The sequence below is a fragment of the Pedobacter sp. L105 genome (assembly GCF_009765875.1).
Classification (GTDB): Bacteria; Bacteroidota; Bacteroidia; order Sphingobacteriales; family Sphingobacteriaceae; genus Pedobacter.
On record NZ_LMUP01000002.1, the window covers coordinates 519,043 to 634,385 of the forward strand.

Sequence of the window (115,343 nt, forward strand, 5' to 3'; positions counted from 1 at the left end):
GAAAAAGGAAGTGCTGATTCAGAAAGGGACCCCCGCGGATTTGCTTTAAGAATGTATACTGAAGATGGCAACTGGGATATCGTAGGTAACAATACACCGGTATTCTTTATTAAAGACCCTAAGAAATTCAGTGATTTCATCCATACCCAAAAACGCGATCCAAGAACTAACCTGAAAAGCCCAACTATGATGTGGGACTTCTGGTCGTTAAATCCGGAAAGCCTTCACCAGGTGATGATCTTAATGAGTGACCGTGGTACGCCTTATTCTTACCGTCATATGGATGGTTTTGGAAGCCATACTTTCTCCATGATCAATGCCGAAAACGAACGTGTATGGGTAAAATTCCATTTCAAAACACAACAGGGAATTAAAAACTTTACCGGCCCTGAAGCTGACGCGATGCGTACACAGGATATGGACCATTCCCAACGCGATTTGGTAGATGCAATTGATAATGGCGAATTCCCTAAATGGACAGTGAAGATCCAGGTAATGACCGAAGAAGAAGCCAGAACATTTAAGTGGAACCCATTTGATTTAACTAAAGTTTGGCCCCATGCAGAATTCCCGCTGATCGAAGTAGGTGAAATTGAATTGAACCAGGTACCCAAAAATTATTTTGCCCATGTAGAGCAGGCAGCCTTTGCCCCTACCAATCAGATCGATGGAATTGGCTTTTCTCCCGACAGGATGTTACAGGGACGTATTTTATCTTATCCTGATGCTGCACGTCATCGTTTAGGCGTAAATTATCAGCAGATACCGGTGAATGCCTGTCCTTTTATGACAGAGAATTACCACCGCGATGGAGCAATGAGAGTGAACGACAATGGTGAGGACGGACCAAACTATTTCCCAAACAGCTTTGGAGATGTAGTGCCTGATGAAAGCTACAAAGAGCCTGCGCAGGAATTAGAATCCAGCACTGCGGATTGGTTTGATAGAAATGAAGGTGAAGGGGATAACGACCATTATTCACAACCAGGTGATCTGTACCGTAAAGCAATGACTGATGAAGGACGTCAGTTCTTAATCAGCAATATCGTAGGCGCAATGAGTGGCATCAGCGGTCCTAAAAGAGAAAAAATCATCAACCTGCAGCTGTGTCACTGGTTCAGGGCTGATATTGGATTAGGAATGGCTATTGCAAGCGGACTAGGCATAGACATGGCAAAAGCAATGCCTGCAAGACATGAAGCTTAACCCTGCGCAATTATTAAAAAACTATTATTAACTATTATACTGATGAAGACCTGCCCCAAAAAGGCAGGTTTTTTTTGCGATATTACTTGATATTTTTATCTTTGATCTATCAGGAACGGCATGATTACCTTTCTCGCCCGTTATTCATCCCTTTATTAATTTAGCAATCAGACATTGGCCGGTTTTCGTTCTGGAACGGTTCGGAAACGAATGCACAGAGAATTTCCATGAAACTTTGAAGTACCCTTGTTGAAGCTCTGCCAACTATACCCTAAATGTACCCAAAAAGTACCCCAACTATACCCCATGTATACCCCTGGGGGTATACATGGGGTATAGTTGGGGTAGGGATACGGTACGGATGGGGTACAGTTGGTAGAGCTTCAACAGGACTACATATAGGCTTTAGTAAAAGTTTTTCCAGACCCGTTTCCGAATCGCTTCCGAATCGTTTCCGACCAGTATCTTAGCCAACCCTTCTGATGAAATAATATTTATGAATTTCTCCTGTTTTTCTCCCTGGTGATCAGATCCAGTTCTCTGCTGGTCTGTCCTGCGATAGAAGTATTTTCCTGTGCACGTCTGAATAGATATGGCATTACAGCTTTAACAGGACCATAAGGTACGTATTTTGCTACATTATATCCAGCATCTGACAAATTAAAACTTAAATTATCACTCATTCCCAGCAACTGAGAAAAGTAAACATGCGGATGGTTATGATCAATATCGTGTTTATCCAGCAATTCGGCCAATATACCACAGCTGGTCTCATTATGCGTACCGCAAACCAAACCTAGTTGTTCTACATTTTCCACGCAATAGGTGATCGCTGCATTATAATCCGTATCAGTTGATTTTTTATCCAGCTGGATCGGTGATGGATATCCTTTTTCCAAAGCTCTTCGGCGTTCCTTTTCCATATAAGCGCCACGAACAATCTTGGCGCCTAAAATAAAACCTGCTTCCCTGGCTACCAGATGATCGGCTTTCAGATCAGCCAGTTTATCATGACGGTATAATTGATAAGTATTGTAAACGATCAGCTTTTCTTTGTTAAACAGCATCATCATATCCAAAGCCAGGTTATCTATTGTTTCCTGTATCCAGGTTTCTTCCGCATCGATCATTACCGGCACATTCTTTTCAAATGCTGTCCTGCAGATACGTTCACAACGATTTTTAACCCTGGCAAACTCTGCTTTTTCATCGGCAGAAAGCTCCAGTTTGGCATCCAGTTTTTCCAGCAGGCCAAAACGGGCAATACCGGTAACTTTAAATACAGTAATAGGAATCCGCGGATCTCCCGCAGCGCGGTCTACCGTACGGATAATCTCTGCGCAGGTAAAATCAAATACATGCTCCTCCTCTTCCCCTTCTACAGAATAATCTAAAATGGTTCCTACTTTGCTTTCGCCAAGCTCCCTGATGGTATGTTCACATTCTGCAATGGTTTCCCCTCCGCAAAACTGCTTAAAGATGGTGGACTTAATGAGCCCCTGAATTGGTAATCCGATGTTTAAAAATAAATTGGTTACAGGCGGCCCAACCTGAGTTAAAAAGTTGCTGCTCATTACTTTGAACAGCCAGTAGGCACTATTTAGTTCTGATTTTGATTTGTTACGAAAAGCAACTTCTGTGTTATCAAAATTTAATTTTTTCCCTGAGGATACTTGCATTTGGTCGTGTTGTTAGTCAAACGGATGCAAAAATATGAATTCTGCGACTATCAGAGGTAAAACCCTTTGTAAATAATTGTAAATTTGCAGTACAATGATAGAATTTAAATTAGAAGGCGAGTTTATCCCCATGATACAGCTGTTAAAAGCAACAGGACTGGTACAAAGTGGTGGTGAAGCACAAACTGTAGTTGAAGACGGTTTGGTAAAATATAATGGCAATGTAGATTACCGCAAACGTTTAAAAGTACGTACAGGCGACCTGATCGATTTTATGGGAAATCAAATTAAAGTAGTTTAATGAATACACTGGAGAGCGCGGGACACCATATCTATTTTGATACACAATTAGCCCCGCTGGCGGAAATCATAGAAAAAGGAAAATACAGCAACGTTTTTGTTTTTGCTGACCGAAATACTTCTGAATGCTGTTTACCCGTTTTTAGGGCAATGCTGGACGATTACAGCGGTTTTGACTTGATAGAAACAGATCCGGGCGAAGAAAATAAGAACATCGATTTTTGTATCGGCATCTGGAAAACTTTACTGGATTTTGGGGCCGACCGTAAATGCCTGGTGATCAATTTAGGTGGCGGCGTGATCACGGATATGGGCGGCTTTGTAGCTTCTACCTATAAACGCGGTGTCGATTTTATCAATATTCCTACTACCCTGCTCTCACAGGTAGATGCTTCTGTTGGCGGAAAAACAGGTATCGATATCGATAACGTAAAAAATATGGTCGGCACGTTCAGCCTTCCACAAGCCGTATTCATTGAAGCAGAATTTTTAAAAACTTTACCCAAAAGGGAATTGTTATCGGGTTTTGCAGAAATGATCAAACACGGACTGATTGCCGATAAGGCCTATTACTATGAGTTAAAGGCAGCAAATTATCAAAACATCACCACCGCTGCCATCCATCGCTCTGTAGAGATAAAAAATGAAGTGGTAACGGAAGACCCGCTGGAAAAAGGAAGACGTAAGATTTTGAATTTTGGTCATACCATTGGCCATGCCGTAGAAAGTTACTCCCTCAGCAAAGATAAAAAACCACTCACCCATGGCGAAGCCATTGCCATAGGAATGATCTGCGAGGCCTGGCTTTCACATAAAAACAGCACACTTGCCGAAGATGAACTGGAAGAAATCCGCGCTTATATTTCAAGCGTATATCCGGCTTATAGAATCAAAGAGAAATCTTTTGAGAAACTTTCCGAATTGATGCAGAGCGATAAAAAAAATGAACACGGGAATATTCTTTTCACCTTGCTGGAAAGCATCGGTCAATGCACGTACAATTGCAGGGTTTCGGAAAGTGACATCCGTGAAAGTATGGAATATTATAATTTAACCTATGCTAAGCGAGCCTAAAAATATAACTGCAACCCTGCTGGTCGTATTTCTTGTCGTTTCCTGTTTGCTGGAAATGTATTTCAGCTATGCGCACGACAGGGATCTGTACGAGAAAAGGGATACCTGGAATAATGTATACCTGATGGGCCTGGCTTTTGTCATTAACCTCAGCACCAAAGCGGCAACGTTTTTCCTGCTGCAGTTCTGTTACCAGTTCAGGTTGTTCGAGATTAAAAATGTTTGGGTTTACTGGATCGTACTGGTGCTTGCCCAGGATTTATTGTACTGGTGCCTCCATACTTCAGGACATTATGTAAGGTTTTTCTGGGCAATGCATGTCACCCATCATTCCTCACCACTGTTTAACCTTACCACAGGCTTCCGCTCTACGGTTTTCGAACCTTTGTACCGGGTGTTTTTCTATTTGCCCCTGGCTTTTATGGGCTTTAACGCGGTAGATATTATCCTGGCTTACCTGGTTACACAGCTGTACGGCAATATGGTACACACGCAGACGGTCAGGAAATTACATCCTATTTTAGAATATATTCTGGTTACCCCCTCCCACCACAGGGTTCACCATGCCAGTAATATCCGTTATCTGGATAAAAATATGGGCATGGTACTGATCATCTGGGACAGGATTTTCGGGACTTTCCAGGAAGAACTTCCTGAAGAAGAGATCATCTATGGTTTAACCCACCAGCCTGAAGATATGGGCGCTGTAAATATTGTTTTACACGAATTCAGGGCCATGAGGGCCGATATGAAACGTGCACCAGGACTAAAGAATAAACTCGGTTATATGCTTCACCCTCCCGGATGGAGCCATGATGGCAGTACCCAGGTTGCTAAAGTGATGCAGCGTGAGTTACAGGAAGCAGAGCAGCAGAAACGAATCGCTGTATAAATTGTAACCTAATTTGATTGTTATCGTCTTATAGAGAAGATTTTAAATAAAAACATTATCTTCTCTATTATTAAACCACGAAACAATGAGATCTGCAATGCGCAAATTAATGGGCAGCGTAATATTGATTACCCTGCTCTCTTTCTCCCCTGGTTATAGCCAGGTAAAAAGTGTCTCCCCATCACCATTTGGTGAAAAAGAAATCGTAACATGGGACTACAGTTCAAAGGTCATTGGCGAAGATTATACGATATACGTCCATTTCCCTCCCGGTTATGATACTACAAAAACCAGTTACCCGGTATTGTATATGACTGATGGCGACTGGAACATGACCGTGGCGATGAACTGTTTCAGAATGTTAAGGCAGGATTACCTGACCAATGAACCACTGATTGTAGGCATAGGTTATGGCAACAGGACTAATAAACGCAGCAGGGACCTGGAACCTTCTACAGGTGCACCAAATTTTATAAAGTTCATAGCGCAGGAGGTGATGCCGTTTATCCAGTCAAAATATCGTGTTACAGATCAAAAAGCATTATATGGATATTCTTACGGTGGCGTTTTTACCAGTTATGTATTATTTGAACACCCTGGTCTATTCAATGATATTTTCATCGGTGCCCCGGGTAACGGCGACCTGACACTGAGGGCAGACAAGTATTTTGCCACCCATAAAGAGCTGAAGGGGAAGATATTCTTAGGTGCCGGCTCCTACGAACCTGGTACGGTTAGTAAAATTGAGCAGTTTAAGCAGTACATGGACCAGAAAAAATTACCGGATCTTCAAGTCTTAACCGCTGTTGTACCATCCGCCGGACATGGGGCAGCACTGGCCCCGGTAATGCAGAGCGGGATGAAGTTTGTTTATTGTAAAACGCACAAGCCGTTCAGCTTAACGGAATCTGCCTTAAAAAAATTCACGGGTACATTCATTGCCGGAGGACAAAATGATTCTTTAACGGTTTATCTCGACAAGGGTTCACTCTATTTGGCAAGCAGAAATGGACAGCCAACACAGCTGGTTCCTTACCGCGTAGATGGCCTTTTCTTCTATGAAAATGAAAAAATAGAGATCAATCTTAAAGAAGAAGCTGGGAAAAAATACTATGTAATAAACGTAGATGGAGAGAAACCCATGCAGTATAACCAGATCGCAGGAAAATAGATCAGTTTACCTGAAACTAAATCGATTATTTACTTTATCGTTAATGTAAATAATTACCGGGAGATCTTTCAGATTAAAGAAATAAATCACGAACTTTAAATATGACATTTATATAATCACCAGATCAGTAATGGTCCGGGTGTTAAAATTTATAAAATGAAAGAAGCAACCAAATTAGACCAGCAAAATCCGTTAAGTTCACTTGATCAATGGGAAGACGACCTTTTAGCGCGTTACCCTGACCCTAAAGCAATTTCTGAGGAAAAGGATACTGCCGCATTCAGGGATTATGAAAGCACAGAAAAAGCCTCGGTAAAGGAATTCTACAGATTACAGCATATCAACCAGACCTACGATTTCGTACAGCAGAAAAGAGCCGAATACCTGAAGTTTGACAAAATGGAGATGTCGGTATGGGAAGCCTTTGATTTTTTAAATCAGCTTGTTGATGACTCAGATCCGGATACTGACCTTGATCAGCTGCAGCATTTACTGCAAACCAGTGAGGCGATCAGAAAAGAAGGGCACCCCGACTGGATGGTACTTACAGGTCTTTTTCATGATATGGGAAAAGTACTTTGTTTGTTCGGTGAGCCACAATGGGCTGTTGTTGGCGACAGTTATCCTGTAGGTTGTGCTTATTCTGATAAAATAGTTTTCTCCGAATTTTTTGCAGGGAACCCGGATGCGACAAACCCATTATACAATACCAAATACGGCATCTATGAACCGGAATGCGGATTGGATAACGTAACAATGACCTGGGGGCATGATGACTATGTTTATCATTTATTGAAAGATTACCTGCCGGAACAAGCTTTGTATATGCTTCGTTACCATTCATTTTATCCTCAGCACCGCGAAAATGCCTATGCGCATCTGATGACCAGTCATGATAAAAAAATGTTCGAATATGTGGATCTGTTTAATCCTTTTGATCTCTACTCCAAGAGTGCAGTCCCACCAGACTGGAAAGCGCTAAAACCTTATTATGAAGACCTGGTTGCTAAATACCTGCCTGCCAAACTGCGGTTTTAAGCAAACTTATATTTGCCATTTCTTTTAGATTCATTACATTAACACTTTTAGTTGTAAATATAATGAATCCAATACCACCAAATATTAAACTATGAACTCGAAACTCTCCTTGGGGGGCATTGGCGTCTTTATAATTTATTTTATCATCGTCGCTTTATATGGATACTACGTTTACAAAAAGAAAAGTAAGGTCAATGATTCTAAGAATTTCTTTTTAGCAGAAGGGTCACTAACCTGGTGGGCTATCGGAGCTTCAATTATCGCTTCTAATATTTCTGCTGAACAGTTTATCGGAATGAGCGGGGAAGGATTCTTCGCCGGTATAGCAGTTGCTGTTTATGAATGGCTCGGGGCAGTTGTACTGATCATTGTGGCTGTATTTTTTATGCCCGTATATATCAAGAATAAGATATATACCATGCCGCAGTTTCTTAAAAACCGTTACAACGGCAGTGTAGCACTGATCATGAGCGTATTCTGGATCTTCCTGTATATTTTTATCAATTTAACCTCTATTTTATATCTGGGTGCATTAGCGATCAATGGACTAATAGGCGGTGAGTATTTTCATATCGTTATGGTTTGCCTGGCAGTATTTGCGGTTATCATTACACTGGGCGGCATGCGTGTGATCGGGTATACCGATGTGATCCAGGTAGGTGTATTGGTTATCGGAGGCCTGGCTACAACTTATATGACCTTAACTATTGTTGGAGAAAAATTTGGTGTCGGAAGTGAGGCTATTGCTGGTTTTAAAGTACTGCTTAAAGAAGCACCTGAACATTTTCACCTGATGCTGGCAAAACCTAAACCGGGTGCTTCACAGGTAGATATTAATAAATACCTGATCCTTCCGGCCGTGGGGATGTATGCAGCAGGTCAATGGATCAGTAATTTGAATTACTGGGGCTGTAACCAATATATCACACAGCGTGCACTGGGAGCCGATCTGCAAACTGCCCGTACAGGTATTCTTTTTGCAAGCCTGCTCAAAATATTAATGCCGGTGATCGTCATGTTGCCTGGAATTATCGCTTATGTATTGTATAAGGGCGGCCATTTACAGCTGGCAGGAGGTAAAGACACTGCCTACGCCGCCATTCTCGGTCTTTTACCGCCTGAATTAAAAGGTTTGGCTGCTGCTGCTTTAACGGCAGCTATTGTGGCTTCACTAGCCGGAAAATGTAATAGTATTTCTACTATTTTCACACTTGATATTTATAAAAAGCATATCAATATACTATCAAGTGAACAACGCATGGTATGGACAGGGCGTATTGCTATTGTAATTTCCATGATCATCGCTGTAATGTTTACCTGGCACGATCTGCTCGGTATCGGAAGGGCAGGCGGTTATACTTTCGTTCAAAAATACACCAGTTATATCAGCCCCGGAGTTTTTGCGACCTTCATTTTAGGAATGTTCTGGAAACGTACCAATAGCATAGCTGCCTTTACAGGTATTATTTTTGGTTTCCTGATCTCTGTTTTCTTTAACGAACTGGCAGTAAAGGTATTTGGCCCGGAAACACTTTTATACACAGCTTTCCCAAATATGGATGGCGTATATGAAATTCCATTCTTTATTTGCCTGAGCTGGTCTTTTATTATCACAATGCTGGTGATGGTCGGTACGAGTATTTTAGGCCCGCGTATCAACCCTAAAGCCTTTGAACTGGATGCAGAAATGTTTAAACTAAAACCGTCTTCAATCGTATTGATCGCGTCTATTATGCTGCTGATCATTGCTATTTATGCAAGATTCTGGTAGAGGTAAGAAAACGTTAGGTTCAATATGTTTTTGACTATAGCCTGTAAAAACATACTTTTAGTTTTGCCGCTATTGTCACAGATTCTTTAATCCCGCAAAAGCCACACAAGGGAAATAATCTGTCACCTGTAATTCATTTTGCAAGACAAAACTGACAAAAAATAATTTTTTTTATTTAGCTATTGACAAATTAAATTTTGTTACTATATTTGGAAAAACAAAACAACAATACAATCCGGAACCTGTTTATGTTCCAACCTATAAAAAAATGAGAAACATCACTACATATTGGTTTAGCTACTTTTACTTTTTTAGTAAGAGCCGGGACTAATATGCAATCAAACGAAACAAGATAAATTGTATATAAAAAGTCCCGGCCTTAAGCCGGGACTTTTTTTGTTTAACGCGAAAAATAAAGCAGACCAATTAAAATGAAACCATCAGTCAGAGTAGCAATCCAGGGTATTAAAGCGTCATTTCACGAAGAAGCTGCCTTTAAATTTTTCGGCAAAGACATTCAAACTATTGAATGTAACTCCTTTAAACAAACTTGTGAAAGCCTGGAGAACGATGAAGCAGATTACGTAGTAATGGCCATTGAAAACTCTATTGCCGGCAGCCTTTTACCTAATTACACCCTGATCAGGGAGTATAATTTTGCGGTAACCGGAGAAGTATACCTGCCTATTCAGCTTCATTTAATGGGCCTGCCAGGTGTAAAACTGGAAGATGTAAGGTTTGTGACTTCACACCCTATCGCTATTCGCCAGTGCATTGATTTCTTTGATGATTATCCGAATCTGAAACTGGTAGAAAGCAATGATACAGCCGCCTGCGCAAAGAAGATAAAAGATGAACAATTAACTGATACATTGGCCATTGCAAATGCTTTAGCCGCTGAACTGTATGGCCTGGAAATCATAGAAAAAAGAATTGAGTCCAATAAAAAAAATTATACCCGTTTCCTGATCCTCAGAAAAGAAAAAACTGAAGAATTGCCTAAAGTAAATAAAGCTTCGCTGGTTTTTCAAACCAATAACCAGGTAGGCTCCCTGTCTAAGGTGCTGAGCATTTTTGCAGAGCAGGAACTGAACCTGAGTAAGATCCAGTCGATGCCGGTATTAGGCAAAAGAAATGATTATTATTTCTATGTAGACCTGGAATGGAAAGATATGGCCAAGTATGACATCGCCATCCGCAAAGCCTTGAATTACAGCGTGAATTTTAATATCATGGGCGAATATCTTAAAAACGATAAAGTATAATCCCCCTTAAATTAACATAAATTAAAAATCCCCCCTTAAACACACATAATCATGAAGTTAAATTTAACTATCCAGCCATTAGAAAGCTGGTTGAACATCAAAAACCAACCGCTCATTATCTCAGGACCATGCAGCGCTGAAACTGAAGAACAATTAGTCTCTACAGCACATTTACTGGCTGAAACTGGTAAAGTATCTGTATTAAGAGCAGGAATATGGAAACCACGTACACGTCCGGGAGAATTTGAAGGTATCGGCAGTATCGGGCTGGAATGGTTAAAAAGAGCTAAAGCTGAAACAGGATTGCCTACAGCCGTAGAAGTTGCAACGGCAAAACATGTTGAAGAAGCTTTAGCTGCTGGTGTAGATATCTTATGGATTGGTGCACGCTCAACAGCTAACCCTTTCACTGTACAGGAAATTGCTGATGCTTTAAAAGGACATGATATCCCTGTATTGATCAAAAACCCGGTAAACCCTGATATCTCTTTGTGGATTGGTGCTTTAGAGCGTATCAACAATGCAGGAATTACTAAAATTGGTGCTATCCACCGTGGTTTCTCTTCTTATGAGAAAAGCTCTTTCCGCAACGAACCAATGTGGGAAATGGCTATCCAATTGAAAACTCTTTGCCCAACTTTACCGATCATCAATGACCCTTCACATATCTGCGGAAACCGCGAACTGATCCCTTACATCGCTCAAAAAGCACTGGATCTGGATATGCAGGGATTAATGATCGAGTCACATATCGATCCTTCAGTAGCGTGGACTGACGCGAAACAACAAGTTACCCCATCTGCTTTAGAAGAGTTGGTATCGAGATTAAATTTACGTGATCCTGATTCAGCTAATGAAGATTTTACTGATAACCTGGCTACACTGCGTAAACAGATTGACAAAATCGACGAAGTGATGATCCAGAAATTAGGTGAACGTATGGCTATCGTTAAGAAAATCGGTGAGTTCAAAAGAGACAATAAAGTAACTATCCTTCAGGTTAACCGCTGGGATGAGATCCTTAAAAAAGGAAGTGCATTTGCAAGGGCCTTGAAGTTAGACCTTGGTTTTACAGAGAAATTCTTAGAATCTGTTCACGGAGAATCTATCAGGATTCAAACTGAGATCATGAATGAAGGTAAGACTGACGCTGAAATGGCTGAAGCAACCGAAGCGAAATAGATCATAAACAAAAACCTGCGGGAGCTTTATTTTTCCCAGATAAGCTCCTGCATGCTTTTTAAGCTATAAATAAATTGTTAATGAAGACAAACGCCGTTGTTTCGTTCAAAGGTCTAAAAGAAATAAAAGCCGTAATTAACCTTACCGGGTCTAAAAGCGAAAGTAACAGGGCCCTGATTATTGCTGCATTGAGCAAAGGTACTGTGAAAGCAGAGAACCTGTCTGATGCCGCTGATACCGTGGTTTTAAACCAGATCCTTACCGACCTGGCACACCCTTCGGCAACAGAAAGAAGAACAGTGAATGTTGGCCATGCAGGTACTGCCATGCGCTTCCTTACTGCCTTTTTATCTACCCTGCCGCAGCAATTTACCCTTACGGGATCTAAAAGGATGCAGGAACGCCCTATCGGGATTTTGGTTGATGCCCTGAAAAGCCTCGGTGCGGATATCTCATATGAGAAAAATGAAGGTTACCCTCCCCTGCTGATCAATGGCGGATTAAATGCTACCCTGTCTGAAGTTTCCATCAAAGGAAATGTAAGCAGCCAGTATCTTTCTGCCCTGCTGATCATTGCACCCACTTTACCCAATGGTTTATTGTTGCATATTCTTGGCGGATTAACTTCCAGACCTTACCTGGAAATGACCCTGAATATGCTGGCCACAGCAGGTGTTACCCACAAATGGGAAGAAGATACGATCCGTATTGAACACCAGGAGTACCAACCATCAGTTTTAACAGTAGAGCCCGACTGGAGTGCTGCTTCTTACTGGTACAGCATTGCGGCATTGGTCATTCAGGCAGATATCACACTGACCAACCTTAAAGAGGAAAGTTTACAGGGTGACAGTCAGATTCAGCAGATCATGAGCCACCTGGGCGTTAATACTTTACGCGCAGATCATGGTATACAGTTGATCTCTGCAGCCGATGCGCCTTTGGCTGAGGTAATGAATTTAAAGGATTGTCCTGATCTGGCCCAAACCATCATCGTTTGTGCAGCCGTAAAAAAATTAAACCTTTCCTTCACCGGACTGGAGACTTTAAAGATCAAAGAAACCAACAGGGTACTGGCTTTACAAACAGAGCTGGCGAAGATCGGCGTTACTCTAACTGAAGATAATGAAGTCTACACACTGAACTGCGACCAGCTGGTTTTCCCGGAAAAGGTCACCATCAGCACCTATGACGATCACCGCATGGCCATGGCCTTTGCACCCCTCAGTTTAGTGATCAAAGAAGTAGAAATAGAAGATTACCAGGTAGTGGAAAAATCCTATCCTGATTTCTGGAAAGACCTGCAAAAAGCTGGTTTTACAGTAGAAGAAATTTAATATACAAAGAACATGGCAGGTAATACATTCGGGCATTTATTCAGAATTTCCACCTTCGGAGAGTCACATGGCGAAGCCATCGGTGTGATCATCGACGGGTGCCCCGCTCAGCTCCCTATCGACATGGAGTTTATCCAGTCAGAATTGGATAAGCGCCGTCCGGGACAGTCAAAGATTACTACCCAGCGTAAGGAAAGTGATACCGTACAGGTTCTTTCCGGGATTTTTGAAGGAAAAAGCACAGGCACCCCTATCGCCCTGTTGATCCCTAATGAAGATCACCGCTCAAAGGATTATGAACACAATAAAACTGTTTACCGTCCCTCACATGCAGATTATACTTATGATGCCAAGTATGGTATCCGCGATCACCGTGGTGGTGGCCGTTCTTCCGCAAGGGAAACCGCAGCACGTGTAGCAGCAGGCGCCATTGCCAAGTTGCTGTTAAAGCATTATGGCATCACCGTTTTTGCCCATGTATCTGCTGTAGGTACCATCAATGCCCCTAATCTGGAAGCGTTACCTGTAGAAGAATTGCTGGCACAGCGCGAAGAGAATATCGTGCGCTGCGCAGATCCGGCTACAGCCAAAGAAATGATTGAGTTTATAGATCAGATCCGCAAGGATGGCGATACTGTAGGCGGAAAGATCAGCTGTGTGATCACCAATTGCCCTCCCGGTTTGGGTGAGCCTGTTTTTGACAAGCTTCATGCAGATCTGGGCAAAGCGATGCTCAGTATCAACGCTGTACACGGTTTTGAATATGGCTCCGGATTTTCAGGAAGCGAAATGAAAGGATCTGAACACAACGATATTTTCCTGGTTAATGGAAAACAACCTAAAACCCTCACCAATTTTTCTGGCGGGATACAGGGCGGTATTTCTAATGGCATGGAAATCAGCTTTACCGTAGCTTTTAAACCTGTAGCCACCATTATGCATAACCAGCAAACGGTAAATGCAGCAGGTGAAGCCGCAGAGATCAAAGGCAAAGGCAGACATGATCCTTGTGTAGTGCCCAGAGCTGTAGTGATTGTGGAAGCCATGGCTGCACTGGTATTGGCAGATCAGTTGCTGCGTAATAAATCCAGTCAGCTATAAGATTTTCAATGCTGGGCGAATAGATTATTTGTCGTCTAAACTATTGCTAGCCTAAGTATATCTGGCTTCGCTGAAAAAGCAGGTATACTCTTTTATTGCTGAAACCTTTGCTACGCAAAATTTCTAGGCAACAAAAGAGTACACCTGCTTTTTTTTGGTTCATCCAATGCATAATGCACATAGCAGGGCAGCAATACATAGCGCGTTAAGGAACATTAAAACGCTCTTTTGAAAGAACTGATTCTGAAAACTGATACTGGATTAATTACGCTTATTAAGAAATATACCATAAAAAGCGCATATAGCATGGCTGCAATACATAACGCCTTAAAGAACACTAGAATGCTCTTTCGAAAGAACTAATTTGGAAACTGATACTGGATTGATTCCCCTCTTTAAATCATCCGGCATATGGAGATATAACTTTGGTTATAAATGGAATTTTTTGTGCAGTTATTATTATATGGATGCTATAGGGCTGTGGTTTAGATCATCCATTAGATGGAGCTTAAAAAAAAGCAGTATGTGCTATGACGGCCTAGAAATTTTGCAAGCGCAGCGCCGCAAAGGTTTCAGCCGGAATAGCATATACTGCTTTTTCACAGAAAGAAGATCCTATAATCCTAATCGTCTTCCAACTAATAAATAGCAGGATATTTTGTTTTATTATGTTCGTGCATCATGCGGTACACTGTCTCTACTACATCATCAACCGAAGGTTTAGTAAAGTAATCCCCATCAGTGCCATATGGTGTACGGTGTGCTTTAGCGGATAAAGTTTGCGGCTGTGCATCCAGGTGGTAATATCCTTCCTGAACTTCAACAATTTGCTGCAGGATATAGGCAGATCCACCGCCAGGTACATCTTCATCCACTACCAGCAGTTTGTTTGTTTTCTGCAATGAAGCAGCACATAGTTTATCAATATCAAAAGGCAGCAGGGTTTGCGGATCGATGATCTCTACAAAAATCCCCATTTCAGCCAGCTCTTCTGCGGCTTCCTCTACTACTCTTAATGTAGAACCGTAGGAAACGATGGTTAGGTCTGTTCCTTCGCGGATAATCTCTGCTTTTCCTAAGGGAACGATGAAATCACCTACGTTATCGGGCATCATCTCTTTTAGGCGGTAGCCGTTCAGGCACTCTATTACTAAGGCAGGTTCATCTGCGCGGAGCAATAAATTATACATCCCTGCGGCCTGTGTCATATTACGGGGCACACACAGGTGAAGGCCTCTTAACGAGCCCAGGATCATGGCTATCGGTGAACCGGAGTGCCATACACCTTCCAGTCTGTGGCCACGGGTCCTGATGATCACCGGTGCTTTTTGTCCCGCTTTGGTGCGGTAAGACAAGCTGGCCAGGTCATCACTTAATATATTGAGTGCATACAGAAGGTAATCCAGGTATTGAATTTCAGCGATAGGTTTTAATCCGCGTAAGGCTAAACCTATTCCCTGACCTACAATGGTCATTTCCCGGATTCCGGTATCTGAAATTCTTAAATCGCCATATTTAGCTTGCAGACCTGCAAAACCCTGGTTTACATCGCCTATGGCCCCAAGGTCTTCACCAAAAGCAACCAAACGGTGGTCGCGGGAGAAATTGGCATCAAAACAGGCATTTAGCAGCTCCCTGCCATCTACCATCTTACTGTTATCCTGATAAGCGGCAGACTGTTCTGCAATCAGTAAGGGGCTGTCCTTTCCATCGGTAAACAACTTGGAATTGTAACGTTCTTCATTTACATTTTTTTCCTGTGCATACCAATCCATCAACTGTTTACGCTCCTCAGATGGCTGATGAAGCGTTAAGCGGATGGCTCTTCTTGCAGAGGAAATGATCTCCTTACGCTGGGCATCAGGAGTAGCGGCCAGTTTATCAGTTAATTTAGATAGGGCTGGATGGCTAACTGCCAGCTTATTGATCAGGTCGATTACCTGGTCTTTCTCTACCTTTATATCAGCGAGGAACTCACTCCAGGCTTCTTTTTGTGCCAGGATCACTACTTTTTTAGCTTCCCTTTCCAGGCTTAGCAGTTCATCTTCATTAATGATGGCCGATTCCAGCATCCATAAACGCATCTGGCGGATACAGTCGAACTCTTTCTCCCATTCCAATCGCGCTTTATCTTTATACCGTTCGTGTGACCCGGAAGTAGAATGTCCCTGGGGCTGTGTAACTTCGGTCACGTGAATCATCACAGGCACATGCTCATTCCTGCAAACCTGTATGGCCTGCTGGTAAATTTCGCATAGGGCTGGATAATCCCATCCTTTAACTTTATAAATTTCATATCCTGCCGACTGATCGTCGCGCTGGAACCCTTTTAATACTTCAGAAATATCTTCTTTTGTGGTCTGGTACTTTGCAGGCACGGAAATACCGTAGGCATCATCCCAGATAGAAATAGCCATGGGGATCTGTAATACCCCGGCAGCATTGATGGCTTCAAAAAATACCCCCTCGGAGGTAGAAGCATTTCCTATGGTACCGAAGGCTACTTCATTTCCATTGACAGAAAAATTCTTCAGGTAATCCAGTTCAGGATTTTTCCTGTATAACTTGGAAGCATAAGCCAAACCTACCAAACGTGCCATTTGACCGCCTGTAGGGGCGATATCAGAAGAAGAATTCTTCATCTGGGTAAGGTCTTTCCAGGAACCGTCCTCATTGAGGGAGCGGGTAGAAAAATGGCAGTTCATTTGTCTTCCGGCCGAAGCAGGATCTGCTTCTACGCTGGGGTTGGCATATAACTGTGCAAAAAATTCTTTTATAGTGCAAATGCCTGTAGCAAAGGCAAATGTCTGATCACGATAATATCCGGAACGCCAGTCGCCATTTTTAAAGGCTTTCGCCATGGCGATCTGCGGAAGTTCCTTTCCATCGCCAAAAATACCAAACTTAGCTTTACCCGTTAACACTTCCTTACGCCCCAATAAACTAGCTTGTCTGCTTTCAAAAGCAATCTTATAGTCCTCAATGACAATCTTTTTGAAGTCTTCAAAACTTAATTCTGAGGCATCAATGGGATTAGTTGTAAGTTTGTTATTTAGCATCATATGCACAAAAGTTTATTGGGCAAAGATACATATTTTATAAAATATGCCCCAGCCAAGTGTCGCAATATATATATTAGTTTAGTTACTTTGAATTGTAAATGAAATAAGTAAATTTGTTTAAAAGAATCAAATATGAAAAAGTTACTAGTACTATTAACCTTTGTTTTAGGCGTGAGCGTTGCTTCATATGCACAGGCTAAACCAGCGGAATTTAAATTTGATGCTGAATCGCACGACTTTGGAAAAATTCCATTGGGCAAACCGGTTTCAGTAGATTTTAAATTTGTAAACATTGGGGATGAGCCATTGATACTGACTAAAGTTGAAACTACCTGCGGATGCACAGTACCTACTTATACAAAAACACCGGTATTAAAAGGACAAACAGGCATAATCAAAGTAACTTACAGCCCTGCGGGTTCACCATTGCCATTCAGCAAAAGCATTACAGTAACATCAAATTCAAAAACACCTACTAAGGTGTTGTACATTAAAGGTGAAACCGTAACTGCAACCAAATAAAATTAATCAGGATATTATATTTCCATTAAAACCTCGTTTATCAACGAGGTTTTTTTATTTTTGCGACATGCCGAATATCTCAGAAAAGGGGCTGGACATGCCCGCGTCACCAATTAGAAAGCTAACCCCTTACGCCGTTCAGGCAAAAAAGGAAGGCAAAAAGGTTTATCATTTAAATATTGGTCAGCCAGACATCGCTACGCCGGAAGGAATGCTGAACGCGATAAAAAACATAGATTTTAATGTTTGGGCTTATACCGACTCTGAAGGAACGATCACCTATAGGACAAAACTGACAGAATACTACAATAAACTGGGCTATAATATCAGTCCTGAACAAATACTGGTTACCGTTGGCGGATCGGAAGCGATCACGATTGCTATGCAGGCTTGTGTAAATGACGGTGATGAGATCATCATCCCTGAACCTTTTTATGCCAACTACAATGGATTTGCCTGCATGAGTAATGTAGTGGTGAAACCGATTATGTCATATATTGAAAATGGTTTCGCCCTTCCAGCGATTGCAGAATTTGAAAAACTAATCACCCCTAAAACCAGGGCTATTATCATTTGCAATCCGAATAACCCAACAGGATATTTATATTCCAGGGAAGAACTGATCGCCTTGAAGGAACTGTGCCTGAAGTACGACCTGTTCCTCTTCTCTGATGAAGCTTACCGTGAATTCTGTTATGACGGCAGGGAGTTTATCTCTCCTATGCACTTAGAGGGTATAGATGAAAACGTAATTATCCTGGATACTGTTTCTAAACGATACAGTGCCTGCGGTGCGCGTTTAGGCTGCCTGATTACCAAAAACAAGGAAGTAATCAAAGCAGGTCTAAAATTTGCACAGGCAAGGTTAAGTCCGGGAATGGTAGAACAAATTGCAGGTACCGCAGCTGTAGATACACCAGATAGCTATTTTGAAGGGGTAAATAAAGAATATACGTTGCGCAGGGATTTATTGGTATCAAGGTTAAATGCTATTGATGGTGTTTTCTGCCCTAATCCGGGAGGTGCCTTTTATGTAGTGGCTAAATTCCCTATTGATGACGCCGATAAATTCTGTCAGTGGATGCTGGAAAGCTTTGATCATAATGGAGAAACTGTCATGATGGCTCCGGCAACAGGTTTTTACTCTACGCCCGGCGCAGGAAAAAACCAGGTAAGAATGGCTTATGTATTAAATACAGACGACCTGAATAAAGCGATGGACTGTTTACAGATTGCCTTGCAGGAATATCCTGGCAGGGTTAATTCATAATGCTGATATAAGAAGTAACTTAAATATTAAAACATTTTTCTAATGCAGAGCTCTGATAGGTTCTGCATTTTTTATTTAAAACATCGCTGTTTATAAAACTTACGGTTCAATAAGTATCACGCCCTATTTAAATTAAATAGACTCTAGTTAAAAACTACATAGATTCTATTTTGAATTACATCAATGAAGGCATCAATATTTAAAGGTATCTAGATATGCAGATACCTTTAAATATTGATGCCTTCATAAATTCTTACAAATGCAAAAGGCCGCCCGTTAAGGCAGCCTTTGCATACTATGAGAGCATATATTGGTTAATAATTTGGGTTAACTACAGCTGCACTACCTGCAGCAGGTGGATTTAAATCCGCCTCATCAGCTGGTACATCAAAGTAATCCATAAAGTTATAATTGATCGTTGCATGTGTATTTAATACACCGTCCGATCCATAAACAACAGCATTTGTTCTGCCACCGCCTTTTGAAATGTCATAGATCACACCCCATCTTCTGGCATCATACCATGAAGTACCTCTAAATACTAAAGCTACACGTCTTTCTCGGCGTAATTCTTCTTTAGCTGCTGCTAAATCTAAACCAGTTCCAGCTACAGCCGATAAGCCTGCACCTTGAAAAGCTCTTACTGCATCAACACTTGCCAAACCTAATTCGATCTGACCTGTATTGATCAGCGCTTCAGCTTTCATCAGTTCATTCTCTTCATAAGTACCAGCAAGGTATAATTCGTAATTACCCGGAGTTTTATCAGCTAAAATCACAGCACCATTCTTCGGGTTTTTGCCTTGTTTGGCATCAAACAATTCCCAGCGGGTACTGAAAGTGAAACCACCCACCTGGTTAATGTAAGGATTACTACCAAAATTGTTAGCCAACCTTTTATCACCTGTTTTAAATTCCTGTATAAAACGCTCAGTGATTTTAAATGTACTCTGACTTGGAGGACCAGCTGTATTGGAAGCTACGACACCAGCATTAGCATCAAACCAACCATTTGTATTAGAAGAGTTCGTTCTGCCAGTGAAGACATCATCACCAGCAGTAATCCCACTATTTACTAAAGTTAAAATAGAAGCCCAGTCAGCAGCAGTCATATCACTGGTTTTTTTATTCGCCAGGATATTTCTTGCTTTCATGGTGTTAATACTATGTACAAACATCGCTGGTGTTGGTACAGCACCCAAACCTACCTGTCCATCAGAAGGGATTAGTTTGGTCATTATCGTTGTATAATCTCCAACATTTGTAATTCCACCCAAAAGTCCCGCTGCCAAATTAAAGTTTTTGTTTGATTCTGCAATCAAAGCGGCACTACTCACATAATTTGCATTAACCACATTTGGCAAATCGTTAATTAAACCTGCATAATAAGAAGAACCTAACTTTGCATAAGCATAACCTTTCCACCAATAACACCAGGCCTTAACCGTGTTTTTTCTGGTTGTCGCATCTCCACTAAAAGGGATGTTATCTACCAAAGCCAATACCTGGTTTAAAGCATTGTTCATGGCATACATGTTAGTCCACTCATAGTAAAATAAGTTTGAACTTTGTTTAGCCCTGGTATTGTTCGATCTTAAATTTATTGCCTGATCGGTTGGTCTCGAAATTTTGGTTCCGTTATCCAGAACAACATACCCAGGAATACTTACCTGGTTAACGTTTTGGTTGGCCGCTTCCGCAGAAACATCATCTGCCAACAACTCCTGGAAACCCGATACCAAAGAGAAATAACCACTTCCCAACCAGCCATCACCATTTAAAAAACCGTTAATATACACACCACCTGTAGATAAGGAGAGTATTCCCGATTCTGTTTTCGCCTGCTCTAAGGTAGGCGAGTTAGGATTTTTTACATCCAGTTCTTTTTTACATGATGAGACACTAAATAAAAACGTGGTCATCAATCCAATATATATGTATCTGTTTTTTTTCATTTTTTTCCGTTTTAAGATCAATTAAAATCCAAGACTTAATTTAAACTGGTACGATTTTAAATTCGGTATAGACCCAAGATCTACCCCTCTGTCAAAGGCAGAGTTAGTGTTACCAGAGTTGGCTTCAGGATCTAAACCAGTGTACTTAGTGAAGGTTAAGATATTGGTACCTGTCACTGTTAGCATTACCCTTTTAAATACTTTATTTGGAAGCATGCTGCTGAAGTCATAGCCAACTGAAATATTTCTCAATCTCAGGAAAGAAGAACTTTCATAGAAATAATCTTTAGTAAAGTTACGCCCACCATTTCTGGCTCCAATGATATCCTGATAAGTACTGGCATAATAAGCTGTATAAGCAGCAGTCTGACCACCAATAGTAACTGCTTTATCAAAATCTCCACTGATACCATCACGATACATCCATTCTTTAGTCTGGTTATACAAGTGACTGCCATAAACCCAGTCAAATTGAAAACCGAAAGAGAAATGTTTGTAATTAAAGGAGTTGATAAATGCCATGTTAAACTTAGGGTTAGGGTCACCAAAAGAAGAAACTTCATTAGAATACTGAATACCTTTAGTAGCGGTATTCACCACCCGACCATCAACGATCTCATATTGTGAAGCGTTGGCAGCAGAAATGAAACGTACGCCTTTACTGTTCAGCTCATCAACACTTGTTAAAGCTTTGTAACCATAGATCTGACCGATTTTCTGACCTGGAAGCAAAGCCAGCTGAGTACTTCCGGCACTTGAAGCTAAAATAATTGGCGGACCATTGATTCCTGTAATGGTAGTAGTTTGTTTACTAAAGTTAGTAGTGAAATTCCAGTTGAAATTTTTAGTCTTTAACACGTTCATATTCAAGGAAGCCTGAATACCGTGTGAAGAAAGGTCGATTGCATTCGTTAAGATACTTGATGCACCAGTACTTGGTGGAACATTAATCTGATAAATAATGTTGGTACCTTTTCTAGTCCAATAAGTACCACTTAGCGTATAGCTGGAAAACCAGTTACCAGTAGCACCTTTAATGGCTAAATCTAAACCTGCTTCAATTTCTCTTGAAACTTCAACACCTAAATTTGGATTTGCTGCAGAGGTAGGCACGGTGAATATCAATGAAGAACCAAGAGTTTGCGTGCTTAAGGTTGGATATCTGTCAAAAGGGTTTGGCTGTATGCCCGCTTTACCGAAACCACCACGGAGTTTAAATTCAGGGAAACGATTTTCTAATCCCAGGTCTTTCCAGAAATCAAATGATGACGGACGGATGTAGGCGTTGGCATTAGGGAAAGTAAATGGTTTAGAACCTCCACCGAAGGCAGAAGAATAATCACTTCTGAAACCTCCGGAAATACCGCCGTAATTTCCATAGTCAATTTTTTGATTCACTACATAACCAAACGTAATAAATGGTCTGGTGTAATCATAAGTTACCTGGGTAGAATTTGTTTGCAGATAGTTATAAATTGCATAAGGCTGTAATCCTACACCCTGAATATCATTTTCTTTATAAACATCTTTTCTGTAGTCATATTGCAGCAATGTACTGGTTGTGATTGGAAGTTTACTGTTAAAGTCTTTCTGCCAATCCGTTCTGATGGTTGCTGAACCGTTAAAATTCTGGAATACCTGAGTGTAAGCTTGTTTATACAATGACCCGGTGATATCACCACCCAGGTAATAACTGTTATCAACAGAAGCTATGTTCTGAGACTGATCTTTATATAACTGATTGGCCTCCTGATGGCTGTAGTTCAAACCATATTTAGCATTAAACTCTACAAATTTACTTGGTTTATAATCAGCTATGAAACTTTGCAACAGGTCCATCCTGTTAGTTTTCTGACTACCATACTCTGTACGATAGAATGGATTAGATCCGTTCACACTCACCGCACCAGAGTTTAATGAGTTTGGATAATCTCCTGATGCTAACTTGTTATTCAAATCATAAAAAGGAGAGGTATTTTCTACATTAAACAATGCACCAGCATTACCAGTACCAAAGCCTGGAGCCAGGGTATTTTGGTTATATACTAACTGTGTACTTGAACGTAGTGTAAAGTTTTTAAACAATTCAGTACCTAAGTTAGTAGTCAGGTTGGTACGCTCATTATAACCAGCAGTCCTGACAATACTCTGTTGTTTGTTGTCTGATAAGGTGATACTATAATCTGATTTATCGCTTGCCCCAGATATTCCAACATTGTTGTTTCTGGTATAAGCCGTTTTAAACACTTGCTTAAAGTGGTCATACCATTTTAAGTTGGTACCATATTGTTGGGTAGCAATATTTGCTGGATTTGTCATCGCAGTAGGATATGCACCCGCAGCATTTGCCCAGGTTACTCCAGGATAGATACCATCAGAGTTGATCTCAATAATACCACCACTGCTATTGATAAAGTTACCATTGGCATCAGTTTTAAAACTACTCAATCTAGCCTGGTGAACATCACCATTGTTAATCAGACTTGATGCAGTTACAGCACTGGATACATCAATTCTGGTTCCGCCAACTTTACCTCTCTTGGTAAAAATCTGGATTACACCATTTGCACCCTGCGCACCATAAATAGTTGAAGAAGCAGCACCTTGTACAATTTCCATGTGATCTACTGTAGACGGATCAATTAAACTGATGTCAGTTACCCTTGATTCTACCCCATCCACCAAAATCATTGGAGATGTACCACCCTGAATAGTGTTAATACCCCTTAAAACGATGTTAACACGCGCACCAGGAGCTCCATCTGTAGATGAAATCTGCGCTCCGGGAATTTTACCGATTAAACCCTGTTCTAAAGTAGACTGCGGGGTTTCGGTTAGCGATTTAGCAGAAACGGTTTCTACTGAGATCCCTAAACGTGCTTTACTGGTTGCAACACCAGATCCTGTTACTACAACCTCATTTAGGATGTTGTTGTTAGTATTTAATTTTGCGTTTACTGTTCTGCCATTAATTGGTACTTCCAAAGTAGTGTAGCCAATAAAACGAAAAATAAGTGAGGTTGTTCCTTGCGGAACATTTAGTGAAAATTTACCATCAGCGGATGATAAGGTACCAACCTTAGTACCTTTGGCAGTAATGGTTACTCCCGGTAAGGGAAAACCATCATCTTGGCCTGTTACGGTACCGGTCACGGTACGGGTTTGCGACCAGGCGGCATTGCCGACCAGTAACATCAAAACCCAAAGTAAGTTTTTGAGTAAACGTTTTTTCATGCGAGAATCTTTAGTTAAATAGTTAGTATTAGCAATTGCAAGATATAATGTAACATCTTTGTTATTATCAGACGCAAAATATTTAGTATAATTTCAAAAAAATGGCAGTTCTATAATGAACTTCTAAATTGTTTTAGCAAAACAATGATTTAATTGTCATATTTTGATTGAAACAACGATGTTACAGTTCCGATTTTAAGATGAAAATTTGCTAAAATAACAAGCTAAACCGTTTTAAAATTCTTATTTCTATTTTTTCCTCTCAAATTACACAGCACTTATCTTAATTTAAGGACATTTTTTATCAATCACTAACAATTATGTAGTAAATAGGATACATGTTTTATATTTTGTGACATTTATCACATTTTTAATATCAATTTCATTATCACAACTCATAATTTCTATCATGAAACACCGTATATATTTATATTATTTATTTTAAAATATACTTACTTAGGTTTTACATCAAAAAACAAGCTGTTAATTAGCCTTAAATAAGCGTTTTAACAAAAATTAACATTCATATTAGATAAAATACAACAAAAACATCATTAAAAACTGTTTAAAATCAAAATAAGCCTACTTAAATATACAAAAACACCTTATAATTATCCATATTTAAAATCAAACAGACAAAAAAAATAAAATATCGATTATAAGGAGACGAATACCTCTGAAAATAGATAAATCAGTGGAATAGTTCAGTTTGAAATACGATGGTTAAAAACGTCACGAAATCAGATAAAAAGAATGTAGCTTCAATCTTTTCCCACAATATATCTTTTAAACTTACGTTAGGCTACAACTGATAAAAAAATGATGTACACTAATGAATAATAACCTGCAGCAACTTTATGGCAATATAGATATCTACTTGTTCGATCAATTACTGAAAGGCAGGTTTGACGATTGTCAGCGCATCATTGATATTGGTATTGGCGGCGGACGTAACCTCCCCTATTTTTTGCAAAATGGATTTGAGGTATATGGTATCGATCCTAATGCTGATGCGGTAGAGAACGGCAAACAGTTATCAGCGCAGCTGGCACCCGGAAACCCAACAGATAACTTTGTCATTGCCGCAGCAGAAGATCTTCCTTTTCCGTCGGCATATTTTGATTTAGCGATTTGCAGTGCCGTGCTGCATTTTGCCAGCAACCATGAACACTTTGATGTGATGGTGCGTTCCATCTGGCGCACACTTAAACCCGGTGGGTATTTTTTTGTGAGACTGGCTTCTGACATCGGAATAGAAAAACTGGTTTTTCCCTTAGGCAATGGTAGATATGCTTTACCAGACGGAAGTAACCGTTACCTTGTTAATGAAGAAACATTAAGCCATTACACTTCCATTCTGGGTGGAGAGCTTTTTGAGCCTATTAAAACGACCAATGTACAGAACCTTCGCTGCATGACTACCTGGTGCCTGCAAAAGATCTAATGGATCAACTTCTACCAGTACGATGGGTCAAATCATGAAATTGAAGGACTATTTTTTGAAGCTTAAACTAAACTTTGTTTTTCTAATCATAAAAATGCCCCCAATAAGTGTCTAACTTTTTGGGGGCAATCATTCAGTAATTAAACTGAACGGGCTTTTTGGTTACGATATATTTATGTTTATCCTACTTCAACCAAAGCGTCGAGCTTGTTCATCTCTTCAACCAGCTTACGTTTACCTACCTGTTGACGCCACATTGCATAATACAGACCTTTTTGATCCAGTAATTCTTCATGGTTACCACTTTCAATGATATATCCATTTTCCAACACATAAATTCGGTTAGCATGCATGATGGTAGATAATCTGTGTGCAATGATCAAAGTGATATGATCTTTTAACTCAGATAACTTGTTTACCGTTTTGGTAATCTCTTCTTCAGTCAGTGAATCAAGAGATGAAGTAGCCTCGTCAAACAAAAGGATATTTGGATTACGCAGCAATGCTCTTGCAATAGACAACCTTTGTTTTTCACCACCGGAAACTTTTACACCGCTTTCTCCAATCATTGTATCCAGACCGTCAGTAGCACGGGCAAGCAATGATTGACAAGCTGCTTTATTCAGTGCATCCATACATTCTGCATCAGTAGCATTTGGCTTAACAAATAAAAGATTGTCCCTGATGTTACCTGTAAACATTTGTGCATCCTGGGTTACAAAACCTATTTTACGTCTTAACTCATCCAAGTGAACATCATTTGCCGAGGTTCCGTTGTACCTGATATCACCTCTTAACGGTTTATACAAGCCCACTAACAATTTGATCAGTGTGCTTTTACCAGATCCGGAAGGACCAACAAATGCAACCGTTTCACCTTGCTCTGCATGAAATGAAATACCATTCAATGCATAACGGTTAGCATTTTTATATTTGAACTGCACATTATTAAATTCGATATGCTGAATCTGACTGATCTCTGTAGGATCTTCCGGAACCTGCTCAATTGGCGTTTTCATGATTCTTTCAAAATTACCTAAAGAAATCTGTGCTTCGCGCCAGGTTAAAGCCATATGGCCAAATTCCTGAAGCGGGCCAAACAGAAAATAAGAATACAATAAGAAACTAAAATACTGCCCTGGCGAAAGCTCTTTATCAAAGATCAGCATCAATAAAATCACCACCATGGCACTGCGTACTACATTCACTGTGCTACCCTGAATAAAACTCAGCATCCTAAGGATTTTGGTTTTTATAATTTCAAGGTTCAGGATCTTATAACTTGCATCGTTTAAACGTTCAATCTCCTGATCGCCTAAGCCATGACTTTTAACCAGCTCTATATTTCTCAATGATTCTGATGTACGGCCAGCTAAAACAGAAGTTTTCAGAATGATTGCACGGTGAATAACTTTTATCTTTTTTGATAGCACCCAACTTAAGTAAGTGATGATCGGTACTGATAAAAGAAACACTACCGTAACCTTGTAACTGATAAAGAATGAATATACAGAAACAAAGATGATCCCAAACAGCGCCATAAAGGTTACGTTGATTGAGGATTTAATAAAATTCTCTGAATCACTTCTTACACGTTGCAATACACCTAGTTTTTCTCCGCTTCTTTGCTCTTCAAATACAGCATAAGGCATTGCCAGCGAATGTTTCATACCGTCGGCATACATTTCAGCACCAGTCCTTTGTGCAACAGTGATCGTAAAGTAATCCTGAAAGTTATTGGCAATACGTGATATAAAGGCGGCAGCGATGGCCAGTCCTATCAGTGTCAGCACACCTGTAAAATATTCATGTCTGGTGAAAAGATCGCGTTTAACGATATACGTATCGACAATCTTTCCGGTAATCATCGGGTCTATTAGTGAGAAGCTTTGGTTTATAGCTGTCATTAATAATGCAAGCAGCACGGTCCACTTATATTTTTTAAGGTAGCTTAATAAGATCTTCATAAATTCGGCAGATTAAATTAAAATTTTTAGAGGTAAATAATAAACTGATCACTAATTAAATTCTTCATTGTTAAACCCTTTATAATGAGATATCGTTAATTAAAATCGTTTTACCAAGTCACCAATTTCAAGCAAAGCCTTGATATTTTAATATTTTACTAAAATTATGCCAGAATCTATTTTAATGGAGAGTAGAAATTATGCGGCGAGCCAATTAGCTAACAATACAGGCAGAATAGTTAGTCGAAGACCAGATTATTGCATCCTAATAGATTCGGTATCACGAAAATCTAACATTCGATAGTCAGGAAATAATTATTTAATTAATAAAAAAGATTGAGAATTATTGTATCATTTAAATGTGCTTTAAAATTGTAGCGACTTTACCCAATTCGCCGATTATATCTACATGAATTTCATCCTTAACAGTAAAGAGAATCCAAGATAAAAGACATCTGGAGGCAGCTGAAGATTTAAAAACTCCCCACATCTTTGCCTGTACCATCCGCTATACGTTCCTTACTTTACAAACTCCAATCAGCATTTCACCACTTTTTTCTTTTTACCGATTCCTCCTTTATCTTTTATTTTCCTAATCGCCTCAACAGCATCAGAAACTTTGCAGGCTGTACCGTTCTTATCAACGGTTACAATGCCAATTTTTTGGGCAGTTGTCAGGGCGTCATCGGTTAATGCGGCTACATAAACACCTGCAGCAATCACAAAACTATTCATGGTTTGCCTTATCCGATGGCCGGCGATAGGTATTATTGATACAGCTTGCTGATACGATCTCACCATCATTACAGCAAGAAGTCAGCAAATGGCTTGCATCTTTCCCGGCAGAGACTGTCACAATTTCACTGCATTTCAAACTATTAACAATTTGTTAATAGTGCGCCGGTATATTTCCTGTCAAAAGCACCTTTAGGCTATTTGGGAATCAATAAACATCATTCAACTTCAATTTTTTTTATGAGATTTAAACACACAAAAAACATGCTGACGGGCATGCTCTGCACAGGATTTTTCATTATGATCGGTGGTGCTGCAATGGCCCAGTCCACCCACACTAACCCCTGGGCTCCCAGAGATATTGACACGCTCCCTCCCATTGCGAGCCTGAGCAAGGGCGTATGGTTAAAGGGCGATCTCCATCTGCACTCTAACCACAGCAAGGATGCCTCGAACAATCCTGTCTCGAAAATCGTTGCCTTCTCTGAGTCTGTTGGTATGGACTATATCTGTATTACCGATCATGATAACCATGTTAATGGCGACCCAGCCAATAATACCTGGGCAGATCCTGAGTTCAAATCAAAATCCCTGCTCCTGCTATATGGTGAAGAGTGGACCACCACCCGCGGCCACGGTAACGTGTTCTCGGCCAGACCTTATGACCATCAGCGGTTATACGACGTTCGCGATCAGCGCGATGTTGTAGTTGGAGCCGTAAAAAAGGAGCTTGGCATTCATTTATCGGCTAACCATCCAAGTGGAAAAGATCATTTCGGTTATTCTTATGATATGGTAGAATCAATTGAAGTCTGGAATTCTGCAGTATGGCCTAAAAATGCCAATGCGATCATGATCTGGGACGATATGCTTTCTTCAGGCCGCAAACTGACTGGCAGAGGCGGAAGTGATTCTCATCACGGTACTCCGGATACACCCGATAAAGCCACAAAAAATAGCGGACAGGCCAAAGCCAACTATATTGGTACCCCAACCACCTGGGTTTTCGCTACAGCAAGAACCAAACAGGCAGTAGTAGACGCACTTACCAATGGCCGCGTTTGCGTTAGCGCAAATCCATATGCACCCCGTGTTGAATTTTATGCAGATCTGAATGAGGATGGTAAAATGGATATGATGATGGGAGATAATGCTAAGTCGACAGGTAAACCTGTTAAATTCAGGGTGCAACTTACAGGAAATACTGTGGCCGACTCATCTTATACCGTTAGCATAGTGAAAAACGGTAATCCATACAGCACCATCAAGATGACGGGTAAAAAGCCAATGGTGGAGTTTACTGATACACCGGCCTTACATGGCCGAAGTTTTTACCGTGTAACGGTTGAAGGGCCGCAGACAGCTTATCCGGAAGTTCCATTGTCCATGGCCTTAAGTGGAAATATGGTTGGATTGTCTAACCCAATATACTTTAATTTCGATCCTAATTTTTAAGGCCGCCTTATTTTTCCGAAAGGGCTTTTAACTGACTGGAAGTGTTTTGATCAGCTCAAGTATCTTTCCCAGGTTATCGCATTTGAGTTTTCAGGGTAAAGCGGTACATTCAATTTAAAAATCGATAATGCTTCGGTTAATTTTTTTCTGGCTCAACAGCTGGCACTACCAGCTGTTGAGTTCATTTCCTGCCAAACCACAGCTACCTGTAATGAGGGAACTGTTCCGACTGCATTTTATTTTTCAGGAAGATATCTATGCTATCTGATGTATTGAGTTGCTGAGCGCTATAGACTACCGGTAATCATCTAAAAAGCAGAATGGCGAAGACGTTATTTTTAAGATTTATGCGATAAGAATAATTAATTAGAAGTGAGATAAAATCAAAAGGAATTTATTATATTTATTTATGATGAAAGCAAAACACTTATTATATATAATTTTTCTATTTATTGGTTCTGCGGCTTCGGCACAAACTGGTACTGCACTGCCTGCTTCAGAAAGCATAATGAACGACGCCTATGCAAAGGCCGCTAAAGAACACAAAAAGGTTTTGCTCATTTTCCATGCTTCCTGGTGTGGCTGGTGTAAAAAAATGGAAGCTTCCCTTAATGATCCAAGCTGCAAAAAAATGATCGACGATAATTATGTTATCGCTCGTTTGGATGTACTTGAACAACCGGCAAAAGCAAATCTTGAAAACCCTGGCAGCATGGAAGTAATGACAAAGTTTGGCGGAGAAAAATCAGGATTACCTTTTTGGCTGGTATTAGACACAAAAGGAAATGTTCTTGCTAATTCACTAATGCCTAAAGATGGCGCTGCAACAGCAACTCCTGCTGATAATGTAGGCTGCCCTGCCACAGAAAAAGAAGTAAGTTTTTTTGATGCAATTTTGAAAAAAACGTCGAAATTAAGTGATAGTGAGATTAAAGTGATTCATTCACGTTTTCTTTTAAATCAACCCTCTCCACAACCTGCAAAAGCGCTTACGTTAGGTACAGCTTCCTCCTAGTCTGGCACTGTCCCCTACTTGTGGTTTTATAATGCTCGTAGTGAAACGCTATCAGATAATTGAAATTTTCTAACCTATGTTTCCCGGTAATCATTTTGAATGACGATCATTGTCGTTATATTAATTACGGACAAAAAAAAAGACCCGTTAATCCGGCAGATAAAATAATCGCTGCATGATATAGAGATCGCTATTTCAATTAACTTAGCAAATCATATTGTCAACATATGCTTTTCCATTTCAAAGACAAATTCCCTCAGCTCACTCCCTATTTGGATAAATACAAGGAGTTTCAGCAACGTAGGGAAGTCCCTGCAAAAACAGTATTATTAGAAGAGGGAAAAGTATCAGGAAATTTTATTTTTATAGAAAAAGGTTGTATACGTTTATGTTTTAACAACAAAGGAACCGACAAAACTGTACAGTTTTTCTTTGAACAAGAGGGATTAACTTCTTTTGAAAGCTTCCTGAAGAACACACCAAGCCTGTTTACCATCGAAACGATTGAGCCGTCAATAATTTATTTATTACCTAAAATACACGTACATCGTTTCATGACTGAGTTGGGTGAAGAGCCGGGTTTTCTGAACTTAATTTTTGAGCTCTCCGCTGAAAGGCAATTACATTACATGCATGAGTTTGTTTCTTTCCTCAGGGATACGCCAGAAGAACGTTATCTAAATCTGTTAAACGAACGGCCGCATATCATTCAGCGGGTTCCGCAGCATTACATCGCCTCTTATTTAGGCATCAGCAAGGTTCATCTGAGCAGGATAAAAAGTGCCCTTGCACGAAAAAAATAAGAGAAGGACATTTGATAACAAATGTTATCGTCAGGCATTCCGGCTAACAGTAATTTTGTCTCAACAGAAAGAAACTATCATCAGCTTACCGTCCACAGACTGTTATCAATAAGCTAATGATAGCTTCATTACCGTTTAAAATAAATTCAATTCAAATGAAAGCAGCAGTAATGTACCAAAAGGGTGAATTACCCCAATATATAGATTTTCGGGAACCGGAAGTTCAAAACAACGATGAAGTATTAGTCACTGTAAAGGCAGTTGCACTAAAACATTTTGATAAAGGTACGGCCAGCGGAAAACATTATTCGAGCGATAAACCAAAAGAAAATGGCCGCGTGGTTGGCGGCGATGGCGTTTGCCTGCTCGAAGATGGCACAAGGGTTTATGGGATGGGCGTAAACGGAATGTTATCAGAAAGAGCTGTCATTAAAAAAGACAGGATTGTAAAATTACCCGCCGGAATCAGTGATGCCACTGCGGCAGCACTGGCCAATGCAGTGATGGGCGCGGCAATGGGCCTGCGTTTTAAAGCAGACATCCAGCATGGAGAAGTAGTATTAATCAATGGTGCTACCGGTTTTACCGGGCGGGTTGCTGTTCAGCTGGCAAAACATTATGGTGCCAAAAAAGTAATTGTGACCGGCCGGAATCAGCAGTCTTTAACAGATCTAATGGAACTGGGTGCCGATGAAATTATTTCTTTAAAACAGGAGGATGAGCAGTTTATCTCGCAAATAAAAAAGGTACACAACGAGTCGCCAATTGATATCATTATTGATTATGTATGGGGGCACACCGCCGAAATGATATTGGGCTGTTTAAAGGGTAACGGTTCATTTACAAATAAAACAAGATTTGTTTCTGTAGGCGCTATGTCAGGAGATTTGATCCAGCTATCTGCTGCAAACCTAAGGAGTGTTGATCTGCAGTTAACAGGCTCAGGACTGGGCAGCTGGCCTAAAGACCATGTGCGCAAACTCTTTTCTGAAATATTACCGGAAATGTTTCAGCTGGCGGCCGACGGTAAATTAAAAGTGGAAACCATAGAAGTCAGATTAGAAGACATCACTGAGCTTTGGAACCTGGATGTTCCCGACGGAAAGCGATTAGTGGTGACGATATAATATCTTCCTGACCGGTTATTTTAGCCTGATATATTTTTCGTAGATGGTTTTTTCAGCACCTCCGCTTTTTAGTTTTTCAATACCCTGCTGAATCAGGGTGTCATTTTTAATACTTACCGTAAAAGTAAATGTGTTGCCTTCAATATTTTTGTTAGCATAATAGTCCAGGTGTTCGGTATACTGATTGCCATTAAGCGTAAAAGTACCTCCCCCTGCATCAAAATGATTTGTTGAATCTTTATTGGTAACTAAGTTATGTTTTAAAAACGCGAAATGAGTATCATTGATAATTTTGATCATTTGCTGTTTTTTGGTATAATCCGTAACGGTTTTTATTCCTCCGCTTATTTCGGTACCTGAAATTAACTGCCAGGTACCATTTAAGTGAAGATCGCCGGCAGGTTTAGAAACTTTGGTTGTACAGGCGTATAATAGGCCAAGTGCCAAAAAAATCATGCAATATTTAGCTTTCATGTGCTTTGAGTTCGTTAACTTATGATGACCTAATTTAGTTAAAAATATTTCTGATTGTATCAATTAACATTGTATTTTTATATAAAAACCGGGGCGCAGATTTTGGTAAAGAACAAATCCTATTTATATTGTTCTAGAATGAGGTAGCGCATTAATCATCAACTGATCAGATCTTTAACTATGAGCCAGATAAACAAAGAAGATATCAAACAGGAAGTGTTTGACCTATATGATGACTATGCGCACAACCGGCTTAACCGTCGCGCATTTGTTCAAAAGCTATCAGTTTACGCGGTTGGCGGGCTAACTGTACCTGCGCTGATGAGTTTCCTGATGCCCGATTATACAGGAAATGTACAGGTAAAACCGGATGATCCGCGTCTGCAATCAGCTTACATCAATTATTCTTCACCAAAAGGCGGCGGAACGATCAGGGGCTTGCTTTCAAAACCTATAGCTGCCAACCGGAAACTTGGAGGTATCATCGTTGTTCATGAGAACAGGGGTTTAAATCCCTATATCGAAGATGTGGCCAGAAGAGCTGCCCTGGCAGGATTTATTTCACTTGCACCCGATGCACTAACCCCACTGGGCGGTTATCCTGGTAATGACGATGAGGGACGTACCCTTCAAAGTAAAAGGGATAAAGGCGAAATGGAAGAAGATTTTATAGCCGCATACGATTATCTAAAAAACCATGAAAGCTGCAATGGTAAGGTTGGTGTTGTAGGTTTTTGTTTTGGCGGCGGCATTGCCAATATGATGGCGGTACGTATACCAGGACTTGCAGCGGCAGTGCCTTTCTATGGAAGTCAGCCTGCAGCGGCCGATGTACCGAAAATTCATGCACCTTTAATGCTCCATTATGCATCTTTAGATACCAGGATTACGGAAGGCTGGCCTGCGTATAAAGCTGCTTTAGATGCCAATGGCAAAAAATACCAGGAGTTTGTTTATGAAAACGTGAATCATGGCTTCCATAATGATACTACCCCCCGTTATGATAAAGCCGCAGCAGAACTCGCCTGGAAACGTACTATTGATTTTTTCAGTGAACAGTTGAAATCGTAACGGATAAGATTTAATTTTTGATGTCGCTATAAATAAATTTCAGTCCGTTTGATATTGCCTGATGGGAAATGGTTGCATGGTCCTCCAGAGGGAGATAGTCCAAATAAACCGTTACGGCTTTGCTTTTGGTATGCCTGATTTTTTCTTCCAGTAAATTTGCATCTACTTCCATCACACGAGGTAAAACGGTAGGTGCGAGTCCTTCTTTCCCTACGCCAATATAAACTTTGGTCTGTTGTAAAAATGTACTTTTTATTAAGGGTGAATCCTGATCAAGCAAGGAACCATTGTCCCACCAAATGCTTGGGCTCACGATAATGTATTTGTTAAAAAGTGCTGGTTTTTTGAGTAAGATCTCGGTTGCCAATAGTCCTCCCAGCGACTGACCGATAATTGTTCTGGAATGATTAGCCTTATATTTTTTTTCAATGAATGGCTGGAGTTCTTTTTCAATAAAAGCAATGAACTGATCGGAATGCCCGGACGTAGGGTATTTCTTTTTGTCCTTTTCAATAGTAGTTGGGTAGGTAAAGTCCCTCCTCCTGTCTACTGTGGCAATACCCACTACAATAGATTTAGGAACACGGTTTACCCATTCAAAACTGTTAAACTGATAAAGACCTGCCACATGTATAAAATCTTCGTCGGCCGATCCATCCAGCAGATAAGTTACAGGGTAAACAATAGAATCATTTTTATTATAACCTTCAGGAAGGTAGATATTTAAAATTCTTTTTTCTCCCAATTCCTTTGAGTAAAGCTCATCAATTACGCCAAGCACAAATGGCTTGGTATCGTCAATAGAAGTTACGGTTTTAGATTGGGAGAATGTCTGAAAGGTAATCAATGTAATGAATAAGGTAAGCGCAAATTTCATTTGATCAAGGTAATCATACTTTTAGTTTATCATATCAATATTTTCAAACCTTCGACTATACACTTAAACTATTGAAATCATTAGATCATATAGATTTTAACTATTTAGCATAGAATTAAATGATTGTGTTTATCACATCTAAAACCATAATTTTATAGTACTTTACAATAACCAGGGCACGTTGAGTGTTCAATATATAAACTTATAAATATGGAAAGCGAATCAAATGACATCAGTAAATGCCCGTTTCATAATGGCACTATGAAACACAATACTGGCGGCGGCGGCACTCGTAATAACGATTGGTGGCCTAACCAGTTAAAGCTAAGTATTCTTCGTCAGCACTCCTCTTTGTCAAACCCTATGGGTGAAGACTTTAATTATGCAGAAGCTTTTAAAAGCCTCGACCTTGCAGCAGTGAAAGCAGACCTTCATGCACTGATGACCGACTCGCAGGACTGGTGGCCGGCAGACTTTGGCCACTATGGCGGTTTGTTCATCCGTATGGCATGGCACAGTGCCGGAACCTACCGTGTAGGTGACGGACGCGGTGGTGCCGGAGCAGGACTACAACGTTTTGCACCGCTGAACAGCTGGCCTGATAACGTAAGTCTCGATAAAGCACGCAGATTACTGTGGCCTATCAAACAAAAATATGGAAACAACATTTCATGGGCCGACCTCATGATCCTTACCGGTAATATCGCATTGGAATCTATGGGTTTTAAAACCTTTGGGTTTGCAGGTGGCCGCGAGGATGTTTGGGAAGCAGATGAATCTGTATACTGGGGTAATGAAACTACCTGGCTGGGTGGCGACCTGCGTTATGCGCATGGTTCTCCAGGCGTAGTTGAAGGTCATGGTGTATTGGTATCAGACGATGATGCTGATGGTGACATACACTCCCGCAATCTTGAAAAACCGCTTGCAGCCGTACAAATGGGATTGATCTACGTGAATCCAGAAGGTCCTGATGGTAATCCTGATCCTCTTTTAGCTGCTAAAGATATTCGTGATACTTTCGGCCGTATGGCCATGAACGATGAGGAAACCGTTGCCTTAATAGCCGGTGGACACAGTTTTGGTAAAACACATGGGGCTGCTTCTGCAGACCATGTAGGCAAAGAGCCTGAAGCTTCTGATGTTGAATTGCAGGGATTAGGCTGGAGCAACAGTTATGGCTCTGGTAAGGGTGCCCACGCAATTACCAGCGGGCTGGAAGTGATATGGACAAAAACACCAACCCAATGGAGCAATAACTTTTTTGAAAATTTATTTGGATACGAATGGGAATTATCTAAAAGCCCTGCTGGTGCGCACCAATGGGTAGCTAAAGATGCAGATGCTATTATTCCTGATGCTTATGATAGCTCAAAAAAACATTTACCTACCATGCTGACTACCGACCTTGCTTTAAGGTTTGATCCTGCTTACGAGAAAGTATCAAGACGCTTTTTTGAAAATCCGGATGAGTTTGCTGATGCTTTTGCACGTGCATGGTTTAAATTAACACACCGTGACATGGGTCCCCGTGAACGTTATTTAGGTCCTGATGTACCGCAGGAAGAATTGCTTTGGCAGGATCCTATTCCAGCAGTTAACCATACATTGATAGCTGAAGGTGATGTTACAGCATTAAAAGCAAAAATAGCTGAATCAGGTTTAAGCGTTTCTGAACTGGTGTCTACAGCATGGGCTTCGGCTTCTACTTTCCGTGGCTCGGACAAACGTGGTGGTGCCAATGGTGCCCGTATTCGTCTTGCTCCGCAAAAATACTGGCAGGTGAATAACCCTGTTCAATTGCAGAAAGTGTTGAATAAACTGGAAGGCATTCAACAGGAATTTAATGGTGCACAGGGCGATGGTAAAAAAGTCTCGCTGGCAGATCTGATCGTATTGGCTGGTAGCGTAGGCGTTGAAAAAGCAGCTAAAGATGCAGGCAAGGATATCAACGTTCCTTTCACAGCAGGACGTATGGATGCTTCACAGGAACAAACCGACGAAGAATCATTTGCTTTCCTGGAGCCTGCTGCTGATGGTTTCCGTAATTACCGTAAAACGAAGGTTAGTGTTTCTACCGAAGAGCTGCTGATCGATAAAGCGCATTTGCTTACCCTTACAGCACCTGAGTTAACGGTACTGGTAGGCGGTATGCGTGTGTTGAATACCAATTTTGATGAGTCTAAACATGGTGTTTTCACTTCGCAACCTGGTGTGCTGACCAACGATTTCTTTATCAACCTGCTTGATATGGCAACCCAATGGAAAGCAGTGGGAGACGATAAGGAACTTTATCAGGGTCGCGATCGTACTTCCGGCGATGTAAAATGGACTGCTACGCGTGCAGATCTTGTTTTCGGTTCTAATTCAGAACTGAGAGCTGTTGCTGAGATTTATGGAAGCGCAGGTGGTCAGGACAAATTTGTAAATGACTTTGTTGCTGCCTGGACTAAAGTGATGAACCTGGATAGGTTTGATTTAAAATAATTCAAAGAACTTATGTTTATCTTTTAATCTGAAAAAACAGATTCGAAGATCATATGATAGAATAATTTAAGGCACCGGAGCACCGGTGCCTTTTTTTTGTGAATGAGAATGCGATGTAATTAATCAACCTGAGTTCCAAAACTCCAATGGTTTTATAACTCCAATTCTTCTTTCAGCTGTGCTAATTGCTGATCGATAATATCAAAAGCCCTGTTCTAAAATTAAGCGTAGCGGAGGATCATTGCTTTTAGTAATTGCAGTTGCTTATTTTATTGTATCTGCATCCTCCTTGCCATGAAACCTTCAAAAAGGGCTTTTCACGTTAACTAATAAAGTATTACTCGCCGTAATAGGCGTTTCTTTGTATCTTAATATCTATATGTATTTACATCTAGATATCACCTATTAATCCGAATTACTTTTATGATTGCCCAAAATTTAGTTTTTCAGGACACAAAATTTATTAGTCTGAATTACTCAGATGGAAGATTTGAGAAACGTCATCATGATCGAAAGTTTATTAGTCATGTTAAATATCTCACTCTTAAAAAGTGTAACCAAAAAAGCAATCAAACATTTCCAGAAATTTTAAGTTGTATGGACGTTCCACAACTTAATTTCAACTGATTTGACCGCAGAACAACAAAACAATGTCGTTAAGGGATTTAACGTCTCTAAATTATTATTAATCCTTGGCCTGGGTTTACTTTTAGTGGGTGAAGGTTATTTTGGCTACCGCCTGCATACGCTTTCCAATCAGCAGGAGGAAATTAAAAAGGATTATTCCGATATCAATAACATTACTTTCGGGCTTTTTTCAGTCGACCAGTGGCATGATAAAGTAGCTGGTATTATTAACCACCAGGTTCGTCATTTCACCATGACGCGAAAACAAAAAAAGCAACTGCAGGTAGAAGTTGAACAAATCATTCTGGCATTGATCAATAAGGCCGAAGCACTGGTTAATAAACCACAACAGTCTTTAGGCGGAAAGCTGAAAAAATTAGCTGTCAAAACCTTTGTAAATACCGATAAGATCAAGGCCCAGGTTCCCGGGTTCGCAAAAACTATTATCGCAAAGATTGACAACCCGACAAATAAAAAGCAGTTAAGTACACTGGCAATGAACAAGTTTATAGCTGTTGAACACAGTGGTTATATAGACAGTACCACAACTGCGAATAATGCGGAAATCAGTAAAATGTACAGCAAATATCATGTTTCCTCTCCAGATGAATTTAATAATAAACTGACTGCATCGCTGGATACTATTCGTACAACCACTTATAATTATTCTTTTGGTATGCTTGGCTGTATTCTGATTGTTTTATCCCTATGGTGGATGTTCCGGAAACGGGTAGAATTACACGCTACACTTTTTGTCCTGTCGTTATTGTTTGCCTTTGTGCTGCTTGCAGTAGGTTTAACTGCATCAATGATTGAAGTCGATGCGCGTATTAAATCACTGGATTTTGTATTGTTAGGAGAACATGTGGTTTTTAAGAACCAGGTATTATTCTTTCAAACCAAGAGCATTCTCGATGTGGTAGAGGTTTTGGTAAAACAACCGGCTGTTGATTCTATATTGGTTGGTATTTTAATTCTTGTTTTTAGTATCCTTTTTCCGGTGATGAAATTAAGTTCTACCGGTATCCATCTATTGAGTAAAAGAAAAGTGGCTGAAAATAAGTTCATCAAATACTTTGCGTTTCAGTCAGGTAAGTGGAGCATGGCGGACGTAATTGTTATTGCCATACTAATGACGTATATCGGCTTAAACGGTTTATTAGAAAGTCAGTTGTCAAGCCTGAACATCCGTAGTGATTTTTTAACAATCATTACCACAAACAATACAGCTTTGCAGCCGGGTTATATCATCTTCATCAGTTTTGTATTATATGGATTGATTTTGTCTACTATTTTGAAGTCCATTACACCATATGATTCGCATTAAATGCTATTCAATCCATCGTTTAAATTATAATTTAATTAATTAAAACATTGACAACTCAGCAAAAAAACACAACGGCCAAAAGATTTGGCCTGCCCAATTTGATACTCATTCTAGGATTAAGTGTTCTGCTTTGCGGCGAAGCCTACTATGGTTACCGTCTCCATACACTTTCCAGTGATCAGGAGCAGATCAAAGAGGATTATAGTATGTCGAATAACATTACATTCGGACTGTTTTCTGTTGATCAGTGGCGCGATAAAATAGCGGCAGTTGTTAATCATCAGGTGCATGATTTCACGATCACTCCGGCACAAAAGAAAGCCTTACAGGCGCAGGTAGAACAGCAGTTGCATGACCTGGTCAAAAAGGCGGTTGCAGAAATTAATAAACCACAAAAAACTTTCGGCGGCAAACTGAAGAAATTTGCATTTAACAAATTTGTAGATGCCAAAGATATTTACGCACAGGTGCCTTCCTTTGCAAAAACGATCATTGACAAAGTGAACAGTCCTGAGAGCCACAACAGGCTAAAGAACATCGCTACCAGTAAAATTAACCAGCTTGAAGACGAAACACATGATAGTACCAGTGTAGCTTATGGTCAGGTTACTAAATATTTATATAGTAAATATCGCGTTTATAACCCGGATGATTTTAATAAACAGATCACTTCGCGCTTAGCAGCTATCCGTACGGTTACTTATAATTACGCTTATGCCATGCTGGGTTGCGTTGCGGTTGCTCTCGGCTTAACTTGGTTCATGAGAAAACAGGTACATCTGCGTACCACACTTTTCGTGATGTCGTTGTTGTTTGCTTTAATCTTATTAGCAGTAGGCATAACAGCCTCTATTATTGAGGTTGATGCCCGTATCCAAACACTGAATTTTATGCTTCTGGGAGAGAAAGTTGCTTTCGAGAACCAGGTACTATTTTTCCAGAGCAAAAGTATATTGGGTATAATTGAGGTACTGATCAAACAACCTAAGCCCGACGCTATCGTGGTGGGTTCTCTAATGCTCCTATTCATTATTATCTTACCTGTTTTAAGAATAATCGCAAAAGGTCTCCACATCCTAAGCACTAAAGAACTGGCGGATAATAAAGTATTAAAATATTTAACTTTCGAGGCCGGAAAATGGGATATGGCCGATGTGATGGTAGTTGGTACAGTGATGACCTATATAGGTTTGAATGGCATTTTAAAAAGTCAGCTTTCTAATCTAAATATCCATAACAGTTTCTTAACCACAGCTACTGTTAACGACACTTCTTTACAACCCGGATTTTTTATATTTGTAGGTTATGTAGTTTTTGAATTTGTGTTGTCATTTTTATTTAAAAAAATCACGAGTAATGAAACAGCGGCATTGAAGGATGAGCGATCTGAGTAATTTTCTATTCTTAATTGAGTTGAATATTATAAATATCAGGCATCCATCATTACACCTGTAATGACGATTTAGCTAATTTCCGCCAAAAAAATCTAATAGCCATTTTTACTATATGAGAAACAATAGAGAGCCAATCTGAACCTCATTAAATTAGCTGAGAATGAGTTGACCGGTTCATACTTCAACCGTCCGGCAGTGTACAATGACCGTCCGATAATGAACGATCTCCATTAATGATTAAAAATTAAAATACTGTAATACAGAACGTTAAAACATAAACTACTCTTGGCACAAACTTAGTAAATTGCCTATCAATCGTATTTGCTTTATTGATAAACCAATGCTGCCATGTTTAAACTCAATTTAAAAATCGCTTTGCGTAACCTTTGGAGAAACAAGACTTCTTCTATGATTAATATCATTGGTCTGGCAGCTGGTTTATCTGCCTGCCTGTTATTGCTGTTATATGTCAGTTATGAAATAAATTTCGACCGCCATTTTAAGGATGCTGATAAAATTTATCAGGTAATGACCAATTTTCAGGATGCTACCGGGAAGATTACAAGTACCGGAGGATCGCCTGGAGATGGGATACCAATGGCCATCAGAGCTAAAATACCGGAGGTGGACGCAATCGCCAGAATAGGTGGTTTTGATCAGTCAATCATCGCCAATGGGCAAAACAGGTTTAAAAGAGTGGATCTCTTCGCCGACCCGGAGATTCTCAAAGTTTTCAATTATGAATTTATAGTTGGCAATCCGACTACGGCATTAAGTACGCCAAATGCTATCATTTTGACTGCGGAGACTGCGAAACTTTTATTCGGTACTACAGATGTACTGAACAGAACGGTGAGGTATAAAAACACAAATGATTTAAAAGTTACCGGCGTTATCAAAGATCTGCCCACCAATACCTCACTCAGATTTGATTATTTGATGCCCTGGTCTTTTTTTGCAAGCATCAATGATTATGTTAAAAACCCCGGCTGGGGAAATTTCAACTTTCTGGCGATGGCTAAAGTTAACAATCCGGCCAATATCGACCTGATTAATGCTAAAGTGAAAAAGCTGTTCAATGAAAATTATAAGGACCAAAAAAACGAGAATTTCTTGTTTCCTTTATCAGATAAACATTTGTATGGCGAGTTTCTGAATGGCAAAAGTGTAGGTGGCGACATAGAACGTATTTATCTGTTTATAGCACTGGCCTTCGGCATCTTACTGGTCGCCTGTATTAATTTCATGAATATGGCCACTGCTAAATCGGAACGCAGGGCAAAGGAAGTGGGCATTAAAAAAACTATCGGCGCAACAAGGGGTTCGTTAATTACCCAATTCCTGACCGAAGCGATGGTACTAACTACCGTGGCCGTATTAATTGCGGTCGCCATTGTTGAGGCCACTCTGCCCCTATTTAATAACCTGCTGAGCATAAATATTACCATTGGATATAACAATACAGGCTATTGGCTGGGTATTCTGCTAATCGCATTGCTTACTGGTCTTTTGTCTGGCGCTTATCCGGCATTGTTCCTTTCTTCTTTTAACCCGATCCAAACTTTAAAAAAGAAAACAGCAAGGGCAAAATTGATTCCTATTAACTTAAGGCAAGTACTGGTGGTTGTACAATTTTCTTTTGCCATTATGCTGATCATTGCTACGCTTGTGATCTATAAACAAATGCAGTTTATAAAGAACAGACCGGTGGGTTACCATATCAATTTGCTTGCAGAGATGCCCCAGGATGGTGAACTGTCTGGTCAGTTTGACCTTTTTAAGGAGCAGGCACTTAAAACCGGGGCGGTCAATTTTGTCAATGAGTCATCACGGGGAATGACAGACGTAGGCAGTTGGTTTTACGGCTTTAAATGGCCAGGAATGGAAGAAAAGGGGAAAGAAATTGTTTTCAATCGCCTGGAAACACAGTATGATTTTGTGAAGACCAACGGTGTGGAGCTGGTGTCCGGGCGCGATTTCTCCAGGGAATTTGCATCAGACACTGCAGGAATTTTGCTGAGCAGTACGGCGGTAAAGGCGATGAAGGTGAAAGATCCGATGGGAATGAACGTTGTTCTTTTTGGAAAACAGCTCAAAGTAATAGGTGTATTTAAAGATTTTACCTGGGACTCTCCTTATCGTTCAGGCCGCCAGATGGTGATTATTTTTAATAAAAATCCGGCAGGAATTATCAATATGCGGTTAAATCCCGCTAACAGTTTGAGTAAGAATATCGAGTTAATTTCAGCTATTGCTAAAAATATCAATCCGGACTATCCTGTAGAAATTAACTTTGCCAATGACCTGTATGCCAGAAAAATGCAGTCAGAAAAAATTCTGGGTATTCTGGCTAATCTGTTTGGGGGCATAGCGATACTGATCTCTTGTCTGGGCCTTTACGGACTGGTTGCTTACAGCGCAGAACAGCGTACCAAAGAATTTGGTGTACGCCGTGTACTGGGTGCATCAGTTGGCAATATTATGAGCCTGCTTTCGGTTTCTTTTCTAAAAATGGTAGTTGTGTCTGCCTGTGTTGGTGTACCTGTGGCATATTATCTGATGAACAGATGGCTCACAAATTTTGAGTTTAGAACAACGATATCTTTGTCAATTATATTGATATCAATAGTAGGAACTGTAGTTATTGCGTTTCTGACGGTCAGTTTTCAGGCATATAAAGCGGCGAAAGCCAACCCGGTAGAAGCGCTGAAGTACGAGTAATTGTACTTGGTTCCCAGCCATGCTACATGCGGAATAAGATTGATATTATTGTCAGTATTTGATTTTGGAGCTGCGTCTAAAATAGGATAAGCCAAATATAGATAAAAATTGATATACTAAAAGCCACATCAAAAATGGATACGAGAAAATAAATCCAATTGCCACAATTAAAAATTGCAGGTAGATCAATTTTAATTTGATTAAAAAATTAGCCATTATAAAATAATTGAGGAGTCAGTTTAAATATATAGAATCTGATTCTGGTGATCGCGACGATCTAAAATTGCCAGCTGATCATCGCTAGCCGTTAAACATTTTATTCCTTTTAATCGGTTTCCCTTGTCTGATCAGAATCGCGTGATAAAAGCTCGGGACATCATTTTCCCATTTACGTATGATAAGCAGGATTGCGATGATTTCCATGCGGGTAATCATTCCGATATAAAAACAAGTCATAAATAACCAGCTGGAATCACAAGTGCTAATAACTTGTACCAATGTACCGAGAATAGTTAAAGTCCACACTTTTGAAAGTATAGCATGTGTTGCTACCTCTTTCCTAAATTTAAGATAACTAATCAGGTATGTTAATGCTTCTGCACCCAATAATGCGACAAGCAAAAATGCATTTTCTTTAAAGAACGTACCGCAGATCACATAAGCCCCGGCTAATGCACTTAACCAGAAAATCTGATCTATAAATGAATCCATTCGCCGGAGTTTAACCGTTGAAACATTTAATTTGCGGGCTATAATTCCATCAAAGACATCTGATATCAGGCCAATAATAAGTAAAGTATTAATGATAGGCCTGAAATGTTCCGGTTGTATAAAACTCAGAAGTAATATAATGATGCTGAATAATAAACGGCTATAAATTAACAGAATAGGAATGTGGATATAGTATTTTCTCATTTTAACTCAGAACCTGAAAAATCTTTGTTAGTATTCAGACCTATATGGTCATCCTTTTTTGGTGATATGTTTTTTGTGCTCAATTCCCCACTTAATCATTTCCAGCAAAATTGCACTGAACGTTTTGCAATAATCTGTAGTTTTATATTCAATAAGCACCGGGGAAGTGCCGTGTACTGTACGGCTAATGATGCCGTTAAGTTCCAATTCCTTAAGCTCTTTAGACAGCATTCTGGTTGTAATTCCAGGAATGCTCCTCTCTATTTCCCTGTACCTGGTGTTACCATTGCATAAGGAATTCATAATTGGGAGTTTCCATTTTCCTCCGATAACATAAAGGGTATCCTGAAGGGCTTGTATCTCCTGTGCTTCGTTTCTAACAATTGTTGAAGTATCCATGTGGTGTAAATAGTGTGGTATACATGAGTATACTGGTTACGAATGTATATCAAATTAGCCATACTTTTGATAAAAATATTACCATGGCAAATACAATTTTTATTACGGGTACCAGCAGCGGTCTTGGACGGTTAATGGCAATTCATTTTGCAAAAAACGGGTGGAATGTTGCAGCGACTATGCGCACACCGGAAAAGGAAACAGAATTCAATGCCTTTCCCCAAATTAAGATATTTAAATTGGATGTAACGCAGGTGGATACCGTAACAGTAGCTGTTGACAATGCCATCGCAGCCTTTGGAACGATAGATGTCATTGTGAACAATGCAGGTATCGGTATGTATGGTGCGCTGGAATTAACAAATGACGCTGACATTGAAAAACAATTTGCAGTGAATGTAAAAGGCGTGATCAATGTGATACGCGCGTTTTTACCTCATTTAAGGGCTAATAGGGCTGGGAAAATTATCAATATCAGTTCTTTGATGGGCATTAGCACTGCACTACCTTTGGGCTCCTTATATAATATGTCAAAATTCGCGTTAGAGGGACTTACAGAAGGTTTGACATTCGAATTAAAGCCGTTGAATATAGATCTCCATTTGGTTGAACCAGGCGGATTTGGATCTGCCTTTGGCGAAAATATAACCTTTAGCAAAAGCGAGGAAATTAAAGATTATGACCTGATTACAGGGAAAGTTTCAACAGTACTCCATGCTGCTTCCGGTGCGGGAATGAAGATTACTGCACAGCCGATTGTTGATGAGATTTATGCATTGGCCAGCGGGAAAAGTAAGGCATTTAGAACAGTAGTTGGAAAAGATGCTAAAATGGTCGTTTTCCTGCGAAAGATTCTCCCGATCAATGCATTTCTAAAGATACTGGGTAAAAAATTCTTAAGTTAATGCTCGTAAAAACAGCCGGCACAGCAAGGTACCGGCTGTGAAATTAATTAGGAAAATTTTTGAGAATCAGCTTTCAGTTCGTCATCAAAATCTGTCGACAAGGTTAAGCCTTTCCAGGCTTCAAACTCCTCCTGCTCAGCCGTTCTTTTTTGCATAACAATTTGATAGGCATCAGGTCCCATTAATAAATGTACTGGTGGATTTTGTTCTTTCGACAAACTTATTAGTGCAGCCACCAGTTTTTCCGGATCTCCAGGCTGTTTGCCATTAATGGCTCTAAGCCTGTCAACTAATGCTTCCACATGGTATTCATCAATGGCATTTTCAGAAATAAGTTCATCGCCTTTATCCAGAAAGCTGGTTCTGAAAAAACCCGGAGCCACTACAGTAACTTTAACACCAAATGGCTTAATTTCTTCGGCGAGTGACTCCGATAAACCAATCACTGCGAATTTTCCTGCTGCATAACTTGGCGAATTGGCAAAACCTTTGTAACCTGCAACAGAAGAAATATTAAAGATATAGCCTGAGCGTTGTTGCCTGAAGTGCGGCATGGCTGCACGGATTACATTGATTGTTCCGAATAGATTAACATCTATGGTCTTTCGAAATTCTTCATTTGAGAGCACCTCTACACTGCCGTAGATGGAGTACCCCGCATTGTTTACGATAACATCCAGCTTACCAAAGTGTGCTATCGTTTTCGTAATAGCACTGTTAACACTCCCTTCATCGGTAATGTCTACTGTTAAAGCCAATAAATTTTCTTTATCAGCTGTAATTACGCGTCCTATTTCTTCAGCATTCCTGGAAGTGGCAGCTACTTTATAACCCGTTTGAAGTAATAATTTAATTAGTGAAAGGCCCAGGCCTTTTGATGCGCCGGTAACAAACCAGACTTTTTCATTTTCCATAACGATTATTATTTTATACAGCAAAGCTATAAAACACATCATCGCCTGATTTATGAAATTCAAACAGCTATTTATGAATATGCGACGGATTTGCGTCGAAAATCAGTTGGATTTTCACCGGTATTTTTCTTAAAATAAATATTGAAGTTAGAGCTGTAGTTAAAACCAAGGCAATAACCGATTGCGGTGATATCCCAGTCGCTGTAAATCAACAATGCTTTCGCTTCTTTAATAATTCTGGCCGCAATTAGTTCTGAAGTAGTTTTACCGGTTGTTTCCCTGACTGCCCTGTTCAGGTGATTAGGATGAACCGCCAGTTGACTGGCCATTTGGCCAGGACTTTTTAGCTTGATTGGATGGTGAGGTGAAACAATTGGGAACTGCTGCTCCAATAATGCTGAAAAAAGATGGCTGATTCTCTCAGAAGAATGACCTGTTTGAAAATTTTTATCAACAGGCTTGATCTTAAGACCCTCATGAATAAGGATTTGAACATAACTACGGAGCAGTTGATATTTGTTTTGATAAGGTGAGAGAAGCTCGCTAATCATTTTTTCAAAAACATTTTTTACAAAAGAGACCATTTGATCGTCGGGAAATAAGACATGCTCACCATCGATTTTAAATAATGGCGACTGCGATAAACTTTCTGCCCGCAACATATGATCCATAAAGTCTTCTTTAAATAAACAGAAGTAACCTTCCTCGTCTTTTGTCAACGGTTCCCACGAATAGGGAATAAGCGGATTTGAATAAGTAAGAATTGGTTGGTTGATTTTATAACTTTTATCAGCATATGAAATTAGCCCTTCGCCTTTTGTAAGTAAGGATATTTTATAAAAATCGCGCCGGTAATGCGGTAAAGGTGTTGTCTTTTGAAAATCTTCGATTTTATAAACGTTAAACTTGCCTGGCAAAGCGTTGTCATTATTAAACCGGTGATAGAAATCTTCCAAACGCTCGACAGCTTTCATGATATTATTTATGAAAATCAAATATCTGAATAATTTGGGAGAAGTCGAATTAAATTCTGTTTCCAAATGAGCAGCAGAATTTCAAAAAGTTGAGAAAATCAGATGCCGTGACTATTACGACAAAGGAGCTACTATAACAGTAGAAATTTTTGATGACAGGGCAGAGATCGGTAATCCTGGTGGGTTGGTCAGCGCAATCGATCAAGCGGATTTTGGTACATGCAGCCATTCCAGAAACCCACTTATATTTGGTCTATTTAATAGAATGAACATGGTTGAGCAAATTGGTTCGGGCATCAGCAGAATGAATAAACTGATGAATGAGGCAGCATTGCCGCAACCGGAATACAGGATTAAAGGAATGTTTACAGTAATTTTCAAGCGGCCGGTAAAAACTGTGGTAAAACCAGATGATACTGTGGTAAAAACTGTGGAAGAAATCATATTTCAACTTATAAGAATGAATTCTAAAGCGTCTAGCATGGAAATGGCAGAAGCTACAAACCTAACCATAAGAGGAGTGGAATATCAGCTCAATAAGCTAAAAAACTCTGGTAAGATCGAAAGAGTTGGCCCTGCAAATGGAGGGTATTGGCGAATAACTGATTAATAAGATTTAGTCGTAAGAATGTGAGCCAACCTAATAAAAAAAGGCCTCTGAGATAATCTCAGAGGCTTGTGTGGAGCTGAGGATGATTTAAACGAACCCTTTGCACGGCTTTTGATGCTAGTAAGGGCGGTTAATGAAGAAAATATCATGGTAAAAGTAGAGGAAGAAGAAATTGAATATTGATTGGTTTTAAGAGGCAAGGGGGCTAGTTCCGAACTTTTTTTGTAATCTGCACATAGCCATTCATTTCTTTATAGATAGACTTTGTAATGAACATATATTTTAGGTATTTTTGATGTATACCTTATCAAATTGCATTTATGCACACCGTAGATCTTATTTCCAGAAGGATAAATACGCTCTTTAGACTTGGTGAAAGGAAAGATGGCGTTTTTTTAACTGATCTCAAGAAGGAGTATCGTCCAGATCTTCAAAATTTTATCATAGGCGAAACTTTAGGCGTGCGAGATGGAAAAGTAGTTATAGGCAAAAACACTTATAAAAGATGGTTACAAAAGATCAAAACTAATGGTTTTGATTACGATGTAAAGTTTATTTAAATGGCAATTGAAGATCAATTTAAAAAAATAAACTCCCTTCAAAAACAAATCCTTAAGCTGGAACCAAATCCTATAAAATGGGAACCCGATTACTTGGAAAAAGTAAAAGTTGATTTTACTTTTGCACAAAAAAATCAATTTATGAGATAGCCACATTTATATAAAGGTATTCTAAATACTAAAAAAAGACCTCTGAGATATCTCAAAGGTCTTTTCTGTGGAGCTGAGGATGGTTTAAACGAACCCTTTGTACGGCTTTTGATGCTGGTTAGGGCGGTTAATGAGGAAAATGTTATGAGAAAAGAGGTGCAGGAAGAAATTGAATATTGAGCAATTTTGAGAGGCAAAAGGGCTTCAATCGAACCCTCCCCTGTTTTAAATAATAGAGTCTCATTTAGAATATAGCTGATTTCTTTCTATTTCAAAATATCTGGCAAAGGATGTATCTGGATTTCCATTATTATTATAATACAAAATCAACTAATTTTTATAAAACGTTAGGGTATCAGGATAAATTTATTGCCTTTTTCCGACCTGTTCTGAAGGATGATTTTATCCTTCAGAATCATGTAATTAACCCGCATATTAATTACTTCCAAATGGACTTGTATCACTGATTTCAAATTTTTGATCTTTTCTGAAAATAAGCTCCACAGCTTATAGATCATCTATCAAACTAGCCTTAAATAACAACTGACTAGTGAAAAAAGTTGATATTATTGGGATTAGAACTATTAATCCTATAAATATTGGTGGATAAAATTTTAGAATAAAGGATTGCAAAATAATTATGCTCATCAAGACTAAACGTTTTAGTAGAGGAACGACAGAAATGAACCCATCCTTATAAAGCAATTCATCATGTGTCCAGTAACAGAATAAGGATAACAATGGGAGTACTATTGAGCTTCAAAAAAAATGAGTTTTATTAAAATTCAACTTAATAATCATTTGTAACTGGATATTCCGTTGCATAATAAAAGGAATTCAATCGAACTTACTATTAAATTATAATAACAAATATGGCAACATCTATAATATACTTATTGATTTAAAGTTGATATTCTAAATTATACTCAACTTGCATCAAAATCGATAGCATCATTTGCTCTACATAAATCAGCTTGCTCCTTCCCTCCGGGACAGCAATGTCCGAAAATAGGGCATGCTCTTTCTTCCATTTCTATATTTCGCTCCATAGGTAAACTTTCATCAGCTCCTACGTTTATAATTTGTTGCAGTTCTTGTTTTCTTTCGCTAGGAATATTATCATAAAAACCCGCTTCGAATTGAGATTTGACATAATTAATATACTCTAATTGGCTCGATTGTGTTATAGGTGGTAATGGCATATGTTCAATGCAATGTTCCCAGAGGCATATCATTGCAACCTGTTCCTGAAAAGCATAATTAGGCTTAAAGATATTTATATAGCCAACGTGATGAGACAGTCCCCTTGACAAACACAGGTGGGTTACCAAACAGCTTTGCCAAAAGTCTACCATATGAAGATCATACAACATTTTCTGTCCTTGATATTCTCGTTGTGGATCGTCTGATAATTTAATTAATTTTCTTGCAAGAAGTTTGTAAATAATTTTTTGACTAAAAGAAAGATCATCGGTTTCATAATCAAAAGGATAACCAAATCTAGCAATTGCCCAAAGAGCATCAAGAAGTTCATTATCGAGTTCAAGAACAACCTTATAGTCCTCTAAAAGATTCTCAAAATTAGATAGTGCTTCAATATTTACTCCCCACTTATTGATGCTATCATAAGAAACACCATCACCAGATTCCTTTTGCAACTTCATCTGAACAAAATGGTAATTCATTAACTGCTCATGAATGGAAAATTTGGCCTTGGTTGTAAGCATATTAACAGCGACCTCTCTGATAGATTCATGAATAGTGATTCCATTATTGTGAAGTGTAATTAAATTGAATTCATTAAGGTCACGAAGTAAATACTTAGACTTAATACTTGCTTGTAACAATAGGTCTGCTTCTTCAAATGAAATCATTCCATCTATAACTGACAGCCTAAGCAAATGATCTTTTGATGACGATAAAAGCTGATCAATTGATTTGGAGATCACCCAATCTCTAGCCTCTTCGACCGTTTTGTGACTGATATCTTCAATATTATTAATGTTAAACTGGTTTTCTTCAAGCAAATTGTTTAAAAAATAGACCGACATTGGATGACCACCTACTGCACGATATATATAATCTATATGGTCAGTACTTAGCCTTCTATTTTCGGAAAATATCAATTTCATATCTTCAAAAGTAAAGACACTCAAATGAAATTCACTCAAGTACCCTTTCTGAATATCATCTTCGCTGTAAGAAAAATATTTTCTAGTTGAACTAATGATCAAACTGCCACTTAATTTGGCATCCTGAATCATTGCAACCAAATCTTTAATGAAGTCGATGAATTCCAAATTACCAGAGTTGAGACTGTCAATCACTAGAGTAAACTCTATACGTTTAAGTGTGCTAATGACTTGTGGCAACCTATTAAATATCTCTAGGGTTCTAAAAGAATTAGCCTCTCCTTCGTGATTACTAAAATATAGGTAACGTGTGATCAAAGATAAAAACCGTTCTACGGACATCCATTTAGTAACAGATATCCAGCAAACCGACTGTAGGCCGCCATTCCCTTCTAACAAAACTTTAGTAGTAATCCAAGATTTACCAATCCCATTTATACCATATAAGATAAGTTTGTGTGTCTTATCAAGCTTTTCTTTAATCATCTTCATTTCATCTGCACGACCTCTAAAAAAAGTTATCTCAGGGACTTCAAGCCAAGGTTTGTTAGGTTGAACTGTAATCCCAATAGTTGTAAGTTTTTCAATAACTTCATGAATTGTTTTTATTTTAGCGTCACGGGCATAGTCGAAAAACATCTGCCATAATTGGGGATAAATTTGATCAATTGCCTTGCTTAATTCAAAAGGTGGATTATGCAATAACTTTTGAATCGCGATTCTTACTAAACTAGCAGGATCGTCATCATTATCAGAAGAAAAAAAACGTGTTGAAATTTGTAAGTTGTTGAGTAGTAATTTTAAGTTTTCCAAAGTATATCCAATGGGTAAAAATTTTCGCAACTCTTTATCAGTAAGGTTACCTTCACCAGATAAAAAGTATTTTAATTTTTTAACTTCACTATTGGCAGTACCATTAGTAATAAAATAAAAAAAGGTGGAATTTGACATTTTAGAAAGAAATTTTGAAAAAATTTCTTTCATATCTGAAGATGTCCAATGATAACCTTCACTCCTTTTTTTTATTTGATAGAATTCATTTTTATCTTTTTTAAAAATGTTAAAATCCTCTTCTTCTTCTTTTAGACTTTCGAATAAGAATGAAATATCTGCCTCATTGTTAGAAATAAGTTGCAAAGTTTTATATACAGAAATATTAATCTGATAATCAAATCCCTTTAGATTTTCTGTTCCACCCATTTTTCAAAAATGAATAAAATATAATAAATCTTTATTAGATCAAATGATATTTTAATTATTTATACCTGATAATTCTTCCAAAACCTTTAACTCAGTAAAAAAGCAAATTCAATCGCACCTTAGCACTTATTATATAAAACAGATTAAAATTTCCTTTTAAGAACAATTCATATACTTATTACTGCTGATAAAAACAACCACACCACCACAATAAGAAATATAAATTTGATAACTAAATTTGTGAGGAGAGTATGCTATCTTGGTTCAAATCAATTTAAATTATATGCCCTCAAAGAAATTAAAATTTTACATAATAAATGTAAAGCTCCAATCCCACAAAGAAGGTAATCAAAGACTTCAAGCCTATGAAAACCTAATAATAGGCTTAACATCTCGACCTCATTTTACACGTCTAAATTCTGTAGAAGCGATAACAATGTATGAACCCTTCTCCAGAGAAGAAAACGGGATAAAATATTATTATGGAACGATTGGAAAGGGAATCTCATTTTTTGATAAAGATGAAATAAGTGTTCTTAGTAATAATAACGTATCAAAAGAGGTTGTTGAAAAAAACCGCATATTAGAACCTAAAACTGGAGAATATCTTTTCATTCCATCGAAACATAGATTTGCGCTATTAAAACAACCAAATTCTGTCAGCATATATGACTTTGAGAAATTCCTAAGAGATCAATTACATAATTATATTGCACCTGATGAAAAAATTGAAATAGACTTCGAAAAGGAACCGTCGATTATTGAAGAAATCTTCAGTGCCGAGGCAGTATATAAGCTGAGCTATGAGATCAGCTATACAAATTCTGATGCTCTGCCTGCTCAAGGGGAATTATTCGATGAGCTTCTTAAGGAAAATAATATTGGTAAACTTACAGTAACAGCTCAAGCAGACCATCATGACGAAGGTATGAATATAAAGGAAGTAGATTTTTTAGGCGGAGGAATAGAGGTTGCGAGAAATAATGGGGTAATTAAAACTGCGAAAATCAGACCGATAGAAGGCGGCAGAGTGAAAACAATTTATAACAATAATAAACCTTTAGTAGAAGAAATGGTACTAATAAATGAGAACGATAATAAAACTTTGAAATGGTTCCAAAAAATCATTAATTTGTATTAACCTATGGACAGTCCAAACGAAATAAAATCAAGACATATAGGTGACTTAACGACTTTATGGAAAATATATCAGTCAGATGAAAGATATTATAAAGACGTTTTTTTTAAAGTCAGTTTGTGGTTAACAGTTATTTTATTTCTAGGTTCAGTACTTTCACACTTAAGTGCCTACCTGCTGATTCAACATATAATAGGTTCAATTACTAGCATAATTCCTAATCTTTTAGGATTTAGTTTAGGTGCATATATATTGATTGTTGGTTTTGGTAGCACAGAAATATTGGCTGTAATCACCCGTCCACTAAAAGGACAGCAAAACTTTAGTCTATATCAAAAATTGAATTCAGTTTTTGGAATCACTGTAATATTCCAAATTTTCACATTATTATTTGCGTTCGTTGTTTCATTTATCGATGAATTATTACCGGTGATCTATACTAACAAATCAAGTGTTTTATATTTTGTATGTGGAGGTGTGAATTTAGTAGTATTATTCATATTCATTTTTTCAATTATTTACTGCCTACTAATGCTTATAAACATTATAAAGCAAGTGTTTATTTTTGCTCAAACAATTCATTTTATAGTCTATCTAGATGAAAGCAAAAAGCAAGAGCTTCTAAATCACGTAGACATATCAAAAGAGAATAAAATTGAACGTCCCCCTAGTAAAGAAGATAGAGAAGTTTAATAGATTAACAAAAAATGTTAGATACAATTTATGATTGAGTTTTTACTTGTGTAAGAAATTTAAATATAATTATCGCAAGTACTATGCTTTTTTAATAATTCCTAAGGTTTAGATGCATAAATAAATGGATATAAATAATTTCGGGCCATTTGCATCCGATGTGTGGGGGACTATATCAGATTGGGCCATGGTAATTGTAACAACTCTTACAGCTTACTATCTTTGGAAAACATTAAAATCTCAATTGGTAGTTCAAGAGTCACAGGTTAAAGTAACAAGAATTGAAAGCGAAAGGTATCGCAGAGAAAGCCTTCCTCTTTTTAAACTTTCCTGCACCACTCTTGCCCCCATTATAGACGGCAACAATATCAGTCTAAATCCTAGATTAGTTATTAAAATGGAAGAAAATTCATGCAAAGAATTACAACTAATAATTGACCAAAACCCTCATATAAATATTGCCTGGCCACCTCAATTTAAATTTACCTATGAAATATTTTATAAAGGTGATTCACTACAAATAAATCCGGTCGTTTCAATTAGCTTAGATAGGTATTCTACGAAGAATACAAAGCTAGGACTTACTATAAAATCAAAAGATTTTGTCAATAACAGATATGAACAACATTTTAGTATAATATTTATGAATGGAGGCTGGAACGTGAATAACTACAATCCCATACACCTTGAATAGTTGATTTTTTATTTTACAGCATTGAATTTTGCAAAGATCAATCACAATATGCAGCAGACCTGCATACAGAGGGTTTGGATAGGGTAAAAACCTTCTTATTGCTTTGGAACTTGTTTGAGGACGCAGGAATGCAAAAGAATGCGGACATCGGAAAACTAAAATCTCTTGTAGATCACATCCATGCAGCGACGCCTTTAAATCCTAAAGAATTCACCGAATATGTGGATTATTTTTCTAATCGCTATTTTAATCCTGATGGCAGCCAAACCTATACGCTGGACGGGCTGAAATTCAGGACAAACCCGACAGATCAGGCGGAAAAAGCTGAAATTGAGGCGGTGCTATTCAAACAGGTGCAAAGCCCAGACATGGTCTTGAAAGCTCTTCTAATCATCCTCTATAGATTTCGGAATAACCTTTTTCATGGCGAAAAGCAGATGGTCAACATTGAAGGGCAGATAACCAATTTTATTGTCGCCAACCACATTTTGAAGATGATGCTGGAAAAAATGAAACACTTAGGTATGTTCAACTAACCGCGGCACAAAGCATATACAAACTTTATGTCCCTTTCTCGGCGAGGCGAGTTTCAGGGAGGCCAAGCAATGCCCCGAATTGAAATTGCGATTCCGTTACTCGCATGCCGCGCACCTCTACATGAGGGTGGGTTATCCCTTTACGGACCTTATCAAGCGTGTCATGATTTAAATGACCATCTTTATAAGCAAGCAAAACGACATCGGGACGAATTTCGTTTCCGATCCAGATCAGCTGCCTGATCTGTTTATCATCAAACCCAGATACATTCATCTTTGCTTCCCCAACGATCAGTTTACCATCTTGAATAGCAACGATGTCTAAATCGGTCTTTTGGAAATCATCATTGTCTAAATAAATATCCAGGCTGGGGCAGTATCCAAAAGCGGTAGTCATTTGGTCCCAGTGGGGGTCACGTAAGTGGTCAAGCGCTTTTAGTACCAGGTAATTTCCACCATAGGCTTTCTTTCGTTTCACAGGATCGCTCATCAGGTTATTGAGCACTGTATCGTTAACTTTATAATAGAACGGACTTTCTGCTTCCGGGGTAATGCTGAAAGCACATCCCCGGCAGTTCATTCTGTGGCTAAGCTCTTTAAGTGAATACCATAGATTTGATCCGCAGTTATTGCATTTCACTTTAAGACCTATAAAGATGGCCTCGGTCTCCAAAAAGCGGTCAATCGCGTAAAGGATCGACTCGACATCTTCATTATACTTTTCGCGGATAAAGCCGTTTAGATCAGGTACGACGTATCCTTCCTCTTTATCTTCCCCTGTCAAAGCAATTTGCTTATGATAATGGTTATAAATACACTTTAGCTCATGCTTCAGATCTTTGTAGGAAAACAGGCCGTCACCCTTCTCCAGTTTACCGTAGAGATTTGTTCTTAACTTGGTTGGGATTGTCGATGATGATCGCTCGTCCCCAAGTTCCCAGACCTGTGCTGTTTTTTGGTAAATGCCGTTCCCGGTAAAGATTTCCAGCCAGAACTTGTCCAGTACATATCGCTGAACAAACCACCAATCCCCGTTAAATAACTTCATGAATGCGGAAAGTAACAGGCCGGCACTACTCTGAGCACACTGTTTCAGGCCCAGCGGCCGCTCAATGCATCCCGCTACTTCACGGATCTGCACTCTTGAACGAAGCATCTCTGCTACGGGGGGTAGCCGTAAATCGATCCCCCTTAAGTTACCGTCTACTTGAAAAGATAGCGCGTTGTATCTGTTAATCCGCGCGGGTACTTCGCTGACCTCCCTACGTAACAAAGTGTGGTATGGAAAGCGGTATTCACTAAGCTGAGGATTACCCGAGTAATTGATCCTGACATCAAGTTCAAAGTGCCCGTGTAGCAGTACATGATCGCCGATTGGATATTCAGGCAGGTGGAGAAAGCCTTCTGTGCCTTGTAAAAGCATCTTTGTCCAGGACTGTTGGCTGACTGGGTCAACTTGATTGCACTTTTTGGGAAAATCTGCACTGGGTGTAATTTTGAAGCTTACGGCAAAGTTTTTTGGTTCACTTTTGGAGGTCATTATAAAGAGCTCACTTTCCGAAATGCTCCTGGAGTTGACGTAGATATGGTCTTTTTCCGCATTATCGGAAAGCATCCCGTGGAAAAACGTATCACTGGCCAAGAGCTCGAACTCCTGTTTTGACACCGCAACCTGCCTAACTTTCATTGACGGACGCTGGTATAATCTTCGATTCCAATAATAGATAAGATCTTCAAAACTGTTTTCCTGGTCATATATGATTAGCTCAAACCGCTCGGCCTGCAAGCTTTCGGCCCGCAGGATTTCATTGCCCAGAAAGCATTCGCACAGCACGTTCTGCATGAATCCAGATGAAGACCACATAAGTGATAGTGCTTTGTCGATGTTCTGATCGTAGATACAGACCGTACCTATGTCCTGTAAATATTGATCATCCTCTATAAACAACTCGCGCACACCAAAATTTAAGGAAAGGAAATTTTTCAAAACATGATCTAGGCCATGCAAGAAATAGGGCAGGCTAACATGGCGGCGTTCGGCCAGCTGGTGCTTGAAAAAACGATTGATAAAAGTCAAGGCATTTACTCCGGTAAGATTCAACAGTCCGTTGTCCGGAATGATTGTATAGGTTCTTGGGTAGACCCTTAGACAGGAACTTTCAACTAGCCTTGGATTTACAGAAGGACTATGATAGATAATATCAGGATCGACTTGCTCCAGCAGCTCCATCCAATCCTTCCCGATCAAATTATCTCTGACCGGTATGATGGGGTTATAGGTCCCCCCCCAAATGCGGTTGTTGTCAGTCATGATCTTTTTAAGCAGGTCAACAGAAACATTAGAATCCACTAGAAAAGCGATCCTCGTATTCCTGGCTTTGCTGAAAACATACGTCTTAATTGCGTCCATGGTAATTGAATTCTTTGGTCAAAGTAATGAAACTTTCTCCATAAGTTTACATGAGGTTCCAGCTCTCAAGAATCCCAGTGACAACAACAGGTTTTGTGATCAGCATGATTTTCATTACTATTGTCTATTCTCGATTAAATTGAGTTGGGACCTTTTTACTTTGACTGCGGATAACAACCATGAAACGAGCATTTTTATACATAGACATTTTAGGCTTTGGAACCCTGGTTAAGACCAATCCTGAAAAGGTCGATAAAATCTTCGAAGTAATTGATTCATTAAGAGCCCATCATCACTTTGCACTTAAGATAGTTGTCTTTTCAGATACCATTCTGGTATTCAATAAGAACGAAAGTCGCTCATTGGACTACTATGTTACCTATTTGATTGAATATGTACAGGAATTATTTTACAACTTATGTAACATTAATATCTACTTCAAGGGCATCATCACTCACGGAGAGTTTAAGTATTCACAGCTTCGGAATATAGAAGCCTACTATGGCTTAGCATTGGTTGATACGCATGAAGATGAAAAGCACCTAGAAGGCTTTGGCCTTTTTATTGACAAGAGCATCACCGATGAAGTTGTTGTTTTTGATGTTACAGACTATACAGATAAATATAACTTTATCATTCTTTGCCAGTATCTACAAAACCTTTACAAGCATACCCAAGGCGTTCTGCCAGTTGAACACGATCTATTGACAGACACTGATACCTATTATAGAGTAGATGAAGACTTAAAGTTCCTCCGCGAGATTACTTACCTAAAGGATAACCACCCACTGGATCGGGCAAAAGCGAAATACCAAAAAGTATACGATACCTACAAAAGCATTATGCCCCTATTTTTCGAGTTATTTGAAAGGGAAGGCTTCCTTCCATGGCTGATCAACGAATACTATACTGGCAATTATAATCCATTTGATCTGATTTCTGAAAATGAACTTAGCGGTTCTGCGAAATGATCCTGCATGGTTGCGGGTTAGTAATTAGATTAACAAAAAAACCTGTTCAATTTTTCTGGACAGGATTAGCCTTCAAAACTTTGCGGACGATTTTGCTTCCTTGCTTCTTAGCTTTGTTACTTATACTCTTCCGGCCTTAGCAAATACTTTAATTTCCTAATGAGCCTTGCGCTAACGCATTCACCCTGCCTTGTTGTTCTTTTTGTGGAAGGGGGTTGCATCAGCTTCAGTCGTGGCTACTAGTTCTTTTGAATTTTGAAATGTTGACATAATGAATGATTTAAAAGATAAATATCTAAATCATTGGCGAATTAGGATGTGGCTACATAAACAGGCTCCTGCGTAGTCTCCTCGGTTTTCGACTTATCCTTTCCTGCATCTTTTTCCAGTATTATGCTATCGTCTTAGTTACTGTGATCTTAAAGGCGTTCAAAAAAAATAAGAAGCACCTTAGCCCCTCAAGTGGCCGCCCACGACATCGGAGTGATTGCGGATTCAGATCCGTTGTGGCCACAATGGGACATCTGGCCGAATGCAAGACGTCGCATTTTCACACATTAATATCTTTTTTTTAAAAAGATTTAGAGAAGTAAAAAATTCAAATTACCTACTTATTCACAAACTAGAAAAAGGGAAAACCTAGCTTCCGCTGGTTTTGACAGATACCAATAAGTCACCAGCCTCAACTTCCAAATATACCGCTACTTCAAAAAGCCTCTTTATTGATGGTTGTGCGGAATTAGTACACCAACTTGAAACAGTCTCCGGAGCAATCTTAAGCGCATCAGCTAAATCTATATTTGTCTTCTTCTTTTCAGCTAGTACCGATTTAATACGATTGTAGGTTGTTTTACTCATGAGAATTGATGTAAAACAAATATAATATTCAGGATTTTATTGATTTTCCAACATTAACAACGTAATATGTCAATATAATAATGTAATTAATTATTATATTTGTGTTTTACATTATTAAAATGTATTTTTATAAAAAATTGTTATTTGTTTAAATGTTATAAATTTGCGGTTCTAGTCAAAAAAATTAGGATTGCGTACGAGCCTCGCAGCTAAATCTGGTAAATTTAATCTCAGCGAGCGTAAGTGTAGCATCCACCACCCTATATCTTAATAGGGCTGGTGCTCGCTTATGTTTTATTGTTGAGAGCCATTCCGAAAGGTTTGGTGGTTTACCAGAACCATGCTGCAATAGACTAAGTGAGTTACCAGCCCTATTATTGTAATTGGTAATCTCTTTACCAAGGCTCATTTAATTACATAAATGAGATTTGACATGAAATCAAAAAAGATATTTCTTACAGAAGAGAATCTGGTGCTTGCTCTAAAGAATAAAGACATCATAGCGATGCAGGCCTTAAATGATATGTATTCAGACAGTCTGGGTGGCATAATAACCAAAATACTCAATGATCCTGAATTAAGTAAGGATGCCTTACAGGAAGTATTCTGGAAAATCTGGGTTTCAGCAAAAAGCTACGATCCAAGTAAAGGTCGCTTATTTACCTGGATGCTGAATATCACCAAAAACTACACCATAGATATACTCAGGTCCAAAAGATACAGGGACAATAAAAAGAATATAAATATCAATGATTGCCTGTATACGATTGATATCCGCTACAAAAACATTTACAACCCTGACACCATACTGATCAAGCAATTGGTCTATAGATTGAAACCAGAATTCAACATCTTATTAGAGATGGTTTATTTCAAGGGATATACACATCTGGAGACAGCCGACGAATTAAACTTACCTATTGGCACAGTCAAAACAAGAATCAGAATGGCCATCATGGAATTGCGAACTCAATTTGACTAGAGATATGGAAAAGAGCCAAATAAAGATTTTAAAGACCTTTAAACTAAAGCAACAAACAGCAATTGATGTGTTTGATTCATTCTACAGTTATGAAGATGTTAAGTTCTTCGTAGAGCTCATTCCCGATCTGATGCTAAAAAACAATTATTCCAACATCAATCAAAAAGATCATGCTAACCTTGGATGGCTGATTAAGAACATGACCAGATTAATTGACTCTGATGAAATGACCGAATTGCTCCAGAAATTCAGCAATACGGAATCTGTAAAAATGAAACCTGATATTCCACTTATCAACAACATAGGTATTGCAAATCGGTTAGAAATCTTTTCAGATCAAATGCTTGAATGGTTGAACTGTTTACCTGCCCATCAGAAAAGGAAAATTTACACTATGGAAGAAATGAAAGATTTTTTCATCTCGGTTTTCTTTTTCAATGAATTTATAAAATGGTTGGATCAGGTCATCACGGATAAGGATACAACACTTGTGGAATTACTGGATTCTTATTATAGCTGGTTTCCCTCTATGCCAAGATTAAAAAAACCGAATGAAAGCTCATGAGGTGAAGCAATTAAAAAACAGAGGTTTTGGTAAACCAAGACGATAACAAGTGTTCATCATTTGGTGGCACTTGTTTAGTCATTCTGCATTCAATAAAATCTCCAAAAGAATATTTATTCCGCCCACAACTTCGGAGTGAATTGCGGTGACCAGATCCGTTTGTATGACAACGGGACATCTGGCGGAATGCAGAGTGTCGCATTCTGGAACTTATGATAAGCATTAATAAAATTTTAAAGGTCAATAAGATCAGATGAAATTACAGATCGATTGAGCCAAGAATTACAGACAAATAAATTCCACATGATGAAAAATTTAGAAGCAGAATTGGCAGTGAAGAAAAAGAAATATTTGAACACCATAAAGAAACTACGTTTAAAAAATTTCAGCAACAGCCTCCCTTTTCTGATGCTCTCGGAAAACTTACCAGATGGACAGTCCTATCTGGAATTTCCTGATGGAGAGATCATCGTTCATGAAGTCATCATAGAAGGCGTAGTGATTGGAACCAAAACAATCCGTACGCTTAGTTCCAAAGAAGCTGATCAAATCAGAAAAGAATATGGGTTACTTTGAACAATCATGTTCATGAAATTAAACTAAAGACTGCAAGGACAGCCCTAATTTATCACCCATTGAGTTCTTTGCTTATTGCCTAACCCACCCCAACCTCATAAATTTCAACAAAGAAAAAACGAAAAAAAAGAAAGCACAGCCGGAATGTGTGAAAAGGAAACGGAGTGCAAACGGATGAAAAAATTTGGTATCCAGAAAGGATACTCAATTTTTTAGGACGTGCGCGCGTAGTTCCTTTTCACACATTATCTTGGCTGCCCTTTTTTAAGTTTCGTAACCTAAGAACCCCTATCCCCGCTATATTTTAACAGGGATCATTTGGAAGCAGATCTCTATTTTTATGTATGGAAAATCATAAAGAAAGGAGGATAAACCAAAGCGGCTAAATTTATAAACGGTGTTGAATTTTTAGGATAGTTAAGCATGTGCTCATGCTTGTGTTTTTTACAAGGAGGAAAAGGATGAAGAAGGGATTGAGCGTAAAAAAGCCTCGAATCAAAGGAAAGGAATGTATACCTGAACCGTCAAAACAGGTTACAGAGAAGGAGATATTTATAAATCTAGTAGTTAACATTATCGTAGACAAAATTTTTGATGATTATGAAAAGAGCAATAATCTACATCAGGAAATCGACCGACAGACAAAGCAATTGGAGCATTGACGGTCAGCGTGAAGCTATTTTAAGGCATTGCGACAGACAAAACATTGAGATTACAGACGAGTTTGTGGATGATGGTTTTAGTGCAAGGACTTTTGACCGGCCAGATTTTAAACGGCTGGAACAATTCATTGATAAGAATTACAAGACAGTGGATTACCTGGTAGTATTCGCTTTTGATCGCTTCAGCAGAGATTCTGGCGATGGCTTGGTACTGATCAAAAAACTTCAGCGGAAGTACGCTATCAAAATCACAAGCGTAGCTGAAGGAATTACTTTTGATGCTGATGATCCTGCAAGTTTCTTTTACGCTGGCCTTATGCTGCTCAAAGCTGAAAATGAGATCATTAGGAACCGTGTGAGAATTAACATGGGTATATATACGGCCAAAGTAGTACAGGGAAGATATTTGGGCTCTGCACCATATGGATACAAGAATGTCAGGGATGAGAACAAAAAGCCATTGATCGTTCCTGATGAGAAAACAAGACATATAGTCCAATATATCTTTAGCCAGTACATACAGCAAACACCGATCGTTGAAATCAGCAGGGTAGCCAAACAAATGGGACTTCACCACACAGGCAAAATGGCTATTCAAAAAATCCTGAAAAATCCGGTATATATCGGGTTAATCCATGTGAGAGCTTATCAGGATCATCCTGATCAATGGGTGGAAGGCATTCATGAGCACCTAATCGATAAAGTAACTTTCTATCAGGTACAGCAAAGATTTGCAAAACCTATCGTTCACACCAGAGTCATCCATGATGAGTTTCCTTTAAGGGGTGTATTAAAATGCCATTGCGGTTTACCATTAACAGGTGCTAAATCTACAGGCAAATCTGGCAGAAAGTTCCCTTATTACAATTGTAAGATCAAAGGACACAATACCATTCCGGCTAATAAAGCCCATGAGCAACTGGAAGACGTGTTTAAAGATCTGAGCCTGCCCAAAGAAACAATCATGAACATTGAGTCCATCGGGCGTAATCTAGTCAAAGAAAGGCTTGAAAACAATCAGGAACTCTATGCCAAGAACAAAAAGGAATATGATGAAGTAGATGCAAAGCTGAAGAGCATCGAAGAGAAATACATCGGCAACCAGATGAACTATGAAACCTACCAAAGATGGTTTTCTGACCTAACTAAAAACAGGCGGGCTCTGGCTGCAAGACTGGAAGTATTTAGTGGCAAGTCTGAAGATATCTATCAGTTGTTTAACAACGAGATCAATCAGCTTGCAGACTTAAGCCAAATCTATCAAAAAGCAACCACAGTGAAGAAACAGGAGCTATTAAGGCTGGTGTTCGGCTCGACCCTCTACTATAAAGACCAGTGCTATCGAACACCTTACCTGATGAAAATCTTCAACCATAATCAACTGACAAACAACGAAAAACATATTATTTTTACCAAAGAAAAAGGGGTTTCATCAGATGAAACCCCTCTAGGTGGAGCCGAAGGGGTTCGAACCCTTGTCCAGTTGTGTGGCAAATTATGCCTTCTACATGCTTATTTTCCACTTTATTTTCGGGATCAGACGGGCCGGAAACCTACCTTGCCTTTCTCCTTAGATACTTTATCTCACAACTGTACCGTACCTTACAATTGCCAGCGTCATTTATTTCGATGCCCCGGATTCTAGCCTAAAAACGCAGCAACCAGAGGGACAAAAGCTATTTAATTCTAAATTAAGCAGCTAAGGCGTAGTTATTTTCGCCAATCAAAGTGTGAACGTTCACTTTTAAGTGCTCTCCGTACAACGCACTGCATGCTAACATACGTACCTCCACCCTGTCAAATCCAAAACGGCCCCGGTAACGTGTCAAATGGTGTGTGGCTAACTAATCCTTTCCAACCATTTAACATTCAAATTTACTAAAATTATCTTGGAATTTAATTTAATAGTTTTTAAATCATTAACATCAGTATCATTTGCAACACTCAATGGTCTGTAAAAGAATGAGCTATAAACAAAAAAAGCAGGCAAGGCAAAAGCCCTGCCTGCTATAAAAATATCCTTGCTTACTTACCAACCAGGATTTTGTACCAAACTCTTGTTAAGGTCTACCTCGTTTTGTGGTAAAGCAAATAAATAATCGCGGTTAATATTAAAATAACGGGTTTCAACCAATATATGCTGACCGTAATCAGCTCTTGATGAATTATAATCATTCAATATTCCATAAACCGGACCAGGCATCACCGTCTCAGCAATTTTCCACCTGCGAATATCAAACAACCTGTTGTCTTCCAAAGGAAATTCAACATGTCTCTCCCTGCGGATAAGCGTTCTAAGATCGGCCTGTGTAGATGCTTTAGCTGCCGTAACAGCAGGCATATTCACTCCTGTTCTTCCCCTTACCTTATTAATCGCATCATACAGACTTTGATCAATCTGACCTGCTTCTACCTTTGCTTCTGCATAATTCAGCAGTACCTCTGCATAACGGATCAGCACGATATCATTGGAAGAATTGGTGTCATAATTTCCAGCAATCACCGAAGGAATATACTTTTTATAATAATACCCTGTAAAAGAGCCATTATTCTTTCCGAGTCCGTCGATAGAATTTGGAGCAGTAACGTCAATGGTTAGTCCATTTACGATTGTTCCTGGTATAACTACTGTTAACTTTAATCGTGGATCCCTGTTATCAAAAGGAGTTTTAGGATTATACAAAGGAGATTGATCAATAGTATTTCCGTCTGTACATTCATAAGCATCAACCAGTTTTTGTATAGGAGTGATCTCCGACCATCCGCCTAAAGTTGGTCCGCCTACCCAGGTAGCTGTACCATTGGCATAAGTACTTGCCAGATACTGACCTGAAAGAATGATCTCATTACTGTTTTTATTGGTACCATTGAACAAACTTAAATAATCGTTATCGATACCATAAGTATTCAGGTCCATCACCGCCTTAGCCGCAACCGCAGCGTTGGCCCAATCTCCCTGATATAACATGATCCTGGCTTTTAAAGCAAGCGCAGCTCCCTTAGTGATCCTGCCCTGATCGGCAGCAGCATAAGTGGCAGGAAGATAACTTGCAGCAGTATCCAGTTGTTTTTCAATTAACGCTGCAATAGTTGCTTTTGAAGTTCTGGCCACATCAAACTGACTGATCGCAGGAATATGAAGTACCAAAGGTACATCTCCATACATGCCAATCAATTGCTGATAGGCATAAGCCCTTAAAAACATAGACTCTCCAATTAAACGGTTACCCATAGCAGGGGTCATTCCGCTTACTTTGCTAATGTTATCTAAAACATTATTTGCTGCACCAATCATGGAATACAAATTGTCCCAGTAATGCGAAAATACCTCGGCAGTACTTGTTGCAGAACCATTACCTACATACAGGATATCGGTAGGCCAGTTGCTCCAGGCAAAACTATCGTCTGTGGCTCCTGATAGAAAGATCCTGTCGGTAAAATCTCCCAGGTAACGGTAAATATTATTCACCGCATCCACTGCATTTGTTTCTGTTTTCCAGTAGGTAGCTCCCGATGAAGCATCTAATGGCTGTTTATCCAGCTCATCTTTTTTACAAGCCGCTACAGCAATCATCAGGAAAGCTAAGGCTATTATATATTGAATTTTTTTCATTGGAATATATTATAATATCTGTTATGACGCTTGCATGGGCTTAGCCATTTCTTTTTTGAGCTATAAGCTCATGCAGGTTCAATTGGAATATATTTGTTTTTTTTGCTTGCATGAGCTGACGTATTTCTGTTGAAAGTTCCAGGCCCATGCAGGATTCCTATCTTTATTTAAAAAGTTGCATTTAAACCAACAGTGTAAGTCTTAACCTGAGGATAGTAACGATTATCATTAGGAGACTCCGGATCAATATCACTAGGCAGGCTGCTGAAAGTGAACAGGTTTTGTCCCGACACATACAACCTCAACTTAGATAAACCTATGCTGTTAACTGCTGAAGTTTTAAACGTATAACCTAACTGCGTACTTTTAACCCTTAAATAGGCACCGCTTCTAATCCAGTAAGAAGACGACTGGTAATTCTGCGCACTGGTCACCAATCTTGGGTAAGTAGCACTGGTATTGGTAGGTGTCCAGCTGTTTTCCTGGATGGCTTTAAAATTACCATCTGTACTGGTTGGCGCTTTGTCGATCACCAGTGTGCTGATCTCAACGTTAGCTACTCCCTGCAGCAGGGCAGAAAAATCGAAACCTTTATAACTTGCACTCAGGTTAAATCCATAAGTGAAACGTGGAATATTACTTCCCAGATAAACGCGGTCTTTAGAATCGATTACACCGTCACCATTCACATCCTTATAAATTAAATCACCAGCACCGGTTCCTGCGGCCTGCGTAGCATGACCTGCTACCTGCGCTGCCGACTGAAATATGCCCTGCGCCTGATATCCATAATAAGATCCGATGGGAGAACCAGTCTCATAACCAGTCACGATGTTATTGCCATCAGTAGAAAGGAAATCTGCACCTTTCAGGTCAGTGATCTTATTCTTAACGAAAGACATATTACCGCCAACATTAAATTTAAAATCAGACCCAATGTTACCCTGATAATTGGCAGAGAATTCTAATCCCTGATTTTGCACACTACCTGCATTCTGATAAGAAGCTCCAAGACCTACTGTAGCAGGAATAGGTAAGGCATAAAGGATATTATCCGTATTCTTTTTATAATAATCAAAAGTAAAAGTCAGCTTATTTTTCAGCACACCAAGGTCTAAACCTATATCTGCCATCTTTGTGGTTTCCCAGGTCAAGCCATTGTTGGTATAGATCGACTGGCTCGCCGCAGTATTCAAAGAACCACCAAAAGGATAGTTGTTATTATAACTGAATGGTGCCTGATAAGGATAATTATTGGTTGCTGTACTTAAGTTAGCCAATGGATTATCGTTACCCAATTCACCCCATGATCCTCTTAACTTAAAAGTCTGGAAAGTGGATATATCTTTCATGAAGCTTTCTTTAGCAATGTTCCATCCTGCTGAGAACGAAGGGAACGTACCCCAGTTAGATCCTGCAGGAAAACGTGATGAACCATCACGGCGAATATTCGCTTCAAAAAGATACTTATCATCAAAAGAGTAATTTACCCTTCCAAAATAGGAGATCAATAGATAATCTACCGTTGTTCCGCTGTTCGTAGCGGTACTGGCAGAACCGGCATTCAGCTGTGAAAGATCACTGTCGGGAATATTATTACGGAAAGCATTCAGGTCGTTTGTAGTTTGGGTCATCCTTGACGCACCTGCCAGAAAATTCAGACTATGTTTGCCAAAAGCTTTTTTATAGTTTAACAGCGCCTGGTAGTTTTGCAGCCAGTAACCGGTATACTCGTTAGAAATATCATTCTGACCTAAGGTAGTAATTGTTTTATTAAAATAATCAGTGTAAGCAAAAGACTTATCATTGATACTGTTATAATTACTTTGATAGTTATCAGAAGCCAAACCGGTTAGCGTTAAACCATCAATAATATGATAGTTTAATTTAAAGTTTCCTATAAAAAGATTGGTTTTGTAATCATAAAGACCACCTTCATCCTGTAAACGCAATGGATTTTGTCCTCCACGTAAAGTAGCCCAAGAACCATCAGTATATTGGGTTACACTTAAGGGGTTAGCAATGGTAGCCTGGCTAAACTGGTACCATGCAGAACCGGCAACCCCCTGTGGTTCCTTACGGTCGGAGATGTTCGCAGAGATATCTGCACTGAAGTCTAACTTATCACTGATCTTGGAATCTGTGTTTAACCTTACTGTTAAACGGTCATAGTCCATATTTTTAATCAATCCGTTCTGATCAAAGTAATTGGTAGAGAAACGGTATTGATTTTTTTCGTTACCACCTGCCAGCGAAAGACTGTGCTGCTGCTGAAAACCGCTACCTGTCAATATTTTTTTCAACCAGTAGTTATCAGGATATAAGTTCATATCGCGGTTAGGATCGTTATACTGCGCAATCTGCGCCGGAGAATAAACAGCGCCGGCACCTGAATTGGTATACATCAGATTAGATAGCGTCATAAATTCCTGTGCACCTACAAACTGTGATAAACGGGCTGCATTCTGCCATCCGAAATAGTCGGAGTAATTTACCACTGTCTTACCGCTCGCCCCTCTTTTAGTAGTAATTAAAATTACGCCATTAGCTGCACGCACGCCATAGATAGAAGAAGCTGCTGCATCTTTTAATACGGTAGTAGATTCAATATCATTGGCATCTACATTATCGATATCTGTCTGAACCCCATCTACCAATACCAAAGCATTATTATTGTTTAATGTACCGACCCCACGAATCCTGATGGCGCCCTGGTCTGCTCCCGGCTGGCCACTGCTTTGCGTAACCGTAACACCGGAAATTACGCCCTGCAAGCTTTCAGAAACTTGTCCCACAGGCTTCCAGCTCAGGTCTTTTCCGCTCACTGAAGCTACTGCGCCGGTAACGTCAACTTTTTTCTGCGTGCCGTAACCTACTACAACTACTTCAGTTAACGATTGCACATCAGGTTTTAAACTGATATCGATCTGCGTGCGGTCGCCAATTACTACTTCCTGTTTTACATAACCTATAAATGAAAAAACTAGCGTAGCACCTCCATCAGGAATGTTAAGCGCATAATTTCCATTCATATCGGTACTGGTAGCAATCGTTGTTCCTTTTACATTTACACCAACACCGGGTATAGGTAATCCTTTTTCATCGATAACCTTACCTTTAACGATGGACTTTCGGGAAGCATTTTCAGCAACACCATCTCCGGATTCGCCTTTTAAGAAGATCACATAAAAATCGTTTCTTACTTTTTTATATTCCAAACCATTGGAGGAGGTTAAAGCATTTAGCTCATCCTGCAAAGAACCCAGTGAAGTTAATTGTCCCTTGAAGGGCCTGGATGAGATCTCAGACTTGTACATAAAAGAAACATGGTATTCCGTTTCAAGTTTATCAAATGCCTCCTTTAGTGTGCTCTCGGTAGCCGACTGGGTTTGCTGCTGATAAGAAGCAGGTGCCCGTTGACTAGAGGCTGCAAGTAACTGACTGTAGCCCGATGCAGAGCAGCAGCAAGTTAACGTCGCAAAAATAGTAGTAAAAATTTTGTTCATGGTTAGTGGTTTTTTGTCTTTTAATTGGTTAATGTTGAATGATGATGTTGTTATGGTCACGGATCAGCCTGATATGGAAAAGCTGAGAGATACCTTCTATCAGCACATCCTGATTGTCCATCGGCACGCTGCCGGATATATGATTTTTTAACAGCGTAGAATCGCTGATTTCCAGGTTAAGCCCATAAGAGTCTTTTAAAATTCTGGAAATATCGGCCAGGTTGGCCTGATCAAACTGAAGTATCCTGTTTTTCCAGGAAGAATACTGACCTGTATTGATTACCTTTTTTAGTTGCAGTTGATGTGCCTGTTTCAATTCGATCAGTTGACCGGGTTTCATGGTTATGGCTTCCTTCAAATTGTTTTTTTCACTGCTCAGCCTGATCTTCCCGGTATTTAATACCACCTGAAATTGATTCTGGCGATCTAACACATTGAATTTCGTTCCCAATACTTCCACGTTGAATTTGTTGGACGTATGAACAAAAAACTTCTGATGGTTCTTCTGATGGGTAACAGAGAAAAAAGCTTCCCCTTTCAGCCATACTTCACGGGACAGGTTGCCATTCCAGTTTGGACGGTATCGCAGTTCGCTGTTGGCGTTGAGGGTAACCAGGGAGTGATCGGGAAGTTCAACAGTTCTGATCTTTCCATACCCAGTTTGATAAGTAACAAGTGGATTCCCGGTGAGGTAATAACCGATTGTACCGGCTGAAAGGCAAACGGCAAATACTGCAGCTATTTTAAGCCATTTGTTTTGTGCCAGTCTGCTGATCGGCGTTCCAGGTACCGGTATTAACCGATCAGGTTCCAAACCCTGAATAATTCTCTCAAAAACAACTTCGGCTTGCTGCTCATTAGTTGGTGAAACCAAACTATCCGACTGGAGGTCTTCATCAATTTTGGCAGACAGGTAAACATCGCCCTCTGCTGTCAGAAACCATTCCATTACCAGCTGATACTCTTCCGGAGTACAGGTATTCAGTTCGTATTTATTCAATAAAAATTCTTTGTACAATTTTTCCATTCAGTGGAATTAGGTTAAAATTTTCCTTCGCTATATAGAGGACTACACCCAACCAGGTGTAAAGTATTATACCGTTGAAAAATATATTTTAATAAAATGGGAGGGTTAATCAGAATTACTTCCTATAGCATATCAAAAAAATAATCATAGGAAGATGGCTATACAACTTCATGTACTTCCGTAAGGCTTTACTGGCTTGTGAGAACTGAAACTTAACCGTGTTTACAGATAAGCCTAATTTTTGAGAGACCTGTTCATTGTTTAATCCCTCCACTGTCCTCAGCTTAAAAATGAGTCTTTTTTGAGGGGATAGTTTTTCAATTGCCTGCTGCATCTCTTTAATAGATTCCTTCAGCACCAGGTTATCTTCTACTTCCTTGTGGAAACCGGGAGATTGATAAGCGATTTCATATTGTTTGATCAATACGCGGCTTTGATTCCGAATGACATTTAAAACATGAAACTTCAGACATTTAAACAGAAACCCCTTTGGGCTGAGGTTAACATCCAAACTTTCCCGGTTAACCCACAGTTTGATGAATATTTCCTGGACAGCATCTTCGGCCATCACCTCATCTTTCAGATATTTAAAGGCAACCGCGTAAATTTTACTATAATATTGATCGTAAATAGTTTTAAACGCAGCGTGATCACCTGCTTTTAAGCTTGAAACAAGAATTTCATTTAAAGAATCACTATTGACTGACACTATTCAGAAGCTTACCGAAATAAATACGGTACGAATATACCGTATATCTTATAAACGATAAGATTATAAATACTTTTTTATGTAAAAATAAAAATAGATAAGACTTTTTCAAAAAAAGATATCTAATCATATCAAATTCATAATCTGCTTCAAAAAAAAGTCATAACAAACCCTGGAAAAACAGTCATTTTGCCGAAAAGATAAATCGTTTATCATCATCCATGAAAATCACTAGCTTATCACAAAATGCTGTAACGTCAGTTAGGACATTAAAAAGAAGGAAGCTAATGCCGACAGAATCCGTATTTAGAAAAACATACTTTTCCCCTGCTCAGGAACAACCAGCTTAAGCTGGAGCAGGTTATCTTTTTCCAGCTCAGCGATCAGTTCCTGCTCCTCTTTTCCGAAGCTTTTCGTATGCGTGATCACAATACTAACTTTTTTTAAAGCAGCGGGGTTGGTTAGCTGACTTAGTTTCCCTAGCTCTGCCATCAATAAATGCGGCGTTAAATGTCCAAAAAGTAATTTTTCAGGCTGTTTATCAGGAAAGGACGTTTCTATGAAAATGGCTTTCAGCTGATTTTTTGTGATCAGAGGTGCAATATGTTCCCAGAGCTGTTGTAAACGGGTGGATTTTTCTACCTGATCTGAGCCGGTATCTCCCAGATATAAAATGTAAGCATCCTGATGGCCAATCAAAAAGGCTGAACTTTCATAAGACGGGCCATGACTTAAAGGAAAAGCCGTGACTTCCATTTCTGTACCTGCAAGCGCTTTCTTTTCATTTTCTTTAAGTGGCACATAAGTGTATTTGCCCAGTCGCGGCATCTCCCCTTCATTAGTGAAATTTGCCCATGCCTTCCAGGTAAAGTATTTATCCCTCAATACATCAATCACAGAAGGCAGTGCATAGATATTTTTTGGGGAGTCATCAGGTGAGTTCATGATCAAACCTGCTACGTGATCCAGGTGTGCATGGGAGATCAGGTAACCTTTGATATTATTTTTTACCACGTCTTCAGCATTCCCTTTAAATAGGTGATGGCTGATGGCTACATCTACACCATGCCTTATCGTTCCTGCGTCAGCACAAATAAAATTATTACTGCCTGAAGGGGCAATCATATATGAGGACAAATTACTTTCATCAAGTCCGCCTTTTACACCCAGAGGGATAACCTGAAAGGAATTTTCAATTTTTTGCTGCGCCAGCAAACTGTAATAGCATGCAAAGAGTAAAAAGGTAAAAACGATGTATGTTTTTTTGGTCATCATATTCTTTAGCTGAATGATATTGAAATGGTTTCATTTTTTATTCCGCCCTGACAAAGATATTAGAAGCAAAAATAAAAACACTCAACTAAATCAATTTAATTGGCAGGATTCATGTACCCGGTTACATGTCCATTTTCAAATATATATCATTTATGAAAAGCATACAGATTAAAATTGAACAAGTTGCCTATGAGATCGTTCAGTCCGTTCCAACGATAAATCTCTATCAGATCTTCCATTCGAAGGGTTCTTTTGAGATGACCAGGAAGAATAGTGGAGAATGGAAAGTACTAATGCAAAACCATCGTTCTGAAAATATGCCTCTGGCGACAATTGGTGAAGCGATAGAAGAAAAATTAGGCTTGGTAAATTAAGTTTTTGGCCTGTAGATTGTAGATTTAATTACTCAAAGCGGGGTATTTACCCTAATTTGATTTTTTTATTTAGCATTTGTATTTATTTATTACCTTCACCAAAAAATAAAACCATGGCAAATTCACAAGTAACTTTGATCATTCTTTCATTAAGTATCGTGATCGCATTAGTCACCATCTTTTTTTCATTTATCAAACAAAGACCAGAGGAGCATCACTAGATCCTGGTTTTTAGCTGTTTATTTCTCATCCATTTATATGGATTAAGTGGAAGCGATTCTTAAAGAAAGTAATGCATTCTGTTACTACAAATAGAAAACTTCGCAACCCTGCTTAAAAAGTCTCTTCCGCCGGATCGGCAAATAGATTAGGGGCAAAGTTAACCAGGAAAAGCTCCTGTTTTGCCCTGGTAACAGCGGTGTATAACCAGCGGAGAAATTCCAGGTCGACCATTTCATCGGTAAGATAGCCCTGATCCACAAAAACAGCATCCCACTGCCCGCCCTGTGCTTTATGGCAGGTAACAGCATAAGCAAACTTGATCTGCAGCGCATTATAATAAGGATCTTCTTTAATCGCCAGCAGACGTTCCCTTTTGTTGCTGATATGAGAATAATCTTCCGTCAGCCCTTCAAACATTTTCTTGCTGTCTTCATAAGAAAGGTTAGGTGTTTCCCCCTGTAGTGTATCCAGCATCACCTTACAGGTTACCTGTCCGGCATCGGGGTAATCCATAAATTCAATCTGCACTTCAGAAAAGCGAAACCCATATCTTTCTTCTTCATTACGTACCCTTACAATTCTCCCCATATCGCCATTGGCGATAAATGAAGTCGCCTCGTTATCCGGCAACCAGAAATAGTTGTTCCGCACTACCATGATCTGATCTCCCCCTGTCAGCTCTTCCTCACGGTATAACAAGCGTGCCCTGATCTGCTGATTGTAGACGTTTGCCGATTTGTTCGACCTGCACACCACCAGTGAATTTTCTATATCAAATTTTCCATACGCATATTCCAGTCCCTCTACCAGTTTTAATCCCGTCATGCGGAAAATGTCCCTGTAGCTTTTGGTCATGAACGTGGGTAAAGCCATTTTTTCGTCTGCCTCCCCTGCCGCTTCCTTTTCTATGTGGTCATTGATCAGGTCGCGGAGCATAGAAGCATTGGCCAGGATGCCCGATTTGCTACCCTGACGCACCACTTCCCTCAGTTCTACTTCAGTTACTTTTAACCCGAAGTTCTGTTCGAGATAATTTTTGTTTAAAGCTGGTGAATCCAGGCTTCCTACCGGAGGCAACTGAGCGGTATCCCCTACAAATAACACCCCGCAGTTCTTCCCATTGTAAATGAACTCCATCACATCCTTTAAAAAAGATGATCCGCTTTGTGTATTCCATTCATCTGCGATCATGGAAGCCTCATCAATGATAAACAAGGTACGTTCTGCCAGGTTGGGTGCCAGCTGGAAAGCCATTTCCAGAGACACTGCCGATCTCTTTCTGTAGATCCTTTTGTGAATCGTTAAAGCCGTCCGCCCGGAATAATTGGTCATTACTTTTGCTGCACGGCCCGTTGGTGCCAGCAATGCCGCCCTGTATTTAAACGCAGGCAAAGATTTTACCAGTGCCGCTACGGAGGTGGTTTTTCCTGTACCGGCATAACCTCTCAGGATAAAACAGCTGTTATCCAGGTCGCCCGACAAAAAACCGGCCATCTGCTGACAGAAAATAAACTGCTCGCCAGTAGGTTGGAATTGGTAAGACTGGGCAATTATTGAAGCTTTATCCATTTTACAAATATGCAATGGTGTGGTTATAGAAAAAAGAATTAATTTTGCTAAGATGAACAATAGTAAAAACAGCATTTTATTAGTGGATCCGGAATTTGATCCCCATACCGCTCCTGACTGTAATTTGTTATTGAAAATTACCGGAGACAGCTTTTCTTATGCGGTAATTGACAAGAACAGCAGGCAGCTAAAGGCTGTTTTTGACCAGCAGGACTGCGAAGATACCGTTAAAGAACTAGGTTTAGCTTTAAAAAACGACAGTTATCTGCGCCTTCCTTTCCGGGAGATCAAAGTTTCTGTTTATACCCCGGACACAATAGCTGTACCCAACAGGTTTTTTAATGCACAGGATTTAAGCAGTTACGCTAATTTTTTCTCTGAAGAAGCTCCCGGTAAGTTATACACTCAGCCTTTTGCACGTTTTGGCTTTAACTCAGTATTTAAACTGGAGCAGTTTGCTGAAGATACCCTGAACACTTACCTGTCTGGCGCAGCGAAATATGAGCAAAATGCCCCGGTGTTAGCGCTAGCCCCTACCGCAGAAGAAAGCAGTTTACTGCTTGATTTCACCGCAGGTTCTTTTAATGCGCTACTGCTGGCTAAAGATAAAGTGCTTTTCCAGAATAATTTCCAGGTAGAAAACACAGAAGAATTTACCTATTATTTGCTGCTGCTGATACAAGAGCTGGAACTGGACACTACTGCAGTCAGCGTATTGCTGAGCGGGATCATCCATCAGGAAGACGACTATTACAGTTGTCTGAACAAATATTTTCACCAGATTCATTTTAACCTCCCTCCCGCTGATGATATTGACCATGCGATCTTAGAAGATATGCCGGCTCACTATTACAGCACTCTGTTAGCTTTAGACCTATGCGTATAATCGGCGGTAAACTAAAAGGTATCCGCATGAATGCGCCTGCCAGTCTCCCTGTAAGGCCCACTACTGATATGGCCAAGGAAGCTTTATTTAATATTTTGTACAATTCTTACGACTTTGAAAGCTGCAATGTGCTCGACCTGTTTTGCGGAACCGGGAACATCAGTATAGAATTTGCTTCCAGGGGTGCACAGCATGTTACTTCGGTCGACAAACATTCTGGCTGTATCTATTGGGTAAAGTCGGTGATTGAACGCTATCAGCTCAATGAAATAGAGCTGCATAAAGCCGATGTGTTCAAATTCCTTGAACAGCATACCAAATCTTACCAGATCATTTTTGCAGATCCTCCTTACGACCTGTCCACTATTCCATTAATCCCGCAGCTGGTCGCAAAAAATAAACTGCTCACAGAAAATGGGCTACTGGTAGTAGAACATCCTTCACTGCTTAAACTAAAAGACCAGCCCGGCTATACAGAAACCCGCAGGTATGGTAATTCTTCGTTCAGCTTTTTTAATTATACCCCATAGTATGAAAACAGCACTATTCCCCGGTTCTTTTGACCCGCTTACTATTGCACATGCAGATATTTTAAAAAGGGCCCTGCCGTTATTTGACAAAGTGGTCATCGGAATAGGACTAAACAGTTCTAAACAGAGTTTTTTATCCGGAGAAGTTAGGGAAGAGATTGTAAAAGCAGTATTTGCAGGTTACGATAACATCGAGGTGCAATCTTATGAAGGCCTGACCGTAGATTTCTGTAAAAAGATCAGCGCTACCTACATGATTCGCGGGATTCGCTCGGTAGGGGATTTTGAATATGAAAGGGCCATTGCACAGATTAACCAGACAATGATGCCCGAGATGGAGACCATCTTTATCTTAAGTAAACCGGAATATTCGGCCATTAGCTCCACCATAGTACGGGATATTCTCCGTAACCATGGTGATGTAACGCCTTTTCTTCCTAAAGAAGCCCTATTATACCTTTAAAGCTTTTTCTTTGATTAATTTTCCTGCTTTTAATACGTCTACAATAGATGGATAAGTATTTTTAAGCACAGGTTTCAGATCGGCTGCTGTAAGCCATTCTGCTTTGGTAATGCCTTCTTCTTTCTGTGGGATCAGCTTAGGGCTTCCCTTCACTGTCATGCTGTACCAGTTGGTCCTTTTTAGCACCAGTTTCCCCGAAAGGTCATACACATGATAAGTTTTGCATAATCTTTTATCATTGGTATTGATCTTCACGCCGCACTCTTCCTCTACCTCACGCAGTCCTGCTTCTTTTACCCCTTCGCCTTTTTCTACTTTACCTTTGGGCAGGTCCCATTTTTTATTCCTGAAAATAAACAGGTACTCGCCTTTTGCATTTTGTACCAGCCCGCCAGAAGCTTTAATCAGCGTGAAGTTCTTTTTCAATTGTTTAAAAGCAGCTTTTGGATCGTCGCTGATCATTGCATATTGCTTAGCGGAAAGTTTACCCAGGCTGTCGTAAAAGGCCTTAAAGTTAAAATCATTTTCTTCTATTACCTGTATAGTTTCCTCCTGCTCCGGAAGTTTATCCGCAATCATGAGCGTGTTGTCGTTAAGGTAAATCCTGTATATTTTCATAGTCTGGTTATTAGTATAAATGCTTGCCTGCAGCTTTCTTCAATAGTTATTTATGGAAATAAAAGTATAAAAAATCTCAGCTATACCAAGCGGAATCGCAGATTTTTTAGTTTAAAAGGCCACACTTTCTATTTATTACATTGAGTATCAATTGCTGGCAAAAAAAGGACAATTGACCTATACAATTAAGGCTTTATTTTAAGTAATTTTGCCGTATGTACAATAAAAGTGATATTGAATTAAAGGTAGCTGAATTTTTACTTCAAATTAAAGCAATAAAATTGCAGCCAAATAATCCCTTTACATGGGCGTCAGGCTGGAAATCTCCAATTTATTGCGATAATAGGGTAACGCTGTCCCATCCCTCAATAAGAACATATATCAGGCAAAAACTAACCCAGCTGATACAGGAAGAATTCGGATCAGTAGACCTGATCGCAGGAGTCGCAACAGCAGGTATTCCGCAGGGGGTTTTAGTAGCACAGGAACTGGGCCTTCCTTTCGCTTATGTGAGAGCAAAAGCTAAAGAACATGGTACAGGGAGCCTGATTGAAGGTGAGATCTTTGAGGGTCAGCGCGTGGTAGTAGTAGAAGATCTGATCTCTACAGGAAAAAGTAGCTTACAGGCGGTAAACGCATTGAAAGAGGCTGGTTTATCTGTTGCAGGACTGGTATCTATCTTTACTTACGGGTTCGACTTAGCTGATGAAAATTTTAAAGAAGCAAAATGTCGTTTTGCAACATTATCCAACTATAATACGTTAATACAATACGCTGCCGAAAACAGCTTTATCGCACAAAGCGATGTTGATGTATTAAATCAGTGGCGCAGGAACCCAGCTGAATGGGGTAAAAATGTTGACTAACCATAAGATATTTATGACTGTTATTGAAAGTAGTACCCAAGTAAACCAGCCGGTAGAGAAAGTTTACGCTTTTTTAGCTGATATGAACAACCATCAGCAGCTGATGCCTGAAAATATTTATAACTGGACTTCTACCGTAGATGATGCCAGTTTTACCATACAGAATATGGCAAAACTGTCTATTAAAATTTCCAGCCGTATCCCTAACCAGGAACTGATCGCTATCCCCGCTGAAAAAGCACCTTTTGATATGGAATTGAAATGGACAGTAGCCGATAACGGAGATGGTACCACTACAGCCACCCACATTATTTCAGCAGATCTGAACATGATGATGAAAATGCTGGCCGCAGGGCCTTTAAAAAACCTGGCTGATCATCAGACAGAACGCTTAAGCGAGATATTAAACTAATATTTATAATTTTATTTAAAAGCTTGTCTTTTCAGGACAGGCTTTTTTTATGCATGTATATTTCATGATCTTCATCACAAATAAGAAATATAACGGATAATATTTTTATAAAATCGGACAAAAATTCAGTATAACATACTAAATATCAGTCATTTATTCAGTATAAAATACTTTAACCTGTCATAATTTCCGAACTCCTTCTTTTAGGCAAGATGGCACCTGTTTTGTTCCTCACTTTGCATGAACTTCAACAACTTTACGATAAAAGCACAGGAAGCGATTCAACAGGCTTCTGAAATAGCCCAGGGCAACCAGCAACAGGCTATTGAGACAGCTCATCTGCTTAAAGGCCTGCTTACTGTTGATGAAAATGTGGTTTCTTATGTACTGAAGAAACTAAATGTAAATTTAAATGTACTGAACCAGCAGCTGGATACGCAGATTGCTAAATTCCCTAAAGTAAGCGGTAGCAATGCCTATTTAACCTCAGGGTCTAATACGGCCATACAAAAAGCACAGTCATACCTGAAAGAATTCAAAGATGAGTTTGTTTCTGTAGAACATTTGCTGCTGGGTATTCTGGCGGGACATGATAGTACATCAAACCTCCTGAAAGATCAGGGTGTTAACGAGAAAGATCTGAAAAAGGCAATTGCGGCTTTAAGGGGTGATAACCATGTGACGGATCAGAATGCTGAAGCAACGTATAATGCTTTAAATAAATATGCCCGTAATTTAAATGAATATGCCGAATCAGGGAAACTGGATCCGGTAATAGGAAGGGATGAGGAGATCCGGCGTGTGATCCAGATCCTTTCCCGCAGAACAAAAAATAACCCGATACTGATCGGTGAACCTGGTGTAGGTAAAACTGCCATTGCTGAGGGGATTGCTTTCAGGATCATTAAAGGTGATGTTCCGCAAAACTTAAAAACTAAAACCGTTTATTCCCTCGATATGGGCTCCCTGATTGCAGGGGCAAAATATAAAGGCGAGTTTGAAGAAAGATTAAAAGCAGTAGTCAAAGAAGTAACACAGAGTGATGGCGATATCATCCTGTTTATTGATGAGATCCATACTTTAGTAGGCGCCGGTGGCGGTGAAGGTGCAATGGATGCTGCAAATATTTTAAAACCTGCATTGGCACGCGGAGAGTTACGTGCCATTGGTGCAACCACTTTAGATGAGTACCAGAAATATCTGGAAAAAGATAAAGCCCTGGAACGCCGATTCCAAAAAGTAATTGTCAACGAACCCGATACACAGGATGCCATCTCTATTTTAAGGGGATTGAAAGAAAGGTATGAAACACACCACAAGGTAAGGATCAAGGACGAGGCGATCATTGCTGCCGTAGAAATGTCGCAGCGATATATCAGTGACAGGTTCTTACCGGATAAAGCGATTGACCTGATGGACGAAGCAGCCTCAAAACTGCGTTTGGAAATGGATAGCGTTCCCGAAAACGTGGATGAGCTTGACCGTAAGATCATGCAGCTGGAGATTGAAAGGGAAGCGATCAAAAGGGAGAATGATGATAGGAAGGTAAAATCCCTTGGTGAAGAAATTGCCAATCTTTCTGCGGAACGCGATGAATTGAAAGCCAAATGGCAGGGTGAAAAAGATGTGGTGGATGGTATCAATACCCACCTGGAGCAGATTGAAAATTATAAACTGGAGGCCGACCAGGCAGAACGTGCAGGTGATTACGGAAAGGTAGCTGAAATACGCTATGGTAAAATCAAAGAGGCACAGGATAAAGTAGAACAGCTTAAAGTTACCCTTGAAAGTCAGCAGGGCGAAGGCCGTATGCTGAAAGAAGAGGTAACGGCTGATGATATAGCCGGTGTAGTGGCACGCTGGACAGGTATCCCGGTAACAAAGCTGGTATCCAGCGAACGTGAAAAACTGCTGCACCTGGAAGATGAACTGCATAAACGTGTGGCTGGTCAGGATGAGGCAATTGAAGCCATCTCTGATGCCATCCGCCGCTCAAGGGCAGGCTTACAGGATAAACGTAAGCCTATCGGATCTTTTATCTTTTTGGGAACAACAGGTGTAGGAAAAACTGAGCTCGCCAAAGCTTTGGCAGAGTTTCTGTTCAATGATGAGAATGCACTTACCCGTATTGACATGAGTGAATATCAGGAAAGACATGCGGTATCGAGACTGATCGGTGCGCCTCCGGGATATGTGGGTTACGATGAAGGTGGTCAGCTGACCGAAGCCGTGCGACGTAAACCTTATTCGGTAGTGTTGCTGGACGAGATTGAGAAAGCACATCCTGATGTATTTAATATTTTGCTGCAGGTGCTGGATGACGGCCGCTTAACAGACAATAAAGGAAGATTGGTAAACTTTAAGAATACCATCATTATCATGACTTCTAATATAGGCTCTCACCTGATCCAGGATAACTTCAAAGAATTGAATGATGTTAACAGGGATGAAGTGATTGCCAAAACAAAGAACGAACTGTTTGAATTGTTAAAACAAACCATTCGTCCGGAGTTTCTAAACAGGATAGATGAACTGATCATGTTTACTCCTTTAAACCGCAGCGAAGTAAGAAATATTGCAGCGCTTCAGTTTAAACATGTACAGGATACCCTGGCAGAAATGGGTATAGAGATTGAAGCATCTGTGGAGGCATTGGACTGGATTGCGGAATTAGGCTACGATCCTCAGTTTGGCGCAAGACCATTGAAAAGGGTGATTCAGAAGCGTATTCTGAATGAATTATCAAAGGAAATACTTGCCGGAAAGATCAGCAAGGACAGCAAAATCAGATTGGATATGTTCGACAATCATTTTGTATTCCTCAATACGGCCACAGAACCTACTGAAGCATAATTACTTAATAAAAAGGCCGGTTATTTTAAAAATAACCGGCCTTTTTTTATGCCCGCTGCTCCCCTCATCTGCAAAATCCTTTTAATACCATCTAATCGGTGTTATGGCACAGAATTGTGTCACAAAAGATTAGAATTAAAACATTGTGGCAGAATAATTGGTTAGATTGTTAAAATTCCTTATAATAAATATGAAAATAGCTTATATTTCTACGTATCCTCCACGCGAATGTGGTATAGCTACATTTAACAACAATCTTTTAAAAGCCATTGCACACGATACGAAAGCTGTTTCAGCAGATAGTTTTGTGGTAGCTATGAACGATTCTGAAGATCTGAATACTTATGAGTTCCCCAATGAAGTACAGTTCGTTATCAGACAGGAGAACCAAAAGGATTATATCAGGGCTGCAGATTATATCAACACCAGTTTAACTGATGTCTGCATTTTAGAACATGAGTTCGGTATTTTTGGTGGTGAAAGCGGCGTATATATCTTACCGCTGATTGCCCGTTTGCAAAAACCATTAATTACCATTCTGCATACAATTTTAAAGGATCCGTCCTATATGCAACTCACTATTATCAGGGAGATTGCAAAATACTCTTCGAAAATCGTAGTGATGAGTCACCGTGCCGTAGGCTTTTTGACTAGTATATATGGCATTCCTGAAGATAAGATTAAACTAATTGAACATGGTGTTCCGGATCTTGAACCCAAAGAAAATAATGAGATCAGAAATTCAGTAGCCTTCAGAGGTAAAAAATTACTGTTCACCTTTGGTCTGATCAGCAGAAATAAAGGACTGGAAACCGTTATCGAGGCCCTGCCTAAAATCGTTGCAGAAAATCCTGAAGTATTGTATGTGATTCTCGGTACTACCCACCCTGGAGTAATTAAAAACTCTGGTGAAGAATATCGCGATAGCCTGAAACGTTTGGCAAAAAAACTCAACGTTGAAAAAAACCTGATCTTCATCAACAAATTTGTATCTGAAGAAGAGCTGTATGATTACCTGACAGCAGCAGATATGTATATTACCCCCTACCTCAATGAAGCACAGATCACCAGCGGTACGTTATCTTATGCGGTAGGTGCCGGAGCAGCTGTGATCTCTACTCCTTACTGGCATGCCCAGGAATTACTGGCAGAAAACAGGGGTAAGCTGTTTGACTTTAAAGATTCGGACGGACTGGCAAATATTGTTAATGACCTGTTCGAAAATCAGGAACAACTGCATGAGTTAAAACTTAATGCCTACAATTATGGTTTGCATTTGCGCTGGCCAAATACAGGCAGTGTGTTCATCAATACCCTGCAAGAGGCGATAATTGATGCCAAGTCACTTGTAGATGAGAATAAACCTATTGTAGATCCTGATATGATGCCTGCTTTTAGCATGGCCCACGTACAGCGTTTAACGGATGATACCGGAATCGTACAACATGCAAAATATGGTATTCCTAATTTGAAAGAAGGATACTGCGTAGATGACAATGCAAGGGCTTTGCTTATGGTGATCATGGCATGGCAGCAAAATAAAAGTAAAGTGGCACTGGAACTCTTACCGGTATACCTTAGCTATATTCAATATATGCAATGTGATGATGGTAACTTCAGGAACTTTTTAAGTTTCAGAAGAGAATACCTGGATGAAGTAGGTACGGAAGATTCTTTTGGAAGAACAATCTGGGCATTGGGTTACCTGATCAATAACGCGCCGAATAATTCTTACAGGGAGTTTGCCAAAGAACTTTTCATCAAATCTATTCCCCATTTCGGCAAATTAACGCATTTGCGTGGATTGGCCAATACCATGATCGGTTTGAGCAGCTACCTGAAAGCACAGCCTTATGATGAATATTTCATTGAAGAATTAAACAAGCTGGCTACCCCACTTAAAGCTGCCTATCACGCCCATAAAGGGGAAGACTGGCACTGGTTTGAGGAAAAACTAACTTACGATAATGCAATCCTGCCTTTAGCACTATTATCTCATTATGAGACTACCCAGGATCAGGAATCACTGGCCATTGGCCTTGAAAGCATGGAATACCTGACAAAAATGACCTTAGAAGATAAAGGTTACCTGAATCCGGTAGGAAATGACGGATGGCTGTTTCGGGGAGAAGATATGGCAATCTATGATCAGCAGGCTATAGAAACCATGGCGATGGTACTGATGTACTTTAAAGCTTATGAGATTACCCACGACTTAAAATATATCAAACAGATGTACTTGAGTTACCAGTGGTTCTTAGGAGAAAACAGCCTCAGGTTGCCTCTGTATGATTATGAAACTAAAGGTTGCGGTGATGGTTTACAGCCTTATGGTGTAAACAGGAACCAGGGCGCAGAAAGTACCCTTGCCTACTGGATCTCACATTTGACCGTATTAAAATCCCTTGAATTTGAATATGAATTCAGCGGAAATAAAGAAACAACTTCATCAGCTAAGGAACCAGTCCTGTAATGAAGGTAGCAGTTTTATCACCTGTGGCATGGAGAACTCCTCCACGCCACTATGGCCCTTGGGAACAGGTTGCTTCTAATTTAACAGAAGGCCTCGTTGCCGCAGGCATAGAAGTAACGTTATTTGCCACAGGCGATTCTGTCACAACTGCTGCATTAAATAGTGTAGTGAAGAAAGGTTATGAAGATGAACATGGACAGGATGCCAAAGTGCTGGAATGCCTGCACATCAGTAACCTGATGGAACAGGCGGCAGACTTCGACCTGGTTCATAACCATTTTGATTTTTTACCACTTAGCTATTCAAAATTGATTCAGACACCCATGATTACTACGATTCATGGGTTTTCTTCTGAAAGGATCATTCCGGTATATCAAAAGTATAATGACAGCAGTTATTTCGTTTCTATCAGTAACGCCAACAGGCATCCCCTGCTGGATTATTTGGGAACGGTTTACAATGGACTGGACACCACAAATTTCACATTCATTCCCGAAGCCGGCGATTACCTTTTATTCTTTGGCAGGATACATCCCGATAAGGGAACAGCAGAAGCGATACAAATTGCTTTAAAAAGCAAAAGAAAGCTGTTGATTGCAGGGATCATCCAGGATGAAAACTATTACAGGGAGAAAGTAGAACCTTATTTAAGTGAAGATATTATATTTCTTGGCTCTGCGGGGCCCGCACAGCGGAATGAACTCTTAGGGGGAGCTTATGCCCTGCTGCATCCCATTAACTTTGCTGAGCCTTTTGGAATGAGTGTGGCTGAAGCCATGTTATGCGGAACGCCTGTCATTGCTTTTAACAAAGGGTCTATGCCAGAATTGATAAAGAATGGAAAAACCGGCTTCCTGGTAAATAACGTAGAAGAGGCTGCCCTGGCTGTTTCACAGCTCGGAAAAATTGACAGGAAAAGATGCCGGATATGGGCAGAACAACAATTCTCTAAAGAAAAAATGGTAGAAGACTATTTAGCCCTCTACCATCAGATCTTATAATTTTTATACTTTTTCCTGCTTGGCACTGCCAGAACTCAATAGTTTTTCCAATAAAAGGTCAATTTTCACTGAAGCAAAAGAAGAACAGTAATCGGATAATCCATAAGGAATGATCAGTTCGCCATTGTGAATGATAGATCCACACGAATACAGTACATTAGGTACATATCCTTCCCTTTCGTCATTATTTGGGATGACCAGCGGTTCTATTAGACGGCCGATCTCTATTGAAGGATCTTCCAGGTCTAATAAGCTGGCACCTAACACATACCTCCGCATTGGCCCTACACCATGGGTGATCACCAGCCAGCCGGCTTCTGTTTCTATCGGTGAACCGCAGTTACCGATCTGGATAAATTCCCAGGGAAACTCTGGCGATTGCAGTTTAACAGGGTGGTCCCACACCGTGATCTTATCTGAATACATCAGGTAGTTATTCCAGCCGTCTATCCTCGAGATCATGGCATACTTTCCATTGATCTTACGCGGAAACAAAGCCAGGTTCTTGTTGGCCGCTCCTGCGCCGTGCAAAGGACTGATCTTAAAATCGTAAAAATCGGTTGTCTGCAATAACTTGGGCATGATCATCGCACCATCAAACGCAGTATAAGTAGCATAATAAACCACAGTTCCATCTTCCTTGATAAAACGGACAAAACGGGCATCTTCAATTCCTTTGCGTTCAAACTCTGAAATCGGAAAGATCACGCGGTCTGATATATCGGTATCCCTTGAAAAACTGATTTCATGATAGGTATCAGATAACCAGAGCACTTTATCATATTCCAGTTTTTTCAGGTCATCTTCCTGCAGGTTCCGTGACTCCAGGATGATCCTTCTGAGAATGGTATAATCAAATTTATCTTCCAGTTTAGTGCCCAGCTCATCCAGGATGTTCAGATCAATCATGGAATCAGCTGCCTTTTTCAGGAATAGTTTTTTATTGTAAATCGCGTTGCGTACAACTTCGGCCTCATCAATATAATTTCCGGCAGGGTTCACAGTGATATTTCCATTACCATCAATCAATGCCCTTCTAAAGACAACTGATGAAATGTGACCTTCCCCTACTGCCCTAAAGCTAATGATCAGCCTCTTTTCACCTTCGGCCAGTTCCGACTGATCGGGATCTAACACCACTGAGGGGTTAAAAAAGGCAGCAGATTCAATAGAATATTCGTGGGTAAAATAGGACCCCAGTAAAAACCGCTGGTATTTACTGAGCGATTCATAATCGATATCCATTTCATCCATGCAATATTTTATTTTTTTGCAGTTGCGTGCAAGAATCTTGGTGATATTCCTGTGCCTCTTGGAGTACTCCTGTAATATAGGTGAAATGAGACCAAAAACATCCGGAGCAGATAGCGCCAGAACTCTCTTGATCACTTCTTTGGCCCGCTCATCTCCGTTAAAAAAAAATCTGGCAATTACACGTTTGGGATCGGGATATACTTTAATCGGTTTGCGTTCTATTAGTAGTCTCATAATGCAATAACGTTTTTATCCTCCATAAAGGTTTTATGAATTTAGATTTTTTTTTATTTAAAAGTCGCTGATTTTTTTTAATTCGTTCTTAAAGATTAAAAAACAATTAAAAAATCTGACAAAACTACCCCATTTGAACTGACAATCTAACAAACAAAGTCAAACTGTCTTAAATTACGTAAAGTTAATTTTTTGTTAACCGCGTGTTAATTGTCATAACAAAATAATAATGGGAAAACTAAAACATTTTATCTTGCTATCCAACAATGATTTACAAAAAACATGATTTCCAGCTGATAAAGCAACTTTATGTTTGGCACCAGTCTTGACTATATGCAAAACATAGTCAGAAACTAAAAACAAAACATCTGGCTCATTTATAAATTAAAAAAGCAACAAAATGAAAAAATTACTATTTTCTCTAATCGCACTTACAGGATTAGCATTAACTACACAAGCACAAACAGAAAAAGGTACATGGACTTTAGGCGGTGACGTTGAGTTGAACACTGGTAAAGTTGATGGTAACCCAAAATCAAATGTTAACTGGTTAGTAGAACCAACAGTAGGTTACTTTGTAGCACACAACTTTGAAGTTGGTACAGCTATCGGTTACAGTTATGATAAATCTTACAGTACTGCTACTGTTGGTGGTGTTACAACTGGTGAGTCATTCAAAACTACGGCTTTCGTAGTTGCCCCTTATGCACGTGCTTACAAAAACATCACTGATCAATTTAAATTCTTCGGTCAATTATCTGTACCAATGTCATTCGGTAAAGACAAAACTGGTGATGCTAACGGTGACAACTTTGTAAAAACTAATAGCGAAAACAACGTTGGTGTAGCTTTATCTCCAGGTTTCGCATTTTACCCAAGCAAATCATTCGGTATCGAATTTTCTGTTAATGGTATCAGCTACAACACTGACCGTTTAAACGATGCTAACGGTGATAAAATCAGCAATGACAAAAGCTTCAATATTGGTGCAAACTTTTTCGCTCCAAAAATTGGTGTTAAATTCTTCTTGTAATATGTAGATTCTCTACGCAAGTTTTTAGTAACAGAGAAGGCCTGGCAAATTTGTCAGGCCTTTTCTGTGTAAACTTTTTGTATCAATTAAAGTTACCATTCTATTTTAGTATAAATTTTCTATTTTTATAGAAAACCTAAATTAAATCTTAAAAAATAGAATGAAAAAATTATTATTATCGTTATTAGCCGTTTCTGCATTAGCATTTACTGCACAGGCACAAACTGAAAAGGGTAACTGGACATTAGGTGGCGCAGTTATATTTGATACATACAAATTAGATTACCTTCCTAAAAATAATACCAGCTGGGCCGTAGAGCCAAGTATAGGTTACTTTGTGGCCCATAATATTGAAGTGGGCACCAGCATTGGTTACGTATATAATAAGTATTATACAAATAATGCAGGTGGTGGTATCACCTCATACACTGCAATTAAAACAGCAGCATTTGAAGTTAGTCCTTATGCACGTGCCTACAGAAACATCACCGATCAATTTAAATTCTTCGGACAGCTATCTGTACCACTGTCATTTGGAAATACGAAGAATAGCGCTACTGATGATGGAAACTATACAAAAGTCAATGGCAACCATTCTGTCGGCGTAAATTTATCTCCGGGCTTAGCATTCTTCCCGAGCAAAAGATTCGGTATCGAATTTGCAGTTAATGGTATCGGCTACAATACATCCCGTAATAATGATGGAAGTGGTAACAAATTGGGCGAAACCAAAGACTTTAGCATTGGTGCCAATTTGCTTGCCCCAAAAATCGGTGTTAAATTCTACCTATAACACCTTAGCTTTTCTGCATAAAAATTAAAACGCCCGAAGCGTCTGCAATTTGCAAGGCCTTCGGGCGTTTTAATTTAAATTATCCTGAATATTGATGATGATTTCATAGTTTTGCGGCCAACGTACATTTATCAATTACCTTAATGAAACAATACATCTTATCAATCACTGCAGCAGCACTTTTATTCAGTTCTGGCTGTCAGTCCAAATCTAAAAATAACAGTACTTCCGCAGCTGCAACAGACACTACCGCTACTGCAACTTCAGGTTCTTCATCTACTCCTCCTCAAACAGGCAAAAACATTGATATCACAAAGATCAAAGTAGCCGACGCAAAGACCATTTTAGCACGTAAACAGGTACCTGTTTTATGTTACCATCAGATCCGCGACTGGAAACCTACAGATTCCAAAGCAAATAAAGATTATATCGTTCCTATCGCTGTATTTAAAGCACAAATGAAAATGCTGGCCGACAGCGGATATCATACTATCCTGGCCGATCAGTTATATGATTACCTGAACAACGGAACGGCTTTACCCAGCAAACCAATTGTGTTAACTTTTGATGATACTGATGTAGACCAGTACACGATTGCTGAACCTACTCTAACCAAATACGGTTACAAAGGGGTTTATTTCGTGATGACTGTTTCTATCGGCAGACCTCATTACATGAGCAAAGCGCAGATCAAAGACCTTTCAGATAAAGGAAATCAGGTGGAGTCACATACCTGGGACCACCACAACGTGAAAAAATATGTAGGTAAAGACTGGGAGATCCAGATTGATAAACCAACAAAAACTCTGGAAACGATTACCGGTAAGAAAATGTACCACTTCGCTTATCCATTTGGTTTGTGGAACCCGGAAGCTATTCCTGAATTAAAGAAAAGAGGTTTCAAAAGTGCATTTATCTTAGGCACCAAACGTGATGAGCAAAATCCTTTATTCACCATCAGAAGGATCATCGCCAGTGGATACTGGACACCGAAAACATTAAGCAACAGCATTAAAAATAGCTTTTAATACGCTGACAAAAAAAGAGCTGCCATCAATCATGAGCAGCTCTTTTTTTTGCCATTAATTTTTTTTACTATTCCGCTACCAGTTGATTAGCTTAGACTATAACAGAAAATGCTCGAAATAGATATCAAATCAAATTTATTAAACAGGCAGCGTAAACTGATCATTAATGCAGAGCTTATCGAGTTCGATGACACTAACTGGAGGCACACCCCAGCCACTCAATTTTCACGAAGGGAAGTAGAAGCAATTAGGTTCGGCATCAAACCTATACGGGGTTATAGTTTTATTATCGGACGGAAATACTGCATCGATATCAAAGGTCTTGATGACAGGGTAATTAAAATCCGATTGGTTTCACTCTATGGGATCAGGAGAAAATCATTGGACGAAAAATTTAACCAGATCTTACAGGCTTTCTTCGATACCCATCAAAAGGATATTGTAAATTATTACCTTGAAATATTTCATAGCCAAATTGAGATCAATATCTTGGGAACTTCCTTTCGACAATCAGGGGTGGTTTTGAATGGAAAAGAGGTAGCTTGGAATGACCTTGGTCATAAGGCCTATTATAGCTATTATGCCCTGTATGCTAAAAGTGAACCGACTAACTATAGAAGCTATAACTACCTTAATGACTGGAACACAGCTGTAGTCTATAGTTTTTCCAGACAAATCCTTGCTGATAAAGGTTTATTAGATTAGTCAGTTCAATTCTATATAAAGGCGGGTACCCTAATCAATCTATTTTTTGAATAGTATATTCATTTTGATTAAAGCTGAAAGACTCCCCTATCTGTTTGCCGATCATTAATTTACCAATAGGCGAAGCAAAGGAAACAGCAAAAACCAGTTGATCATCAACTTTGATCTGTCCTGCACTGATACTGATATAAAATATCCCCTTATTCGTATAGACCACACTTCCGTTCCTGACTGTATCACCAGTGGCCGGCAGGCTTTCCAATGAGGTTAGCAATTGTAAATTCTGCTGTCCGTCAAACAGCAGGTTTTTAGTCCTGGCAATATCCTGTGATACCATTTCGCGCGTGGTCTCAAACTTGTCCCCCGCACTGCTCTTGGTATCGTCATTGCTGGCCTCTTGCGATTGTTTAAGCGCAGTTTCAGCTGTATTGATCCGCTGCAGGATAAACTCCATGCAGTACTGATATAATTTTAATTTAAAACCTTCCATATTAATCTTCTATCCACCTCACTTTATCCGCTATCGGGCTGCGTTTAGCCTGACGTGGTTCTTCGTTATGGAATCCCATGAAGAACAAGCCGAAACATTTTTCGTTGGGTTCCATGTTAAAATAAGCAGGAAGCTGTTCAATAGTTCCCGGAGAGCTCCAGTAGGCTCCGATCTGCAGGGCTTCGGCCGTTAAGGCCATATTTTGCACGGCACAGGCAAAAGCCGCGATTTCTTCCCATTCAGGAATTAAACCAGGGTGCAGCTGGGCGTTGAGCACAATGACGCAGCTCGACTGGTCGGCCTTTTCTACCAAAGAATCATATTTCTTCTGCAGGAACTGTGCCGGAGGTGTTTGCTCCTGGTATAAACGTGCCAGTTCCAGTCCGAATTTATGCTTAGCCTCTTTACGCAGAACGATAAAACGCCATGGCTCGGTTAATTTATGTGTAGGTGCATAATTGGCACTCTCTAATATCTGAAGGATATATTCATCAGGGATTTCCTGCGGGGTGTAACTTGGTGGAAAAATACTTCTCCTACGCTGTATGATTGAACTGAGTATCTCTATTTCGCTTTCCATAATCTGTAAAAAAACAAAAATAACATTTAAAGCTGAACTAATGAATCCTATCTGTTCAAGGCATTTTATTAAATTATCGTTACCTTTGCGGCTTATTTTTGTGCAATATGATTTCAGTATCTAATTTATCCCTGCGTTACGGAAAACGTACCTTATTCGAAGATGTTAACTTGAAATTTAACCATGGCAATTGTTATGGTGTAATTGGAGCTAACGGCGCGGGTAAATCAACTTTCTTAAAGATCCTGTCGGGCGAAGTCAATCAAACTTCGGGTAGCGTTGCTTTTACTCCGGGCGAGCGTATGGCGGTTTTAAAACAAGACCACTATGAGTTTGACGAGTTTACTGTATTGGAAACCGTCATGATAGGTCATAAGGAATTGTATGATATCATGAAGGAGAAAGATGCAATCTATTTAAAAGAAGATTTCACAGATAAAGACGGTGAGCGTGCCGGTGAACTGGAAAACAGGTTTGCAGAAATGGATGGCTGGAACATGGAAAGCAATGCAGCAACCATGCTGAGCAATTTAGGTATCAAAGAAGAACACCATCATAAACAGCTGAAAGAGCTTGACGGTAAGCAAAAAGTGCGTGTATTGCTTGCACAAGCCCTTTTTGGCGATCCTGATATCCTGCTGCTGGATGAGCCTACGAATGACCTGGATATAGAAACTATTGCCTGGCTGGAGAATTTCCTGGCCGATTACCAAAGCATTGTATTGGTGGTATCCCACGACAGGCACTTTTTAGATGCGGTTTGTACACACATTGTAGATATCGACTTCAGCAAAATGAGTATCTACTCAGGTAATTATACTTTCTGGTATGAATCCAGTCAGCTGGCATTGAAACAACGCGGCGACCAGAATAAAAAACTGGAAGAAAAAGTAAAGGAACTGCAGGAATTTATCCAGCGTTTCAGTGCCAATGCTTCCAAATCCAAACAGGCAACTTCACGTAAGAAAGCCCTGGATAAAATTGACCTGACCGAGATCAAACCTTCGAGCCGTAAATACCCGGCTATCATGTTCAATAACCTGGGCAGGGAAGCAGGCGATCAGATTCTTCAGGTAGAAAATCTGTCTAAAACCGTTAATGGAGAGGTTTTATTTAAGAACACGAATTTCATGGTAAGCAAGGGCGATAAAATTGCCATTGTTTCACAGAACAGTTTAGCTACTACTGCTTTTTATAACATCCTGACTGGTCGTGATAAAGATTATACCGGAGAATTTAAATACGGAATTACCATTAATACCGCGGATATCCCTAATGATAACTCTGCCTATTTCGAAGGTAAAGATATGAACCTGGTAGACTGGTTAAGGGAATACTCTGATACCGATAAAGACGAGCAGTTTGTAAGAAGCTTCCTGGGCAGAATGCTATTCTCAGGAGAAGAAGTATTAAAAAATTGCAAGGTACTATCAGGAGGAGAGAAAATGCGTTGTATGTTCTCACAGATGATGCTTAAACATGCCAACCTGCTGTTATTTGATGAGCCAACCAATCACCTTGACCTGGAGTCGATCACTGCGTTGAACAATGGGTTGAAGGACTTTAAAGGAACTGTTTTGTTTACCTCAAGGGATCATGCCTTAACCGAGTCGGTAGCTACACGTGTGATAGAGCTTACCCCAAATGGGTCTATCGATAAAATGATGAGCTATGACGAATACATCAATAGTGAAGATGTAGCACAATTAAAGGCAGAGCGCTATAAATAAAATTCTTTTTCTATAATAGAACGGGCATGGTAAAACTTTATCATGCCCGTTTTTGTTATACAGCTATAAAATATTTTAGTCATGGAAAGAGAAGAAATCAAAACAATATTAGCGTCAATTGACAAACAAATTAGTTCTTCAATTCTGGGTGGTATGGAAGAAGAATATGAAGAATTAGAACGAATGGGCTATATCAAACTTCATGATGACGAAGCGCATCCTTCAGCTACGATCACTGAAAAAGGTATGGAATACCTGGAAAGCAATTAAAACGAAAGCATTGTAACAGTTGATGACGCTGCTACAAAGGCTTTCTACCTAAACCAAACAAAGAAGATAATTATAGTATAAACGCTATTTCTACTAAAAGCTGGAATAGCGTTATTTATTTTTATGGAAACGTATCCAAAGGCTTCAACAAAAATCCAGCATCACTAATGCAATGACGTTGCAAATATAAACAACAATCACAGTAATGCAATCAAATTGCATTTTTATTTTTGAGTGTATAAAAAATTTGTTGCGCGATCAGGCTATTGGTATATTTGTTGATACCTTGTAAGCTATGAAGATCAATCCTGTTAATATATTAAAAGAGCATTCCCTGAAACATACCAAACAAAGGGTTCGTGTACTGGAAGAGATTGCATTGGACACGGTTGCTATTTCACAACCAGAGCTTGAAAAGAAATTGGGTAAAGAAATTGACAGGGTAACCTTATATCGTATTTTGAATATCTATGAGGATAAAGGCATCCTTCACCGGATCATGGACATGAACGGCACTGCCAATTACGCCATTTGTTCTTCTTCCTGCTCAGAAGAGCATCACCATGATGAACATGTACATTTTAATTGCACCAGCTGTTCCAAGATCTACTGCCTGGACGTAACAGTTCCAAAGATGGTTATGCCACATGGATTTAAAGCAGTTTCCATGAACACTACAGCCTATGGCATTTGCGAAAAGTGCAATTTGCTCGTAAAGGAAAATTAGAATTGAGGTATTAATCTTTTAAGCGAACCACTCAAAAAGATCATTTTGTTTGATTGTCTTTCTTGCTTCGCCTGTTACATCGTGGATGATCTTACCTTCTGTCATTTGGAGAATACGATTGCCATAGGTAAAAGCATCTTTTAAATTATGGGTGATCAATATCGATGTCAATTGATAATCTTTGATCAGTTTGTCGGCTGTTTTCATGACCACATCGGCAGAACGCGGATCAAGCGCAGCTGTAGGTTCATCCAATAACAAGACCTCACATTTATCCATTACTGTCATCAATAAGGTTAAAGCCTGTCGCTGTCCGCCGGAAAGTGTGCCCATTGGCTGATGGATCTTATTTTCCAAGCCCATCTCTAAGCTTGATATCACCTCTTTAACCGACTGAATATAGGCTTTATCAATTCCAATACCCAGGCCCTTTTTATGGGTACGCAGGGAGGCCAATCTAAAATTATCTAATATACTCAGATCAGGAGCAGTACCGCTCAGTGGATTTTGAAAAACACGTGCAATCCATCGGCTACGTTCATAGTCAGGCAAACTGGTGACATCTTTATCACCTAAATTAACCGTACCCTCACTCGGGAAGATACTGCCTGCGACCATGTTCAACAGTGTAGATTTACCAGAACCATTTGAACCTACGATGACCACAAATTCGCCCTTTGCAACATGCAAATCAATTCCTGTTAAGGCAATTACTTCATTGGCTTTACCCCGGTTAAATGTTTTATGTATCCCTTTCAGATCTATCATGACTTTTGGAAACTGATTTTTGGTAAACTCACAATTAATAATACAAATACTGCTGTTACCAGTTTCAGCAGGTTTGCATCTACACCGATGGATAAAGTTAAGGCCAGCACCAGCTGGAACACTACCGCTCCCAGCAATACTACCGCCAGACTCAGCCAGACTGAAGTAATAGAAAACCAATTGATGAGGGTCTCCCCTATGATCACAGAACCCAGACCCACGATCACTATACCTATCCCCATATTCATATCGGCAAATCCCTGGAATTGGGTGATCAGGTAACCGCTTACCGCAGTCAGTGCATTGGCTAAGGCCAATCCAATGATCTTCATCCTGTCGGTATTTACCCCAAGGGCTTTGATCATAGACTCACTGTTCCCGGTTGCACGCATAGCGATCCCGAAATCAGTTTTCAGCAAATAGCCGATCAGCAGGGTAATGAAAACAACAAATACGATTAATATCCAGAATGAATTTTGGTTAGGATCGGCAGTGATATTCACCAGATTAAATAACGTAGGTGTATTGACCAATGGCAGATCAGAGCGCCCCATGATGGTTAGATTGATGGAGTACAAAGCCGTCATCACCAATATACCAGCCAGCAGCGCATTGATTTTGAGTTTGGTATGGATCAGTCCTGTTAAAGCACCTGCAATGGCACCAGCCACAACTACTGCAGGCAGAACCAGGTAAGATGGTAAATGATTGGTGAGCATGATCGCAGTAACTACACCACCCAGGGTATAACTGCCATCCGTAGTAATATCAGGAATGTTAAATATCTTCATGGAGATATAAATGCCTAAGCCTATCCCCGAAAAACACAATCCCTGCAGCAATGCGGTTAAAAAGAAATCCATTATTTAACGGCTTCGAAGTTTGAAGGTAAGGTGATATTATATTTTTTGGCCGCTGCCACATTGTAAACGCGTTTACGCACTTTTACCATTTCTGGTTTTAAGTTGCTGGTTTGATGTGTTTTTAAATATTGTGCAGCCTGCTCTCCTGCCTGATAACCCCATTGATAAATATCAGCGCCAAATGCAGCCACAGCACCACGTTCCACCAAACCAGCTTCACTGGTAAAAATAGGCACATGCTTTTGGTCGCAGTTTTTCAGGATAGTTTCAAAAGAAGCAAATACTGTATTGTCCGGATTGGCAAAAAAAGCATCCAGGTTTTTGCCAAGTAATGATTGTGTAACCAGCTGCGCATCTGCTGAAGTATTAACAGGGATAGCAATTAAGGTGACATTCAATTTTGTGGCTAACGACTTGATTCTGTTCATTGCATCCACAGATTGTGGCTCTGACTGATTGTATATCATTCCAACCACTAATTTTCCGCTTTTAGGTTTGAGTACTTTAGGGATAATAGAAAATGAGGTATCTATATAATTCACATCTTCCTCTGCACCAAAACGGTTAGCTGGGCCTTTGCCGGCAGCATCTTCCACCTTCATTAAAGCCGCAGTGGGTGATACCATTTGAAAAATAGGTATAGTTTTAGTTTTTTGGAGTGCCGATATGGTAGATAAGGTAGTACAGGTAGCCATCAGCGTAACCTTTTCGCCGATAAAATAGTTAACGATTTGCGTGAGCGTAGGAATACTGCCCTGTGCATTTCGGTAGATGATCTTTACATTATGCTGCCCTTCACTAAAGCCGTTCTTTTTTAAAGCATCTACAAAGCCAGTATGTGCTTTGGCAATGGTGGCATCCTCAAAGGCATCTACAAAGCCAATGACAGGTACACCATCTTTTTTTGCCGAATTACAAGCTAAAAACAGGAAGAGCGTTACGCTAAGCAGGAGTAAGAATTTGCGTTTCATTCAGCTAATTTAGGTAATTTTCTTCCCTGAAGCTATCGATTTTAGGTCAAATTAATGCTTAAACAGCGGATAACAAAAAAGGGGAAGCAAATCTGCTCCCCCTTTTCTGTTAATTATATCCGGACTAGTGTCCAGAATGTCCGTCAGCACCATGTGCATGACCGTGACTTAATTCATCTTGAGTTGCTTCACGTACAGCAAGGATAGTACCACCGAAGATCAGGTTTTTACCAGCCATTGGGTGATTTAAATCTACCGAGATTGTATCTTCGTGAACACCGGTTACACCTGCTCTGAAGTGGTTTCCTTCGTTATCCTGTAAAGGAATAACGTCACCAACATTAGGAAGGTCAACATCTTTGAACATATCTTTTGGAAGATCTGCAAATGCTCCCGGATCCAATTCACCGTAACCATCAGCTGCAGTCAGCTCAAATTTATATTCATCACCAACATTCAGACCAGCTAAATGCTCTTCGAATTTAGGTAACATCATACCTGTACCGTATAAGAAAACCAATGCATTTTGCTCATCAGCTTTTTCTACGAAAACTTGTTGTCCCTCTTCATTAGTCGTATGCAGTTCGTACGTTAATGAAACTACTGTATTGGGTTTAATACTCATTGGAATCTTATTTAGTAAATTAATTTTATGCTTTTACAACTGTTGCTGCCAACAGCTGATTTGATTTATTTCGGCAAATATAGATTTTTGTTTTTAATCCTGTGCTTATCTTTAACAAAGGAGTTTTAGAATTGTTCCCGCCTGCGTATTTTTATTTGAGAATGGGATTGATACGAATTCCTTAATTCTTTCTTAACCACAATTGTATGTTATTGTTTTAATTTTACTCCATTATTCTGATTAAAAATTTATGCGTAAAAAAGCACTCATCTTTAGCCTGTTTTTATCTTGTTTCCTCTTTATAATGATTGGCTGTCATACGATAGGCAATAAAAAGCACGCCGAGGTCAATGAAGAGGCAGCTATGCATAGTGCGTATGACGACAGTACGCTTAACCGTAATATTCTGCCGGTACTTATGCCATATAACCGGATCATTGATCCGGCAGGTAAAGTTGTATCTTTTGGAGATCCCGACGACGAGAATCACAGCATGGATGTAAGGATTTTGCCAGGCAGCAAACTGATTGTAGTGGAAGATAGGTATGGCATTACGCTAATTGATACAGTAAAGAGTAAAGTGGTTGCAGGATGGAGATATAAAGAAAGCACCTTATATAAAGGTATGACTAGCACTTATTCGGGGCTAAAGGTATTACCTGCTCAAGGTGGCACAGAGATATTTTGGAGTGCCGCCGCCGGCACAGGTGCCAAATCCCGTTCTTTCGTTTTCCAGGCTTTATGGGATGGTGAAAAGATCACCATTAAAAATACGTTTAGTTTTAGGCCGGAGGGGGAATCTCCCCTGGCTTTGCCAAATGACCTGGCCATCAATAATGAAAATGGAGTAAACTATCTCTACGTTGTTTTGAATGGCAATAATCAATTGGTTAAAATCAACCTGAATACCAGGCAAACTGTATGGACAAAAACTACCGGAGTTGCCCCTTATGGCATAACCATCACAGAAAATAAAGCGTTTATCACCAATTGGGCCGGTGCAAAAGCGGTAGATACCTTAAAGAGGGAAACAGCTGGCGTACCTTACGGCAAAGCTTACATCGATCCTAAAACAGGTGCTACGTCAACCGGTACTGTAATGGTGATGAATCTGGAAGACGGTAAGCTGATCAACGAAATATCTGTTGGATTACATCCCAATGCGATTATCAGCAGTGCTGATGGAGAGTTTGTATATGTTGCCAACGGCAATAGTGATCTGGTTTCTGTGATTTCGGCCAAATCGCTTAAAAATATGGAATCAATCGGTGTAAAATTAAACCCCGGCAGGCAAAGTTATATTGGTGACACACCCAATGCACTGGCAATTAATCCAGAAGGAACACAATTATATGTAGCCAATGGCCTGGATAATGCCGTTGCGGTAGTAAGCCTGGGTGCAAAATCAGCTTCAAAAGGTACCGGCAACAGAAGCAAGGTCAAGGGGTTTATTCCTACCGAAGCCTATCCGGGGGGATTGGCAATTGACGGTAACCTACTATTTGTAACCAACCTGGAAGGTGAAGGCGCCCGTGTAAGCACCAGGGAAATCAGTAAATCCGGCATAGGCGGTGAATTACCAGATGAGAATGCAAAAGCTTATAATTCGCACCATCAGAAAGCCACAGTTTCTATCATTCCCATACCAGAACCTGAATTATTAAGCACCTATACGCAAAAAGTAAAGGATTTGAACCTGAGCTTCAGACAGGAAATAGCAAGATTACTGCCCCGCAAAAACATTCCCGCGCAACCAATGCCTGAACGAATCGGTGAACCATCCGTATTTAAACATGTTTTATATATTATCAAAGAAAACCGCACCTATGACCAGGTATTGGGGGATATGCCGGAAGGCAACGGCATGAAGTCGCTCTGTATTTATGGTGATCAGGTAACCCCTAACCAGCATAGCCTGGCACGTAATTTTTTATTGCTGGATAATTATTACGCTTCCGGTAAATGTTCGGCCGAAGGCCACCAGTGGACAGATGCCGCAATGGTGACCGATTATGTAGAAAAAAGTGTAAGATCATGGTTTAGAAGTTATCCCCATGTACAGGAGGATGCCCTGGTCTATGATGGAAATGGTTTTATCTGGAACAATGCAGCCGACCATGGTAAAACAGTCAGGATATATGGTGAAGCCTGTGCTACCCATTTTGATAAAAAGCTGGATTGGAAAGCTATCTATGATAATTATACGGCTGGCAAACCTTTCAATTTCACCAACACCAGCACGATATCAAGGGTAAGACCGATGCTTTCGCAGAATTACCCCGGTTCTGACGACCATAATATCAATGAACAATTAAGGGCTACCGCTTTTATCAAAGAACTGAATGGTTATGAAAAAATGGAAGGTGATCATTTACCGCAATTGATGATCATGGCCCTTTCATCAGATCATACCGTAGGCACCCGGCCAGGTTTTCCGGTACCAGAGGCGATGGTAGCCGACAATGACCTTGCTTTAGGCCGAATGATTGAAGCACTTTCAAAAAGCAAGTTCTGGAAAAATACGGTTGTTTTTGTGACCGAAGATGACTCACAAGCAGGATGGGACCATGTTTCGGCTTACCGTACAACCGGTTTTGTGATCAGCCCTTATAGCAGGTTGCAGGGAAAAGTTTCTAAAAATTACAATCAGACCTGTATGGTACGTTCTATTGAGCAGATTTTAGGTCTGCCACCAATGAACGTGATTGATGCCACTGCCCTACCGATGTTTGAATGTTTCACCAATAAACCATCAGCTTATACTTATCAAAAGGTGAACAACCACATCCCGATAAATACGATGAACCCGCAGCTGTCTGCGCTTAAAGGCGCGGCATTACATTATGCCAAACAATCTTCCAGACCAGAGTATGACCATATTGATGGAGGTAACGATGATGTATTGAACAGGATATTGTGGTTTGCAGCTAAAGGTAAAAAGGCCTACCCGGCTAAACTTGCAGGCAAGGATGCGGATGATGATTAATTAGAACTTTATCTGATCAGCATCTGCTGAAAAGCCAGACTATCCCCTTTAAAAGCGTTAAAATCCACAATATGGTTAATCCCGGTAATCCTGGCTTTATCAGAATGCTGCCAGAAAAACCACTCTGTATCTTTACCTACTTTTAATTCCGGCTGGTAATAATGCGCAATCCATAAAGGGTACCCATCAAAATGCCCTTTCAGGTAATCCCGGTAAAAGACAAAACCCGAATAAATAATAGGCCTTACCTTGGTTTTCTTCTCTATATGCTGGATAAAATCGGTCAGTTCTGACCGCATTTTTTCGGGTGTCATACCGCACAGATCTTCCACATCCACTACTGGCGGAAGGTCTCCTTCCTCAAACTTGACAGTCTGCAGGAAGAACCTGGCCTGCCATGCACCGGATTTTCTGGCAATGAAATAATGGTAAGCACCGCAAACGATACCTGCTTTAGGAGCTTCGCGCCAGTTGCGCTGGAAATAAGGATCTATACTGGATATTCCTTCAGTGGCTTTGATGAAAGCAAAAGTGATATGCACACTGTCTTCCTTCATTGTCTTTACCTTTTTCCAGTCGATCTTCCCCTGGTATGATGACACATCTATTCCATGAATGCTGTAACGTTTCGGTATGTTAATGGCAAAACTCTTGTAACTACGGTAGTTCGGATCTTCACCTATATCCATCACCCAACGGGTAGTGGAAGTAAACAATTTAAGGACATAACCATAATATAAAGGAGAAAACAGAACCAGCAATAAACCTGCAATCAGGAACTTTACCTGCAGCGGAAGGCCTTTCTTTTTAACTGGAGCTTTCTTTTTTCTTACCGGAGACTTTGCTGCGGCTGGTTTGGCCGTACTTGTCTTTTTAGGTGCCGTTGCTCTTTTTAAAAGCTCGGAATTTTTTTTGTCTATAGGAGGCACGCTGTAAAAATACGAAAGGGCGACCTAACAGCCACCCTTTTTTTATAAATTAATAAAAATTATTTACTCAGCTCCGCGAAATACTTGTGAAACAAAGGCAGGGTTTCAATCCCTTTATAATAGTTATAGATGTCATATTTCTCATTAGGCGAATGCAGGGCATCGCTATCCAGACCGAAACCCATTAATACCGATTTGATACCCAATACATCTTCAAACAAAGCTACAATAGGGATACTTCCCCCACCCCTTGTCGGGATAGGTTTCTTGCCAAAACTTTCTTCGATAGCTTTCTCAGCGGCACGGTAAGCTATGCTGTCTGTAGGTGTAACTACTGGTTCGCCACCATGGTGATTGGTTACTTTAACCGTTACAAACTCAGGAGCTATCTTTTCAAAATGCTGCTGGAATAACTCCGCGATCTCTGCTGATGTTTGGTGCGGAACCAAACGCATAGAGATCTTGGCATGTGCTTTTGAAGGCAATACTGTTTTAGCACCCTCGCCAATATAACCGCCCCAGATGCCGTTGACTTCTAAAGTTGGCCGGGTACCGGTACGTTCTAAGGTAGAATAACCTTTTTCACCCCATTCAGATTGAATACCCAGGTCTTTTTTATAGTCATCCAGATCAAAAGGAGCTGTATTTAAAGCTAACTTTTCTGCGGTAGGCAGTTCCGTAACGTTATCGTAGAAAGCAGGGATAGTAATATGGTTATTTTCATCATGCAAAGAGGCGATCATCTTGCATAAGATAGTAATCGGGTTGGCAACTGCGCCACCATATACACCAGAATGCAAATCCCTGTTCGGGCCGGTCACTTCCACCTCCATATAAGCTAAACCGCGCAGGCCTGTTTCTATAGAAGGGTTTTCCATGCTGATCATCGAGGTATCTGAAATCAGCACTACATCTGCCTTTAGGCGTTCTGCATTGGCATTCACAAAAATACCGAGGTTAGCAGAACCAACTTCCTCTTCTCCTTCAATCATGAACTTCACGTTGCAGGCTACTGTATTGGTCTTCATCATCAGTTCAAATGCTTTTACATGCATATAGAACTGTCCTTTATCATCAGCAGAACCACGTGCATAGATCTTTCCATCACGAACGGTAGGTTCAAAAGGAGGTGTATGCCATAATTCTAATGGGTCTGCAGGCTGCACATCATAATGACCATACACTAAGACTGTAGGCAATGCGGCATCGATGATTTTTTCACCATATATAATAGGATAACCTGCGGTTTGACATACTTCCACTTTATCGGCTCCGGCGGCTGCCAGTTTTTCGGCTACAAAGTCGGCCGTTTTTAATACATCTCCCTTGTATTTTGGATCTGCACTTACCGAAGGGAAGCGTAACAATTCGAACAGCTCATCCAAAAAACGCTGTTTGTTTTCTTCTACATATTTTTTTATCTCTTGCATAACAAATGATTTTGGACAAATATAGAATAATTGGAAACCTGTTAGGCAAGATCGGCTGATAAAGGAAATTATCAATTTTACCAACATACTTAGATAAGAACCGAAGATTTGTTATTTTTGTAGCTTTTAATACGCAAAACAAAATTCAATTTGGATTACTTAGCAGGATTAAACCCTCAGCAACGTGCAGCAGTAGAGAATACCCAGGGACCAGCAATGATTGTTGCAGGTGCAGGATCGGGTAAAACCCGTGTAATTACTTACAGGGTGGCGCATTTGATTGAAAAAGGTGTGGATTCGTTCAATATACTGGTACTAACCTTTACCAATAAAGCATCAAAAGATATGCGCGAGCGTATCTCTAAAGTAGTAGGTACAGAAGCAAAAAACCTTTGGATGGGAACTTTTCACTCCGTTTTTGCCAAGATCCTGCGTGTAGAAGCTGAAAAAATAGGCTATCCATCTAACTTCACCATTTATGATACGGACGATAGTAAAAGCCTGATCAGGGCGATCCTCCGGGAGATGCAGCTGGATGATAAGTTATACAATGCGAATTTTGTCTATAACCGTATTTCTTCGGCCAAGAATAATCTGGTAAGTTATGGCGAGTACATGCAAAGCGCAGAGATACAAGCGGAAGACATCAGCAATAAACGCCCGATGATCGGTACGATCTATGAAACTTATACCAAACGCTGTTTTAAAGCGGGAGCTATGGATTTTGACGATCTGCTGTTCAAAACCAACGTATTGCTAAAAAACCATCCTGATGTTTTGAACAAATACCAGCAGAAATTTAAATACCTGATGGTGGATGAGTACCAAGATACTAACTTTTCACAGTATACCATCGTTAAAAAACTGGCTGCAGCCTATCAGAACATCTGTGTGGTGGGTGATGATGCGCAAAGTATTTATGGTTTCCGTGGTGCCAACATCCAGAACATCCTGAATTTTGAAAAGGATTATCCCGATTTAAAAGTATACAAGCTGGAGCAAAACTATCGCTCTACCCAAAATATCGTTGAAGTGGCCAATAGTATTATTGCCAACAACAAAAACCAGCTGGAGAAAAATGTATTCTCCGAAAATGAACTTGGCGACAGGATCAAGGTTTCTCGTGCCTTTACAGATAATGAAGAAGGTAAAATCGTTGCCGAGTCTATCGTGCAGGACAGATCTACCAATGGTTTAGCTTATAATGATTTCGCTATCCTTTACCGCACCAATGCCCAATCCAGGGCGATGGAGGAAGCTTTAAGAAAACTAAACGTACCTTATAAAATCTATGGCGGGCTTTCATTTTATCAGCGTAAAGAGATCAAAGATTTAATTGCCTATTTCCGTTTAACCTTTAATCCAAGTGATGAAGAGGCTATCAAAAGGGTAATTAATTATCCAAGAAGAGGACTCGGAGATACCACTGTAGATAAGATCATTGTAGCTGCCGATCAACACGATATCACCATGTGGCAGGTGATCTGCGAACCGCAAACATATATTGCAGGGCGTATTGCCAACCAACTGAATGATTTTTCTATGCTGATCAAAAGCTTCCAGGCTGAGTCAAAAAAACTGGATGCTTATGAAACAGCTTTATATATAGCGCAGCATTCTGGTATTTTAAAAGAACTTCATACCGATGATAGTATTGAAGGCCGCAGCAGGTATGAAAATATACAGGAACTACTGAACGGTATCAAGGAATTTGCAGAACGTGAAGACATTGAAGACCGCAGTCTGGCAATTTTTATGCAGGATATTGCGTTATTGACCAACGACGACAGGGCCGATGACAAACAACCGGATACCGTTTCCCTGATGACGATTCACTCGGCTAAAGGACTGGAATTCAAGAATGTTTTTGTGGTAGGACTGGAAGAGAACCTTTTCCCTTCTCAAATGTCACTCAACTCAAGGACAGATCTGGAAGAAGAACGCAGGCTTTTTTATGTGGCCATCACCCGTGCTGAGAAGAAACTTACCCTTACTTATGCCACTTCCAGATACCGATGGGGAACACTGACCAATTGTGAACCAAGCCGTTTTATCAGTGAGATCAATGGCAAATACCTGGAGCTGGAAACAGTGAAAGCACCTAAAATGAATATCGGATCTGACAGTTTCGACGGAGAGCGCAGGTCATGGTCGCAGCAAAGGGATATATCAAGTAAGCCAAAACCTGCTTCATCAGGAAGTTCAGCTACTTCTGCCCCGCCAAGGCCAAAAAACACAATGCTGCCTACTGCTCACATCCCTACACCGGGCTTTACGCCTGATGCCGCCAATGCCTTTCAAAACGGCATGGAAGTTGAACATGAAAAATTTGGATTTGGCAAAATCGTTAACCTGGAAGGCACTTTACCCGATGTAAAAGCGACCGTTTTTTTCCAGGGATTAGGAAATAAGCAATTGTTATTAAAATTTGCTAAATTGCGGATTGTGAAATAAGGTTATATCTTTAACCAAAATATAAAAAACAGGGCTTTAAGCGCTTTACAACCCACTTAGCTGCTTGCCATTAGAAATAATATAGAATGAATTTCGACTATAATACCACAAGAAACGAGTTAATTCTTGCAGAATACGGACGTAATGTACAGAACATGGTGAAGTATATTATTGAACTTCCCGATCTGGAAGAGCGTAATAAATATGCACAGGCAGTGATCGACCTGATGGGTTTTTTGAATCCCCATTTGAGAGATGTTGCCGATTTTAAGCATAAACTTTGGGATCACTTACACATTATCTCCGGATATAAGATTGAAGTAGACAGTCCCTATCCTAAACCAACTCCTGAAATGGCGCTGGTTAAACCGGCACATATTGGCTACCCGCAGCAAAAAATCAAGTACAAACATTACGGTAAAACGGTTGAGGTACTGATTGAAAGAGCTAAAGCAGTGGATGAACCTGAACGCAGGGCAGCCATGGTACAGGGTATCGCTAATTTTATGAAAATGGCTTATGTAACCTGGAATAAAGACAGTGTTGCAGATGAAACGATCTTCAAAAACCTGCGTGAACTATCTGGCGGACAACTGGAACTGGAAGAAAATGTAAACCTGGCCAAGGTTGAATTCAGACCTCCGGTAAACAGGGCTGCTACCAACGCACGCGGACGCAATAATAACAACAACAATAAAGGAAGACAAAACAACAATAATAACAATAACAACCGTCCCCGCAGCAATAACAATAACCCGAAACAAAGACACTAACGGTATCCTTACATCTTATTAGGTTAAAAAATACATGAACGCATTTGAAATTATAGGCGGGAAGAAATTAAAAGGCGAAATACAACCGCAGGGGGCAAAAAATGAAGCCCTGCAAATTATATCTGCCGTTCTACTGACAGAAGAGAAAATAACCATCAGCAATATCCCGGATATTAAAGATGTAAATAAGCTGATTGAGTTGTTAGGTGATTTAGGTGTTACCGTAGAACGTTTATCTAAAGACACTTACACTTTCGAAGCAAAAAATATAAACCTGGAGTTTTTTAAATCAGATACGTTTAAGTCCAAAGGCGGAAGCCTAAGGGGCTCTATCATGATTGTAGGCCCACTTTTAGGACGTTTTGGAAAAGCTGCTATCCCTAAACCAGGCGGCGACAAGATTGGCCGCAGAAGACTGGACACCCACTTCCTTGGATTTGAAAAACTAGGTGCAAAGTTCGTTTACGACGCAAAAGAAGCCTTTTTTAATGTAGATGCGACCAACCTTCAGGGTGCTTATATCCTGCTGGATGAAGCTTCGGTAACTGGTACTGCCAACATCGTGATGACAGCAGTATTGGCCAAGGGCATTACTACCATCTATAATGCTGCCTGTGAGCCTTACTTACAGCAATTATGCAAAATGCTTAACCGCATGGGCGCCAAAATATCAGGTATCGGCTCTAATTTATTAACTATTGAAGGCGTGACCAAACTAGGCGGTACAGAACACAGAATGTTGCCTGATATGATAGAAATTGGTTCTTTTATCGGCCTTGCTGTAATGACCGAATCAGAGATCACCATCAAAAATGTTTGTTACAGTGAGCTGGGAATGATCCCTGATGTATTCAGGAAATTAGGTGTAAACTTTGAATTAAGAGGTGACGATATCTACATCCCTTCTCAAAAACACTATATCATTGATACTTTTATCGACGGATCTATCCTTACCATTGCTGATTCACCATGGCCAGGCTTCACTCCCGACCTGCTGAGTATCATTCTGGTTATTGCTACACAGGCCAAAGGATCGGTATTAATCCATCAGAAAATGTTTGAAAGCCGACTGTTTTTTGTAGATAAACTGATAGAAATGGGTGCACAGATCATCCTTTGTGATCCGCATAGAGCTACAGTTAATGGTATCGACAAACAATATCAATTGAGAGGAATCAGCATGACTTCTCCTGATATTCGTGCAGGTGTATCCTTATTAATTGCAGCATTATCTGCCGAAGGAACCTCTACAATCTATAATATTGAGCAAATAGAACGCGGTTACCAGGACATCGATACCCGTCTGCGTGCATTAGGTGCACAGATCAAAAGGGTTGACGGAAACGGACCAAGTCACTAATCAATTCGCTATAAAAATCAAGCATTTACGCCCAACCGGCCATCATGCTATAGAAGATCTCCAAAAAAGAGGAACCCCTCTCTCCATGCCTTCAAGCGCGTTTCAGCGGTTGGCAGCATGGAGAGAGGGGTTCCTCTTTTAGCGAAGCCAGATGAAACTCAACTAGCCGGGTAATGTATTCGGTATATTACAAGTGATAAAACACAGGTCAAAGGAGTATTACAATAGTGCATTAAGCCGTCACTGCATTAAGCCGATATCGCATTAATGATGTCATACTGAGTAATAATCTCAAAATTACCTTTCTCATCTTCAACCAGTACCGCACTGTTCTCTTTATTAATCAATGCAGAGATCTTATCAATTGAAGTATTCAAATCCACAAAAGGAAAAGTAGCCGTCATGATCTCTTTTACAGAAGCCGATTTCAAAGCAGGATTCTCCATTAATGCCCTTAAGATATCCCCTTCAGCCAGTTTCCCTACAATCATTCCCTGCTGGGTAACCGGAATTTGCGAAATATTCAGGCTATTCATCGTATTAATCGCCTCTACAATTGTCTTCTCACAATCAATCGTAATGATCTCTGTATGTTCTTTTTTGGCCAGGATAGACTTAGCGGTTAACTTCTCATCGGTTAAGAAACCGCGTTCCCTTAACCAGTCTTCATTGTACATTTTACCCATGTAACGGCTTCCATGATCATGAAAAATGATCACTACCACATCTTCTGGTTTAAGTTTATCCTTCAGTTGCAATAAACCCGCAACAGCAGATCCGGCAGAATTTCCTACAAATATCCCCTCTTTACGGGCAATATCACGGGTCATTAAAGCTGCATCCTTATCGGTTACTTTTTCAAACAGGTCAATGATATCAAAATTTACGTTTTTAGGCAGGAAATCTTCGCCAATACCCTCAGTGATATAAGGATAGATCTCATTCTTATCAAGGATACCTGTTTCTTTATATTTCTTAAATACCGATCCGTAAGTATCAATTCCCCATACTTTAATATCAGAATTCTGCTCTTTTAAATATTTTCCGGTACCAGAGATCGTACCACCCGTACCTACTCCTACTACCAAATGGGTAATCTTACCTTCTGTCTGTTTCCAGATTTCAGGCCCCGTTTGCTCATAATGTGCTTGTGTATTAGAGAGATTATCATACTGATTTGGTTTCCAGGAATTAGGAACTTCGCGTTCCAACCTTGAAGAAACTGAATAATAAGAACGCGGATCTTCTGGTTCTACATTGGTAGGACAGACAATAACTTCAGCACCAAAAGCACGTAAAGCATCAACTTTTTCCTTCGACTGCTTGTCGGTTGTAGTGAAAATACACTTGTAACCTTTAATAATAGCAGCCATTGCCAGACCCATGCCTGTATTTCCTGAAGTACCTTCAATGATGGTTCCGCCGGGTTTAAGCTTACCGCTTTTCTCTGCATCTTCAATCATTTTCACTGCCATACGGTCCTTAATAGAGTTACCAGGGTTGGTAGTTTCTATTTTAGCCAGTACAGTAGCCTGAACATCTTTCGTAATGTTATTTAATCTTACCAGGGGAGTATTCCCAATAGTCTCTAATATATTGTTATACCACATGAAACAAAAATACGACTTGATTCCTAGATTTTTATTTAAATAAATTATTTGAAATCTAATTCTGATTTATTGGTGCTGATGAAATTTTATTCTGAAACAATCGGGACAGATGATACCTAACCTAGCTAATATATGGCCGAATAGAAGAATATAATGGCTAAAGAAGCTGATAAACCTTCCCCGGCAAGGAAACAATAACACCTTTCATCTCCAGATTTAGCAGAAATCCAGCCAGTTTACTTTGCTGAATTTCTGCCTTTAGCGCCAGTTCATCCACCCGTAAAGAAGAGGATTTTAGCAGGCTAACGATTGTTTGTTCAGGAGCGGAAAGATCTGTTATCACTTCTAATTGGAGGTTCTTCTTCACCGGAGCAGTTGTTTCCCAGCCCATATAATAAGGGATATCACGCGGGTGACTGAGCAGCCCCGCCCTGTTGGTTTTGATCAGAAAATTACAGCCTTGTGAATAGGTATGGGTTGTTCTGCCGGGAAAGGCATAAACATCGCGGTTATAAGAATTGGCAATTTCCGCAGTAATCAGCGCCCCACCTTTCAGCGCCGCTTCCACTACAATCGTTACATCGGCCATGCCTGCAATAATGCGGTTGCGCTTGGGAAAATTCTCCTTGTCAGGATTGGTTCTGAGCGGAAATTCAGTAATTAACCCACCATTGAGGAGCATTTCATTGGCTGTAGACCGGTGCCCGGGAGGATAAAGCCGGTCGAGCCCATGGCCTAACACCCCTACTGTAGGGATCTGATGCAGCAAACTCTGCTGATGCGCAGCAATATCAATCCCATAGGCAAGCCCACTAACGATCAGCACATCATAAGGTTTTAAGGTTTCTGCAAGCTGCTGACAAAGCATTAGTCCATAAGGCGTGGCCATTCTGGTTCCTACAATACTTACGATCCGGGGGTGGTTCAGGTTAGCTGTTCCTTTATAATACAACAAAATAGGCGCATCATAACAGTGTTTTAAACGCTGGGGATAACGGTCGTCAGTATAAAACAGCACCTCAATATGGTGTTTCTCCAGAAATTTCACTTGTTCCTTTGCCATGGAGATGGCGTCGGTAGCCAGGATATGACCGGCAGTTAAACTGCCTATTCCTTCAATTTCCATTAGCTGTTTCTTTGTTGCAGAAAAAACAGCTTCAGGACTTCCAAACGCGGCCAGCAAGCTCCTGGCAGTGACATGGCCTACGTTTTTAATTAGTGTTAGGGCGATCTGATAAATTAAACTCATAGGCTAACTTAATACGAAAGCCCCTACCGATGGTAATTTATCTTAAAATTATTGCGGAATGTAGACGATATATTTCGTTTCAAAAAACTCTTCTTCAAAATAAGCCGACAAAGGATAGAGTTCTGCTTTTAATCTTGATTCCTTAATTTCTTCTGCCAGCTCTCCTCCTTTTAAATACAAAATACCATTGGCAATTGCATTTTTAGAGTCCTTATTGAACTTATCCTTAATCCAGGGATAGAATTCTATTAGTCGCGTTACTGCACGTGATACCACAAAATCATACTTATCATCTACTTGTTCTGCACGTAAATGAGAAGCTTTTACATTTTGTAAACCCAGCGCAGCCGCCACTTCGGTCACTACTTTGATCTTTTTACCAATAGAATCTACCAAATGAAATTGCGTTTCAGGAAATAAGATGGCCAGAGGAATACCTGGAAAACCACCGCCTGTACCTACATCCAACACCTTTTCTCCTGGTTTGAAAGAAATGAATTTCGCTATTCCCAGTGAATGCAGGATATGACGTTCATATAATTCCTCGATGTCTTTCCTGGAGATCACATTGATCTGCGCATTCCAGAAACTGTACAACTCGTACAATTGGTCAAACTTTGAAATCTGATCTTCACTGAGGTTTTTGAAATATTTTTGTACGGGGGCTGAGCTTATTTCCACTTTACTTTTTTAACAAATATAGACAGAATGCCATTAAACACTAAGAAAATGAACAGTAGAATGTCCAGAAGCGGGAACCACCATCTCAAACCAGCGTAATGGAGACGTTTTAACAGGCGCGGATAGATAAAGCTCCTGATGATCAAACTGAGAACAAAGATACCGCCAGCGATGTATATGGCAGGTTTAAAGAATAACAGGGCAATAAACAGTACGTAGAACAGGAATTGGAAGATGATTTGTACTGATAAAATAAATTTATGTGCTGGTTTATACAACTTACCTGCTCCAAAATGTCTTTTTTTCTGTCGGAGGTAACCTAAAAAGCTGGTATTAGGCTCAGACCACACCTGTGCATGCAGGTTAATCCTGATTTCTGTATTCCTGCTGTGAGCGTTGGCATTGACAAAAAGATCATCATCGCCGGAAGGAATATGCATGTGTGCGGCGAAACCTTTGCTTCTGAAAAACAGCGACTTTTTATAGGCCATGTTACGTCCAACACCCATATAAGGGTTCCCTTTTAAGGCGAAAGAAAGGTAGTTAACTGCGGTAAAGAATGTTTCAAAACGGATCAGGCTATTCAACAATCCGCGTTTGCGCAGGTATGGGGAATAACCCAGTAAAATTTCCGTATTATCGTTTTCAGGCTGCTGCATATCCAGTAACCAATGGTCGGACGCAGGTACGCAATCGGCATCTGTAAAAACCAGCCATTCATTCGAAGTGGCTTTAATACCCATAGTCACGGCAAATTTCTTACCTGCAATAAACTTACCACCGTCACTAACCGTCACGATTTTCAGGTGTTTGTACTGCTCGGCAAAACCTTCCAATACCACTCTGGTTTGATCCCAGGAACGATCGTTCACTACAATAACTTCAAAATCGGGGTAATTCTGTTCCAGTACTGCAGGTAAGAATTTAGTCAGGTTTTCTGCCTCATTACGGGCGCAGATGACCACACTTAATGGATTTCTGGCCTGTGAGGGGATATCTTCGACTTTAACAAGAGCGAGTTTTAAGTGTATAAACAAGCTGAAATACAGCTGAACAGCAAAACAAAAAACGAGGGCGCCCAGCAGGCAACTCTCTAATAAGGTTAATTCCACAATGGTGTTTTTGGATTGGTCAAATTTCTGGTTTTTAATCTATAATGTACCTTTATGTTGATAAAAAATTTAAGCCTGTAAATCGGCTGTTTTTTCCTACTTTTGCCCAGATTTTTTGCAAGCACACAGACGCTTACGAAACATCAGGAAAAGAAGGCATTTCATTTCAGCGGCCGGTGATGATGTGAATCATGACTACAGCTAAAATGCAGCCTGAAGACAATTCAATAGCAATAAATGCTATTGAAAAAACCAAACATTGATGAAATTTACCTTAGAGGCAAACGATAGCCAGTCCAAAGCAAGAGCAGGGACAATTACTACGGCACACGGAGAGATTCAAACCCCAATTTTTATGCCTGTAGGTACCGCAGGAACGGTAAAAGCCGTTCACCAGCGGGAACTGGAAAATGATATCGATGCCAAAATTATCCTGGGAAATACCTACCATTTATACCTCCGCCCCGGGCTGGATATTATAGAAGGTGCCGGTGGATTGCATAAATTCATTGGCTGGGACCGTCCGATCTTAACAGATAGCGGCGGTTATCAAGTGTATTCTCTAAGTAAAGTAAACAAGATCAAAGAAGAAGGTGTTACTTTCCGCTCGCACATAGACGGATCAAAACACCTTTTTAGTCCTGAGTATGCGATGGACATCCAGCGTACCATTGGTGCCGATATTATCATGGCATTTGATGAATGTACACCCTATCCATGTGATTACAAGTATGCGGCAAACTCGATTAACATGACCCATCGCTGGTTAAAACGCTGCTGTACCCGGTTTGATACTACTGAGCCTAAATATGGCTTCGATCAAACCTTATTCCCTATTGTTCAGGGTTCAGTTTATAAAGATCTGAGACAAAAATCTGCTGAATTTATCGCCAAAATGGACCGCGAAGGTAATGCCATTGGTGGTCTTTCTGTTGGTGAACCCGCAGAAGAAATGTACGCCATGACCGAGGTGGTATGTGAAATTTTACCGGTAGAAAAACCACGTTACCTGATGGGTGTAGGTACACCGATCAATATTTTAGAGAATATTGCGTTAGGTATAGACATGTTTGACTGTGTAATGCCTACCCGGAATGCCCGGAATGGCATGCTGTTTACCAGGAATGGAATTATTAATATAGGCAATAAAAAATGGGCGGATGACTTCTCTCCAATTGATGCAGAAAGTGATTTATATGCCGACCAGGTATATTCTAAAGCTTATTTAAGGCATTTAATGCACTCTAAAGAGATGCTGGGATCGCAAATTGCGACATTGCACAACCTTCATTTTTACCTGTGGCTGGTTAAACAAGCCAGGGAAAAGATCATCAGCGGTGAGTTTTACGCCTGGAAAAATAAAATGGTGACTATATTAGGGAACAAATTATAGATGAATATCTTCAAAAGCAGATTAAAGATTATTGACCGCTATATTATAGGCAAGTACCTCGGTACCTTTGTTTATACCTTAACCGTATTTGTAGTCATTATCGTAATTTTTGATTTGTCGGAGAAACTCGATGATTTTTTAGGTAACAACCTGACCTTCTGGCAAGTAATTAGCCTGTATTATGCAGGTTCTATTCCTTTCTATGTCAATATGCTTTCGCCTTTGATCAACTTTATTGCCGTAATCTTTTTTACGGCAAAAATGGCAGATCAGACGGAGATCGTTCCTATTTTAAGCGGCGGGGTAAGTTTTAACCGCTTCCTGCTACCCTATTTTGTTTCTGCTTTCATCATCTTTTCTGCCAATTTAGCTTCCAATTTATACATCCTTCCTTACACCAACCAGCTTAAAAACAGCTTTGAAAACACTTATGTAAAAAAGAACGACCCATCGAGCAAGACCAATATCCATATGAAACTGGATAAAAACACGTATATCTACATGGAAAGTTTTGACAACAAGTCAAAGTCGGGCTACCGCTTTTCACTGGATAATTTTGATGGGGATGTGATGACTAAAAAGCTGGTTGCCGACCAGATCAAGTGGGATTCATTAAAACATAGCTGGAAGATAACCAACTATTCCATCAGGAATATCAAAGGGTTGAAAGAGACCATGATCAAAGGAATGGGCAAGGAAAAGGATACCGTACTGGATATGCGCCCGGATGATTTCTCCGCTTATGAAAATGTTTATGAAAATCTCTCCAACAGGGAGTTATCTGACAAAATAAGAAAAGAAAAATTCAGGGGAACAGGTATCATCAACGATTTGCTTTTCGAAGAATACAAACGCTGGTTGCAGCCTTTATCTGCATTTGTACTGACTCTGATCGGCGTAGCACTGTCTTCACGTAAGGTGAGGGGTGGTGTGGGCTTACCTTTAGGGATAGGAATTTTTCTAAGTTTTGCCTATATTGTAGTGAACCAGTTTGCCAAGATGTTCTCCATTAAAGGGGGCATTCCGCCACTGATAGCGGTATTGATACCTACAATTTTCTTTGGATTGCTGGGTCTGTACCTATTGAAAAAAGCACCAAAATAATGACCGATAATAAGCTCTCTACCCTCAATAAGAACCTGCTCATACTTCATTTTACTGTCTTTATCTGGGGATTTACGGGTATCCTGGGTGCCCTGATCTCTGTAAATGCAGTGCAAATGGTATGGTACAGGGTGCTTATTGCAAGTGTAACCTTGTTCTTTTATTTCAAACTGAGCGGATTGCCGCTTAAGGTAACTACCAAAGAGTTCTTCCAGTTCTTCTTTACAGGCAGTATTGTGGCCCTGCACTGGATTTTATTCTTCTCGGCGATCAAAGTATCTACCGTATCCGTTACGCTCGTATGCCTCTCTTCTTTTACATTATTTACCGCTATCCTTGAACCGATCATCAAAAAAACAGCTATACAGATCGGCGATATCTTCATCGGACTAATAATCATCGCAGGGATTTACCTGATTTTTAAGTTTGAATCCAACTATACAGAAGGTATTATTTTAGGTCTTTCCGCCGCTGTTGCCTCAAGTTTATTTTCCATTATCAACTCCAATCTGGCTCAAAAAAGTGATGCCCGGGTAATAGGTTTTTATGAACTCTCCGGTGCTTTTTTCTGGATTACGATCTATCGTTTGTTTGACCGAAGCCTGTTCCAGGAGGGCTTTAACCTGAGCACATCCGACTGGATTTACCTGATGATTCTGGGCACGATCTGCACCGCCCTTGCATACATCGCAGGCGTATCTGTGATGCGTACTTTATCGGCTTTCCGGGTAGCGCTGATCAGCAACCTTGAACCCGTATACGGGATCATTCTGGCTTTCATTTTTTTTGGTCATAAAGAGACGATGTCTACCGGATTTTATATGGGATCTGCCCTGATTTTAGGTGCTGTATTTTTATACCCGATTTACAAAAAACGTATCAGCAGAAGCTAGTCTTTTTTTTCAGCAGGAGGGGAGAGGATACATCCATTTCAAACTTCCAACCTCCCCTTTTATCACCCTTACCCGAGCTTCTTCAAGACCTCAACCCCGAACCATTTCCAGCCTGTAGACAGGCCTCTACAAACGCTTAATCCAGGTTGTATTTCCCATCACCTAAGCCTACTGCTTCCGTTGATGCCGGCCTCTGCCAACTCCCCTTTCCAGCCTTTAGTCTTTCCATTTACGACCGCTGAAGTTACTAGTTTTAAAGAGCCTCAATAGCTTTCTGAGAGGCCGGTCATCTATCGGTTTAGCTGCCTCGCGAACCAAAAAAAACCGGGGTATATTATACCTTCAAACTGCCCGGTTTATAGACTAAACAGTGGCGGGCACTGGCAACGATAGTGTAAATTCCGATCCGTTTTCACTTCCTTTTAAAAGGTCATTTTCGAGGTTTCATCTTATCTCATTTGGGTCTTTTAATAC

At 39.9% G+C, this 115,343-nt stretch carries 94 protein-coding genes, 1 other RNA gene and 1 pseudogene (1 of these 96 running past the window's edge); 60 read left to right on the forward strand and 36 right to left on the reverse strand.

Annotation, left to right across the window (positions count from 1 at the left end; all coding sequences use genetic code 11):
* A protein-coding gene (locus GSQ84_RS03420; RefSeq protein ID WP_371416347.1) for a catalase crosses the window boundary here: on the forward strand, positions 1-1,206 show its 3' portion. Its footprint begins 312 nt before the window's first position; only the last 1,206 of its 1,518 coding nucleotides appear in the window; the start codon falls outside the window, past its left edge; its stop codon occupies positions 1,204-1,206.
* Positions 1,207-1,700: 494 nt separating this feature from the next.
* Here GSQ84_RS03420 and GSQ84_RS03425 read toward each other — a convergent pair whose 3' ends face one another.
* Positions 1,701-2,885, reverse strand: a complete 1,185-nt coding sequence (locus tag GSQ84_RS03425) for a proline dehydrogenase family protein (RefSeq protein ID WP_158795842.1) — start codon at positions 2,883-2,885, stop codon at positions 1,701-1,703.
* A gap of 94 nt (positions 2,886-2,979) precedes the next feature.
* Here GSQ84_RS03425 and GSQ84_RS03430 point away from each other — a divergent pair, with 94 nt between their 5' ends.
* The 10 genes from GSQ84_RS03430 (at position 2,980) to aroC (ending at position 14,016) form a co-directional block, all read left to right on the forward strand.
* Positions 2,980-3,186 (forward strand): RNA-binding S4 domain-containing protein, encoded by a 207-nt coding sequence (locus GSQ84_RS03430; RefSeq protein WP_158795843.1) that lies wholly within the window; start codon positions 2,980-2,982, stop codon positions 3,184-3,186.
* On the forward strand, positions 3,186-4,259 hold the full coding sequence (aroB, locus tag GSQ84_RS03435; RefSeq protein ID WP_158795844.1) for a 3-dehydroquinate synthase: 1,074 nt from the start codon (positions 3,186-3,188) through the stop codon (positions 4,257-4,259). The genes GSQ84_RS03430 and aroB overlap by 1 nt, the downstream gene beginning before the upstream one ends.
* The gene (locus tag GSQ84_RS03440; RefSeq protein WP_158795845.1) at positions 4,243-5,151 is read left to right on the forward strand and encodes a sterol desaturase family protein; all 909 of its coding nucleotides are present in this window, start codon (positions 4,243-4,245) and stop codon (positions 5,149-5,151) included. The genes aroB and GSQ84_RS03440 overlap by 17 nt, the downstream gene beginning before the upstream one ends.
* Before the next feature lie 85 nt (positions 5,152-5,236).
* The gene (locus tag GSQ84_RS03445; protein ID WP_158795846.1) at positions 5,237-6,322 is read left to right on the forward strand and encodes an alpha/beta hydrolase; all 1,086 of its coding nucleotides are present in this window, start codon (positions 5,237-5,239) and stop codon (positions 6,320-6,322) included.
* A 156-nt stretch (positions 6,323-6,478) separates the two neighbouring features.
* Positions 6,479-7,360, forward strand: a complete 882-nt coding sequence (locus GSQ84_RS03450; RefSeq protein WP_158795847.1) for an inositol oxygenase family protein — start codon at positions 6,479-6,481, stop codon at positions 7,358-7,360.
* Between the two features lie 91 nt (positions 7,361-7,451).
* Positions 7,452-9,131 carry a sodium/solute symporter gene (locus tag GSQ84_RS03455; RefSeq protein ID WP_158795848.1) on the forward strand — a complete coding sequence of 560 codons (1,680 nt, stop codon included), beginning with the start codon at positions 7,452-7,454 and terminating at the stop codon, positions 9,129-9,131.
* Between the two features lie 431 nt (positions 9,132-9,562).
* Positions 9,563-10,396 carry a prephenate dehydratase gene (locus GSQ84_RS03460; protein ID WP_158795849.1) on the forward strand — a complete coding sequence of 278 codons (834 nt, stop codon included), beginning with the start codon at positions 9,563-9,565 and terminating at the stop codon, positions 10,394-10,396.
* A 51-nt stretch (positions 10,397-10,447) separates the two neighbouring features.
* Entirely contained in the window at positions 10,448-11,578 is a 1,131-nt protein-coding gene (locus GSQ84_RS03465; RefSeq protein ID WP_158795850.1) for a chorismate mutase, read from the forward strand.
* Between the two features lie 80 nt (positions 11,579-11,658).
* The gene (aroA, locus tag GSQ84_RS03470) at positions 11,659-12,915 is read left to right on the forward strand and encodes a 3-phosphoshikimate 1-carboxyvinyltransferase (protein WP_158795851.1); all 1,257 of its coding nucleotides are present in this window, start codon (positions 11,659-11,661) and stop codon (positions 12,913-12,915) included.
* A 12-nt stretch (positions 12,916-12,927) separates the two neighbouring features.
* Positions 12,928-14,016, forward strand: a complete 1,089-nt coding sequence (aroC, locus tag GSQ84_RS03475; protein WP_158795852.1) for a chorismate synthase — start codon at positions 12,928-12,930, stop codon at positions 14,014-14,016.
* A gap of 638 nt (positions 14,017-14,654) precedes the next feature.
* Here aroC and GSQ84_RS03480 read toward each other — a convergent pair.
* Positions 14,655-17,078, reverse strand: coding sequence for a thiamine pyrophosphate-dependent enzyme (locus GSQ84_RS03480; RefSeq protein ID WP_158795853.1), 2,424 nt, complete (start codon positions 17,076-17,078; stop codon positions 14,655-14,657).
* 132 nt (positions 17,079-17,210) lie between these two features.
* On the opposite strand from GSQ84_RS03480, the gene GSQ84_RS03485 reads away from it, so the two are divergent.
* Both GSQ84_RS03485 and GSQ84_RS03490 read left to right on the forward strand, forming a co-directional pair.
* Positions 17,211-17,600, forward strand: a complete 390-nt coding sequence (locus GSQ84_RS03485; protein ID WP_158795854.1) for a DUF1573 domain-containing protein — start codon at positions 17,211-17,213, stop codon at positions 17,598-17,600.
* Positions 17,601-17,667: 67 nt separating this feature from the next.
* A complete protein-coding gene (locus tag GSQ84_RS03490; RefSeq protein WP_158795855.1) occupies positions 17,668-18,870 on the forward strand; it encodes a pyridoxal phosphate-dependent aminotransferase in 1,203 nt (400 codons plus the stop codon).
* A gap of 314 nt (positions 18,871-19,184) precedes the next feature.
* Here the strand turns inward: GSQ84_RS03490 and GSQ84_RS03495 are convergent, their stop codons facing one another.
* Entirely contained in the window at positions 19,185-20,825 is a 1,641-nt protein-coding gene (locus tag GSQ84_RS03495; RefSeq protein WP_158795856.1) for a RagB/SusD family nutrient uptake outer membrane protein, read from the reverse strand.
* Between the two features lie 21 nt (positions 20,826-20,846).
* A complete protein-coding gene (locus GSQ84_RS03500) occupies positions 20,847-24,059 on the reverse strand; it encodes a SusC/RagA family TonB-linked outer membrane protein (RefSeq protein WP_158795857.1) in 3,213 nt (1,070 codons plus the stop codon).
* Between the two features lie 832 nt (positions 24,060-24,891).
* Here GSQ84_RS03500 and GSQ84_RS03505 point away from each other — a divergent pair.
* Complete coding sequence (locus GSQ84_RS03505) at positions 24,892-25,503, forward strand: class I SAM-dependent methyltransferase (protein ID WP_158795858.1); 612 nt, start codon at positions 24,892-24,894, stop codon at positions 25,501-25,503.
* 179 nt (positions 25,504-25,682) lie between these two features.
* Here GSQ84_RS03505 and GSQ84_RS03510 read toward each other — a convergent pair whose 3' ends face one another.
* Together GSQ84_RS03510 and GSQ84_RS03515 are read right to left on the reverse strand one after the other, a co-directional pair.
* Complete coding sequence (locus GSQ84_RS03510; RefSeq protein WP_158795859.1) at positions 25,683-27,470, reverse strand: ABC transporter ATP-binding protein; 1,788 nt, start codon at positions 27,468-27,470, stop codon at positions 25,683-25,685.
* A 537-nt stretch (positions 27,471-28,007) separates the two neighbouring features.
* A complete protein-coding gene (locus GSQ84_RS03515) occupies positions 28,008-28,205 on the reverse strand; it encodes a hypothetical protein (protein ID WP_158795860.1) in 198 nt (65 codons plus the stop codon).
* Between the two features lie 240 nt (positions 28,206-28,445).
* Between GSQ84_RS03515 and GSQ84_RS03520 the strand changes: the two genes are divergently transcribed.
* From GSQ84_RS03520 to GSQ84_RS03540, 5 genes are all read left to right on the forward strand, one after another.
* Complete coding sequence (locus GSQ84_RS03520; RefSeq protein WP_216848856.1) at positions 28,446-29,660, forward strand: CehA/McbA family metallohydrolase; 1,215 nt, start codon at positions 28,446-28,448, stop codon at positions 29,658-29,660.
* Positions 29,661-29,787: 127 nt separating this feature from the next.
* Positions 29,788-29,928: a hypothetical protein gene (locus tag GSQ84_RS03525; protein ID WP_158795861.1), complete on the forward strand. Its 141-nt coding sequence runs from the start codon at positions 29,788-29,790 to the stop codon at positions 29,926-29,928.
* 141 nt (positions 29,929-30,069) lie between these two features.
* Positions 30,070-30,675, forward strand: a complete 606-nt coding sequence (locus GSQ84_RS03530; RefSeq protein WP_158795862.1) for a thioredoxin family protein — start codon at positions 30,070-30,072, stop codon at positions 30,673-30,675.
* Between the two features lie 227 nt (positions 30,676-30,902).
* Positions 30,903-31,478, forward strand: coding sequence for a Crp/Fnr family transcriptional regulator (locus GSQ84_RS03535; RefSeq protein WP_158795863.1), 576 nt, complete (start codon positions 30,903-30,905; stop codon positions 31,476-31,478).
* Positions 31,479-31,633: 155 nt separating this feature from the next.
* Complete coding sequence (locus GSQ84_RS03540; protein WP_158795864.1) at positions 31,634-32,605, forward strand: zinc-binding alcohol dehydrogenase family protein; 972 nt, start codon at positions 31,634-31,636, stop codon at positions 32,603-32,605.
* Positions 32,606-32,620: 15 nt separating this feature from the next.
* Here GSQ84_RS03540 and GSQ84_RS03545 read toward each other — a convergent pair whose 3' ends face one another.
* The gene (locus GSQ84_RS03545; RefSeq protein WP_158795865.1) at positions 32,621-33,079 is read right to left on the reverse strand and encodes a hypothetical protein; all 459 of its coding nucleotides are present in this window, start codon (positions 33,077-33,079) and stop codon (positions 32,621-32,623) included.
* A gap of 180 nt (positions 33,080-33,259) precedes the next feature.
* Here GSQ84_RS03545 and GSQ84_RS03550 point away from each other — a divergent pair, with 180 nt between their 5' ends.
* Complete coding sequence (locus GSQ84_RS03550) at positions 33,260-34,150, forward strand: dienelactone hydrolase family protein (protein ID WP_158795866.1); 891 nt, start codon at positions 33,260-33,262, stop codon at positions 34,148-34,150.
* Positions 34,151-34,160: 10 nt separating this feature from the next.
* Here the strand turns inward: GSQ84_RS03550 and GSQ84_RS03555 are convergent, their stop codons facing one another.
* Positions 34,161-35,027 carry an alpha/beta hydrolase gene (locus GSQ84_RS03555; RefSeq protein ID WP_158795867.1) on the reverse strand — a complete coding sequence of 289 codons (867 nt, stop codon included), beginning with the start codon at positions 35,025-35,027 and terminating at the stop codon, positions 34,161-34,163.
* A 210-nt stretch (positions 35,028-35,237) separates the two neighbouring features.
* Here GSQ84_RS03555 and katG point away from each other — a divergent pair, with 210 nt between their 5' ends.
* From katG to GSQ84_RS03575, 4 genes are all read left to right on the forward strand, one after another.
* Positions 35,238-37,514 carry a catalase/peroxidase HPI gene (gene katG, locus GSQ84_RS03560; protein WP_158795868.1) on the forward strand — a complete coding sequence of 759 codons (2,277 nt, stop codon included), beginning with the start codon at positions 35,238-35,240 and terminating at the stop codon, positions 37,512-37,514.
* A 628-nt stretch (positions 37,515-38,142) separates the two neighbouring features.
* Complete coding sequence (locus tag GSQ84_RS03565) at positions 38,143-39,468, forward strand: paraquat-inducible protein A (RefSeq protein ID WP_158795869.1); 1,326 nt, start codon at positions 38,143-38,145, stop codon at positions 39,466-39,468.
* A 47-nt stretch (positions 39,469-39,515) separates the two neighbouring features.
* A complete protein-coding gene (locus tag GSQ84_RS03570; RefSeq protein WP_158795870.1) occupies positions 39,516-40,862 on the forward strand; it encodes a paraquat-inducible protein A in 1,347 nt (448 codons plus the stop codon).
* A gap of 348 nt (positions 40,863-41,210) precedes the next feature.
* Positions 41,211-43,583: an ABC transporter permease gene (locus GSQ84_RS03575; protein ID WP_158795871.1), complete on the forward strand. Its 2,373-nt coding sequence runs from the start codon at positions 41,211-41,213 to the stop codon at positions 43,581-43,583.
* A 300-nt stretch (positions 43,584-43,883) separates the two neighbouring features.
* Here the strand turns inward: GSQ84_RS03575 and GSQ84_RS03580 are convergent, their stop codons facing one another.
* On the reverse strand, positions 43,884-44,498 hold the full coding sequence (locus GSQ84_RS03580; protein ID WP_158795872.1) for a CDP-alcohol phosphatidyltransferase family protein: 615 nt from the start codon (positions 44,496-44,498) through the stop codon (positions 43,884-43,886).
* 48 nt (positions 44,499-44,546) lie between these two features.
* Positions 44,547-44,897, reverse strand: coding sequence for a helix-turn-helix domain-containing protein (locus GSQ84_RS03585; RefSeq protein WP_158795873.1), 351 nt, complete (start codon positions 44,895-44,897; stop codon positions 44,547-44,549).
* 83 nt (positions 44,898-44,980) lie between these two features.
* On the opposite strand from GSQ84_RS03585, the gene GSQ84_RS03590 reads away from it, so the two are divergent.
* Positions 44,981-45,802, forward strand: coding sequence for an SDR family oxidoreductase (locus GSQ84_RS03590; RefSeq protein ID WP_158795874.1), 822 nt, complete (start codon positions 44,981-44,983; stop codon positions 45,800-45,802).
* A 47-nt stretch (positions 45,803-45,849) separates the two neighbouring features.
* On the opposite strand, the gene GSQ84_RS03595 is transcribed toward GSQ84_RS03590, so the two are convergent.
* Together GSQ84_RS03595 and GSQ84_RS03600 are read right to left on the reverse strand one after the other, a co-directional pair.
* Complete coding sequence (locus GSQ84_RS03595; RefSeq protein WP_158795875.1) at positions 45,850-46,716, reverse strand: SDR family NAD(P)-dependent oxidoreductase; 867 nt, start codon at positions 46,714-46,716, stop codon at positions 45,850-45,852.
* 71 nt (positions 46,717-46,787) lie between these two features.
* On the reverse strand, positions 46,788-47,690 hold the full coding sequence (locus GSQ84_RS03600; protein WP_158795876.1) for an AraC family transcriptional regulator: 903 nt from the start codon (positions 47,688-47,690) through the stop codon (positions 46,788-46,790).
* Positions 47,691-47,823: 133 nt separating this feature from the next.
* Here GSQ84_RS03600 and GSQ84_RS27850 point away from each other — a divergent pair, with 133 nt between their 5' ends.
* The 3 genes from GSQ84_RS27850 to GSQ84_RS03615 all read left to right on the forward strand — a co-directional run bounded on the left by GSQ84_RS27850 (position 47,824) and on the right by GSQ84_RS03615 (position 49,010).
* On the forward strand, positions 47,824-48,300 hold the full coding sequence (locus GSQ84_RS27850) for an ATP-binding protein (RefSeq protein ID WP_256377521.1): 477 nt from the start codon (positions 47,824-47,826) through the stop codon (positions 48,298-48,300).
* Positions 48,301-48,620: 320 nt separating this feature from the next.
* Complete coding sequence (locus GSQ84_RS03610) at positions 48,621-48,860, forward strand: hypothetical protein (protein WP_158795877.1); 240 nt, start codon at positions 48,621-48,623, stop codon at positions 48,858-48,860.
* Positions 48,861-49,010 (forward strand): hypothetical protein, encoded by a 150-nt coding sequence (locus GSQ84_RS03615; protein ID WP_158795878.1) that lies wholly within the window; start codon positions 48,861-48,863, stop codon positions 49,008-49,010.
* A 926-nt stretch (positions 49,011-49,936) separates the two neighbouring features.
* Here GSQ84_RS03615 and GSQ84_RS03620 read toward each other — a convergent pair.
* On the reverse strand, positions 49,937-52,342 hold the full coding sequence (locus tag GSQ84_RS03620; protein ID WP_158795879.1) for a dsDNA nuclease domain-containing protein: 2,406 nt from the start codon (positions 52,340-52,342) through the stop codon (positions 49,937-49,939).
* Positions 52,343-52,625: 283 nt separating this feature from the next.
* Here GSQ84_RS03620 and GSQ84_RS03625 point away from each other — a divergent pair, with 283 nt between their 5' ends.
* The 4 genes from GSQ84_RS03625 to GSQ84_RS03640 all read left to right on the forward strand — a co-directional run bounded on the left by GSQ84_RS03625 (position 52,626) and on the right by GSQ84_RS03640 (position 55,403).
* Positions 52,626-53,483, forward strand: coding sequence for a DUF4747 family protein (locus GSQ84_RS03625; RefSeq protein ID WP_158795880.1), 858 nt, complete (start codon positions 52,626-52,628; stop codon positions 53,481-53,483).
* A gap of 3 nt (positions 53,484-53,486) precedes the next feature.
* Positions 53,487-54,173: a hypothetical protein gene (locus GSQ84_RS03630; protein WP_158795881.1), complete on the forward strand. Its 687-nt coding sequence runs from the start codon at positions 53,487-53,489 to the stop codon at positions 54,171-54,173.
* 124 nt (positions 54,174-54,297) lie between these two features.
* A complete protein-coding gene (locus tag GSQ84_RS03635) occupies positions 54,298-54,867 on the forward strand; it encodes a hypothetical protein (RefSeq protein ID WP_158795882.1) in 570 nt (189 codons plus the stop codon).
* Positions 54,868-54,977: 110 nt separating this feature from the next.
* On the forward strand, positions 54,978-55,403 hold the full coding sequence (locus tag GSQ84_RS03640; protein ID WP_158795883.1) for a hypothetical protein: 426 nt from the start codon (positions 54,978-54,980) through the stop codon (positions 55,401-55,403).
* Between the two features lie 25 nt (positions 55,404-55,428).
* Here GSQ84_RS03640 and GSQ84_RS03645 read toward each other — a convergent pair whose 3' ends face one another.
* A complete protein-coding gene (locus tag GSQ84_RS03645) occupies positions 55,429-57,813 on the reverse strand; it encodes a hypothetical protein (RefSeq protein ID WP_158795884.1) in 2,385 nt (794 codons plus the stop codon).
* Between the two features lie 179 nt (positions 57,814-57,992).
* Here GSQ84_RS03645 and GSQ84_RS03650 point away from each other — a divergent pair, with 179 nt between their 5' ends.
* Positions 57,993-58,784: a hypothetical protein gene (locus GSQ84_RS03650; protein WP_158795885.1), complete on the forward strand. Its 792-nt coding sequence runs from the start codon at positions 57,993-57,995 to the stop codon at positions 58,782-58,784.
* A gap of 639 nt (positions 58,785-59,423) precedes the next feature.
* Here the strand turns inward: GSQ84_RS03650 and GSQ84_RS03655 are convergent.
* Positions 59,424-59,642 carry a helix-turn-helix transcriptional regulator gene (locus GSQ84_RS03655; RefSeq protein WP_158795886.1) on the reverse strand — a complete coding sequence of 73 codons (219 nt, stop codon included), beginning with the start codon at positions 59,640-59,642 and terminating at the stop codon, positions 59,424-59,426.
* 433 nt (positions 59,643-60,075) lie between these two features.
* Between GSQ84_RS03655 and GSQ84_RS03660 the strand changes: the two genes are divergently transcribed.
* The 4 genes and pseudogenes from GSQ84_RS03660 to GSQ84_RS28325 form a co-directional block, all read left to right on the forward strand.
* Positions 60,076-60,624: an RNA polymerase sigma factor gene (locus GSQ84_RS03660; protein ID WP_158795887.1), complete on the forward strand. Its 549-nt coding sequence runs from the start codon at positions 60,076-60,078 to the stop codon at positions 60,622-60,624.
* Positions 60,625-60,628: 4 nt separating this feature from the next.
* Positions 60,629-61,189, forward strand: a complete 561-nt coding sequence (locus GSQ84_RS03665; protein ID WP_158795888.1) for a hypothetical protein — start codon at positions 60,629-60,631, stop codon at positions 61,187-61,189.
* A gap of 303 nt (positions 61,190-61,492) precedes the next feature.
* Complete coding sequence (locus GSQ84_RS03670; RefSeq protein ID WP_158795889.1) at positions 61,493-61,765, forward strand: hypothetical protein; 273 nt, start codon at positions 61,493-61,495, stop codon at positions 61,763-61,765.
* 600 nt (positions 61,766-62,365) lie between these two features.
* A pseudogene (locus GSQ84_RS28325) lies at positions 62,366-63,151 on the forward strand (recombinase family protein); the annotation flags it as partial.
* A 725-nt stretch (positions 63,152-63,876) separates the two neighbouring features.
* Here GSQ84_RS28325 and ssrA read toward each other — a convergent pair.
* From ssrA to GSQ84_RS03705, 6 genes are all read right to left on the reverse strand, one after another.
* Positions 63,877-64,243: a transfer-messenger RNA gene (gene ssrA, locus GSQ84_RS03680) on the reverse strand.
* A 213-nt stretch (positions 64,244-64,456) separates the two neighbouring features.
* Positions 64,457-66,040, reverse strand: coding sequence for a RagB/SusD family nutrient uptake outer membrane protein (locus tag GSQ84_RS03685; protein ID WP_158795890.1), 1,584 nt, complete (start codon positions 66,038-66,040; stop codon positions 64,457-64,459).
* A gap of 167 nt (positions 66,041-66,207) precedes the next feature.
* Positions 66,208-69,546, reverse strand: a complete 3,339-nt coding sequence (locus tag GSQ84_RS03690; protein WP_158795891.1) for a SusC/RagA family TonB-linked outer membrane protein — start codon at positions 69,544-69,546, stop codon at positions 66,208-66,210.
* A gap of 28 nt (positions 69,547-69,574) precedes the next feature.
* Complete coding sequence (locus GSQ84_RS03695) at positions 69,575-70,573, reverse strand: FecR family protein (protein ID WP_158795892.1); 999 nt, start codon at positions 70,571-70,573, stop codon at positions 69,575-69,577.
* Between the two features lie 115 nt (positions 70,574-70,688).
* Complete coding sequence (locus GSQ84_RS03700; RefSeq protein WP_158795893.1) at positions 70,689-71,282, reverse strand: RNA polymerase sigma factor; 594 nt, start codon at positions 71,280-71,282, stop codon at positions 70,689-70,691.
* Between the two features lie 306 nt (positions 71,283-71,588).
* Positions 71,589-72,557, reverse strand: a complete 969-nt coding sequence (locus GSQ84_RS03705; protein WP_216848858.1) for an MBL fold metallo-hydrolase — start codon at positions 72,555-72,557, stop codon at positions 71,589-71,591.
* Between the two features lie 152 nt (positions 72,558-72,709).
* On the opposite strand from GSQ84_RS03705, the gene GSQ84_RS03710 reads away from it, so the two are divergent.
* Complete coding sequence (locus tag GSQ84_RS03710; RefSeq protein ID WP_158795894.1) at positions 72,710-72,931, forward strand: hypothetical protein; 222 nt, start codon at positions 72,710-72,712, stop codon at positions 72,929-72,931.
* Positions 72,932-73,264: 333 nt separating this feature from the next.
* On the opposite strand, the gene GSQ84_RS03715 is transcribed toward GSQ84_RS03710, so the two are convergent.
* A complete protein-coding gene (locus GSQ84_RS03715) occupies positions 73,265-74,722 on the reverse strand; it encodes an ATP-dependent RecD-like DNA helicase (protein ID WP_158795895.1) in 1,458 nt (485 codons plus the stop codon).
* A gap of 52 nt (positions 74,723-74,774) precedes the next feature.
* On the opposite strand from GSQ84_RS03715, the gene GSQ84_RS03720 reads away from it, so the two are divergent.
* The 3 genes from GSQ84_RS03720 to coaD are packed head-to-tail and all read left to right on the forward strand — an operon-like array spanning position 74,775 to position 76,601.
* The gene (locus GSQ84_RS03720; RefSeq protein ID WP_158795896.1) at positions 74,775-75,608 is read left to right on the forward strand and encodes a DUF3822 family protein; all 834 of its coding nucleotides are present in this window, start codon (positions 74,775-74,777) and stop codon (positions 75,606-75,608) included.
* Positions 75,599-76,138 (forward strand): RsmD family RNA methyltransferase, encoded by a 540-nt coding sequence (locus GSQ84_RS03725; RefSeq protein ID WP_158795897.1) that lies wholly within the window; start codon positions 75,599-75,601, stop codon positions 76,136-76,138. The genes GSQ84_RS03720 and GSQ84_RS03725 overlap by 10 nt, the downstream gene beginning before the upstream one ends.
* A 1-nt stretch (position 76,139) precedes the next feature.
* A complete protein-coding gene (coaD, locus tag GSQ84_RS03730) occupies positions 76,140-76,601 on the forward strand; it encodes a pantetheine-phosphate adenylyltransferase (protein ID WP_158795898.1) in 462 nt (153 codons plus the stop codon).
* Here coaD and GSQ84_RS03735 read toward each other — a convergent pair.
* Positions 76,590-77,219, reverse strand: coding sequence for an NUDIX hydrolase (locus GSQ84_RS03735; RefSeq protein WP_158795899.1), 630 nt, complete (start codon positions 77,217-77,219; stop codon positions 76,590-76,592). The genes coaD and GSQ84_RS03735 overlap by 12 nt on opposite strands.
* Before the next feature lie 215 nt (positions 77,220-77,434).
* Here GSQ84_RS03735 and pyrE point away from each other — a divergent pair, with 215 nt between their 5' ends.
* The 5 genes from pyrE (at position 77,435) to GSQ84_RS03760 (ending at position 84,824) form a co-directional block, all read left to right on the forward strand.
* On the forward strand, positions 77,435-78,085 hold the full coding sequence (gene pyrE, locus GSQ84_RS03740) for an orotate phosphoribosyltransferase (protein WP_158795900.1): 651 nt from the start codon (positions 77,435-77,437) through the stop codon (positions 78,083-78,085).
* Between the two features lie 13 nt (positions 78,086-78,098).
* Complete coding sequence (locus GSQ84_RS03745; protein WP_158795901.1) at positions 78,099-78,497, forward strand: SRPBCC family protein; 399 nt, start codon at positions 78,099-78,101, stop codon at positions 78,495-78,497.
* A gap of 240 nt (positions 78,498-78,737) precedes the next feature.
* Entirely contained in the window at positions 78,738-81,350 is a 2,613-nt protein-coding gene (gene clpB, locus GSQ84_RS03750) for an ATP-dependent chaperone ClpB (protein WP_158795902.1), read from the forward strand.
* 190 nt (positions 81,351-81,540) lie between these two features.
* Entirely contained in the window at positions 81,541-83,823 is a 2,283-nt protein-coding gene (locus GSQ84_RS03755; RefSeq protein WP_158795903.1) for a glycosyltransferase family 4 protein, read from the forward strand.
* Complete coding sequence (locus GSQ84_RS03760) at positions 83,823-84,824, forward strand: glycosyltransferase family 4 protein (protein ID WP_158795904.1); 1,002 nt, start codon at positions 83,823-83,825, stop codon at positions 84,822-84,824. Before GSQ84_RS03755 ends, GSQ84_RS03760 begins: the two co-directional genes overlap by 1 nt.
* A gap of 3 nt (positions 84,825-84,827) precedes the next feature.
* On the opposite strand, the gene GSQ84_RS03765 is transcribed toward GSQ84_RS03760, so the two are convergent.
* A complete protein-coding gene (locus GSQ84_RS03765) occupies positions 84,828-86,312 on the reverse strand; it encodes a glycoside hydrolase family 130 protein (RefSeq protein WP_158795905.1) in 1,485 nt (494 codons plus the stop codon).
* A gap of 400 nt (positions 86,313-86,712) precedes the next feature.
* On the opposite strand from GSQ84_RS03765, the gene GSQ84_RS03770 reads away from it, so the two are divergent.
* From GSQ84_RS03770 to GSQ84_RS03785, 4 genes are all read left to right on the forward strand, one after another.
* Complete coding sequence (locus tag GSQ84_RS03770) at positions 86,713-87,345, forward strand: outer membrane beta-barrel protein (RefSeq protein ID WP_158795906.1); 633 nt, start codon at positions 86,713-86,715, stop codon at positions 87,343-87,345.
* A gap of 160 nt (positions 87,346-87,505) precedes the next feature.
* Entirely contained in the window at positions 87,506-88,138 is a 633-nt protein-coding gene (locus GSQ84_RS03775) for an outer membrane beta-barrel protein (RefSeq protein ID WP_158795907.1), read from the forward strand.
* 143 nt (positions 88,139-88,281) lie between these two features.
* Positions 88,282-89,166, forward strand: a complete 885-nt coding sequence (locus GSQ84_RS03780; RefSeq protein WP_158795908.1) for a polysaccharide deacetylase family protein — start codon at positions 88,282-88,284, stop codon at positions 89,164-89,166.
* A gap of 108 nt (positions 89,167-89,274) precedes the next feature.
* Complete coding sequence (locus GSQ84_RS03785) at positions 89,275-89,871, forward strand: hypothetical protein (RefSeq protein WP_158795909.1); 597 nt, start codon at positions 89,275-89,277, stop codon at positions 89,869-89,871.
* Between the two features lie 34 nt (positions 89,872-89,905).
* Here GSQ84_RS03785 and GSQ84_RS03790 read toward each other — a convergent pair whose 3' ends face one another.
* On the reverse strand, positions 89,906-90,361 hold the full coding sequence (locus GSQ84_RS03790) for a 3-oxoacyl-ACP synthase (RefSeq protein ID WP_158795910.1): 456 nt from the start codon (positions 90,359-90,361) through the stop codon (positions 89,906-89,908).
* A 1-nt stretch (position 90,362) separates the two neighbouring features.
* The gene (locus GSQ84_RS03795; RefSeq protein ID WP_158795911.1) at positions 90,363-90,941 is read right to left on the reverse strand and encodes a nitroreductase; all 579 of its coding nucleotides are present in this window, start codon (positions 90,939-90,941) and stop codon (positions 90,363-90,365) included.
* A gap of 107 nt (positions 90,942-91,048) precedes the next feature.
* Between GSQ84_RS03795 and GSQ84_RS03800 the strand changes: the two genes are divergently transcribed.
* The 3 genes from GSQ84_RS03800 (at position 91,049) to GSQ84_RS03810 (ending at position 93,668) form a co-directional block, all read left to right on the forward strand.
* Positions 91,049-92,671, forward strand: coding sequence for an ABC-F family ATP-binding cassette domain-containing protein (locus tag GSQ84_RS03800; RefSeq protein WP_158795912.1), 1,623 nt, complete (start codon positions 91,049-91,051; stop codon positions 92,669-92,671).
* An 81-nt stretch (positions 92,672-92,752) separates the two neighbouring features.
* Positions 92,753-92,941: a hypothetical protein gene (locus tag GSQ84_RS03805; RefSeq protein ID WP_158795913.1), complete on the forward strand. Its 189-nt coding sequence runs from the start codon at positions 92,753-92,755 to the stop codon at positions 92,939-92,941.
* A gap of 295 nt (positions 92,942-93,236) precedes the next feature.
* Positions 93,237-93,668 (forward strand): Fur family transcriptional regulator, encoded by a 432-nt coding sequence (locus GSQ84_RS03810; RefSeq protein WP_158795914.1) that lies wholly within the window; start codon positions 93,237-93,239, stop codon positions 93,666-93,668.
* An 18-nt stretch (positions 93,669-93,686) separates the two neighbouring features.
* Here GSQ84_RS03810 and GSQ84_RS03815 read toward each other — a convergent pair whose 3' ends face one another.
* The 4 genes from GSQ84_RS03815 to GSQ84_RS03830 all read right to left on the reverse strand — a co-directional run bounded on the left by GSQ84_RS03815 (position 93,687) and on the right by GSQ84_RS03830 (position 96,895).
* The gene (locus GSQ84_RS03815) at positions 93,687-94,436 is read right to left on the reverse strand and encodes an ABC transporter ATP-binding protein (protein WP_158795915.1); all 750 of its coding nucleotides are present in this window, start codon (positions 94,434-94,436) and stop codon (positions 93,687-93,689) included.
* Positions 94,433-95,299, reverse strand: a complete 867-nt coding sequence (locus tag GSQ84_RS03820) for an ABC transporter permease (RefSeq protein ID WP_158795916.1) — start codon at positions 95,297-95,299, stop codon at positions 94,433-94,435. The genes GSQ84_RS03815 and GSQ84_RS03820 overlap by 4 nt, the downstream gene beginning before the upstream one ends.
* Positions 95,299-96,270 carry an ABC transporter substrate-binding protein gene (locus tag GSQ84_RS03825; protein ID WP_158795917.1) on the reverse strand — a complete coding sequence of 324 codons (972 nt, stop codon included), beginning with the start codon at positions 96,268-96,270 and terminating at the stop codon, positions 95,299-95,301. The genes GSQ84_RS03820 and GSQ84_RS03825 overlap by 1 nt, the downstream gene beginning before the upstream one ends.
* Before the next feature lie 124 nt (positions 96,271-96,394).
* The gene (locus GSQ84_RS03830) at positions 96,395-96,895 is read right to left on the reverse strand and encodes a peptidylprolyl isomerase (RefSeq protein ID WP_158795918.1); all 501 of its coding nucleotides are present in this window, start codon (positions 96,893-96,895) and stop codon (positions 96,395-96,397) included.
* 250 nt (positions 96,896-97,145) lie between these two features.
* On the opposite strand from GSQ84_RS03830, the gene GSQ84_RS03835 reads away from it, so the two are divergent.
* A complete protein-coding gene (locus GSQ84_RS03835) occupies positions 97,146-99,881 on the forward strand; it encodes a bifunctional YncE family protein/alkaline phosphatase family protein (protein ID WP_254070770.1) in 2,736 nt (911 codons plus the stop codon).
* 8 nt (positions 99,882-99,889) lie between these two features.
* Here the strand turns inward: GSQ84_RS03835 and GSQ84_RS03840 are convergent, their stop codons facing one another.
* The gene (locus GSQ84_RS03840; protein ID WP_254070771.1) at positions 99,890-100,810 is read right to left on the reverse strand and encodes a glycoside hydrolase family 25 protein; all 921 of its coding nucleotides are present in this window, start codon (positions 100,808-100,810) and stop codon (positions 99,890-99,892) included.
* Positions 100,811-100,869: 59 nt separating this feature from the next.
* A complete protein-coding gene (locus tag GSQ84_RS03845) occupies positions 100,870-102,240 on the reverse strand; it encodes a dipeptidase (RefSeq protein WP_158795919.1) in 1,371 nt (456 codons plus the stop codon).
* A 150-nt stretch (positions 102,241-102,390) separates the two neighbouring features.
* Between GSQ84_RS03845 and GSQ84_RS03850 the strand changes: the two genes are divergently transcribed.
* The 3 genes from GSQ84_RS03850 (at position 102,391) to murA (ending at position 106,827) form a co-directional block, all read left to right on the forward strand.
* Positions 102,391-104,694, forward strand: coding sequence for an ATP-dependent helicase (locus GSQ84_RS03850; protein ID WP_158795920.1), 2,304 nt, complete (start codon positions 102,391-102,393; stop codon positions 104,692-104,694).
* An 86-nt stretch (positions 104,695-104,780) separates the two neighbouring features.
* Positions 104,781-105,467, forward strand: coding sequence for a DUF4290 domain-containing protein (locus GSQ84_RS03855; protein WP_158795921.1), 687 nt, complete (start codon positions 104,781-104,783; stop codon positions 105,465-105,467).
* A 34-nt stretch (positions 105,468-105,501) separates the two neighbouring features.
* Positions 105,502-106,827 carry a UDP-N-acetylglucosamine 1-carboxyvinyltransferase gene (gene murA, locus GSQ84_RS03860; protein ID WP_158795922.1) on the forward strand — a complete coding sequence of 442 codons (1,326 nt, stop codon included), beginning with the start codon at positions 105,502-105,504 and terminating at the stop codon, positions 106,825-106,827.
* A gap of 248 nt (positions 106,828-107,075) precedes the next feature.
* Here the strand turns inward: murA and GSQ84_RS03865 are convergent, their stop codons facing one another.
* The 4 genes from GSQ84_RS03865 to GSQ84_RS03880 all read right to left on the reverse strand — a co-directional run bounded on the left by GSQ84_RS03865 (position 107,076) and on the right by GSQ84_RS03880 (position 111,479).
* The gene (locus GSQ84_RS03865; RefSeq protein ID WP_158795923.1) at positions 107,076-108,437 is read right to left on the reverse strand and encodes a pyridoxal-phosphate dependent enzyme; all 1,362 of its coding nucleotides are present in this window, start codon (positions 108,435-108,437) and stop codon (positions 107,076-107,078) included.
* Between the two features lie 157 nt (positions 108,438-108,594).
* The gene (dprA, locus tag GSQ84_RS03870) at positions 108,595-109,686 is read right to left on the reverse strand and encodes a DNA-processing protein DprA (protein ID WP_158795924.1); all 1,092 of its coding nucleotides are present in this window, start codon (positions 109,684-109,686) and stop codon (positions 108,595-108,597) included.
* Positions 109,687-109,734: 48 nt separating this feature from the next.
* Positions 109,735-110,367 (reverse strand): 16S rRNA (guanine(527)-N(7))-methyltransferase RsmG, encoded by a 633-nt coding sequence (gene rsmG / locus GSQ84_RS03875; protein WP_158795925.1) that lies wholly within the window; start codon positions 110,365-110,367, stop codon positions 109,735-109,737.
* On the reverse strand, positions 110,358-111,479 hold the full coding sequence (locus GSQ84_RS03880) for a glycosyltransferase (RefSeq protein WP_158795926.1): 1,122 nt from the start codon (positions 111,477-111,479) through the stop codon (positions 110,358-110,360). Before GSQ84_RS03880 ends, rsmG begins: the two co-directional genes overlap by 10 nt.
* 262 nt (positions 111,480-111,741) lie before the next feature.
* Here GSQ84_RS03880 and tgt point away from each other — a divergent pair, with 262 nt between their 5' ends.
* Genes tgt through GSQ84_RS03895 form a run of 3 tightly spaced genes read left to right on the forward strand, consistent with a single transcriptional unit; the run spans position 111,742 to position 114,869 of the window.
* Positions 111,742-112,872 carry a tRNA guanosine(34) transglycosylase Tgt gene (gene tgt / locus GSQ84_RS03885; RefSeq protein WP_158795927.1) on the forward strand — a complete coding sequence of 377 codons (1,131 nt, stop codon included), beginning with the start codon at positions 111,742-111,744 and terminating at the stop codon, positions 112,870-112,872.
* A complete protein-coding gene (locus tag GSQ84_RS03890; RefSeq protein WP_158795928.1) occupies positions 112,873-113,976 on the forward strand; it encodes an LptF/LptG family permease in 1,104 nt (367 codons plus the stop codon). It begins immediately after the preceding gene.
* Positions 113,976-114,869 (forward strand): DMT family transporter, encoded by an 894-nt coding sequence (locus tag GSQ84_RS03895; protein ID WP_158795929.1) that lies wholly within the window; start codon positions 113,976-113,978, stop codon positions 114,867-114,869. Before GSQ84_RS03890 ends, GSQ84_RS03895 begins: the two co-directional genes overlap by 1 nt.
* Positions 114,870-115,343: the final 474 nt, after the last annotated feature.

Excerpts from the sequence above, each read along its gene's own strand:
- GSQ84_RS03425 (WP_158795842.1), bottom strand. The coding sequence starts at position 2,885 with ATGCAAGTATCCTCAGGGAAAAAATTAAATTTTGATAACACAGAAGTT.
- GSQ84_RS03430 (WP_158795843.1), top strand. The coding sequence starts at position 2,980 with ATGATAGAATTTAAATTAGAAGGCGAGTTTATCCCCATGATACAGCTG.
- aroB (WP_158795844.1), top strand. The coding sequence starts at position 3,186 with ATGAATACACTGGAGAGCGCGGGACACCATATCTATTTTGATACACAA.
- GSQ84_RS03440 (WP_158795845.1), top strand. The coding sequence starts at position 4,243 with ATGCTAAGCGAGCCTAAAAATATAACTGCAACCCTGCTGGTCGTATTT.
- GSQ84_RS03445 (WP_158795846.1), top strand. The coding sequence starts at position 5,237 with ATGAGATCTGCAATGCGCAAATTAATGGGCAGCGTAATATTGATTACC.
- GSQ84_RS03450 (WP_158795847.1), top strand. The coding sequence starts at position 6,479 with ATGAAAGAAGCAACCAAATTAGACCAGCAAAATCCGTTAAGTTCACTT.
- GSQ84_RS03455 (WP_158795848.1), top strand. The coding sequence starts at position 7,452 with ATGAACTCGAAACTCTCCTTGGGGGGCATTGGCGTCTTTATAATTTAT.
- GSQ84_RS03460 (WP_158795849.1), top strand. The coding sequence starts at position 9,563 with ATGAAACCATCAGTCAGAGTAGCAATCCAGGGTATTAAAGCGTCATTT.
- GSQ84_RS03465 (WP_158795850.1), top strand. The coding sequence starts at position 10,448 with ATGAAGTTAAATTTAACTATCCAGCCATTAGAAAGCTGGTTGAACATC.
- aroA (WP_158795851.1), top strand. The coding sequence starts at position 11,659 with ATGAAGACAAACGCCGTTGTTTCGTTCAAAGGTCTAAAAGAAATAAAA.
- aroC (WP_158795852.1), top strand. The coding sequence starts at position 12,928 with ATGGCAGGTAATACATTCGGGCATTTATTCAGAATTTCCACCTTCGGA.
- GSQ84_RS03480 (WP_158795853.1), bottom strand. The coding sequence starts at position 17,078 with ATGATGCTAAATAACAAACTTACAACTAATCCCATTGATGCCTCAGAA.
- GSQ84_RS03485 (WP_158795854.1), top strand. The coding sequence starts at position 17,211 with ATGAAAAAGTTACTAGTACTATTAACCTTTGTTTTAGGCGTGAGCGTT.
- GSQ84_RS03490 (WP_158795855.1), top strand. The coding sequence starts at position 17,668 with ATGCCGAATATCTCAGAAAAGGGGCTGGACATGCCCGCGTCACCAATT.
- GSQ84_RS03495 (WP_158795856.1), bottom strand. The coding sequence starts at position 20,825 with ATGAAAAAAAACAGATACATATATATTGGATTGATGACCACGTTTTTA.
- GSQ84_RS03500 (WP_158795857.1), bottom strand. The coding sequence starts at position 24,059 with ATGAAAAAACGTTTACTCAAAAACTTACTTTGGGTTTTGATGTTACTG.
- GSQ84_RS03505 (WP_158795858.1), top strand. The coding sequence starts at position 24,892 with ATGAATAATAACCTGCAGCAACTTTATGGCAATATAGATATCTACTTG.
- GSQ84_RS03510 (WP_158795859.1), bottom strand. The coding sequence starts at position 27,470 with ATGAAGATCTTATTAAGCTACCTTAAAAAATATAAGTGGACCGTGCTG.
- GSQ84_RS03515 (WP_158795860.1), bottom strand. The coding sequence starts at position 28,205 with ATGAATAGTTTTGTGATTGCTGCAGGTGTTTATGTAGCCGCATTAACC.
- GSQ84_RS03520 (WP_216848856.1), top strand. The coding sequence starts at position 28,446 with ATGAGATTTAAACACACAAAAAACATGCTGACGGGCATGCTCTGCACA.
- GSQ84_RS03525 (WP_158795861.1), top strand. The coding sequence starts at position 29,788 with ATGCTTCGGTTAATTTTTTTCTGGCTCAACAGCTGGCACTACCAGCTG.
- GSQ84_RS03530 (WP_158795862.1), top strand. The coding sequence starts at position 30,070 with ATGATGAAAGCAAAACACTTATTATATATAATTTTTCTATTTATTGGT.
- GSQ84_RS03535 (WP_158795863.1), top strand. The coding sequence starts at position 30,903 with ATGCTTTTCCATTTCAAAGACAAATTCCCTCAGCTCACTCCCTATTTG.
- GSQ84_RS03540 (WP_158795864.1), top strand. The coding sequence starts at position 31,634 with ATGAAAGCAGCAGTAATGTACCAAAAGGGTGAATTACCCCAATATATA.
- GSQ84_RS03545 (WP_158795865.1), bottom strand. The coding sequence starts at position 33,079 with ATGAAAGCTAAATATTGCATGATTTTTTTGGCACTTGGCCTATTATAC.
- GSQ84_RS03550 (WP_158795866.1), top strand. The coding sequence starts at position 33,260 with ATGAGCCAGATAAACAAAGAAGATATCAAACAGGAAGTGTTTGACCTA.
- GSQ84_RS03555 (WP_158795867.1), bottom strand. The coding sequence starts at position 35,027 with ATGAAATTTGCGCTTACCTTATTCATTACATTGATTACCTTTCAGACA.
- katG (WP_158795868.1), top strand. The coding sequence starts at position 35,238 with ATGGAAAGCGAATCAAATGACATCAGTAAATGCCCGTTTCATAATGGC.
- GSQ84_RS03575 (WP_158795871.1), top strand. The coding sequence starts at position 41,211 with ATGTTTAAACTCAATTTAAAAATCGCTTTGCGTAACCTTTGGAGAAAC.
- GSQ84_RS03580 (WP_158795872.1), bottom strand. The coding sequence starts at position 44,498 with ATGAGAAAATACTATATCCACATTCCTATTCTGTTAATTTATAGCCGT.
- GSQ84_RS03585 (WP_158795873.1), bottom strand. The coding sequence starts at position 44,897 with ATGGATACTTCAACAATTGTTAGAAACGAAGCACAGGAGATACAAGCC.
- GSQ84_RS03590 (WP_158795874.1), top strand. The coding sequence starts at position 44,981 with ATGGCAAATACAATTTTTATTACGGGTACCAGCAGCGGTCTTGGACGG.
- GSQ84_RS03595 (WP_158795875.1), bottom strand. The coding sequence starts at position 46,716 with ATGGAAAATGAAAAAGTCTGGTTTGTTACCGGCGCATCAAAAGGCCTG.
- GSQ84_RS03600 (WP_158795876.1), bottom strand. The coding sequence starts at position 47,690 with ATGAAAGCTGTCGAGCGTTTGGAAGATTTCTATCACCGGTTTAATAAT.
- GSQ84_RS03610 (WP_158795877.1), top strand. The coding sequence starts at position 48,621 with ATGCACACCGTAGATCTTATTTCCAGAAGGATAAATACGCTCTTTAGA.
- GSQ84_RS03615 (WP_158795878.1), top strand. The coding sequence starts at position 48,861 with ATGGCAATTGAAGATCAATTTAAAAAAATAAACTCCCTTCAAAAACAA.
- GSQ84_RS03620 (WP_158795879.1), bottom strand. The coding sequence starts at position 52,342 with ATGGGTGGAACAGAAAATCTAAAGGGATTTGATTATCAGATTAATATT.
- GSQ84_RS03625 (WP_158795880.1), top strand. The coding sequence starts at position 52,626 with ATGCCCTCAAAGAAATTAAAATTTTACATAATAAATGTAAAGCTCCAA.
- GSQ84_RS03630 (WP_158795881.1), top strand. The coding sequence starts at position 53,487 with ATGGACAGTCCAAACGAAATAAAATCAAGACATATAGGTGACTTAACG.
- GSQ84_RS03635 (WP_158795882.1), top strand. The coding sequence starts at position 54,298 with ATGGATATAAATAATTTCGGGCCATTTGCATCCGATGTGTGGGGGACT.
- GSQ84_RS03645 (WP_158795884.1), bottom strand. The coding sequence starts at position 57,813 with ATGGACGCAATTAAGACGTATGTTTTCAGCAAAGCCAGGAATACGAGG.
- GSQ84_RS03650 (WP_158795885.1), top strand. The coding sequence starts at position 57,993 with ATGAAACGAGCATTTTTATACATAGACATTTTAGGCTTTGGAACCCTG.
- GSQ84_RS03655 (WP_158795886.1), bottom strand. The coding sequence starts at position 59,642 with ATGAGTAAAACAACCTACAATCGTATTAAATCGGTACTAGCTGAAAAG.
- GSQ84_RS03660 (WP_158795887.1), top strand. The coding sequence starts at position 60,076 with ATGAAATCAAAAAAGATATTTCTTACAGAAGAGAATCTGGTGCTTGCT.
- GSQ84_RS03665 (WP_158795888.1), top strand. The coding sequence starts at position 60,629 with ATGGAAAAGAGCCAAATAAAGATTTTAAAGACCTTTAAACTAAAGCAA.
- GSQ84_RS03670 (WP_158795889.1), top strand. The coding sequence starts at position 61,493 with ATGATGAAAAATTTAGAAGCAGAATTGGCAGTGAAGAAAAAGAAATAT.
- GSQ84_RS03685 (WP_158795890.1), bottom strand. The coding sequence starts at position 66,040 with ATGAAAAAAATTCAATATATAATAGCCTTAGCTTTCCTGATGATTGCT.
- GSQ84_RS03690 (WP_158795891.1), bottom strand. The coding sequence starts at position 69,546 with ATGAACAAAATTTTTACTACTATTTTTGCGACGTTAACTTGCTGCTGC.
- GSQ84_RS03695 (WP_158795892.1), bottom strand. The coding sequence starts at position 70,573 with ATGGAAAAATTGTACAAAGAATTTTTATTGAATAAATACGAACTGAAT.
- GSQ84_RS03705 (WP_216848858.1), bottom strand. The coding sequence starts at position 72,557 with ATGATGACCAAAAAAACATACATCGTTTTTACCTTTTTACTCTTTGCA.
- GSQ84_RS03710 (WP_158795894.1), top strand. The coding sequence starts at position 72,710 with ATGAAAAGCATACAGATTAAAATTGAACAAGTTGCCTATGAGATCGTT.
- GSQ84_RS03715 (WP_158795895.1), bottom strand. The coding sequence starts at position 74,722 with ATGGATAAAGCTTCAATAATTGCCCAGTCTTACCAATTCCAACCTACT.
- GSQ84_RS03720 (WP_158795896.1), top strand. The coding sequence starts at position 74,775 with ATGAACAATAGTAAAAACAGCATTTTATTAGTGGATCCGGAATTTGAT.
- GSQ84_RS03725 (WP_158795897.1), top strand. The coding sequence starts at position 75,599 with ATGCGTATAATCGGCGGTAAACTAAAAGGTATCCGCATGAATGCGCCT.
- coaD (WP_158795898.1), top strand. The coding sequence starts at position 76,140 with ATGAAAACAGCACTATTCCCCGGTTCTTTTGACCCGCTTACTATTGCA.
- GSQ84_RS03735 (WP_158795899.1), bottom strand. The coding sequence starts at position 77,219 with ATGAAAATATACAGGATTTACCTTAACGACAACACGCTCATGATTGCG.
- pyrE (WP_158795900.1), top strand. The coding sequence starts at position 77,435 with ATGTACAATAAAAGTGATATTGAATTAAAGGTAGCTGAATTTTTACTT.
- GSQ84_RS03745 (WP_158795901.1), top strand. The coding sequence starts at position 78,099 with ATGACTGTTATTGAAAGTAGTACCCAAGTAAACCAGCCGGTAGAGAAA.
- clpB (WP_158795902.1), top strand. The coding sequence starts at position 78,738 with ATGAACTTCAACAACTTTACGATAAAAGCACAGGAAGCGATTCAACAG.
- GSQ84_RS03755 (WP_158795903.1), top strand. The coding sequence starts at position 81,541 with ATGAAAATAGCTTATATTTCTACGTATCCTCCACGCGAATGTGGTATA.
- GSQ84_RS03760 (WP_158795904.1), top strand. The coding sequence starts at position 83,823 with ATGAAGGTAGCAGTTTTATCACCTGTGGCATGGAGAACTCCTCCACGC.
- GSQ84_RS03765 (WP_158795905.1), bottom strand. The coding sequence starts at position 86,312 with ATGAGACTACTAATAGAACGCAAACCGATTAAAGTATATCCCGATCCC.
- GSQ84_RS03770 (WP_158795906.1), top strand. The coding sequence starts at position 86,713 with ATGAAAAAATTACTATTTTCTCTAATCGCACTTACAGGATTAGCATTA.
- GSQ84_RS03775 (WP_158795907.1), top strand. The coding sequence starts at position 87,506 with ATGAAAAAATTATTATTATCGTTATTAGCCGTTTCTGCATTAGCATTT.
- GSQ84_RS03780 (WP_158795908.1), top strand. The coding sequence starts at position 88,282 with ATGAAACAATACATCTTATCAATCACTGCAGCAGCACTTTTATTCAGT.
- GSQ84_RS03785 (WP_158795909.1), top strand. The coding sequence starts at position 89,275 with ATGCTCGAAATAGATATCAAATCAAATTTATTAAACAGGCAGCGTAAA.
- GSQ84_RS03790 (WP_158795910.1), bottom strand. The coding sequence starts at position 90,361 with ATGGAAGGTTTTAAATTAAAATTATATCAGTACTGCATGGAGTTTATC.
- GSQ84_RS03795 (WP_158795911.1), bottom strand. The coding sequence starts at position 90,941 with ATGGAAAGCGAAATAGAGATACTCAGTTCAATCATACAGCGTAGGAGA.
- GSQ84_RS03800 (WP_158795912.1), top strand. The coding sequence starts at position 91,049 with ATGATTTCAGTATCTAATTTATCCCTGCGTTACGGAAAACGTACCTTA.
- GSQ84_RS03805 (WP_158795913.1), top strand. The coding sequence starts at position 92,753 with ATGGAAAGAGAAGAAATCAAAACAATATTAGCGTCAATTGACAAACAA.
- GSQ84_RS03810 (WP_158795914.1), top strand. The coding sequence starts at position 93,237 with ATGAAGATCAATCCTGTTAATATATTAAAAGAGCATTCCCTGAAACAT.
- GSQ84_RS03815 (WP_158795915.1), bottom strand. The coding sequence starts at position 94,436 with ATGATAGATCTGAAAGGGATACATAAAACATTTAACCGGGGTAAAGCC.
- GSQ84_RS03820 (WP_158795916.1), bottom strand. The coding sequence starts at position 95,299 with ATGGATTTCTTTTTAACCGCATTGCTGCAGGGATTGTGTTTTTCGGGG.
- GSQ84_RS03825 (WP_158795917.1), bottom strand. The coding sequence starts at position 96,270 with ATGAAACGCAAATTCTTACTCCTGCTTAGCGTAACGCTCTTCCTGTTT.
- GSQ84_RS03830 (WP_158795918.1), bottom strand. The coding sequence starts at position 96,895 with ATGAGTATTAAACCCAATACAGTAGTTTCATTAACGTACGAACTGCAT.
- GSQ84_RS03835 (WP_254070770.1), top strand. The coding sequence starts at position 97,146 with ATGCGTAAAAAAGCACTCATCTTTAGCCTGTTTTTATCTTGTTTCCTC.
- GSQ84_RS03845 (WP_158795919.1), bottom strand. The coding sequence starts at position 102,240 with ATGCAAGAGATAAAAAAATATGTAGAAGAAAACAAACAGCGTTTTTTG.
- GSQ84_RS03855 (WP_158795921.1), top strand. The coding sequence starts at position 104,781 with ATGAATTTCGACTATAATACCACAAGAAACGAGTTAATTCTTGCAGAA.
- murA (WP_158795922.1), top strand. The coding sequence starts at position 105,502 with ATGAACGCATTTGAAATTATAGGCGGGAAGAAATTAAAAGGCGAAATA.
- GSQ84_RS03865 (WP_158795923.1), bottom strand. The coding sequence starts at position 108,437 with ATGTGGTATAACAATATATTAGAGACTATTGGGAATACTCCCCTGGTA.
- dprA (WP_158795924.1), bottom strand. The coding sequence starts at position 109,686 with ATGAGTTTAATTTATCAGATCGCCCTAACACTAATTAAAAACGTAGGC.
- tgt (WP_158795927.1), top strand. The coding sequence starts at position 111,742 with ATGAAATTTACCTTAGAGGCAAACGATAGCCAGTCCAAAGCAAGAGCA.
- GSQ84_RS03890 (WP_158795928.1), top strand. The coding sequence starts at position 112,873 with ATGAATATCTTCAAAAGCAGATTAAAGATTATTGACCGCTATATTATA.
- GSQ84_RS03895 (WP_158795929.1), top strand. The coding sequence starts at position 113,976 with ATGACCGATAATAAGCTCTCTACCCTCAATAAGAACCTGCTCATACTT.